This window comes from Rhodococcus sp. F64268 (assembly GCF_023015605.1).
Taxonomy (GTDB): Bacteria; Actinomycetota; Actinomycetes; order Mycobacteriales; family Mycobacteriaceae; genus Rhodococcus.
Window position 1 is genome coordinate 1 of sequence record NZ_JALKAI010000010.1, and the last position, 115,343, is coordinate 115,343.

111 protein-coding genes, 2 tRNA genes and 1 riboswitch (1 of these 114 running past the window's edge) are annotated in these 115,343 nt (G+C 66.6%); of the genes, 47 read left to right on the top strand and 66 right to left on the bottom strand.

Annotation, left to right across the window (positions count from 1 at the left end):
* Window positions 1-151: 151 nt before the first annotated feature.
* Window positions 152-538, top strand: a complete 387-nt coding sequence (locus tag MWU77_RS20145; RefSeq protein ID WP_247274606.1) for a hypothetical protein — start codon at window positions 152-154, stop codon at window positions 536-538.
* A 225-nt stretch (window positions 539-763) separates the two neighbouring features.
* On the opposite strand, the gene MWU77_RS20150 is transcribed toward MWU77_RS20145, so the two are convergent.
* The 7 genes from MWU77_RS20150 to MWU77_RS20180 all read right to left on the bottom strand — a co-directional run bounded on the left by MWU77_RS20150 (window position 764) and on the right by MWU77_RS20180 (window position 4,258).
* A complete protein-coding gene (locus MWU77_RS20150; RefSeq protein ID WP_247274607.1) occupies window positions 764-1,285 on the bottom strand; it encodes a hypothetical protein in 522 nt (173 codons plus the stop codon).
* Window positions 1,286-1,683: 398 nt separating this feature from the next.
* Entirely contained in the window at window positions 1,684-2,223 is a 540-nt protein-coding gene (locus tag MWU77_RS20155) for a VOC family protein (protein ID WP_247274675.1), read from the bottom strand.
* Window positions 2,224-2,347: 124 nt separating this feature from the next.
* Entirely contained in the window at window positions 2,348-2,617 is a 270-nt protein-coding gene (locus MWU77_RS20160) for a hypothetical protein (protein WP_169690491.1), read from the bottom strand.
* A 140-nt stretch (window positions 2,618-2,757) separates the two neighbouring features.
* Window positions 2,758-2,925 carry a hypothetical protein gene (locus tag MWU77_RS20165; RefSeq protein ID WP_247274608.1) on the bottom strand — a complete coding sequence of 56 codons (168 nt, stop codon included), beginning with the start codon at window positions 2,923-2,925 and terminating at the stop codon, window positions 2,758-2,760.
* A 10-nt stretch (window positions 2,926-2,935) separates the two neighbouring features.
* On the bottom strand, window positions 2,936-3,190 hold the full coding sequence (locus MWU77_RS20170) for a hypothetical protein (RefSeq protein ID WP_206040466.1): 255 nt from the start codon (window positions 3,188-3,190) through the stop codon (window positions 2,936-2,938).
* 116 nt (window positions 3,191-3,306) lie between these two features.
* Window positions 3,307-3,636 carry a hypothetical protein gene (locus MWU77_RS20175; RefSeq protein ID WP_169690492.1) on the bottom strand — a complete coding sequence of 110 codons (330 nt, stop codon included), beginning with the start codon at window positions 3,634-3,636 and terminating at the stop codon, window positions 3,307-3,309.
* Between the two features lie 13 nt (window positions 3,637-3,649).
* Window positions 3,650-4,258, bottom strand: a complete 609-nt coding sequence (locus tag MWU77_RS20180; protein WP_169690493.1) for a DUF3558 domain-containing protein — start codon at window positions 4,256-4,258, stop codon at window positions 3,650-3,652.
* Between the two features lie 204 nt (window positions 4,259-4,462).
* Between MWU77_RS20180 and MWU77_RS20185 the strand changes: the two genes are divergently transcribed.
* The 5 genes from MWU77_RS20185 to MWU77_RS20200 all read left to right on the top strand — a co-directional run bounded on the left by MWU77_RS20185 (window position 4,463) and on the right by MWU77_RS20200 (window position 7,711).
* A complete protein-coding gene (locus MWU77_RS20185; RefSeq protein ID WP_247274609.1) occupies window positions 4,463-4,768 on the top strand; it encodes a hypothetical protein in 306 nt (101 codons plus the stop codon).
* 475 nt (window positions 4,769-5,243) lie between these two features.
* The gene (locus MWU77_RS25025; RefSeq protein WP_308198841.1) at window positions 5,244-5,438 is read left to right on the top strand and encodes an SAV_915 family protein; all 195 of its coding nucleotides are present in this window, start codon (window positions 5,244-5,246) and stop codon (window positions 5,436-5,438) included.
* Window positions 5,435-5,716 carry a hypothetical protein gene (locus MWU77_RS20190; protein WP_169690495.1) on the top strand — a complete coding sequence of 94 codons (282 nt, stop codon included), beginning with the start codon at window positions 5,435-5,437 and terminating at the stop codon, window positions 5,714-5,716. Before MWU77_RS25025 ends, MWU77_RS20190 begins: the two co-directional genes overlap by 4 nt.
* A 2-nt stretch (window positions 5,717-5,718) precedes the next feature.
* On the top strand, window positions 5,719-6,897 hold the full coding sequence (locus MWU77_RS20195) for a hypothetical protein (protein ID WP_247274610.1): 1,179 nt from the start codon (window positions 5,719-5,721) through the stop codon (window positions 6,895-6,897).
* Window positions 6,884-7,711, top strand: a complete 828-nt coding sequence (locus MWU77_RS20200) for a hypothetical protein (protein ID WP_247274611.1) — start codon at window positions 6,884-6,886, stop codon at window positions 7,709-7,711. The genes MWU77_RS20195 and MWU77_RS20200 overlap by 14 nt, the downstream gene beginning before the upstream one ends.
* A gap of 382 nt (window positions 7,712-8,093) precedes the next feature.
* Here MWU77_RS20200 and MWU77_RS20205 read toward each other — a convergent pair whose 3' ends face one another.
* The 3 genes from MWU77_RS20205 to MWU77_RS20215 form a co-directional block, all read right to left on the bottom strand.
* A complete protein-coding gene (locus tag MWU77_RS20205; RefSeq protein ID WP_247274612.1) occupies window positions 8,094-8,282 on the bottom strand; it encodes a HepT-like ribonuclease domain-containing protein in 189 nt (62 codons plus the stop codon).
* Window positions 8,279-8,608 carry a nucleotidyltransferase family protein gene (locus tag MWU77_RS20210; RefSeq protein WP_247274613.1) on the bottom strand — a complete coding sequence of 110 codons (330 nt, stop codon included), beginning with the start codon at window positions 8,606-8,608 and terminating at the stop codon, window positions 8,279-8,281. The genes MWU77_RS20205 and MWU77_RS20210 overlap by 4 nt, the downstream gene beginning before the upstream one ends.
* A gap of 1,454 nt (window positions 8,609-10,062) precedes the next feature.
* Window positions 10,063-10,569 (bottom strand): hypothetical protein, encoded by a 507-nt coding sequence (locus tag MWU77_RS20215; RefSeq protein ID WP_247274614.1) that lies wholly within the window; start codon window positions 10,567-10,569, stop codon window positions 10,063-10,065.
* Between the two features lie 79 nt (window positions 10,570-10,648).
* Between MWU77_RS20215 and MWU77_RS20220 the strand changes: the two genes are divergently transcribed.
* Window positions 10,649-11,152: a hypothetical protein gene (locus tag MWU77_RS20220; RefSeq protein ID WP_247274615.1), complete on the top strand. Its 504-nt coding sequence runs from the start codon at window positions 10,649-10,651 to the stop codon at window positions 11,150-11,152.
* A 73-nt stretch (window positions 11,153-11,225) separates the two neighbouring features.
* On the opposite strand, the gene MWU77_RS20225 is transcribed toward MWU77_RS20220, so the two are convergent.
* The 4 genes from MWU77_RS20225 to purF form a co-directional block, all read right to left on the bottom strand.
* On the bottom strand, window positions 11,226-12,464 hold the full coding sequence (locus MWU77_RS20225) for a VWA-like domain-containing protein (RefSeq protein ID WP_247274616.1): 1,239 nt from the start codon (window positions 12,462-12,464) through the stop codon (window positions 11,226-11,228).
* Window positions 12,461-13,702, bottom strand: coding sequence for a MoxR family ATPase (locus tag MWU77_RS20230; RefSeq protein WP_247274676.1), 1,242 nt, complete (start codon window positions 13,700-13,702; stop codon window positions 12,461-12,463). Before MWU77_RS20230 ends, MWU77_RS20225 begins: the two co-directional genes overlap by 4 nt.
* Before the next feature lie 58 nt (window positions 13,703-13,760).
* Window positions 13,761-15,131: a hypothetical protein gene (locus tag MWU77_RS20235; RefSeq protein ID WP_247274617.1), complete on the bottom strand. Its 1,371-nt coding sequence runs from the start codon at window positions 15,129-15,131 to the stop codon at window positions 13,761-13,763.
* Window positions 15,132-15,264: 133 nt separating this feature from the next.
* Window positions 15,265-16,719, bottom strand: coding sequence for an amidophosphoribosyltransferase (purF, locus tag MWU77_RS20240; protein WP_169690503.1), 1,455 nt, complete (start codon window positions 16,717-16,719; stop codon window positions 15,265-15,267).
* A gap of 178 nt (window positions 16,720-16,897) precedes the next feature.
* On the opposite strand from purF, the gene MWU77_RS20245 reads away from it, so the two are divergent.
* Window positions 16,898-20,113 (top strand): SNF2-related protein, encoded by a 3,216-nt coding sequence (locus MWU77_RS20245; RefSeq protein ID WP_247274618.1) that lies wholly within the window; start codon window positions 16,898-16,900, stop codon window positions 20,111-20,113.
* Here MWU77_RS20245 and MWU77_RS20250 read toward each other — a convergent pair.
* The 3 genes from MWU77_RS20250 to mshC form a co-directional block, all read right to left on the bottom strand.
* Entirely contained in the window at window positions 20,018-23,464 is a 3,447-nt protein-coding gene (locus MWU77_RS20250) for a hypothetical protein (protein WP_247274619.1), read from the bottom strand. The genes MWU77_RS20245 and MWU77_RS20250 overlap by 96 nt on opposite strands.
* Complete coding sequence (locus MWU77_RS25030; protein ID WP_169690505.1) at window positions 23,461-24,807, bottom strand: SWIM zinc finger family protein; 1,347 nt, start codon at window positions 24,805-24,807, stop codon at window positions 23,461-23,463. Before MWU77_RS25030 ends, MWU77_RS20250 begins: the two co-directional genes overlap by 4 nt.
* Before the next feature lie 92 nt (window positions 24,808-24,899).
* Window positions 24,900-26,141: a cysteine--1-D-myo-inosityl 2-amino-2-deoxy-alpha-D-glucopyranoside ligase gene (mshC, locus tag MWU77_RS20260; protein WP_169690506.1), complete on the bottom strand. Its 1,242-nt coding sequence runs from the start codon at window positions 26,139-26,141 to the stop codon at window positions 24,900-24,902.
* A gap of 142 nt (window positions 26,142-26,283) precedes the next feature.
* Here mshC and MWU77_RS20265 point away from each other — a divergent pair, with 142 nt between their 5' ends.
* A complete protein-coding gene (locus MWU77_RS20265; protein WP_247274620.1) occupies window positions 26,284-27,237 on the top strand; it encodes a DUF808 domain-containing protein in 954 nt (317 codons plus the stop codon).
* Between the two features lie 6 nt (window positions 27,238-27,243).
* Here MWU77_RS20265 and MWU77_RS20270 read toward each other — a convergent pair whose 3' ends face one another.
* From MWU77_RS20270 to MWU77_RS20285, 4 genes are read right to left on the bottom strand one after another with little or no spacing between them, the layout of a single operon-like run.
* Window positions 27,244-28,041, bottom strand: a complete 798-nt coding sequence (locus MWU77_RS20270; protein ID WP_169690507.1) for an SCO1664 family protein — start codon at window positions 28,039-28,041, stop codon at window positions 27,244-27,246.
* A gap of 4 nt (window positions 28,042-28,045) precedes the next feature.
* Window positions 28,046-28,633 carry a DUF3090 domain-containing protein gene (locus tag MWU77_RS20275; RefSeq protein WP_169690508.1) on the bottom strand — a complete coding sequence of 196 codons (588 nt, stop codon included), beginning with the start codon at window positions 28,631-28,633 and terminating at the stop codon, window positions 28,046-28,048.
* Window positions 28,634-28,675: 42 nt separating this feature from the next.
* Window positions 28,676-29,410, bottom strand: coding sequence for a histidine phosphatase family protein (locus tag MWU77_RS20280; RefSeq protein WP_169690509.1), 735 nt, complete (start codon window positions 29,408-29,410; stop codon window positions 28,676-28,678).
* 46 nt (window positions 29,411-29,456) lie between these two features.
* On the bottom strand, window positions 29,457-30,302 hold the full coding sequence (locus MWU77_RS20285; protein ID WP_169690510.1) for an undecaprenyl-diphosphate phosphatase: 846 nt from the start codon (window positions 30,300-30,302) through the stop codon (window positions 29,457-29,459).
* Between the two features lie 205 nt (window positions 30,303-30,507).
* Between MWU77_RS20285 and MWU77_RS20290 the strand changes: the two genes are divergently transcribed.
* From MWU77_RS20290 to MWU77_RS20325, 8 genes are all read left to right on the top strand, one after another.
* Window positions 30,508-31,446: an aldo/keto reductase gene (locus MWU77_RS20290; RefSeq protein ID WP_169690511.1), complete on the top strand. Its 939-nt coding sequence runs from the start codon at window positions 30,508-30,510 to the stop codon at window positions 31,444-31,446.
* Window positions 31,447-31,534: 88 nt separating this feature from the next.
* A complete protein-coding gene (locus MWU77_RS20295) occupies window positions 31,535-32,200 on the top strand; it encodes a heme oxygenase (biliverdin-producing) (RefSeq protein WP_169690512.1) in 666 nt (221 codons plus the stop codon).
* A gap of 5 nt (window positions 32,201-32,205) precedes the next feature.
* The gene (locus MWU77_RS20300) at window positions 32,206-33,225 is read left to right on the top strand and encodes a hemin ABC transporter substrate-binding protein (protein WP_169690513.1); all 1,020 of its coding nucleotides are present in this window, start codon (window positions 32,206-32,208) and stop codon (window positions 33,223-33,225) included.
* Window positions 33,226-33,280: 55 nt separating this feature from the next.
* Window positions 33,281-34,342, top strand: a complete 1,062-nt coding sequence (locus MWU77_RS20305) for an iron ABC transporter permease (protein ID WP_240960051.1) — start codon at window positions 33,281-33,283, stop codon at window positions 34,340-34,342.
* Window positions 34,343-34,347: 5 nt separating this feature from the next.
* Window positions 34,348-35,217 carry a heme ABC transporter ATP-binding protein gene (locus MWU77_RS20310; protein WP_374229941.1) on the top strand — a complete coding sequence of 290 codons (870 nt, stop codon included), beginning with the start codon at window positions 34,348-34,350 and terminating at the stop codon, window positions 35,215-35,217.
* Window positions 35,218-35,349: 132 nt separating this feature from the next.
* On the top strand, window positions 35,350-36,357 hold the full coding sequence (locus tag MWU77_RS20315) for a hypothetical protein (RefSeq protein WP_169690515.1): 1,008 nt from the start codon (window positions 35,350-35,352) through the stop codon (window positions 36,355-36,357).
* A 2-nt stretch (window positions 36,358-36,359) separates the two neighbouring features.
* On the top strand, window positions 36,360-36,614 hold the full coding sequence (locus tag MWU77_RS20320; protein WP_169690516.1) for a DUF5703 family protein: 255 nt from the start codon (window positions 36,360-36,362) through the stop codon (window positions 36,612-36,614).
* A 40-nt stretch (window positions 36,615-36,654) separates the two neighbouring features.
* Window positions 36,655-37,719, top strand: coding sequence for a quinone-dependent dihydroorotate dehydrogenase (locus MWU77_RS20325; protein WP_247274621.1), 1,065 nt, complete (start codon window positions 36,655-36,657; stop codon window positions 37,717-37,719).
* Window positions 37,720-37,814: 95 nt separating this feature from the next.
* Here MWU77_RS20325 and MWU77_RS20330 read toward each other — a convergent pair whose 3' ends face one another.
* Both MWU77_RS20330 and MWU77_RS20335 read right to left on the bottom strand, forming a co-directional pair.
* Window positions 37,815-38,357, bottom strand: a complete 543-nt coding sequence (locus MWU77_RS20330; protein WP_247274622.1) for a YbhB/YbcL family Raf kinase inhibitor-like protein — start codon at window positions 38,355-38,357, stop codon at window positions 37,815-37,817.
* Window positions 38,358-38,398: 41 nt separating this feature from the next.
* Entirely contained in the window at window positions 38,399-39,751 is a 1,353-nt protein-coding gene (locus MWU77_RS20335; protein ID WP_169690519.1) for a M20/M25/M40 family metallo-hydrolase, read from the bottom strand.
* 118 nt (window positions 39,752-39,869) lie between these two features.
* Here MWU77_RS20335 and MWU77_RS20340 point away from each other — a divergent pair.
* Window positions 39,870-39,955, top strand: a tRNA-Leu gene (locus MWU77_RS20340).
* 211 nt (window positions 39,956-40,166) lie between these two features.
* Window positions 40,167-40,252 (top strand) — tRNA-Leu (locus MWU77_RS20345).
* Window positions 40,253-40,334: 82 nt separating this feature from the next.
* On the opposite strand, the gene MWU77_RS20350 is transcribed toward MWU77_RS20345, so the two are convergent.
* Window positions 40,335-40,580, bottom strand: a complete 246-nt coding sequence (locus MWU77_RS20350) for a PLDc N-terminal domain-containing protein (RefSeq protein WP_247274623.1) — start codon at window positions 40,578-40,580, stop codon at window positions 40,335-40,337.
* 95 nt (window positions 40,581-40,675) lie between these two features.
* Between MWU77_RS20350 and MWU77_RS20355 the strand changes: the two genes are divergently transcribed.
* The 6 genes from MWU77_RS20355 to MWU77_RS20380 all read left to right on the top strand — a co-directional run bounded on the left by MWU77_RS20355 (window position 40,676) and on the right by MWU77_RS20380 (window position 46,213).
* Window positions 40,676-42,151, top strand: coding sequence for an SDR family NAD(P)-dependent oxidoreductase (locus tag MWU77_RS20355; RefSeq protein ID WP_169690520.1), 1,476 nt, complete (start codon window positions 40,676-40,678; stop codon window positions 42,149-42,151).
* A gap of 138 nt (window positions 42,152-42,289) precedes the next feature.
* Window positions 42,290-42,658, top strand: a complete 369-nt coding sequence (locus MWU77_RS20360; RefSeq protein ID WP_247274624.1) for a universal stress protein — start codon at window positions 42,290-42,292, stop codon at window positions 42,656-42,658.
* Window positions 42,659-42,676: 18 nt separating this feature from the next.
* On the top strand, window positions 42,677-43,069 hold the full coding sequence (locus MWU77_RS20365) for a DUF2784 domain-containing protein (RefSeq protein ID WP_247274625.1): 393 nt from the start codon (window positions 42,677-42,679) through the stop codon (window positions 43,067-43,069).
* A gap of 9 nt (window positions 43,070-43,078) precedes the next feature.
* Window positions 43,079-44,323 (top strand): trans-acting enoyl reductase family protein, encoded by a 1,245-nt coding sequence (locus tag MWU77_RS20370; protein ID WP_247274626.1) that lies wholly within the window; start codon window positions 43,079-43,081, stop codon window positions 44,321-44,323.
* Window positions 44,324-44,593: 270 nt separating this feature from the next.
* The gene (locus tag MWU77_RS20375; protein ID WP_247274627.1) at window positions 44,594-45,541 is read left to right on the top strand and encodes a sulfite exporter TauE/SafE family protein; all 948 of its coding nucleotides are present in this window, start codon (window positions 44,594-44,596) and stop codon (window positions 45,539-45,541) included.
* A gap of 72 nt (window positions 45,542-45,613) precedes the next feature.
* On the top strand, window positions 45,614-46,213 hold the full coding sequence (locus tag MWU77_RS20380; protein ID WP_206040468.1) for a hypothetical protein: 600 nt from the start codon (window positions 45,614-45,616) through the stop codon (window positions 46,211-46,213).
* A 103-nt stretch (window positions 46,214-46,316) separates the two neighbouring features.
* Here MWU77_RS20380 and MWU77_RS20385 read toward each other — a convergent pair whose 3' ends face one another.
* From MWU77_RS20385 to mutA, 4 genes are read right to left on the bottom strand one after another with little or no spacing between them, the layout of a single operon-like run.
* On the bottom strand, window positions 46,317-47,015 hold the full coding sequence (locus MWU77_RS20385; RefSeq protein WP_247274628.1) for a lysoplasmalogenase: 699 nt from the start codon (window positions 47,013-47,015) through the stop codon (window positions 46,317-46,319).
* Window positions 47,012-48,097: a methylmalonyl Co-A mutase-associated GTPase MeaB gene (gene meaB, locus MWU77_RS20390; protein ID WP_169690525.1), complete on the bottom strand. Its 1,086-nt coding sequence runs from the start codon at window positions 48,095-48,097 to the stop codon at window positions 47,012-47,014. The genes MWU77_RS20385 and meaB overlap by 4 nt, the downstream gene beginning before the upstream one ends.
* Window positions 48,098-48,104: 7 nt before the next feature.
* Entirely contained in the window at window positions 48,105-50,351 is a 2,247-nt protein-coding gene (gene scpA / locus MWU77_RS20395; protein WP_247274629.1) for a methylmalonyl-CoA mutase, read from the bottom strand.
* Entirely contained in the window at window positions 50,352-52,220 is a 1,869-nt protein-coding gene (mutA, locus tag MWU77_RS20400) for a methylmalonyl-CoA mutase small subunit (protein ID WP_247274630.1), read from the bottom strand.
* A gap of 250 nt (window positions 52,221-52,470) precedes the next feature.
* Between mutA and MWU77_RS20405 the strand changes: the two genes are divergently transcribed.
* From MWU77_RS20405 to MWU77_RS20420, 4 genes are all read left to right on the top strand, one after another.
* Window positions 52,471-53,172 carry a TVP38/TMEM64 family protein gene (locus MWU77_RS20405; RefSeq protein ID WP_247274631.1) on the top strand — a complete coding sequence of 234 codons (702 nt, stop codon included), beginning with the start codon at window positions 52,471-52,473 and terminating at the stop codon, window positions 53,170-53,172.
* Window positions 53,173-53,203: 31 nt separating this feature from the next.
* Window positions 53,204-53,785, top strand: coding sequence for a SatD family protein (locus MWU77_RS20410; RefSeq protein WP_247274632.1), 582 nt, complete (start codon window positions 53,204-53,206; stop codon window positions 53,783-53,785).
* On the top strand, window positions 53,782-54,297 hold the full coding sequence (locus MWU77_RS20415; protein ID WP_169690530.1) for a hypothetical protein: 516 nt from the start codon (window positions 53,782-53,784) through the stop codon (window positions 54,295-54,297). Before MWU77_RS20410 ends, MWU77_RS20415 begins: the two co-directional genes overlap by 4 nt.
* A 55-nt stretch (window positions 54,298-54,352) precedes the next feature.
* A riboswitch (glycine riboswitch) is annotated at window positions 54,353-54,440 on the top strand.
* Between the two features lie 141 nt (window positions 54,441-54,581).
* Entirely contained in the window at window positions 54,582-55,598 is a 1,017-nt protein-coding gene (locus MWU77_RS20420; RefSeq protein WP_247274633.1) for a DMT family transporter, read from the top strand.
* Between the two features lie 56 nt (window positions 55,599-55,654).
* On the opposite strand, the gene MWU77_RS20425 is transcribed toward MWU77_RS20420, so the two are convergent.
* The 3 genes from MWU77_RS20425 to MWU77_RS20435 all read right to left on the bottom strand — a co-directional run bounded on the left by MWU77_RS20425 (window position 55,655) and on the right by MWU77_RS20435 (window position 58,420).
* Complete coding sequence (locus MWU77_RS20425; RefSeq protein WP_247274634.1) at window positions 55,655-56,929, bottom strand: SPFH domain-containing protein; 1,275 nt, start codon at window positions 56,927-56,929, stop codon at window positions 55,655-55,657.
* 3 nt (window positions 56,930-56,932) lie between these two features.
* Window positions 56,933-57,373 carry an NfeD family protein gene (locus MWU77_RS20430; protein ID WP_247274635.1) on the bottom strand — a complete coding sequence of 147 codons (441 nt, stop codon included), beginning with the start codon at window positions 57,371-57,373 and terminating at the stop codon, window positions 56,933-56,935.
* Window positions 57,374-57,601: 228 nt separating this feature from the next.
* Window positions 57,602-58,420, bottom strand: coding sequence for a DUF3097 domain-containing protein (locus MWU77_RS20435; protein WP_281499514.1), 819 nt, complete (start codon window positions 58,418-58,420; stop codon window positions 57,602-57,604).
* Window positions 58,421-58,519: 99 nt separating this feature from the next.
* On the opposite strand from MWU77_RS20435, the gene MWU77_RS20440 reads away from it, so the two are divergent.
* Window positions 58,520-59,344 carry a hypothetical protein gene (locus tag MWU77_RS20440; RefSeq protein ID WP_247274637.1) on the top strand — a complete coding sequence of 275 codons (825 nt, stop codon included), beginning with the start codon at window positions 58,520-58,522 and terminating at the stop codon, window positions 59,342-59,344.
* Window positions 59,345-59,481: 137 nt separating this feature from the next.
* Here the strand turns inward: MWU77_RS20440 and MWU77_RS20445 are convergent, their stop codons facing one another.
* The 8 genes from MWU77_RS20445 to MWU77_RS20480 all read right to left on the bottom strand — a co-directional run bounded on the left by MWU77_RS20445 (window position 59,482) and on the right by MWU77_RS20480 (window position 68,239).
* Window positions 59,482-60,555, bottom strand: coding sequence for a ferrochelatase (locus MWU77_RS20445; protein WP_169690534.1), 1,074 nt, complete (start codon window positions 60,553-60,555; stop codon window positions 59,482-59,484).
* 28 nt (window positions 60,556-60,583) lie between these two features.
* Window positions 60,584-61,390, bottom strand: a complete 807-nt coding sequence (gene inhA, locus MWU77_RS20450; RefSeq protein ID WP_247274638.1) for an NADH-dependent enoyl-ACP reductase InhA — start codon at window positions 61,388-61,390, stop codon at window positions 60,584-60,586.
* A 51-nt stretch (window positions 61,391-61,441) separates the two neighbouring features.
* Window positions 61,442-62,188: a 3-oxoacyl-ACP reductase FabG1 gene (fabG1, locus tag MWU77_RS20455; RefSeq protein ID WP_169690536.1), complete on the bottom strand. Its 747-nt coding sequence runs from the start codon at window positions 62,186-62,188 to the stop codon at window positions 61,442-61,444.
* Between the two features lie 64 nt (window positions 62,189-62,252).
* On the bottom strand, window positions 62,253-63,233 hold the full coding sequence (locus MWU77_RS20460; RefSeq protein WP_169690537.1) for a VWA domain-containing protein: 981 nt from the start codon (window positions 63,231-63,233) through the stop codon (window positions 62,253-62,255).
* Complete coding sequence (locus tag MWU77_RS20465; RefSeq protein WP_169690538.1) at window positions 63,230-64,180, bottom strand: DUF58 domain-containing protein; 951 nt, start codon at window positions 64,178-64,180, stop codon at window positions 63,230-63,232. The genes MWU77_RS20460 and MWU77_RS20465 overlap by 4 nt, the downstream gene beginning before the upstream one ends.
* On the bottom strand, window positions 64,177-65,451 hold the full coding sequence (locus MWU77_RS20470; RefSeq protein WP_247274639.1) for a MoxR family ATPase: 1,275 nt from the start codon (window positions 65,449-65,451) through the stop codon (window positions 64,177-64,179). The genes MWU77_RS20465 and MWU77_RS20470 overlap by 4 nt, the downstream gene beginning before the upstream one ends.
* Before the next feature lie 112 nt (window positions 65,452-65,563).
* The gene (locus tag MWU77_RS20475; RefSeq protein WP_247274640.1) at window positions 65,564-67,201 is read right to left on the bottom strand and encodes an NlpC/P60 family protein; all 1,638 of its coding nucleotides are present in this window, start codon (window positions 67,199-67,201) and stop codon (window positions 65,564-65,566) included.
* A 462-nt stretch (window positions 67,202-67,663) separates the two neighbouring features.
* Entirely contained in the window at window positions 67,664-68,239 is a 576-nt protein-coding gene (locus MWU77_RS20480; protein WP_240960034.1) for a DUF6676 family protein, read from the bottom strand.
* A gap of 333 nt (window positions 68,240-68,572) precedes the next feature.
* Between MWU77_RS20480 and acnA the strand changes: the two genes are divergently transcribed.
* Both acnA and MWU77_RS20490 read left to right on the top strand, forming a co-directional pair.
* Window positions 68,573-71,377 carry an aconitate hydratase AcnA gene (acnA, locus tag MWU77_RS20485; protein ID WP_169690541.1) on the top strand — a complete coding sequence of 935 codons (2,805 nt, stop codon included), beginning with the start codon at window positions 68,573-68,575 and terminating at the stop codon, window positions 71,375-71,377.
* 131 nt (window positions 71,378-71,508) lie between these two features.
* Entirely contained in the window at window positions 71,509-72,075 is a 567-nt protein-coding gene (locus tag MWU77_RS20490; RefSeq protein ID WP_169690542.1) for a TetR/AcrR family transcriptional regulator, read from the top strand.
* Between the two features lie 32 nt (window positions 72,076-72,107).
* On the opposite strand, the gene MWU77_RS20495 is transcribed toward MWU77_RS20490, so the two are convergent.
* Window positions 72,108-72,362: a helix-turn-helix domain-containing protein gene (locus tag MWU77_RS20495; protein ID WP_169690543.1), complete on the bottom strand. Its 255-nt coding sequence runs from the start codon at window positions 72,360-72,362 to the stop codon at window positions 72,108-72,110.
* Window positions 72,363-72,486: 124 nt separating this feature from the next.
* Window positions 72,487-74,118, bottom strand: a complete 1,632-nt coding sequence (locus tag MWU77_RS20500; RefSeq protein ID WP_247274641.1) for an ABC-F family ATP-binding cassette domain-containing protein — start codon at window positions 74,116-74,118, stop codon at window positions 72,487-72,489.
* Between the two features lie 177 nt (window positions 74,119-74,295).
* On the opposite strand from MWU77_RS20500, the gene MWU77_RS20505 reads away from it, so the two are divergent.
* Window positions 74,296-75,402, top strand: coding sequence for a lycopene cyclase family protein (locus MWU77_RS20505; protein ID WP_169690545.1), 1,107 nt, complete (start codon window positions 74,296-74,298; stop codon window positions 75,400-75,402).
* 40 nt (window positions 75,403-75,442) lie between these two features.
* Window positions 75,443-76,405, top strand: a complete 963-nt coding sequence (locus MWU77_RS20510; RefSeq protein ID WP_247274642.1) for a Ku protein — start codon at window positions 75,443-75,445, stop codon at window positions 76,403-76,405.
* A gap of 29 nt (window positions 76,406-76,434) precedes the next feature.
* On the opposite strand, the gene MWU77_RS20515 is transcribed toward MWU77_RS20510, so the two are convergent.
* The 8 genes from MWU77_RS20515 to MWU77_RS20550 all read right to left on the bottom strand — a co-directional run bounded on the left by MWU77_RS20515 (window position 76,435) and on the right by MWU77_RS20550 (window position 83,477).
* Complete coding sequence (locus tag MWU77_RS20515; RefSeq protein ID WP_374229935.1) at window positions 76,435-76,953, bottom strand: MarR family winged helix-turn-helix transcriptional regulator; 519 nt, start codon at window positions 76,951-76,953, stop codon at window positions 76,435-76,437.
* A complete protein-coding gene (locus MWU77_RS20520) occupies window positions 76,950-77,357 on the bottom strand; it encodes a metal-sulfur cluster assembly factor (RefSeq protein ID WP_247274643.1) in 408 nt (135 codons plus the stop codon). Before MWU77_RS20520 ends, MWU77_RS20515 begins: the two co-directional genes overlap by 4 nt.
* On the bottom strand, window positions 77,354-77,833 hold the full coding sequence (gene sufU, locus MWU77_RS20525; RefSeq protein WP_169690548.1) for a Fe-S cluster assembly sulfur transfer protein SufU: 480 nt from the start codon (window positions 77,831-77,833) through the stop codon (window positions 77,354-77,356). Before sufU ends, MWU77_RS20520 begins: the two co-directional genes overlap by 4 nt.
* A complete protein-coding gene (locus MWU77_RS20530; protein ID WP_169690549.1) occupies window positions 77,833-79,089 on the bottom strand; it encodes a cysteine desulfurase in 1,257 nt (418 codons plus the stop codon). Before MWU77_RS20530 ends, sufU begins: the two co-directional genes overlap by 1 nt.
* A gap of 4 nt (window positions 79,090-79,093) precedes the next feature.
* The gene (gene sufC / locus MWU77_RS20535; protein ID WP_169690550.1) at window positions 79,094-79,894 is read right to left on the bottom strand and encodes a Fe-S cluster assembly ATPase SufC; all 801 of its coding nucleotides are present in this window, start codon (window positions 79,892-79,894) and stop codon (window positions 79,094-79,096) included.
* 51 nt (window positions 79,895-79,945) lie between these two features.
* Complete coding sequence (gene sufD, locus MWU77_RS20540) at window positions 79,946-81,184, bottom strand: Fe-S cluster assembly protein SufD (RefSeq protein ID WP_169690551.1); 1,239 nt, start codon at window positions 81,182-81,184, stop codon at window positions 79,946-79,948.
* Window positions 81,185-82,633: a Fe-S cluster assembly protein SufB gene (sufB, locus tag MWU77_RS20545; protein ID WP_169690552.1), complete on the bottom strand. Its 1,449-nt coding sequence runs from the start codon at window positions 82,631-82,633 to the stop codon at window positions 81,185-81,187. It lies immediately after the preceding gene.
* Window positions 82,634-82,733: 100 nt separating this feature from the next.
* Window positions 82,734-83,477, bottom strand: coding sequence for a helix-turn-helix transcriptional regulator (locus MWU77_RS20550; RefSeq protein ID WP_374229936.1), 744 nt, complete (start codon window positions 83,475-83,477; stop codon window positions 82,734-82,736).
* Window positions 83,478-83,605: 128 nt separating this feature from the next.
* Between MWU77_RS20550 and mptB the strand changes: the two genes are divergently transcribed.
* The 4 genes from mptB to MWU77_RS20570 are packed head-to-tail and all read left to right on the top strand — an operon-like array spanning window position 83,606 to window position 88,103.
* A complete protein-coding gene (gene mptB / locus MWU77_RS20555) occupies window positions 83,606-85,345 on the top strand; it encodes a polyprenol phosphomannose-dependent alpha 1,6 mannosyltransferase MptB (RefSeq protein WP_169690554.1) in 1,740 nt (579 codons plus the stop codon).
* On the top strand, window positions 85,342-86,283 hold the full coding sequence (locus MWU77_RS20560) for an ABC transporter ATP-binding protein (protein WP_169690555.1): 942 nt from the start codon (window positions 85,342-85,344) through the stop codon (window positions 86,281-86,283). The genes mptB and MWU77_RS20560 overlap by 4 nt, the downstream gene beginning before the upstream one ends.
* Window positions 86,280-87,080: an ABC transporter permease gene (locus MWU77_RS20565; protein WP_169690556.1), complete on the top strand. Its 801-nt coding sequence runs from the start codon at window positions 86,280-86,282 to the stop codon at window positions 87,078-87,080. The genes MWU77_RS20560 and MWU77_RS20565 overlap by 4 nt, the downstream gene beginning before the upstream one ends.
* Before the next feature lie 57 nt (window positions 87,081-87,137).
* Entirely contained in the window at window positions 87,138-88,103 is a 966-nt protein-coding gene (locus tag MWU77_RS20570) for a COX15/CtaA family protein (RefSeq protein WP_169690627.1), read from the top strand.
* 73 nt (window positions 88,104-88,176) lie between these two features.
* On the opposite strand, the gene MWU77_RS20575 is transcribed toward MWU77_RS20570, so the two are convergent.
* Complete coding sequence (locus MWU77_RS20575; RefSeq protein WP_169690557.1) at window positions 88,177-88,518, bottom strand: hypothetical protein; 342 nt, start codon at window positions 88,516-88,518, stop codon at window positions 88,177-88,179.
* Between the two features lie 22 nt (window positions 88,519-88,540).
* On the opposite strand from MWU77_RS20575, the gene MWU77_RS20580 reads away from it, so the two are divergent.
* Entirely contained in the window at window positions 88,541-89,506 is a 966-nt protein-coding gene (locus MWU77_RS20580; RefSeq protein WP_247274645.1) for a quinone oxidoreductase, read from the top strand.
* A gap of 66 nt (window positions 89,507-89,572) precedes the next feature.
* Here MWU77_RS20580 and MWU77_RS20585 read toward each other — a convergent pair whose 3' ends face one another.
* A complete protein-coding gene (locus MWU77_RS20585; RefSeq protein WP_247274646.1) occupies window positions 89,573-90,550 on the bottom strand; it encodes a heme o synthase in 978 nt (325 codons plus the stop codon).
* A 211-nt stretch (window positions 90,551-90,761) separates the two neighbouring features.
* Here MWU77_RS20585 and tkt point away from each other — a divergent pair, with 211 nt between their 5' ends.
* The 5 genes from tkt to pgl are packed head-to-tail and all read left to right on the top strand — an operon-like array spanning window position 90,762 to window position 97,212.
* On the top strand, window positions 90,762-92,864 hold the full coding sequence (tkt, locus tag MWU77_RS20590; protein ID WP_247274647.1) for a transketolase: 2,103 nt from the start codon (window positions 90,762-90,764) through the stop codon (window positions 92,862-92,864).
* Between the two features lie 5 nt (window positions 92,865-92,869).
* A complete protein-coding gene (tal, locus tag MWU77_RS20595) occupies window positions 92,870-94,015 on the top strand; it encodes a transaldolase (protein ID WP_169690561.1) in 1,146 nt (381 codons plus the stop codon).
* Between the two features lie 2 nt (window positions 94,016-94,017).
* Entirely contained in the window at window positions 94,018-95,559 is a 1,542-nt protein-coding gene (gene zwf / locus MWU77_RS20600) for a glucose-6-phosphate dehydrogenase (protein ID WP_169690562.1), read from the top strand.
* Window positions 95,544-96,464 (top strand): glucose-6-phosphate dehydrogenase assembly protein OpcA, encoded by a 921-nt coding sequence (gene opcA / locus MWU77_RS20605; protein WP_169690563.1) that lies wholly within the window; start codon window positions 95,544-95,546, stop codon window positions 96,462-96,464. Before zwf ends, opcA begins: the two co-directional genes overlap by 16 nt.
* Window positions 96,457-97,212 carry a 6-phosphogluconolactonase gene (gene pgl / locus MWU77_RS20610; RefSeq protein WP_169690564.1) on the top strand — a complete coding sequence of 252 codons (756 nt, stop codon included), beginning with the start codon at window positions 96,457-96,459 and terminating at the stop codon, window positions 97,210-97,212. Before opcA ends, pgl begins: the two co-directional genes overlap by 8 nt.
* 13 nt (window positions 97,213-97,225) lie before the next feature.
* On the opposite strand, the gene MWU77_RS20615 is transcribed toward pgl, so the two are convergent.
* Window positions 97,226-98,176 carry a GlxA family transcriptional regulator gene (locus MWU77_RS20615; RefSeq protein WP_169690565.1) on the bottom strand — a complete coding sequence of 317 codons (951 nt, stop codon included), beginning with the start codon at window positions 98,174-98,176 and terminating at the stop codon, window positions 97,226-97,228.
* Between the two features lie 101 nt (window positions 98,177-98,277).
* Here MWU77_RS20615 and MWU77_RS20620 point away from each other — a divergent pair, with 101 nt between their 5' ends.
* Both MWU77_RS20620 and MWU77_RS20625 read left to right on the top strand, forming a co-directional pair.
* Window positions 98,278-98,469 (top strand): hypothetical protein, encoded by a 192-nt coding sequence (locus tag MWU77_RS20620; RefSeq protein WP_169690566.1) that lies wholly within the window; start codon window positions 98,278-98,280, stop codon window positions 98,467-98,469.
* A gap of 291 nt (window positions 98,470-98,760) precedes the next feature.
* A complete protein-coding gene (locus MWU77_RS20625) occupies window positions 98,761-99,249 on the top strand; it encodes an SRPBCC domain-containing protein (RefSeq protein WP_169690567.1) in 489 nt (162 codons plus the stop codon).
* A 10-nt stretch (window positions 99,250-99,259) separates the two neighbouring features.
* Here MWU77_RS20625 and MWU77_RS20630 read toward each other — a convergent pair whose 3' ends face one another.
* The 4 genes from MWU77_RS20630 to secG form a co-directional block, all read right to left on the bottom strand.
* Complete coding sequence (locus MWU77_RS20630) at window positions 99,260-100,519, bottom strand: RNA polymerase sigma factor (protein ID WP_247274648.1); 1,260 nt, start codon at window positions 100,517-100,519, stop codon at window positions 99,260-99,262.
* Between the two features lie 3 nt (window positions 100,520-100,522).
* On the bottom strand, window positions 100,523-100,867 hold the full coding sequence (locus MWU77_RS20635; protein WP_169690569.1) for a YciI family protein: 345 nt from the start codon (window positions 100,865-100,867) through the stop codon (window positions 100,523-100,525).
* A 104-nt stretch (window positions 100,868-100,971) separates the two neighbouring features.
* Window positions 100,972-103,728 (bottom strand): phosphoenolpyruvate carboxylase, encoded by a 2,757-nt coding sequence (gene ppc / locus MWU77_RS20640; protein WP_169690570.1) that lies wholly within the window; start codon window positions 103,726-103,728, stop codon window positions 100,972-100,974.
* 46 nt (window positions 103,729-103,774) lie between these two features.
* Window positions 103,775-104,008 (bottom strand): preprotein translocase subunit SecG, encoded by a 234-nt coding sequence (gene secG, locus MWU77_RS20645; protein WP_054720914.1) that lies wholly within the window; start codon window positions 104,006-104,008, stop codon window positions 103,775-103,777.
* 210 nt (window positions 104,009-104,218) lie between these two features.
* Between secG and MWU77_RS20650 the strand changes: the two genes are divergently transcribed.
* Entirely contained in the window at window positions 104,219-105,130 is a 912-nt protein-coding gene (locus MWU77_RS20650; RefSeq protein WP_247274649.1) for a tyrosine-protein phosphatase, read from the top strand.
* Between the two features lie 79 nt (window positions 105,131-105,209).
* On the opposite strand, the gene tpiA is transcribed toward MWU77_RS20650, so the two are convergent.
* From tpiA to MWU77_RS20700, 10 genes are all read right to left on the bottom strand, one after another.
* Window positions 105,210-105,995, bottom strand: coding sequence for a triose-phosphate isomerase (tpiA, locus tag MWU77_RS20655; RefSeq protein WP_247274650.1), 786 nt, complete (start codon window positions 105,993-105,995; stop codon window positions 105,210-105,212).
* 1 nt (window position 105,996) lies between these two features.
* Window positions 105,997-107,208: a phosphoglycerate kinase gene (gene pgk / locus MWU77_RS20660; RefSeq protein ID WP_169690573.1), complete on the bottom strand. Its 1,212-nt coding sequence runs from the start codon at window positions 107,206-107,208 to the stop codon at window positions 105,997-105,999.
* A gap of 28 nt (window positions 107,209-107,236) precedes the next feature.
* On the bottom strand, window positions 107,237-108,253 hold the full coding sequence (gap, locus tag MWU77_RS20665; protein WP_169690574.1) for a type I glyceraldehyde-3-phosphate dehydrogenase: 1,017 nt from the start codon (window positions 108,251-108,253) through the stop codon (window positions 107,237-107,239).
* 140 nt (window positions 108,254-108,393) lie between these two features.
* A complete protein-coding gene (whiA, locus tag MWU77_RS20670) occupies window positions 108,394-109,371 on the bottom strand; it encodes a DNA-binding protein WhiA (RefSeq protein WP_206040498.1) in 978 nt (325 codons plus the stop codon).
* A complete protein-coding gene (yvcK, locus tag MWU77_RS20675; RefSeq protein ID WP_247274651.1) occupies window positions 109,368-110,393 on the bottom strand; it encodes a uridine diphosphate-N-acetylglucosamine-binding protein YvcK in 1,026 nt (341 codons plus the stop codon). The genes whiA and yvcK overlap by 4 nt, the downstream gene beginning before the upstream one ends.
* Window positions 110,390-111,313, bottom strand: a complete 924-nt coding sequence (gene rapZ, locus MWU77_RS20680) for an RNase adapter RapZ (protein ID WP_169690576.1) — start codon at window positions 111,311-111,313, stop codon at window positions 110,390-110,392. Before rapZ ends, yvcK begins: the two co-directional genes overlap by 4 nt.
* Window positions 111,310-113,478: an excinuclease ABC subunit UvrC gene (gene uvrC / locus MWU77_RS20685; protein WP_247274652.1), complete on the bottom strand. Its 2,169-nt coding sequence runs from the start codon at window positions 113,476-113,478 to the stop codon at window positions 111,310-111,312. The genes rapZ and uvrC overlap by 4 nt, the downstream gene beginning before the upstream one ends.
* 10 nt (window positions 113,479-113,488) lie before the next feature.
* Window positions 113,489-113,962, bottom strand: a complete 474-nt coding sequence (locus MWU77_RS20690; protein WP_247274653.1) for a PH domain-containing protein — start codon at window positions 113,960-113,962, stop codon at window positions 113,489-113,491.
* Window positions 113,959-114,441, bottom strand: coding sequence for a 6,7-dimethyl-8-ribityllumazine synthase (gene ribH / locus MWU77_RS20695; protein ID WP_247274654.1), 483 nt, complete (start codon window positions 114,439-114,441; stop codon window positions 113,959-113,961). Before ribH ends, MWU77_RS20690 begins: the two co-directional genes overlap by 4 nt.
* Window positions 114,441-115,343, bottom strand: the 3' portion of a protein-coding gene (locus MWU77_RS20700) for a bifunctional 3,4-dihydroxy-2-butanone-4-phosphate synthase/GTP cyclohydrolase II (protein ID WP_169690580.1). Its footprint extends 348 nt past the window's final position; the window shows 903 of its 1,251 coding nt (coding positions 349-1,251); the start codon falls outside the window, past its right edge — the gene reads right to left on this strand; the stop codon is at window positions 114,441-114,443. The genes ribH and MWU77_RS20700 overlap by 1 nt, the downstream gene beginning before the upstream one ends.

Consider the following 115,343-nt stretch of genomic DNA (forward strand, 5'->3'; position numbering starts at 1 on the left):
GGACCGAAGATCCTCGACCTGCCTTCCGAAGCCTGGATCAACAATCCCGCCACCAGCGACGGCCTCGAAGCCATGACGGATCAAGCCGCCGCGTAACACCTGCTGGACTCAATCACCTTGACAAGTTCCGAAAGCCAAAGCATACAACGCGATGACCTGGCTCGGAGCGCGGGGCATCCCAGGTTCCGACCTGTTCTTCGACACAATCTCCGCCGGAGGGGAACCCTTGAAAGAAGCGCTGATCGGGACGACGCCGGATCCGGCGAGCTACACCACCGGCGATCGACCGAATTTCCGACGGCTCAGTTACCTTGGACTAGCAGCGATTCCAGATATTCCACCCGAGACCAAAGCAAAATATTCAACCATGTTCGACGACGACGGAAAGCTTCGCGCATACGACGAGCTCTTCTCGTCAGACACAGGCGAGGCAGCATTGAAAAGTACCGAATACATCCTAGCCAAGCTACTCAGCGAGTTCGGTGACCATCACGTACTCCAGTTCGCATACGATGCCGTGAGTCCAGCGCGCAACTGAACTGGGCGCATCGCAGTGTGCCATAGTTGTTGACATCCAGGGATCTGAACTGCAGTTTCATGCGCTCACACCAACTCGACCGCATGATCAGGATTCACGGCCAAGCGTCGGCAAGCCCGAGCAATGTTCGACCACCCGACCCGATGATGAAGACCACATACGCCTTCCTCGAGGAGGCCATCACCCGAGGTCCTCAACCCTCCAGTCGCCGGCGCCGATCGGACGTCAGCGCCGGATGATCTGAATTGCCCGCCCGCCGAGCATAAGGAAATCACAGACCACGAGTCCCCTGAGAATCTTGTAACCGCGCTGATCCTCGCGGCCGTGATCGCGCTCGACCGGATCGGACCACACCACCGGCACCTGCTCCCACGGCTGGCCTCGGACCAGGTCGAGCAGACCCAACTGGTTCGCCTTCACGACCATGACGTACTCGGCGCGGCACAGTTCGGGCAGCCCCCGGGCGGTCGCCTCTGCATGCGCATCGCATCGATGGCTACCACCGCACCGGCGATGTCGAGTCCGCGCAACAGTGTCCGGACTGCGGGGATCTCGTTGCTCTTGTCGGCGGCGCGGACCTGTCCGAGCGCGAATATGTCCGTGGGTGACTGCCGAGATCAGATGCGGGGTGACCCCACGAGCGGGCGGGCACAGCGAATAGTTCTGCCGTCCACCTCCACGGCCACCGGACCGGTGTCGGTCACGCGGATCGGGCACCGCGTCGAGCGCGGTGAATAGATCCGGCATCGGTGTCGTCGGTGACGACCTTGCTCTGCCGGGTCAGCTGGTCACGGCAGGGGTCGATCGGGACACTGTCCCGGCGGGCATGGGTAACTTCTCGCGGATGATCTGGATGCGTAAGACACACCCATGATCGATCCTAGTCTTCATGCCCGCCCGACCGGCCCAGCAGCACCCAAGTACAGATTCGAGAACTTCGACCCCGGTCGTCGGCGCCGCGACCGCTGAGAGCACTCGGGCACTCGCATTGTTGTGGGCGCTGGCCGAGATCGGCGCCGCGACCGTCCTGCCCAGACACGGCGATCCTTGGCACACGGGGTCGAGACCGCTGTAGAAGCAGCATTGCGTATTGGTCCGGCCTGATCACCGCCCTCGTCGCTCTACACCGCCGCGCGGCGCGGCGATCACGGCGTGGCCGACGACCTCGCCGCGAGTCGCTTCCAGACCTCGATGTCGGTGCGAGGGCCTCCCGGCGTGTCGGCTCCGTAGCGAGCAATCTCGCCGGGGATATCCAAGGGTGCGACCATTGCAACACCTGGATACAACGCTTCTTCGATTCGCTCGTCGGGCACCAGCCAGCAGATCTCGAATTCGATCCCGTCCGGATCGCGGCCGTACAGGGCCTTGGTGGCGGCGTGGTCGGCCGCACCCGTCAATGTTCCCGCGTCGACCAGACGCTGACGCATGTCGTCGAGGTCGGTAAGTGTTTCCACCTCCCACGCAACGTGATACAGCCCGACCCTGCCGGGCACCACCGGACCGCCGCCATGCGCCTGGAACAGTCCCAGATCATGATCGTTCGCCGATCCCGCGTGTCGGAGAAACGCACCACCGGGGAACTCCCCCGCCAATCGCTCGAACCCGAGCACGTGCTCGTAGAAGTGCAGACTGCGTTGCAGGTCCGCCACATACAGGACGACATGATTGATGCCGCGCATCCCCATCGACAATCCCTCCTGGAAGGCCACACCGGGTCCGGTGCGTGAGCTGTGAACCTGTCATTCTCCATCGAGCGTTCACCGCCGCGATCGCGCGTTCCCGAAGAGCGGAACCCGCACAATGCGCTCTCTACTCGCCCCTCCGGCGAATAGTGCGCGGAACCTCCAGTGCCGCGCGTGCACCCTTGTCATCACCGAGTCGCTCGGACAAGGTCCGCTCTGCGAGGCCCAGCGGCAACGCGGCGGAAAACTTCAGTCCCGATACCGCACTGGCCGCGACTGTCGGCGCGCGCCACGCAATCTGTGCGAGAGCGGCGGCCACATCGCGTGCGGTGACATCGGGCAGCAGGCGCAACGATTTCTCATCGATGCGTTGCCGAGGGTCGATCAGAGAGGGCAACGATGCCTGCGTCCGGCGAGTTCGGTGAGGAACGGGCAGTCCGTCATCCGCTCGCGCAGGTGTTCAGCGTCAGCGAGGAGGGCGCCGGAAACGTGAAGCGCGGGTAGGAGCGCTTCCGGGTGGCGGCGGATCTGGTCGACTTAGCCGCGGAAGATTGCTTCTTCCATCGATTCGGTGCCGAGGAAGTGATAGGTGAGGCTGAGGATCTTCTTGCCGGCGATGTCGGCGTCGTAGCGGTCGGTGAGGCTACGGAAATGTTCGGTGCGCAGCGCCGGATGGTTGCCGAGCAGGGCGTAGAGCACCACCATTAAGTGCTATTTACCCGAGCCGAACGAGGTAGGCGCCGCGCGACGTGTTCTTCCGGATCGCATCGGAGATGAGGGAGATGGCCGACGCGAAGTCGTCCTTCAGCGAGTCGGTGAGCACGTGGGCGCCGACGGTCGCGCGGATGTGTGCGTCGTTGTCAGTGCTGTCGGTCAAGCGCAGCACGTACTCGTCGACGCCGATACGTTCGGGGATGTCGATGACATCCCCGTGATGTGACGATCGTGTTGACGGCCACCGAATGTTCATTCGGCCAAAGAGCGGTGACATTATCTGCGTCAACCCACACACGCGACGGGTCCGGTACCGGCATAGCGACCGGCCCGCAGGTCACACTGCTCCCGCGGCGATAGGAGGTAGAGAGGTCAGGTGTCGACGTCGATGTTTCGAAGTTGGCGCGCCCAATCGAACTGTGCATCGAGAAAGGCTTCGCCACCGGACTCAAACGCATCACGTAGCTGAGTGAAGGCCGTGATGAACTGCTCGACCCTCTCGTAGGCTGATTCCGGTGTACCCGCGGCCTTTCTCGCGTAACCGGCGGCGAGTTGTTTCGCGGAGTCGAACTCGCCGAAGCCCTCAGTGTGAGTGAGTCGTTCCGCAACTCTTCTCGCTTCTTTCAGTGATTGGATAGTCGTGTCGCAGATCGCGACGATCTCCTCGATGACGTGCGGTTCGAGTCGAACGAACTCGCCCATACGGGGTTCCCTTTCATCGGATCGGGTCGAGTGCGGCGGAATGCGGTAATCGGTCGATGAACGGCTCGAACAACGCGACGGTGTCGTGAAGACCCGTGCACCACTCATCGGTGGGAAGCACACGAGCATCCGGGGCGTAATGGGTGCGGCTGAAGATCACGATGCCGAAATCGGTACGGACCGCAATAGAGCAGTTGTTGTGCATGTTCGGGTCGAGTTGAAGCAACGCGTCGCGCCCGTTGACCCTGGTGCGGGTGGAGATGTCGCCATCCTTGTCCCATTCCTCCTCCAGCGTGACGTTGCCGGCGAGGATGCTGAGTCGATAGTCCTCCAAGAGGTCTGGGATACTCAGGGTGCCCCGGAAACCGCACCCGAGGAAACTGTAGGACCCCATCGGATTCTCCGACGGCCGCTTGTACTTCGGGTCGTACTGGGCATCGACGAGGACATCGTCAGGAAGGTCAAGGCACGGATCGAACGTGATCGCGGGCCTACCGGAATCGTCGACGACGCGAGGTGTGCGTGTGGTCGACGGGACTGTATCGGCGGTGTTCGGTGAGGCTTCGGGCGGTGCGTCGGTCCCGCATGCCGTTGTTGCGGCGAGGAGAGCGATGCTCCCCACGGCACACTTCCACCTGTTCACGCGCCCCCCGATCCGCTGAATACCCGGGTGACGCTAGCAGAACGTGTTCAGCCTACGCGGACCGCCGAACGCGTATTCGTCACTCAATCGCGGAAGGGCAACGCGGGCTTGTGGAGTTCGTCGACAGTGTGGAACTGCCGCCTGAACAGTCGACCCCAGGGATGTCTCTGACATGATGCGGCGATGACGATGGACCAACTCTTCGTGGAAGAGCCGGAGCGCTGGGGACTGCGCGGCGACCCGTACGTGTGGGCGGCACTCCGGGAGCACCTGGCTGGCCTTCCCCTTCCCGACGGCGAAGTGGCGTTGGAGGAATCACTTCTCACAGCCTTCACTGCGGTCGTCAGTGTGGACTTACGAACCGAGTCGGTGGACCAGGTGTATCGGGAAGAGTTCGCGCACGGCGGCATGTCCAGCGGTCATGTTTGTCTTCCGGTCTGGCGGGATGACCTGATCCCATTGCTGGTGAGTCGAGGTCGACGGGCCTGAGCGGCGGGCGGGGCGGGGACACGGTGTCCACAGCGAGACCACCGACGTCGATGTTGCTACAGATCTCACCATCAGCGGCACCCACCGCTTACGCAACTGCGTCGGCGCCACGCCTCACATGCGCTCACCGATACCGAAAACGATCTGGCCGAGACCCCTTGTCGCCTGGCTCCGAGACGATCCCACCCGGATCGTGCGCACCTCCGGTTCGACGCACCCGCAGGAACTGCACCGAATCTTGGTCCAGGACGTCTTCGAACGGGCTGCTTCAACCTGGCTCAGCCCCCGGCGTGTTGGGGACGCATCAGTGAGTTAGGCTCCACGCTGTATCTGATAGGGGGCCGAGGGGAATCTCGGAAATCGGATCCGGCTGGGGGAGGCTATGGGAGAAAACGCGCGGGAGTTTCCGCCGATCGTCTACTTACCTTGCGAAGAATCGGTGAGCACACCGGCAGACGCGGTTGTAGAAGTGCATATGACACAAGATGGCCGGACTGCGCTCCTCGCATACTCGGCTCTCGATCGCCTCAGGAAGTGCTGCGGCAGCCGGAAGCCTTGGGTTGCCGTACCTTCTACGACTCTGGAGGCGCTCCACACCGCATCTCCGTTCGATCTCGTTCTTCTCGACATTGTGATGCCCGACGCATTGCGGATGGAGGAAGTTCTGTGACGCTGCATGTAGATCACGCTGCTCTCCAGTCGATTACGTCGATCTGCAGCGCGGCGGGCAACAACGTCGACGAGGCAGGAGCGAGTGTCCCAGTAGCGGTCGATGCAGGCGACGCTACGGCTGCGGTTCTCGGAATCCTCTCGCTACTCACGGAGAATGCTGCCGACTTCGTGATGGCTTTGGCGGCGACGAGTGAGGCTGTGGCGCAGTCCAACACGGCGTATCGAACTGGCGACGACGAACTGGCGTTCGAGTTGATCAGCGTCAGGACCGAGTGACGATGCCACTTGACACCCGCATCGCTGGGGATCCTGAAGCAATACGCACCGCAGGCCGATGGCTCGAAGATAGCCTCGGTCGTGGGGTCGACGAAGCGATCGACAGAATGTACGCCGCGCGGGGAGTCTCGAGTAGTGGGTGGGAAGGGACGGCAGGCGAGGAGTTCCGTCGTTTCATCACGTCCGACGCGCGAAGCGCGGAACAATTCCTCGAAGCGATTGTCGGGCACGCACGTCGAATCGACGACCTTGCCGCACAGTCGCAGAGCGTCCAGACAGACCTTGCCTTCGTCCGGCAGGCAGCGCGGGAAGCGGGACTAAATGTTGACGAGTGGCTGATTCATGAGCCGGGGCCCTCTCCTCCGGAGCCCGGTGCCCTCTCACCGGGAGCATCGGAAACCACTGTCCTGGAACATTACAACGACATCTCGGCCCGAGAACGGCACAGATCGCTCATCGAGGCTTATGAAGCTGCCCGGACAGCGGTCGGAGCGGCGAAGGCAGCATGGAGGCTTGCGGTCGAATCCACTCGCAATGTGTGGCTGGAGGTCACCGGAAAGTGGTTCTTCTTCCTGGGGAACTCCGTGAACGGAGTTTCGGGTGCTCTCGCGGTCATGCAGGCCGATACGTTGCGGAAGCAGGCATCATTCCTCGCGGGCGAAGCGCAACGGTACCTCGACCTCGCAAGATCCGGTCCACCCGGCACCCCGGCATCGGTCATCTATCGGGATCTGGACCTCGGGAAGGCATTCGCACACAGCGCTGACGATGCGCTCGCTGCAGCTACACGAGCGGACGGTCTTGCTCGACTGAGCGGAGTGAAGTTGGGCGGTGCACTGGCCGTCGCGGGAGTTGCATACGACATCATCGCGACCGACAAGCCAGTTGATCAGGCTATTGTCTCGGGTGCAGCAGGGTTCGGCACTTCGCTGGCAGCAGGGGCCGCAACCGGTGCGATCGTCGGATCCGTTGTACCGGTATTCGGCACAGCAATTGGTGCGGTTGCCGGCGCAGGCGTCGGTCTGGCTTCTGGGTTGTTCGTTTCCGGAGCAGTCGACGCTGCGTATACGAATGGGCTCGGCGATGTGAGCGATGCTATCTCGGCTGGCTTCGATGCGGTCTCGGACACGGGTGCCGCCGTGTCCGATGTCGTGGAAGGCGTGTGGGATGAACTTCTCTGATCACGCGTCTCGACCCTCCGAGTGGTCGGCGCGGCGAATGACGGGCCGCCTCGCCGCCTCGTTGATTTTAATGACGCTTCTCGCGCTTCCCGCAGTATTGATCGCGGCGGGAGGTGTCATCGAGGGCAATTCCGACATGACGAAGTACGGAACCTTGATCAGCTGCGCACTCCTGACCCTGATCGTCAGCGGTGTCATCGCTCATACCTCCAGGCATCGGCCGAGTGCGATTCGGACACGCGTGTGGAATGGCGCACCAGCGACAGTCATCGAACATTCGACGGCTGTGTTCTGCCTTGTCGGTGTCCTCATGGCGACCGGAGCGGCGTTGTTTCTCACCGCCGCCGGAGATGTGTTTCTGCGCGGTGGCGGGGGCGCGACGGTGCTGGTTGGAGTGGTGTTCACGGGTATCGGTCTGCTCGGCGCATCCTTCATCCCGTTCATCGCCATCGGAAGGCTACGCCGCGGGCGTCTTGTTCTGACGCCCGAACTTGTCCATCAGCGTGGCTGGAGTCTCGAATCGACTCTCGACTGGGATTCCATCGTGGCTGCTCGGCCCGCGGTCTTGACCAACTGGGTGGTGATGCTGCTCGGGCATCCGGCCGCTCGATGGGAACGAACGACCACGGTCCCTCGCGGGTTCGGTTGGGATGCGCTGCCTGCCATGCCGGTGATCGAGGTGTACTGCCACAAGCATGCGGTCGATCCCGTGCTGCTGTATCGCTTGCTGCAGTTCTACGTCGAACATCCTGAATATCGTGGCGAACTGGGCACTGACGTGGCGTTGGAACGAGCGCGATCGAATCGGTATTAGCCTGCGGCTATTGTCCTGAGTCGTTGATTGTCCAGCCGCGCCCGTCGGGCGTCCACTGCGCCTTCGCTGGAGCTACGCAGCACCGATGTCGGCACCCCAATTCAACTTGACGTCCACTCCCCCACGCGTAACCGGACCGAAGTGATCGACGGTCGAGAAGACTGCCAGAACGCATTGCGACACTGACAATTGGGACGGACACCGTCCGGCATGATCCCACAACAACATGCGAAGCGCCAGTTCCCCCGGAACCCAGGTTTACGTCGGCCCCTCCTGCAAGAGCTATCGGCTCAACGTTCGGATACATTGGGGCCCGAAATGATGGTTGGCGCCTGACATTTCAGTACACCAACCATCATTTGCGACGCCTACCCCACTGGAACTACTCAGGGACCGCGTGTATGCGCAGCGCACCAGCGAGCGGCGGCAGGTAGGTCTCGACAACGTCGCGGACGACGTCGACATCGACTCCAAAATACTGGTGGACGAGGATGTTTCGGAAGCCGCGGATCTGCGGCCAGGCGATCTCGGGGTGTGCGTCGGCGATGCGCTGATCTGCATCGCGGCTCACAGTGCGACCGCGCCCTCGAGCACAGACGCTGCAATCGGTCGCTTGAGCAACTGCACCGGGAACACGTCGATGTCGTCCCGGCCGAAAAGTGCGCGGGTCTCGTCCATAAGCCCGGACGCCCGCATAAGCAGGTTCCCGTCTGCGGGATCCATCTCGACAAGGATGTCGATGTCGCTGCCGGCGTGCGCTGCACCACGGGCGACAGAGCCGAACAGCTTCGGACTCGTCGCGGGGTACTTGACCAGTAGCTTCTTGAACTCGTCGCGGCGCGCGTCGATTAGCTCGAGCAAGGCGAGCGTCTCGGGCGTGACGGCGGGCTTCGTCATGCCCCCAGGATACCGGGGACCTGCCGCGATTGTGATGGCCAACCGACTCTTCCGACTTGCTGGAGGTCTGGCGTGACCGATCGGGATCGGGTCGGTGCTTGGTCGAGGGCTCACGCCCAGGATGTGCTCAGTGTCCAGAGGCTGCGAACAACTTCGGGTTCACAACCGGACTCGCCACTCGACGGTCTTTGCACTACTCGACCATCCGAACATTCGTTCGAGTTGACGACCCTCACCGCACGTGGCAATATCGCACCACCGGCCTGAAAACAGGTCGACCCCGGCTGGTGTTACCAGCACCGAACCGGGGTCTGGGCACACGACAGAAGAGGTCCTGTCATGCACCGTAGGGTGGAGTCTATCCACACGCCCCCAGGGGGCGCTTCTCATGGTTCGGTCTTCGATACCGACCTTCTTCTTCACACCCCGCCGGGGTCTTCGCTGACGTCCTGACTTCACGAGCCTCTCGACTTTCCTGTCGAGGGGCTCGAGGTGTTTGTGCTGCGACGTGTGCGCGGGCCGGTCCGGTAGCCGCGGCACGTCGGGCATTCGTCGCTCGCCTCCCAGAGTCCGACGTCAGCGCTTCGACGCTGCGCGCAGGGGTGACATTCCCGTGCGTGAAACCGACTGGGCGCCAGTACCTTCGTATCCACAGCTGGCGGTGGAGCACCCGCTCGTGAGGGTCGACACGAACGACCGGGTCCAACGTAAGCCACACGTCACCTCCGACGTGGGGCCAGAAGCGTTGGCCGAGATGGTCTATCGGGGTATGGCGACCGGGCAGCGTTGGGGAAGGGGCCGAAGGCAAGCTCAGCGACCCGCAGGGTCTCCGTACGGTTGAGCACTGTCGCCCGCAGGGCGTCCATTTTCGATCTTCATCCCGACCACGTCGAGAACCTCAGCTGAAGTGGAAACCTCTGCCGGCTGGACCTTTGTCGACTGACAGGAGCGAATCTCTCACCACAGCAGCTCACCTCGGGGTCAGCTTCTCGAGCGATGCCAGCAGCTCACCGAGCGCATCCGACCCTTCCATGTGCATCCCATGCACCGATCGTATGACGAGCCCCGGTCCGTGCGGCGCATCCTGGGATTGGTCGTGCGCCCACCGGCGCGGACTGCTTGAGCTCCCTGCCGCCGCGGTCCAGGACGAAATGGTTGCGGGCACACAGGGCGCGGTGCGATTCGAACTCCAGGGCATCGTAGGCGGACGGCCCCGAATCGTCATCGAACACGTCACCCGGACAGATAAGCACCCGCGGCCGCCGCCCGATGACCGCCGTCCCGACCAGGACGACTCAGCGCGCGGCGCGAATCCTCATCGATTACTCCCTGCAACATCACAGGGTGTGCGCTGGTCGCCCAGCTCATGATCGATGACGCGGGCCCACGCGTTACGAGCAGCCGTGAGCTCGTCCGGGGCGGCGGGTGGTGAGGTGCAGCCGCGCGTGGCGGCGTCACGCAGCGAGCCGTGCCGCGGCCTGACGCGCAAGCATCACGACCGCGTCGATGTCACCTTCGACAAGAGCCTTGCGTGGGGTGCGGTCGTCAAGTTCCGGTTGCTCGGTCGAGAACCACGACGCCACCGTCCACGGGTCGACGGTGGCACTGGCCCATGCGGTGAGGGTCTCCTCGAGTCCAGGCAGGGGACGGTGGGGTGAGGTCTCGGTCAGTCCGGCCGACCAGTAGCCGACTGTTCCGTCCTCGGCGTGCAGCCGAAGAACCCTCCCAGCGTGCACGGCCTGACTCAGCGCCTGCTTCGACCATTCGGTGATGTCGAGGATCTGCCTGTGGGTGAGGACGAGCCCGATGTGGTTCTCCCACGCCCGCCGTGCCTTGAGACTGGAAAGCACCCGGTCGACACCAGCCCGGACGTACGCAGCGTCGGCGTCGTCAAGCAGCTCTGCTGCCATGCCACTCGCTTCGAGCAGGTCGTCGACGACCCTTTTCAGTGGGGTACTCATGTCCCCATCATCTTCGGTCAAGCAGTCAAGTCAACTAACCATTCGTACTACAGAATCAAATTTGTACTACAATAGGCGCGTGGATATCGACGACGCCGACCTCAGTCGCAGCCACCACGACAAACACAAACTGCCTGACGAACATGTGAGAGAAGCCCTCAGCGATCCCGAACGCATCGTTGACGACCCCGGTGCCAGCCACTCGGTGACACACAAGAACCCTTCCCCCGAGACACAGGCGCTGATCGATCGCGTCGCTGCAGAAGCCGAAGCTCAAGGCGACGACTTCGAGATCAACAAGCGAGCGACGACCACCCGCGGCAACCCGCGGGCGAAGGTGCTTCAGGTACGCCTGAATCCCGAGGAGTACGACGCCATCGTGTCGTTGGCCGATGCCGCTGGACTCCCCACGTCGACGTTTGTCCGTGCACGTCTACTCGATCTCCTTTCCGACCGTCCCGAGCGGCAGGCCGCCCTCATGGAATCGGTTGCGGCGGCCCTGGCTGCCGTCCCCGCGGAGACTTTGGACGCACTTGCCGCCGTCCGTCACATGATCGGTGACACCAGTCGCACAGCGGTGTGAGATTTCCCGTGACGACGTACGGATGCGGATCCGGATATCCGGCGGACTCGTCACCGGTAGCGGCGGGTGCCGCTCAGGTTCGCGATGCGCCGATCTCCACCACATGCGCCCATTCCGGTGGCCGGGCGGGAACGTAGTCGGGGTTCGATTCGTTTCGGGGAACGATGCGAGGGAACAGGCCGACCACCGTTCTGCACCCTGGACGACCACTGGGCCAAGGGGTTTGCCCATCGGTGAGCGCAACCACCACGTCGGGACGGAGCCGACTGCGCAGCGCCCTCTCGAACCCGGCGCGCAGATCCGTGCCACCACCGCCGACCAGTGGAATGTCCTCGGCCTGGCACAGCGGGTGGACCACCCGGGCTGCCGCGTCGCAGGACAGCACCGTGACCAGGTCGCGGCGCCCACCCACGGCGCGCGCGATGGCAGCCACCTCGAGGAGTGCACTGCCCAGGTCGGCGTCGCTGACCGAGCCCGACGTGTCCACGATGACGCTGACCCGAGGTGGGGTGCGCCGCAGGCTCGGTAGTACCGCGCCGGGCACAGCCGCAGATCTCCGCGCCGGCCGACGATAGGTGTAATTGTCGCCGGTCCCTGACGAGAACGTGGCCGAGCGGATCGCCGCGCCCAGCAGCGCCCGCCACGGCTGCGGCGGGTGTACGGCCTCCTCCGCCCACCGCCGCCACCCGCGGGGTGCACTGCCCGGCTGTCCGATGATGCTGTGCGCCACCCGGAAGCGGACCGCGTCTCGCTGCTCGTCGCTGAGCGCGTTTGCACCCTCGGGGCCCAGTTCCCACTCGCGGCGCAGCCCGTCGGCGCCGCTGCCGCAGTCGAGCCAGGCCAGCCTGTCGGTGCACGGACCGAGGCCGCACTGCTGCAGATAGTCTTCCATGAGCTGCCCGGCGGGCAACTGTAGAGTCGACGGCAGAACGGCATCGTCGGGTAATGACAATCCGTCACCGAACGCATCGTCGTTGATCTCCGCGTCGGCGGCGATGTTCATCCGTAGCCGATCGGCGCGGGAGGTCAGTCCGTGCGCGTGGGCGTAGCGGTCGCTGCGGCCGTGGTGGTCACGCAGCAGATGCGAGACTTCGTGGACCAGGATCGACGCCAATTCCTCTACCGGCCGCTGAGCGACGAAGGCGGGTGAGACGTAGCAGCGCCAATGCCGGTCGACACCCATGGTCGGGACTCGGGGTGAGTCGACGATGTGCAGCGCATAGAGGGCTGTCGCGAGGTAGGGCCGGGCACGAGCGGCGTACAACCGCGCGCCATAGATCTTGTCCGCATCGAACGTGGGTGCCGTCGTCATCGCGTTGCCTGCTCGGCGGCACGCTCACCGGCGTGGTCGGCTGCCTGGGATACCGATACGACTCCGGCGAGCTGGTCGATAGCTGCCGGCAACTCCCAGTCGTCGTGCCGCAGGGTGGCCAGTGTGGTTGCCGGGACGACCACGAGGTCGGGTGGCCCGGTCTCCACCGCGGCGACCAGGATTGCCCATGCCGCATCCCAGCGGGACTTCTCCGGCTGTCGGCGGACAGCAGCAACCACCGCGTCGAGCACGGCCTGGCGTAGATCGCCGCGATCGGGTAGCTCGGCAGAGGTCGGATCGGCGAGCAGCGTCTCCGGGTCCGGGAGGTCCATGCGCTCGATGGCGGCGAGCAGCTCGAATCCGGGTCCGTCGCCGACACTCCCCCGAACCAGCAGGGACAACACGTGCTTTGACGATGAGCTGGCAGTAGCGAACGCGATCAACCGCACGGTCATGTCCCAGCTCCGCGGTGAGGGCCACGCGCTGCCACGACGGGTCTGACTGCTGGGCATCTGGTGTACGAGGGCGGGGCGGACCGCGAGAAGCTCGCAGACCGCGCGGCGGGCGAACGTCACGGCGTCGGAGAATTTCTCCGGGTCGAGGCGGGGCAGCGTCGCACGTGGCCACGTCCCGCCGAGACCCCGGACGACCACATCGTGGTCGTAGGTCCAGTTCAGGTGCACGAATCGGTTGGCCAACGGCGGGCTCAGCTCCCAGCCGTCCGCTGCCGACGATGGCGGGTTGGCGGCTGCCACGATGCGCACTCCGGGTGGCAATTGCAGTGCCCCGATTCGTCTTTCGAGGACGAGACGGAGCAGGGCCGCCTGCACGGCGGGCGGTGCCGTCGACAGTTCGTCCAGGAAGAGCAGCCCTCGGCCGGCCCCCACGAGCCGCACAGCCCAGTCCGGCGGGGCCATCGGGACACCTTGTGTGGCGGGGTCGTCCCCGAGCACGGGCAGACCCGAGAAGTCGGACGGTTCGTGCACGCTCGCGATGACGGTGGTCAACGGGAGATCCAAGGCCTCGGCGAGCTGGGTCAGGGCGGCGGTCTTGCCGATTCCCGGTTCACCCCACAGCAGTACCGGGAGATCCGCGGCCACCGCCAGGGTGAGGGCCTCGAGTTGCTCGTCGGGACGGGGTTCGGAGGTCACCGTACCGAGCATCGTCAACAGTGCTGCAGCACTGTCGAGTTCATCGTTGCGCGGGCGGTCGGAAAGGAGCATGGAAGACATGTGCATCACCTGAGGTATCGAGCCGAGCAGCAGCTCAGCGGGTTTCGGGGAGTGCGGAGATGGGTCAGCGCGAGCGGGGCCGGCGCGACCGGGCGGTGCGCCGAGGTTGCCTTACCGGGGGCGGTTCCACCGGTGCGGCACGGAACCCCTCGTACGTACTGCGGCGGTCCGCGGCGGCGCGAAGTTCATCCAGCAGAGGACCGTCGCGGAGGACCGCATCGGGACCGAGCAGTCCTTCGACGAGCGCCAAGGCGCCGACGGCGTCGCCGTGGTCCAGACGTTCGCGAACGCCCGGCAGACAGTCCGGATGGCGAAGCGCCTGGTCGATGACCTGCAGACACGGCAGCGGGGTTCCACCGAGCGCAACGAGCAGTTCCTCGCGCCGAATCTCGACGGGATCATGGTCGAGTGCGGTCAGTGCACCGTCGACCAGCCCGATCCGGTGCTGCTCACCACGGCAGTCGACGAGGTGAATTCGGTTGTCCTGGTTGGTCGTCCGGGACGATTCCGGCAGCGGCCAACTCGGATCCAGAGCGACGGCGACCAGGGGATGTAGCCGGTCGACGGTGATCGCTCCCGCCTGGATCAACTCCAGGTCGGGCAGTACCCAGGTCGCGGCGTCGGGCAGCACCGGTAGCGCGGCGAGCCGGCCCCGCGGGTAGTCGTCCACGAGACGCACCACGGAGGGATCAGTGCCGTCGACCGACTCCACCACCAGGTCGTGCCGGCCCCCGCATCGCACCCGCACGGGGCCGTCGCGTTGCCCGTCCGCGCGGAGCAGGATGTCGGATTCGGCCGCCCAGCGGTCGGCGGCACAGCCCTCCGGGATCACCGCGGCCAGGTCAGGGTCGACAGCAGTGGGACCCGGAAGTTGTCCTGTCCCACTGCGTATTTGCAGTTCACCGGATCTGCGCGTATCCCACAGGTGCCGGTGGAGGTCGAGCCGGAACCGCCGGTTGGGTCGCGGATGGGGATGGTTCGTGGAATCCGGGCCGCTCCACGTTGTCAGCACGATCCTCTGCCCGGCATCCGCCCAGGCGGGAGCGGTACGTACCACCAGGTGTACCGAATCGGTTCCACCGCACCGTTTTCGGCGCTCTCGCGGACCGAATCGGGCCAGTGTGATGGTCAGTCCGGGGCGCAGCAGTCCGTCGGGAGCCACGCGTGGTAGGTGCCAGCGCAGCAAATCGGGGGCCAGGTGACGCAGGTCGTCCAAGACCTGCGACGCGACGTCGAGGCCGTGCGTGTAGCGCAAGGTGCGCAAGTCGATGTCGACGTCGAATCCCGCTGCAGCACAGGCGCCGCGCCAGTCGCCTGCGAGACGCAGGCCGGTGGCGGCCTTGATCATGGACGGCGGCACGGCGAACTCGCGCACGCGCAGCCAGAAGGACAGTCGGGGGTCGAACCCGTTCACGGTAGGAGGGTGCATCAGCACTCACCGTGTGTGAACTGGGCCCCCAATCTTGGATCAGAGAAGGTAGTCATCGGCGCAATCGTACAGTGCCGCGGCGATTGCGGCTAGTGCACACGCCGTAGAGAGCCTCCGTGGAACCGCCGGCCCGAAGTGGTCAAGAGGTCTGGTGCTCCTCGAGGTAAGCGAGGTACTCGGGTGTCACGGTGCCGGTCACGTACTCGCCGGTGAACGGAGACAGATCGAGCTGTGTGAGCTCGGTATCGGCGGTGATCGCGTCGAAGAGGTCGTCGACATCCTGATAGATCAGTGCGTCCGCGCCGATCACCGAGCAGACCTCCTCGACAGACCGCGACGACGCGACGAGTTCGGCGCGGGTCGGCATGTTGATGCCGTACACGTTGGGGTAGCGCACAGCCGGCGCCGCGGACGCGAGGTACACCTTGCTGGCGCCTGCCGCGCGCGCCATCTCGATGATCTCCTTCGACGTCGTGCCACGAACGATCGAGTCGTCGACGAGCAGCACTTTCTTGCCCTCGAACTCCTGCGAGAGCGCGTTGAGCTTCTGGCGCACCGACCGCTTTCGTAGTTCTTGGCCGGGCATGATGAAGGTGCGGCCCACATAGCGGTTCTTGTAGAAGCCCTCGCGATAGGGCAACCCGAGGGTCTGCGCCAACTGCATGGCCGAGGGGCGGGCCGAGTCCGGGATCGGCATGACGACATCGATCTCGGCGAGATCCATCTCGCGCTCTACCTTGCGGCCGAGTTTCTCGCCCATACGCAGACGGGTGTCGTACACCGAGACGCCGTTCATGATCGAGTCGGGCCGCGCGAGGTACACGTACTCGAAAGCGCAGGGCGCGGTGACCGGATTCTCGGCGCACTGGCGCGAGTACATCCGTCCCGAGTCGCTGATGAAGATGGCCTCGCCGGGCTCTACTTCACGGACCACCTCGTAGCCGCCCGAGGCGAGCACGAGCGACTCCGAGGAGACGACCCACTCGTCTCGGCCACCCGCATCCATTCGCCGCCCCAGCACGAGGGGACGAATACCGAAGGGATCACGAAACGCGAGCATTCCGTGGTCCGCGACCAGGGCTATCGCAGCGTAGGACCCCTCGACGCGGCGGTGCAGGGCAGCGACGGCGTCGAAGATGTCGTCCGGCGTCAGGTTCTGGCCGTCGATCGAGCGTTGCAGCTCATTCGCCAGCACGTTGAGCAGCAGCTCGGTGTCGCTCGAGGAGTTGAGGTGCCGACGGTCGACGCGGAAGAGTTCGTCCGAGAGGTGGCGAGTATTCGTGAGGTTGCCGTTGTGGACCAGCAGGAGGCCGTACGGCGCGTTCACGTAGAACGGCTGCACCTCGTCCTCGCTGCCGGAACCGGAGGTCGCGTAGCGAACATGACCGATGCCCATGTTTCCGAGCAGCGTGCGCATATCCCGCGTGCGATACGCCTCACGCACTTGCCCCCGTTCCTTCACGGTGTGGAAGGTGCTGCCCTCCGCCGTGGCGATACCGGTCGAGTCCTGACCTCGGTGTTGCAGCAGCAACAAGGAGTCGTATATCTGCTGATTGACGAGACTGCTCGAGACATGACCGACGATGCCACACACAGTGGATGGTGCTCCCTTGGCTGAGTGATCTGGAACGACGCACCATTCTGTCACCTCGCCAGGTAGTTCGCCTCGACCTGGTCATGCCGCCGCTACGCCTGCCCCCACGGACTGGCATTCGTGTCTCCGTTGCCCGGCGTGTGCCTCATCGTGTCGTCGGTGCATAGACTGCTGGCCTATGTCCGCGCACCCCGAGTACGAGCGACTCATCCACTCGATGATGTCGGCGGTGGGCACGCCTACCTTTTCGCGTGGCAAGCGCTATGCGGAGTCCGGTGCGGTCCTGGACTGCGCCTTCGACGAAGACGAATTGATCGGCATCGGGACCATCGCCGGCACCGAGATGTACCGCGCTCTCATCCAGCTGCGCCCCGGCCCGCGCGGCCTCGAGTTCGAGTACGGCGAATGCTCGTGCCCCGTCGGGTACGACTGCAAGCACACGGTCGCGCTGCTGCTCACCCTCACGACACCGGCAAACGACCCGGAACCCGTGGCACCCGACTGGGACGGCATGTTCGAGGCATACTTCGGCGGTGAGGAGGCCGACAGGGGTGTGCCTCTGGGCCTACAGTTGGCGTTGTCGCAGCCGTCGCAACTCCCCACGCCGAAACTCACCGCACGTGTGGTGCGTCCCGGCCGCACCGGATGGGTATCGGGGAACATCTCCTGGTCGAACCTGAGCTACACGTACGACGTGAACCCGCAGCACAAACAGCTGCTACTCGAACTCGCCGCGTTGGCGCAGGCGGCGACACGAAGCTACTACGTCACCTCGCAGAACACCCTCGACCTGTCGGCCGTGTCGCCGCGACTGTGGTCCTTGCTCGACGACGCGGCGGCTCACGGCATCGAGTTGCGTTACGCGAAGAAGAAGCACGGTGCGGTGCCGCCGCCGGGTGTCGCGGAGGTGTGCGTCGACGTCGCCGACACCGGCGACGGCCTGACCGTCACGCCCACCCTGCGCGTCGGCGACCAGGCTGCGTCTGTGCTCGGGTTCATCGGCGCCCCGGCACACGGCGTGATCCTTCGGCCGCCAGGTGATCCCACCGACACCGCGCCCGCGGATCTCCCGTTCCGCATCGCTCGACTGCACGGCACCACACCGGACGGGATGCAGCAGCTGCTGCTCGGCGGTACCGCGCTCGCGGTGCCCGCCGAGCAGGTGCCGCGCTTCGCCACCGCCTACTATCCGCGCCTGCAGCGAACCACCACGGTCGGCTCGGCCGACGGATCGTTCACCGCGCCGACCGTGAGCGGTCCTTCCCTGCTACTGCACGTCGCCTTCCGGCCGGCGCACCGCACCGATCTGCACTGGCAGTTCGTCTACACCGTCGGTGAGACCGAGCATCCGGTCGAGTTGTACGAACGACTCTCCGATTCCGTCCGCGACCGTGACGCCGAAGATGTGCTGTTATCCGAGATCCGCGACGTCGTCGTACCGTACGGCCTGGACAACAGCGTCGATCGGCGACTGTTCGCACGTGTCACCCTCGCAGGTCTCGACACTGCACGTCTGGCGTCCGAACTGCTGCCGTTGCTGGCCGACCGCGAGGATGTGGAGGTGCGAGTCGAGGGCACTCCCGCCGACTATCGCGATGTGGGCGACAGCGTGCGGATCGGCTTGTCCACCAAGGCGACCGGCGACTCGGACTGGTTCGACCTGAACATCACCATCAGGATCGATGGGGAGACTGTCCCGTTCCGCGAAGTGTTCACGGCCCTCAGCGAGGGCGCGTCGTACCTGATGCTTCCCGACGGGGCGTACCTGTCGCTGGACAAACCCGAACTGCAGCAGCTGCGCCGGCTCGTCGACGAGGCCCGCGCGCTGCACGAGGACGACGACCCGGATCGGCTGCGACTGAGCCGTTTCCAAGCAGGTATGTGGGAGGAGCTGGCGGCGCTCGGTGTCATCGACCGGCAGGCTGCAGCCTGGAAGAAGCAGGTGCAGGGACTTCTCGATGTGAAGGCAACAGCGACAACACGGGTCCCGAAAACCCTGCGAGCCACGCTGCGTCCATATCAGCTCGACGGATTCCGGTGGCTGACGTTCCTGTGGACGCACAGGCTCGGCGGGATCCTCGCCGACGACATGGGACTCGGCAAGACCCTGCAGTCGCTCGCGTTGATCTGCCACGCCCGCGCGAAACGTCCCACCGATGCCCCGGTGCTCATCGTTGCGCCGACGTCGGTGGTTCCCAACTGGGCCGCCGAGGCGAAGCGGTTCGCTCCGGACCTGAACCTCGTCGCGATCACCGACACCTCCGGCAAGCGCGGGGTGGGCCTGGGTGAGCTGCTCGACGGAATCGACGTCGTCATCACGTCCTACACCCTGCTGCGCATCGATATCGACGACTATCTCGAACACCCCTGGTCGATGCTCCTGCTCGACGAAGCCCAGTTCGTGAAGAACCATCGGGCGAAGGCATACCAGTGTGTGCGGCAGATCGACGCGCCGATGAAGGTCGCGATCACCGGCACCCCGATGGAGAACAACCTGATGGAGTTGTGGTCGCTGCTGTCGATCACCGCGCCCGGGCTGTTCCCCAACCCGACGAAGTTCCAGGATTACTACCGCAAGCCCATCGAGAGCGGCAGCAACCCCGAACTGCTCGCGCAGCTTCGGCAGCGTTTCAAACCGTTGATGTTGCGACGCACGAAGGAACAGGTCGCGACCGACCTGCCCGACAAGCAGGAACAGGTGCTCGAGGTGGATCTCGCACCGAAGCACCGCACTCTCTACGACCGGCAGCTGCAGCGGGAGCGCCAGAAGATCCTCGGGCTCATCGGCGACTTGGACCGCAACCGCTTCACAATCCTGCAGTCGTTGACGCTGCTGAGGCAATTGAGTCTCGATCCGGCACTCGTCGACGAGGCGCACAGCAAGATCGGCTCCGCGAAGATCGACGCGCTGCTCGAACAACTCGACGACGTGATCGCCGGTGGCCACCGCGCGTTGGTGTTCAGCCAGTTCACCGGTTTCCTCGGCCGCATCCGCGACCGCCTCGACGCGACCGGTATCGAATACCTGTATCTCGACGGCAAAACCAAGCAGCGCGGAAAGCTGCTCGACGACTTCAAGGCCGGGGCCGCGCCGGTGTTCCTGATCAGTCTCAAGGCAGGCGGATTCGGGTTGAATCTGGTGGAAGCCGACTACTGTTTCCTGCTCGACCCGTGGTGGAATCCTGCCGCGGAGGCGCAGGCGATCGACCGCACCCACCGGATCGGGCAGACCCGCAACGTGATGGTGTACCGGCTGATCGCCCGCGACACCATCGAAGCGAAGGTGCGGGCGCTGCAGCTACGCAAGTCCGAGTTGTTCTCGTCCGTCGTCGACGACGGAGAGATGTTCTCCTCGGCCTTGACCGCCGAGGACATCCGGGCGCTCCTGCACTGAGTGCGGCTCCGCCGGTGAGAGGGCTGCGACGAGTGCCTTCGCTTTCGTCGACGCAGCCGACCGGCCCAGCCGCGAGGCAAGAGTGTCGAGCCCGGGCCACTGCGCCTCTTCCGCCGGAATCAGCCCGCGGCGACCGGCTTCCCGTAGCAGCGGTGCGTGAAGCAGCGCGACGTCGAGGACCCGGTTGAGCCAGCGCGGAGCAGCTCCGTCCAGATCGGATGTGTACCGGATCGATTCGACAAGTATGGGCCACAGCACCGGCAGCAACGACGCATCGCGTTCGAGGAGTCGCACGAGACGAGCGGGGCTCACGTCCGGTTGGGTCAGTAGTGCACGCATGGCGACGGCAACCGAACCCGATCCGATCAGACCGTCGCGGAGGATGGATCGGATCGAGTACATGTCCGGCCTGCCGTGGCACGCGCCGACCAGGACGACCGCGGTCATCGACGTGGTGAGCGGCGCTGCACTGCCACCCGCGACCGGGCCGTCGGTGCCGTCGACCCAGTTGCGGTGCTCGCCGACGATCATGGTTTTCGACGCCTCGTCCCACCGCAACCACACCTGGTCCCGTCCGTGATCCGGCCGGTCGCCGCCCGGTCGGTCGCCGTCTGTGTATCGGACGGCGGCGCATTGCCCTTCGTGTTCGAGGTCGTAGAACCAGCCCTTCCTGATGCGGAACATCTCGCCGGGGCGGTCCGGAAATTCGAGGTCGACGCACAGGAATTTCGACGCTGCCGAGGCGTCCTCCCAGGTCGCGGTGATCACGGCGCCGTCGTCGACGGCCGGGGCGGCACTGAGTTCGGGGCGCCACCATTCGTCGAAGTCGAGGTCCTCCTCGTGCACCGGTTCCTCGACGGGCACGCGCGTGGGCTCCGGCAGTCTTGCCACGAGCGCGCGTGCGGCGGCGACGGCGCGCGACGATCCGCTGCGCGCCGCGAGGGCCCGCACCCCGGGTAGGTCGAGGACGTCGACGTCGGCGACGCCGGCATCGACACCGCCCTGCGTTTCGGGGAGCCAACGGTCGAGGGCTTCCACCAGGTCGGCGGCGCCCGGCGGCATCCGGGTCTCGTGGACGGCAGCGGCGATCAGGTCGTCGAACAGCGGCCACAGCACCGACAGCATGCCCTCGTCGGCGAGTTCACTGCCGGCGCGTGCGAGTGCCGCGAGACCGGACGGGGTCGTCTGCCAGTCCAGAAAGCGGGCATCGGCGACTCCCGGACGTAGCAGGCCACGTTGCCACGCTTCGACGACGGCGGTCGCGCCGTCCGCGGCGGCACCTCGATGGAATCCGCGTTGGGCGCCGATCATGTTGACCGCCAGACCCGGAGTCAACGGCGTCGTGCGGCGCGCGATCTGGCGCAGGAGTACCCCCGCGGACGCGTCGTCGCCGTGCCCGACCGACAGTCCTGCCGCATCGCCCCACGTGGGCAGTGTCGCCGGGTCGGCGGAACGGTACTCGTCGAAGGCCAGCCGTTTCGGAAAAACACTGAGAGAGTTCGGGATCCGAATGTCGCCCGCGACCCAACGATCCCATTCCCGGTGGTGCACCAGACGCGGCTCGACGACGGGGTCATCCAGATAGGAGGCGAGCACGCGGCCCGCGGTCACCGAGAGCAGCGTCCCGGCCGATGTCTGCACGGGCACCGCCAGCGACCGGGCGCGCGTCCGGTGCGCGGCGGTGGCCAGCGTGGTGTCGAGCCGGGTCAGCGCCGCGAACAGGTCGGCTTCGGTAGCGACCACATCGGCTGCCGCATAGGTGTCGAGCCGGGCGAGCAGGTCGTCGGGGTGGATACGAAGGTCGACCCACGTGGGTGTCGACAGCAGCACGGGCACGTATCCGAGTTGCGCGACGACAGCACCCTCGCGGGCATGCAGCACCTCCCACACCCGGTCGCGGTACCACGGGTCGTCCTCTGTGCCGCCGTTGATCCGGTCGGCCAGGTAGTTCGGTTCACCGTGCAACCACGTCCGGACCACGGCGAGCCCGGGAATCCAGTTCTTTCGCACCCCGCCGAGCGCGACGCGGGCGCCGTCGGGGTCGTCGTGGGCGAGACGGTTGGCGAGAGCCAAGAAGCGTTCGACCTCGACGTCGACCACACCGGTGTAGCGGCGTAGCAACAGAGCTGCAGCATCGGTGACGGTCTCCACCGTGGCCTCGCCCGGATCGAAACGCGGCACCTGCCACACCTCAGGGGTGGGTTGCCACAATCCCTGTACGGGCGAGGGCGTGGTGTCCGGTGCGGATGCCGTGATCGCCCACGCCGACCTCAGGACTGCTGCAGCACGCGCGAGGGCCTGATCCCCGTCGGCAGCATCGTCGGCGATCAGCTCGGCGACCGCCGCGACGGTGTCGTCGCCAGGCTGGTGACGCGCAGCCGCGGCGGTGAGGACGACGCGCCGGGCCTTTTTCGTCGGTGCGTTGAGAGCGACGGTGAGAACATCGACGAGCAGATCGTCGTCGACGGCGGCGGCGGCGATCAGGATCGGTGCGACGGCTTCGATGACGAAGCCGTCTCCGAACGACATCAGCGACACCATTGCGTCGGCACGCTCCACGAATTCCGTTTCGTCAACGGCGAGTTCGTCGGTGAGCAACCGGAGCCAGGCTTTCCTGTCGCCCGGTCGCTGCGCGGAATCCAATGTCGCGAAACATAGTTCGACCACCTCGGCGCGGTCGATCCAGCCGCGGTCTATCGCAGGCATCAAGGTCGCGGGGAACGGGCCGGTCGCGGGAAGTCCGGCGGCGACGGCGGCGCGGGCGTGGTCGGCGAACCGCTCGGCGATCACGGCGTCGTCGACCCAGCCGCGTTCGGCGGGGAACAGCTCGCCCTCGCCGGTGAGCGCGCCGAGCGCGTACACGGCCCAGTCCTTCAAATACTCGATGTGCTGCGGGATGGGCAGTCGGTGATGAGCAATGAGTCTCACCGCCGCACCGGCATGCACCGACGTGGCGTGTTCCCATGCGCGCCGCGACGACACGCATACCCTCTCGACGAACCGCTGAGCGAATTCCGGACCGCGGGTCGCGAGGATCTCGGCTGCAAGGTCATCGCCCAGCCGGTGTGTGGACGGCATGATATGCGCGGCGCGACGCGCGTCGACACCGAGCCGGATCGCGAACAGGGCGAGGGCCGCGTCGTCGACGTCGACGAAGCTGATCCAGCCGTAGGTACGCTCGGCGATCTGCCCGAACTCGCCCCACTCCCCCGTGCGCAGCCCAGCGAGCGCGACACGTCGCTGCTCGTCGGTGCCGAGCGGGAGTGTCGGAGCCTCTGTGAGATCGGCTTTGCTCCAACCGAGTTCGGTGAAAATGTCGATCGCTGCGGCGAGTTCGTCGCTGACTGTCACGCGATGTCCTTCCGGTGGAGTCGTACGGCCAGGATGTGTCGGCACGGGCCGCGCCGGTCGACGTGGCGCAGGTACCAGGTGCAGGTGCATCGGCCCGTCTCGGCGGCCTCGTGGCCGACGGTGACGCGATGTTCCGTGGTGCCGCCGCTGCCGCGACTGCGGACCGACCATGTGTCCGGACCTGTCGCGGTGATTGCACCGGCTTCGACAAGCCCGCGCGCGCCGACGAGCCGCGGATTGTCGGTGTCGACGCGATCAGGATCGTCGGGAAGCTCACGGTGAAAGTAGGTGCTCTCGTGAAGGTCCCAGCCGATCCGTCCCGAGGACGCCAACACCGCGAGCGCACCGTGCACGGCAGTGCGGTCCAGGGTCGTCTCGCGGGCGAGCCGGTCGATATCGACGGAGGGTTCGAACGCGAGCAGCGCGGAGATCGTCTCGGCGTCGTCGCGCACCGTCGGCGAGGTGAGTGCCTGCAGCAACGCACCTTCGCCGGAGTGGCCGCGCCAGGTCTGTTCGGTCAGTCCGAGTACGAGACGTGCCGACGGGAGTGCGAATTCGACTGCGAGTGGACCGGGTTCGGAGCCATCGGACCCGTACACGGTCATGCCCTGCACATGCGGCAGGAGACGTTTCGCCGCGGTGAGCCGGTGCAGTCCGTCGATGTGGACGGCGCCGCGGGTGGGCCGGGCGGCGAGTCGCACACCCGAGGTGGACGGTGTGAGCCATCCGCTGCGTTCCGCTCCAGTGGCCGGTGGGACCGTGGCCAGAAAACGGCGGGTGCCGGCTGCGTCGACGGTGAATGCGCAGTGCAGTTCGCGGTGCATCTCCGCGACGTTGCCGAGTGCACGCACCCAGCGGTCGGGCATCGCCACTGGGCGTTCGGTGTCCGTCCGGTGGGGATCGGACACCGTCATGCCATCGATCCCCACTGCGAGGTGCAGCAACGCATGCCGGTGCACCGATCCGAGTGCGCTGCGCATCGCCGGTCCGATGTCGACGTTCGTGGTCCCGTGCGCGAGGGCACCGCCGTCGAAGCCGTCGGCAAGCAGGTCGAGGCGCGCGTGGACTCCGTTGCACGCCGAGAAACATTCGGCACGCAGTCGATCTCCGTGCGCGGTGAGCACCGGATCGCGCAACGACGTGGGCGTGTGCCGGAAGTACCGGGTAGCGGTGATGTCGGCCAGCACGAGCAGACCGCGCGCCAGGACCTGCGGGTGGGTCGCGAATCCACGGAAGAACGTGGGCGCCGCCACGATGCCGCGGGGTGTGAGGGCGGGGCCGAGAGCGAGGGTGAGCGCATCGTCGTCGAGCGTCGAGGCTCCCGTGAACGTTCCTGTGGACACGGCGGCAGTGTAGGGACGGGGTACGACAGTGCGGCTCCGCCGCCGTGCGCACTTCTGGTAGTTCGCGCTACCAGAAGTGCGCACGGGTGGGGTCAGCGCAGTGGCACACCCAGCAGCGCGTCGACGGCGGCGGCGAACAGTCCCGGTGCGGAGGTGTCGTCGCCGCCGCGATCGACCGCGAATTGCGCCCACGCGTCGAGGGCGGCGAGGGCCTTGGGGGTGTCCAGGTCGTCGGCGAGGTGCTGACGCAACCGCGCGACCGTGTCTTCGGCGGACGCCGCGGACGACAACGCCGCTGCCCGGCGCCACAGATCGAGGCGGGACTGCGCGGACGCGAGCACGTCGGCTGTCCACGGCCGGTCGAGCCGGTAATGGCCGGAGAGCAGTCCGAGCCGGATCGCGGCCGGGTCGACGCCTTCGCCGCGCAGCTTCGAGACGAACACGAGGTTGCCGCGCGACTTGGACATCTTCTCGCCGTCGAGGCCGATCATGCCGGTGTGCACGTAGTGCCGCGCGAAGCGGCGGTCGCCGGTGACGGCTTCGGCGTGCGCGGCGGAGAATTCGTGGTGCGGGAAGATCAGGTCGCTGCCGCCGCCTTGGACGTCGAAGCCGGAGCCGATGCGGTTGAGGGCGATCGCGGCGCATTCGATGTGCCAGCCGGGGCGTCCGTCGCCGAACGGGGACGGCCACGACGGTTCGCCGGGACGCCGGGCCCGCCACAGCAGGGCGTCGAGCGGGTTGCGTTTGCCGGGGCGGTCGGGGTCGCCGCCGCGCTCGCCGAAGAACTGCATCATCGTGGCGTGGTCGTAGCCGGATTCGTATCCGAACTGTTCGGTCGCGTCGACACGGAAGTACACGTCGGGGTACTCGGCGTCGTCGACGGTGTAGGCGGCTCCGGATGCCACGAGCTTCTCGACGAGTTCAACGACCTCGCCCACCGACTCCACGGCACCGATGTAGTCGCGTGGCGGCAGGACCCGCAGGGCTTCCATGTCTTCACGGAACAGAGCGGTTTCGCGCATGCCGAGCACAACCCAGTCCTCGCCGTCGCGGTCGGCGCGTTCGAACAACGGGTCGTCGACGTCCGTGACGTTCTGCACGTAGTGGACGTCGTGCCCATTGTCGCGCCAGATGCGGTTGACCAGGTCGAAGGTCAGGTAGGTGGCGGCGTGCCCGAGATGAGTGGCGTCGTACGGGGTGATGCCACACACGTACATGGTGGCCGTCGCGCCGGGGGTGACGGGGCGCACCGCTCGGTCGGCGGTGTCGAACAACCTCAGTGGGGGGCCTTCACCGGGCACGGACGGAATCGCGACATCGGACCAAGACAGCATGAACCCGAGCCTAATGGAGTGGGCGGATCACGCGGCCTTGCCCCTGCTCCGCGGTCGTGCGTCACCGTGGATTCGGTACGGTTCGGTGTCGGCCACGACCACGTGTTCGGCTCTACCGATCTCGAGATTGTGGGAGGTTCCCGTGGCTGGTGGTCTCGTCGCTCTGCTGGACGACGTAGCGGTACTGGCAAAGGCGGCTGCGGCGTCCATCGACGATATCGGTGCAGCGGCCGGTAAGGCGAGCATCAAGGCTGCGGGAGTGGTGGTCGACGACACCGCCGTCACCCCCCGCTATGTGCACGGCTTCTCCCCCGACCGCGAACTGCCGATCATCCGCAAGATCGCAATCGGGTCGATCCGCAACAAGCTGCTGATAATCCTGCCGGTGGCGATGTTGCTGAGTCAGTTCCTTCCGCAGGCACTGCCGTATCTGCTGATCGCCGGTGGTCTGTTCCTGTGCTTCGAGGGCGCTGAGAAGGTCTACGAGGCACTCTTCGGCGGTCACCACGCGAAGGAGGAGGTCCCCGCGGCAGTCCGCGGACCCGAGTTCGAGAAGTCGATGGTGAGCGGCGCGATCCGCACCGACCTGATCCTGTCGGCGGAGATCATGGTGATCTCGCTGTCGTCGGTCGAGAACGAACCGTTCGTGACCCGGCTGCTGGTGCTGATCGTCGTCGCGATCATGATCACCATCCTCGTTTACGGTGTGGTCGCGTTGATAGTGAAGATGGACGACGTGGGCCTGTCGCTCGCTCAACGCACATCGACGTTCAGTCAGCGGGTGGGGCGCGCTCTGGTGGCCGCAATGCCGAAGGTGATGTCGGTGCTCACGGTGGTCGGTATCGCCGCGATGCTGTGGGTCGGTGGGCACATTCTGCTCGTCAACGTCGGTGAGGCCGGGTTCCATTGGCCTGCCGATCGCCTCCATGATCTCGAGCATTGGTTCGGTGAGCTCGTGCACGGTGGGCTCGGCGGTGTCCTGTCGTGGACCGCGGGCACCGTGACGTCCGCGATTGTCGGGCTGATCGTGGGCGCGATCGTCGTGCTGATCGTGCATCTCATTCCGAAGCGGAAGAAGAGCTCCGAGGTCCACTGACCTCGATCAGAAGGCAGGCCAGGGAATGCGTCGCTCCCCGACGGGGCGGGGCATCACGGGCCGCTCGAGCAGTGCGGTGATGCGGTGGTGCAGCGCTGCGGCTTCGTCGTCGGTGATGTGCTCGCACAACATGTCGGCGAAGTCTTCGTCGAACCGGCGGGCCAGCTTGTCGAGGTCGGTGAGCAGCGCCTGCTCGAGGGTGGAGTTCGCCCATCCCCACAGCACGGTCCGGAGTTTGTTCTGAGAATGCAGGCAGATGCCGTGGTCGATGCCGTAGACGGTGCCGTCGACCCCTTCGAGGATGTGTCCACCTTTGCGGTCGGCGTTGTTGAGGACGACGTCGAGCACGGCCATCCGCTGCAGGCGGGGGTCGTCGGCGTGGACGAGCGCCACGTCGCTGCCGTCCATGTCGCGGGCGTGCAGCACGGGCAGCCACCCGTCGGGGACGGCATCGATCGGGCAGATGTCGACGAGGTCGAGCCGCTCTGCGGAGTCGTCGCGGGTGTCGATCCAGCGTTGCACCATGCCGGTCCCGAACGGGCCGTCGCGCAGCACCGTCATGGGGATGACGTCCCAGCCGAGTGCTTCGGAGACGAGGTAGGAGGCGACCTCACGACCGGCGAGGGTGCCGTCCGGGAAATCCCAGAGCGGGCGTTCCCCGCGGACGGGCTTGTAGACGCACCGCACGGTCTGCGAGTCGAGTGTGGCGTCGCAGACGAGCGTGGCGTTGCTGGCGTGCACGATCTGGCCGACGACGGTCAGGTCGCCGTCGGTCAGCACGCCGCGCACGTCGGGAACCGTCACTGCGTCAGCTCTCCTCGTCGAACCACGAGGTCGGATCGAAACCCGGGCTGCGGAGATACCCGTTGGTGCGGACGCAGATGTGGCCCTCGCCGCCGATGGGCTCGCCGCACAGCGGGCATGGGGCGCGTCCAGCGGAGATCACCATCTCGGAACGCGTCGCGAAGCCGCGCGCCTGGATCGGGGTCAGGAACACCCGGACCGCGTCGGGGCCTTCCTCGGTGTCGTCGAGTACGACGGATTCGTCGAGTTCGGTCTCGGTGACGGCGAGCAGTTCGACGACGACGGCTCCGGAGTCTGCGTCCCAGCCCAATCCCATGGTGCCGACCCGGAATTCCGCGTCGATGGGAGTTTCCAGGGGGCTGGTGTCGACGTCGGCGTCGTCGGGCAGCGTGGTGCCGAACCGTCGGTGGACCTCTTCGAGCAGCAGTCCCATCCGGTCGGCGAGGATCTGGACCTGCTGCTTCTCCAGTATCACGCTCACCACCCGGGAGTCGTGTACGGCCTGCAGGTAGAACACCCGGTCGCCGGGTTCACCGACGGTGCCGGCAACGAACCGATCCGGGGTCCGGAAGACGTGTATTGCGCGGGCCATTGCACCTCCTCGAGTTCGTCCACTGTGCCATGTCGGTCACTGTCATTCTCCGCTCCGGGTGCCGTGTCCCTCCCGGGCGTCGTCGGCCTGGGCTTCTTCGCTGCCGCTGCCGGGCACTTCACCTCCGGGAACGGACTTCGGGGCGTCGGCAACCGCAAGACCGGAGAGGTCGCTGCCGGTGTCGTTGACGCGCAACACGAAGGGCCGGGTATCGGTGTAGCGCACGACGCTGATCGATGCGGGCTCGGCGACGATGCGCTGGAAACCGTCGAGATGGGTGGCCAGCGCATCGGCCAGAATTGCCTTGATGACGTCGCCGTGGCTGCATGCGACCCACACAACGTCCTTGCCATGCTGGTGGGCGAGGCGGCGGTCGTGCTCTCGGATCGCTTCGACCGCGCGGGCCTGTACCTGCGCGAGTCCTTCGCCACCGGGAAATATCGCGGCGGACGCGTGCTGTTGCACGACCTTCCACAGCGGCTCGCGGACGAGGTCGCCGAGTTTACGGCCGGTCCACTGCCCGTAGTCGACTTCGGCGAGCCGGTCGTCGATCGTCGGCGTCAGTCCCCGGTCGCTGGCCAGCGGCTGCACGGTCTGTCGGCAGCGCAGCAACGGCGACCGGACGATCTCGGTGATCTCGAGGCCCGTCAATCGGGTGAGGAGGTTCTTGGCCTGCACGTGGCCGACCTCGTCGAGTTCCACCCCGGGGGTGCGACCGGCCAGCATGTGGGAGGTGTTGGCCGTCGACCGTCCGTGGCGCAGCAGGATGACCGTCATGTGATCCAGCCTAGATGTCTCGTGACAACCGAGCGTCCGACGTCCGCTACGTCGCGGCGATCACGCCGGTGCCGAGCAGACCGAACAGCAGCAGGCCGATGATGATGCGGTATCCGACGAACCAGTACATCGAGTGGTTCACCACGAACCTGAGCAGCCAGGCGATCGCCGCGTAGCCGACACCGAACGCGATGAGCGTCGCGACGGCGAGCTGAGCACCGGAGGCCTCGAGCCCCTCGCCGACGGGCTCGAACGCGTCGGGGAGGCTGAACAACCCCGACGCGAGGACGGCCGGGATGGCCAACAGGAACGAGTATCGCGCTGCCGCCTCGCGGGTCAGCCCGAGGAACAGGCCGGCGGAGATCGTGCCACCGGAACGGGACACGCCGGGAATCAGAGCGAGTGCCTGCGCCGAACCCATGATCAGACCGTCCTTGAGGGTGAGCTGCTCGACGGTGCGACGTTGGCGTCCGTAGTACTCGGCGGCGGCGATGACGAACGAGAAGACGATGAGCATGGTCGCGACGAGCCACAGGTTGCGCGCGACCGTGCGGATCTCGTCCTTGAACACCAGACCGAGGATGCCGATGGGAATGGTGCCGAGAATCACATACCAGCCCATCTTGTAATCGTGGTTGTCGCGGTGCTCCTTGTGGAATACACCGCGGAACCATGCGCACAGGATGCGCCAGATGTCGCCGGCGAAGTACAAGAGGACGGCGGCTTCGGTGCCGAGCTGTGTCACGGCGGTGAAGGACGCGCCTGCGTCTGCTCCGAAGAACAATTCGGAGACGATCCGCATGTGACCGGACGAAGAAATCGGCAGGAATTCGGTCAGGCCCTGCACGAGTCCGAGAATGATGGTCTGCAGCCAGGTCATCGATTCGGTCATGCCGCGACTCCGGCGCCGCCGCGGAATGAGGAAGGACGAAGGGTCGAGGTGCCCGCATTCGAAGAGCGCAGATTCCGGTTCACCCGCGAAACAGTACGCGGCGCGGCGGACCATCACTCGTCGTGCATCCGACATTAAGGTGCCAGTCAGGGAACGGCGGTGCATCGATCGGCACGTTCCCTCCGGTCGGGAGGATCACAGGCGGATGGAACACAGAACAGTGGGCTCGAGTGGGCTGCGCGTGTCGCGGCTCGGGCTCGGAACGTTGACGTGGGGGCGCGGTACCGACGGCGACGAAGCGGCGGCCCAGTTGTCGGCGTTCGTCGACGCGGGCGGCACTCTCGTCGATACGTCTCCCGCGTACGGCGACGGGGTCGCGCAGCGCATCCTCGCCGAACTGCTCGACGATGTGGTGCCCCGCGATGAACTGGTGCTCTCGGGCAGTTCCGGGATCGACACCACCAAGCTGGGCGCCGGCCGGGTCGACTGTTCCCGCGGTGGGCTGCTCACGCAGCTCGACCACACGCTCCGCGAGCTGGGCACCGATCATCTCGATATCTGGCAGGTCGCGACCTGGGACCCGCACACACCTATCGACGAGGTCGCTTCGGCTCTCGAGTTCGCGGTGTCCAGTGGCCGTGTCCGGTACGTCGGGGTGCGTGGCTTCCTCGGGTGGCAGCTCGCGACCGCGGCGGCGTGTACCGGACGGCCCGCCCCGCTGGTGAGTACACAGGTCGAGTACTCGCTGCTCGCTCGGGGCGTCGAGGAGGAACTGATTCCCGCAGCTGCGCATCATGGCGTCGGTGTGTTCGCGGCGGTCCCGCTCGCCGGTGGGGTGCTCACGGGCAAGTATCGCTCGGGGACGCCCGCCGACTCGCGGGGCGCCGACGACGTGCACACCGACGAGGTGCAGCGGTACCTGACGAAGTCCGCGGTCCGGGTGGTCGACGCGGTCGCTACCGCCGCGGACGGGCTCGGGACCTCTCCGTTGGCCGTGGCGCTGGCGTGGGTGCGTGATCGCCCGCACGTCGCCTCGGCCCTGGTCGGCGCGCGTGATCTGGCACAGTTGACGGGAGTGCTGGTCGCGGAGGAGCTGGCGTTGCCGCCGGCGATTTCGGCTGCACTCGACGACGTCAGTGCGTGAGCTGGAACCGGCCCTCGCCGGTCCACCTCGCAAAGGTTAGGCTGTCCTGCCAAGAGGTTGATGACGGGCAGCACAGGGAGGTGGGTCGATGACCACGACCGAGGTCGCAGGGTTTTCCGAGCGGATCCGGATCGCGACACAGCAGGCGCATTCGGACACCGAGAACTCGGTCTTCGTCACCGAACTGCTCGACGGGAAGCTCGACGCCTCGGCACATGCCGCGCTGATCGCCCAAACCTGGTTCGTGTACGACGCACTCGAACGGATCGCCCACACCTACACCGACGACCCGATCGTCGGGCCGTTCCTCACCGCCGAACTCCTTCGCACTCCGGCGCTCGAGGCGGACCTGGGATTTCTGCTCGGTGCGCAGTGGCGTGACGGACTCACGCCACTGCCCGCCACCGTCGCATACGTCCAACGGCTCGATCAGGTCGCTGCGTCCTCCCCGGAAGCGTTCCTGGCGCACCACTACCTGCGCTACATGGGCGACCTGTCCGGTGGGCAGATCATCCGCCGCATGCTCGAACGCGCCTACGGCTACGATCGCGACGGGCTGCGCTTCTACATCTTCGACGACATCCCGAAGCCGAAGCCGTTCAAGGACTCCTATCGCGCCAAGCTCGATACCGCTCCCCTCGACGAGGCCCAGCAGCAGAAAGTGATCGACGAGGCCAACCTCGCCTTCGGGCTCAACGGAGCGTTGTTCGCCGACCTGGCCGCCGATCTCGACCGATACCGCGCGCGGGTCTGAACGCTATGTTCCGTTCGACCGCGAAGGTCCTGTCGGCGCTGCTCGTGGCGATCGTCACGCTCGCGCTCGGCAGTTGCAGCACCGAATCCGGTGGAAGTGGGACATCTGTGGCCGGCGCCCGCACCGCGACGGTCGCCGACCCCGATCCCCGACCGATCACCACCGAGCCGTCTCCGACGCTCCCCACGACGGTCCGCAGCTTCGACGGTGTCGATGTCACCGTCACGGACGTGTCGCGGATCGTGGTCGCGGACCGCTCCGGGACCCTCGCCCAGACCGTGTTCTCCCTCGGTCTCGGCGCCAATGTCGTCGGCCGCTCCACCGCGATCTTTCCCGCCGGTGAGCATCTGCCGAACGTCACACCCGGCGGGCACGGCCTCAACACCGAAGCGATTCTGGCGTTGAACCCGACGGTGGTGCTCACCGACACCTCGATCGGTCCGCTGGCAGTGCAGCAGCAGTTGCGCGACACGGGTGTGCCGGTGGTGTTCGTCGATCCGGAACGCAGCCTCGACACCGTGGCGGACGGTATCGAGTCGGTCGCCGCAGCACTCGGCGTCCCCGAGGCGGGCGAGGCATTGGTGCACCGCACCAACGAGGAGATCGCCGCGGCGCAGTCCGCTGTTCCGGCGGAGCACCCCGAATTCACCGTTGCGTTCCTGTATCTGCGTGGCTCGGCGATCAAGATGCTCGGTGGTCCAGGTTCCGGTGCCGATGCATTGATCGAAGCACTCGGCGGACGCGACGCAGGAACCGTGGCCGGTCTCGAATCGCAGTTCATGCCGATCACGAGCGAGGCCATGATTGCGTCGGCACCCGACACGATCCTGATCATGACGCACAGCCTCGAATCCGTCGGTGGGCCGCAAGGCCTGGCCGAGCTTCCCGGGGTCGCGCAAACCCCGGCCGGGAAGAACGGCAGCATTGTCGACATGGATGACGCGGTGCTGCTCAGCTTCGGCCCCGAAACCGGTGAGGTGCTCGCAGCGCTCGTCGAGGCGTTCTATCCCACGGACGCGGCGTGATCGCGCTGCAGGCGGACGGGTACTTGCAGTGAGTGAGGTCGGCGAAACCACCGGACTGCCCGCCGAAGCGCTCCGCAAGGCCGGACCCACCCGCACCACCGCGGTGTTCGCCGGACTCGTCGTCGCGCTGGTAGCGCTCGCGATCGTGTCGGCGTGTCTCGGTCAGGTGCCCACCAGCCCGGCCGAGGTGGTGGGCAGCGTGCTGCACCGACTCGGTCTCGATCTCGGGCCGATGCCCGCACATCCGGCCGGTGACGTCACGCTGTGGGAGGTGCGGTTTCCGCGGGTGGTGCTGGCCATACTCGTCGGCGCCGCACTGGGCTGCTCCGGCGCGCTGCTACAGGGCATCTTCGCGAACCCCCTCGCTGAACCCGGCGTGATCGGGGTGTCGTCGGGTGCCGCCGTGGGGGCCTCCGCCGTGATCGTGCTCGGCGGCGCCTTCTCGTCGGGGTGGTCATTGGCGTGGGCCGCGTTGCTGTCCGGTCTGGTCACCACGTACCTGGTGTACGCGATGTCGAGATCGGGAGGACGAACCGAAGTCGTCACCGTGATCCTCACCGGTGTCGCCGTCAACGCCATGGCCGGCGGCCTGATTGCGTTCTTCACCTTCGTCGCGAATCCCGCGGCCCGCGATCAGATCGTGTTCTGGCAGTTGGGCAGTCTCGGGGGCGCCACGTGGGACATCGTGTCGGTGGTCGCTCCGCTCACCGCGGCCGGGGTCGCGGTGGCGATCGTGCTCGCGCCCAAACTCGATGTGCTCGCGCTCGGTGAGAGCGTGGCTCGCCATCTCGGGGTGGACGTCGAGCGGGTCCGGCAGGTGGCGATCGTCGCGGTCGCGGTGTTGGTCAGTGCGGCGGTGGCATTCACCGGCATCATCATGTTCGTCGGCCTCGTCGTACCTCATCTGATGCGCCTGGCACTCGGCCCCGCCCACCGGGTCCTCATGTTCGCCAGCGTCCTAGGCGGCGCGGTGGTGCTCTTGGCAGCCGATCTCGGTGCCCGCACTCTGGTACCCAATGCCGACCTTCCGCTCGGCATGCTCACCGCACTGATCGGCGGGCCGGTGTTCTTCCTGATGCTGCGCCGCACCCGGGCCAAGCAGGGTGGGTGGGCGTGAGCCGGATCGCGTTCTCCTCTCCTGGCGCCTCGATACTCGGCCGGTTGCGTGGCCGCCGCGATCTACCCGAGCGATCCGCGCCCGGTTCCGTGACGCTGCGCGGCAGCGGGGTCCGGGTGCAGCGTGGTGAGCGTGCGATCCTGCACGGCATCGACTTCGAGGTCCGCGTCGGCGAGGTGGTCGCGCTGGTCGGCCCCAATGGCGCGGGTAAGTCGACGCTGCTCGCCGCGCTGACCGGCGACCATCCGCTCAGCGGCGGGCACGTCGAGGTCGACGGACGGGATCTCGACGGGTGGACTCCCCTCGCGTTGGCGTGGCGACGCGCCGTGCTGCCTCAGCAACACACCGTCGGTTTTCCGTTCACGGCACGGCAGGTGGTGCAGATGGGCCGAGCCGCGTGGGCTCGTACGGACCGCCGGGATGCCGACGCCGAACTCGTCGATGCCGCGTTCGCGACCTGCGACGTGGCGCATCTCGCCGATCGCCCGTTTCCCGCCTTGTCCGGTGGTGAACGGGCCCGGGTCGCGTTGGCGCGGGTGCTCGCCCAGGACACCCAGACGCTACTGCTGGACGAGCCGACCGCGGCACTCGACATCGGGCATCAGGAAACGATCATGCAGGTGGTGCGGTCCCGCGCCGATCACGGCCACGCGGTAGTGGTGGTGCTGCACGACCTCGGCCTCGCCGCGGCGTACGCCGACCGCATCTGTGTGCTGGAGAAGGGCCTTCTCGTTGCTGACGGCAGCCCCGGCGCGGTGCTCACCGAGGAACTGCTCAGCCGCGTCTACGACTATCCGGTGCGGGTCAGCGCTCACCCGGAGACCGGGACTCCGCTCGTGTTGCCGCATCGGGACCGGTCTGCACCCACGCTGTGAGCGCCGCGTCACACCTGGGGTGACCGGCAGGAGGCGCCTGCACTCATGGGATGGCGATCGGGAACACTGGATGGCGGCGCTGCCGTCCAGGGCACTGCCACAGTCACAGCACGACAGCGAGGAGCGACGACGATGGGTGGACCGGTGATGCGCAGCGCCGCGGTGGTGATCGGGCTCGCGGTGACTCTCGTCGCCGGATGTTCCTCGTCCGACGAGGCAGCCGAATCGGTACCGACCCGTGAACCGGCCACCGCCGCAGCGGCACCGGAAGTGAGCAGCACCCCCGCCGGGACCGTCACTCCCCTCGCGGAGTCGGTCGAGGCGATGGTCATCGCCCCCGGCACCAGCGTCGTCGCCGCTCTTGTCGACGACGGTCGGAAGATACTGCTGATCGACGACGCGGGCGCAGCCCCCCGTGAGGTCACGCTGCCCGCGGCCGCGGCGACGGTCTCCCAGGGCCCCGAGAGCAGCGTGCTGGCTCCCGCCGCAGGCGCGGTCTCACAGATCGACGCCGGCACCGGAACGGTCACCGAAGTGCCGGTCGACGGGGAAGCGCGCTCGGCTGCCGTCCTTCCCGACGGTCGCTGGGCGGTCGGAACCGCGGATGGCACTGTGCTCGTCGTCGACCCCGAGACCGGTGAGGTGGACTCGACGATCGGCGGGCTCGTCTCCGTCGACGCACTCACGGTCGCCGGTGGCACGGTTGCCGCGCTGGACCGTCACCAGACGTCCATCACCGAACTCGACCTCGAGGATTCGGATCTGCGCGTCGCATTGCGCGCAGGCGAGGGCGCGACCGAGATGACCAGCGACCCGTTCGGCCGCGTCATGGTCACCGACACCGACGGCGACGAACTGTTGGTCTATACCCTCGATTCGCTGGTCCTGCGGCAGCGGTATCCGGCAGGACCGGCGCCGTACGCGCTGGCCTACGACGAGAAGCGCGACCTGGTGTGGGTCACCCTGACCGGTAGCAACGAGGTCGTGGGCTACGATCTGTCGACCGGTATCCCGAGGGAACGCCACCGCTTCTCGACGGTGCAGCAACCCAACTCGCTCGCCGTCGATCCGGCAGATGCAGCACTGGTGGTGGCATCGGCGACCGGCGACGGACTGCAGAGGATCCCGGTCGAAGGGTAGTGATGGCAAGCGAGAATGCGAGCCGGTTCACCCGCCTCCCTGTGGGGTGGGACACCAGCAACGACGAGTACGACTACGTGCCGCTGAAGCTTCCGAAGGAAGTCTCGCGGATCAGTGCGTCGCTGCGGCTCGCGATCTCGGCCGAATTCCACGGCTGGGAGCTGACCCGGCTGCGGTTGTATCCCGACGGCAGCCGCCGGGTGTTGCTGCGGCGACGCAAGACCGGCCATCACGTCCCCGAACCCACCGTCCGCTGATCGTCTCCGGGCCTCCGCGCCCCTGTGCAGGGAGTTGTTCGTGTACCGCTTGCTTCTTCGCGTGATGTTCCTGGTGCCGCCGGAACGAATCCACCATGTGGTGTTCTTCGTGCTGCGCCTGATCACCGGCTTCGGGCCGACCCGCGCGCTCGCGTCGAAGATCCTCTCCGTCGACGATCCGGTGTTGGACAACACCGTGTTCGGTGTGCGGTTCCCGAATCCCGTGGGTATGGCAGCAGGTTTCGACAAGGATGCCAAGGGCGTCGATGCGTGGGGCCCGCTCGGATTCGGCTTCGCAGAAATCGGGACGGTCACGGCGCAGGCACAACCCGGCAATCCGGCACCGCGCCTGTTCCGGCTGCCGGAGGACCGCGCGCTGGTCAACCGGATGGGGTTCAACAACCACGGTGCCGGTGAAGCCGCGAATCATCTGCGGCAGCGCCGCCGGACGGTGCCGATCGGCGCGAACATCGGCAAGACGAAGATCGTGCCCGCCGAGCAGGCCGCCGAGGACTACACCGCAAGCGCGCAACTGCTCGGCCCCCTCGCCGACTTCATAGTGGTCAACGTGTCGTCCCCGAACACCCCGGGTCTGCGGGATCTGCAGGCCGTCGAGTCCCTGCGGCCGCTGCTGCAGGCGGTTCTCGACACTGTGACAGTGCCCGTGCTCGTGAAGATCGCCCCGGACCTGTCCGACGAGGACATCGACGCGGTGGCCGATCTCGCCGTCGAGTTGAAGCTCGCCGGGATCGTCGCCACCAACACCACCATCCGCCGCGACGGATTGCATACGGACACCGCCCGAATCGAGGAGATCGGCGCCGGTGGCCTGTCGGGCGCTCCCGTGGCAGCACGATCGCTCGAGGTGCTGCGCCGGTTGTACCAGCGTGTGGGAGATCGTCTGACCCTGGTGTCGGTCGGAGGGATCGAGACACCGGAGCAGGCCTGGGAACGCATCCTGGCCGGCGCGTCGCTGGTGCAGGGCTACACCGGGTTCATCTACGGCGGCGCGTTCTGGACGCGCCGACTCAACAAGGGACTTGCTCGCAAGCTGCGGGCCTCCGGCTACGCCTCGATCGCGGATGCGGTCGGCGCTGGTCGCTGAGACCGCCGCTCCGCCCCACCGGCCGCCAGACCGGCCGAAGGTGACGTTCGGGCACGTGAAGTGCACGAATGTCACCTTCGGTCAGAGCGATCTTGCTACTTCACCTCGTAGGTACCGGTCAGCAGGCCGCGCGCGATGGCGTGCCCGAATACGTTGAAGCCGAGGAACGCCGGGCTGGCCTCCGGGCCGACTCCTTCGAGTGTGTCGACATCGAGGGCGTGCACGGCGACGATGTACCGATGGTGGCCGTGACCGGCCGGCGGGGCGGCTCCGATGAATCCGAATGCGCCGCCGTCGTGGCGCAACTGCACGGCCCCGGTCGGCAGAGCAGCAGAATCCGCACTACCTGCACCGGAGGGCAGCTCGGTGACGTCGGCCGGGATGTTTGCCACAGCCCAGTGCCAGAACCCGGACGCGGTAGGCGCGTCGGGGTCGAACACGGTCACGACGAAGCTCTTCGTCTCGGCGGGGAATCCCGACCACGACAGCTGTGGCGAGACGTCGCCGCCGCCGGGGATTCCGAACGCGCCGCTGGCCTGCGGAAGCTTCCACTGTCCGCCTTCGGCGAAGTCCTCGCTGGTCACCTGGAAGGTGGGCAGCTCGGGCAGGAACTTGTACGGGTCGTAGTCGAAGGCCATACCGGTCCTTTCGGGTTGTGTTCGGTGATCGGTTTCGGTGATCAGGAATGCATGAGGAAGTGTTCCATGACCCGCGTGCCGAAGCGCAGTGCGTCGACGGGTACACGCTCGTCGACACCGTGGAACAGGGCAGCGAAGTCGAGTTCCGGGGGCAGTTGCAGCGGCGCGAAGCCGAAGCACCGGATCCCCAGTTTGGCGAATGCCTTGGCGTCGGTGCCGCCCGACAGCATGTACGGCACCGTGCGTCCCAACGGGTCGTGTGCCTCGATAGCGGCGTTCATCGCATCGACGAGGTCGCCGTCGAACGTGGTCTCGTAGGAGTCGAGACTGGTGATCCATTCTCGGGTGACGTCGGGACCGATCAGTTCGTCGACGGTGCGCTCGAACTCGGCGCGGCGACCGGGCAGGATGCGGCAGTCGACGACGGCTTCGGCGGTCTGCGGGATGACGTTCGCCTTGTACCCGGCATCGAGCATCGTGGGATTGGCGGTGTCGCGCAACGTGGCACCGACGATCCGGGCGATCGACCCGAGTTTGGCCAGAGTGCCTTCGAGGTCGGGCGAGGTGGGATCGAAGTCCAGGCCGGTTTCCTCCGCCGCCGCAGCGAGGAATTCGGCGACCGAATCGGGGACCACGAGCGGGAACGTGTGGGTGCCCAGCCGCGCGACGGCCTGCGCGAGAATCGTGACGGCGTTCTCCTCGTGCAGGAACGATCCGTGTCCGGCGCGTCCCTTCGCGGTCAGACGCATCCATCCGAGGCCCTTCTCGGCGGTCTCGACCATATAGAGACGGCGTTGCGTCCCGTCGGGACGGGGAACGGTCAGCGAGAAACCGCCGACCTCACCGACGGCTTCGGTGATTCCCTCGAAGAGGTCGGGTCGATGCTGGACCAGCCACTGGGATCCGTAGGTGCCACCGGCTTCCTCGTCTGCGAGGAACGCGAAGACGAGGTCGCGCGGTGGGACGATGCCCTCGGCTTTGAAGCGTCGGGCGACGGCGATCATCATGCCGACCATGTCTTTCATGTCGACCGCTCCCCGCCCCCAGACGTAGCCGTCTTCGACGGCTCCGGAGAACGGGTGCACACTCCAGTCGGCCGGTTCGGCGGGAACCACGTCGAGGTGGCCGTGCAGCATCAACGCCCCGCGGTCGCGGTCGGCGCCGGGGAGCCTGGCGAACAGGTTGCCGCGACCGGGTGCACCGGATTCGACGTAGGTGGTCTCGTATCCGACCTCCTGCAGCTGGGACGCGACCCATTCGGCGCATTCCTTCTCGCCGCGGGTGGTGGCGAGGTCGCCGGTGTTGGACGTATCGAAGCGGATGAGCCGGGAGACGAGGTCGACGACCTCGGCTTCGGCACGGGACGGTGGATGCGCGCTCGACGTGGTGACCATGCCTGCATGTCTACCATCGAAGACGCTGTCGATCACTGCAGGTAGGGGTAGCGATTTGGGAGCTGGAGCGTGGTGCGTTAATCTTTCACAGCACCCGCTGGAGCGGGTGCAGGCATCAGTCCGAGTGGCGGAATGGCAGACGCGCTAGCTTGAGGTGCTAGTGTCCTATTAACGGACGTGGGGGTTCAAGTCCCCCCTCGGACACTCTGAGTCGAGACAGACGACGAAGGCCCCGAACCGATCAGGTTCGGGGCCTTCGTCGTTGCTGGGATGGGTGGCCGCCTCACCGACGGGCGGGATCGATACGACCCTAGATGGGCCTGGGCAGGCGAATTGGGGAACGGCACACTCATGCGCTACTGTTTTCGACAGCGCCCGCGAGAGCGGGAGTGCATCGCATGCCTGCATGGCATGGGTCCGAGTGGCGGAATGGCAGACGCGCTAGCTTGAGGTGCTAGTGTCCTATTAACGGACGTGGGGGTTCAAGTCCCCCCTCGGACACTCCGAACATGATGGCCCCGAACCTGATTCAGGTTCGGGGCCATCGTCGTCGGAGGCCCGTTGTCGTCGGAGGCGAGGTTTCTCAGGAACGGCGTCCTGCACGGAAGTAACCGATCGGCCCGACGAAGTTCACTGCGATGATCAGGGCCCACTTCAGTTTGCTGCCCTCGACCTTCTCGGCGGGCCGCGTCGCGAGATCCACCCAGGCGCTCACGGCGAGTGCGAGCTGGATACTCGCGAGCGCGAGCACGACGGCTCGCCGCCTCGGCGACATGTCGCTGAACCTCGCCTTGGTACCCGCGTTCCGCGCTGGTGCGGTCGAACTCATGATCCCTCCGAGGTGATCCTCCGGACACGAGCAGCGGACCTTCCGCGCCCACCCGATACCATTATCGGGCTTCACCACACACCGGAAAAGGGCACATGGACCCCCACAACGACATTGCAACGACACTCACCGACGCACTCGGACCCGAGCGGATCGATCCCGCCGACCTCGACACCTGCCTCCGTGTTCTCGATATGGCGGGCGGCTTCGCGGCCGATCACCCGGATGCGGTCACGGTACAGCGCGCCGTCGGGCACATGTTCAAGAAGTTCAAGCGGCTCCGCCGCAACGAGCGACGCGACCGTAAGGCCGCGGCCGATCGCGAGGTGCTCGAATCCACCGCGACGGGGTCCCCTACCCGCATCGACGACGAGACCGCCGGTGTTCCGCTGACATCGTCGGTACGGGGCGCGAGCGCGGGAACGCTGCTGCGGCCGCGCGGCTGCTATGTCTGCAAGAACAAGTACACACAGGTGGACGCGTTCTACCACCAGCTGTGCCCGGAATGTGCAGCCGCGAATCACGCCAAGCGTGACGCCCGCACCGATCTGACCGGCAGGCGCGCGCTGCTCACCGGTGGTCGCGCCAAGATCGGGATGTACATCGCGCTGCGACTGCTGCGCGACGGCGCGCACACGACGATCACCACCCGCTTCCCGAACGACGCGATCCGCCGGTTCAGCGCAATGGAGGACAGCGCCGACTGGCTCCACCGCCTGCGGGTGGTCGGAATCGATCTGCGCGACCCGGCGCAGGTCGTCGCACTCGCCGACGAGGTCGCAGCGCAGGGCCCGCTGGACATTCTCATCAACAATGCGGCACAGACGGTGCGTCGCTCCCCCGGCGCTTATTCGGCCCTCGCCGAGGCCGAGTCCGCGGCACTTCCCGCGGGGCCTCGTCCTGAGGTCCTCACGTTCGGTAAACCGTCGGACGCTCATCCCGCCGCGCTCGCCGGGAGCCTGTCGGGCAGTGCGTTGTCGCCGGAGGCGGTGTCGTCGCTGGCGATGGTCGCCGGGTCGGCGACACCCGAGCGGATCGCCGCGGGCGTCGCGATCGACGCGGGCGGTCTACTTCCCGATCTTGTGCACACCAACAGTTGGGTGCAGACCGTGGGCGAGGTCGAGCCACTCGAGCTGCTCGAAGTGCAATTGTGCAACTCAGTGGCACCGTTCATCCTCGTCGATCGACTGCGTCCCTCGATGGCGTCGTCACCGGCACGCCGCAAGTACGTCGTCAATGTTTCGGCGATGGAAGGACAGTTCGCAGGCCGCAGATACAAGGGCGCGGGACACCCCCACACCAACATGGCGAAAGCCGCCCTCAACATGCTCACCCGGACGAGCGCCGAGGAAATGCTGAGCGACGGCATCCTCATGACCGCCGTCGACACGGGGTGGATCACCGACGAACGACCCCACCATACGAAGATCAGGTTGGCGGAGGAAGGCTTCCACGCACCGCTCGATCTGGTCGACGGGGCAGCGCGGGTGTACGACCCGGTCGTCCAGGGTGAGGCCGGCGTCGATCTGTACGGGTGTTTCCTCAAGGACTACGCGCCTGCGCCGTGGTGAGGCCGGTCCGGTGAGATCCGGCCGACACGGCACCGCCGGCGGAGATCACTTCCACACAGAACGGATTCCGAATTCGCCGGTATCGGCCGCGATACTGGTACACAGTGGTCCATCTGTCCCACCGCGCATAGGAGCATCATGTCTGTCGCCGTCGTCCATGCCGATACCCCCGAGGGACGCGCCGCCCTGCGCGCCGGTGCCCGGGAAGCCTCCGACCGCGGGCAGACGCTACTGGTGCTGGCTCCCCTCGACGACTCCACCGACAGTGACGCGGTGCTCGCCGATGTCCGGGAGGTCCTCGGCGAGGGCAACTGGGAACTGCTCACCGAGGTGCACAACGGTGATTCGGTCGGAACAGTCGTCGACTTACTCGCACGCAGCGGCGCCGAGAGGGCTGTGGTCGGTAGCCGCGGCCGGACCGCGACCGGCAAGTTCCTCCTCGAGCGAGGGCTACAGCGCATCATCATCGAAGCGGCGGTTCCGGTACTCGTCGTGAAAGACGAGTGATCGCCTTACGCTGGTTGCATGGCATACCGGTTCCTCGCCGACGCCACTGCGTTCGTCCATCTGCTGTTCGTGCTCTACGTCGCGTTTGGCGGGTTCCTCACGTGGCGGTGGCCGCGCACGATCGTCACCCATGTGCTCGCGGTGTTGTGGGGCGCCGGGTCGGTGATCATCGGGTTCGACTGTCCGTTGACGTCGGCAGAGAACTGGGCCAGGGGCAAGGCCGGTGAGTCTGGATTGCCCGCAGGTGGATTCATCGAGCACTACCTGACCGGCGTGATCTATCCGGAATCGGCGTTGGGGTTGGTCCGTGCCGGTGTCGCGGTGTGCATCGTGGTGTCCTGGACGGTGCTGTGGCTACGCCACGGTCGTGCGCGGGCGGGAAAGGCCGCACCGGGACTTACCCGACAGTAGGGTGGCGGCATGACTGTCTCACGCCATCTCGACGTCGTCGTCTACGGCGCCACCGGCTTCGTTGGCCGGCTCACCGCCGAGTACCTCGCCCGCCACCTGCCGTCGGGTTTGACAGTCGGCCTCGCCGGTCGGTCCCGCGACAAACTCGGTGCCGTGCGCTCGATGCTTCCGTCGGCTGCCGCCGACTGGCCCTTGATCATCGCGGATGCGGAAGACCCCGACTCCCTCGCCTCGATGGCGGCCGAGACCCGCGTGGTGATCACGACGGTCGGCCCGTACGCCCGGTACGGCATGCCGCTGGTCCAGGCGTGCGCCGAAGCGGGCACCGATTATGTGGACCTCACCGGGGAGGTGCTGTTCCAGCGTGAGAGCATCGACCGGTTCGACGACGTCGCGCGTCGCACGGGCGCCCGTATCGTGCACGCGTGCGGATTCGATTCGGTTCCGTCCGATCTTGGTGTCCATGCTCTGCGTCGTGCCGCAGACGCGGACGGCGCCGGCGCACTGACCGACACCACGTTCGTCCTGACCTCGATGCGAGGCGGCGTCAGCGGCGGCACGATCGACTCGGTGCGCAACCAGATCGACGTGGTGCGCGGGGATCGCACCGCACGAAAGATCGCGGCGAGTCCCTACTCGTTGTCGCCCGACCGGACTCTGGAACCCGATCACGGCAGGCAGAGCGATGTCGCGCTGGTCGACGGCAAATCGATCGCTCCGGAGCTGACCGGATGGAAAGCGCCGTTCGCGATGGCGTCGGTCAACACCCGGGTGGTGCGACGCAGCAGCGCGCTCACCGACGGAACGTACGGACCGCGGTTCCGGTATCGGGAGGTGATGAACGTCGGCTCGTCGATTGCGTCCCCGGTGATCGCCGGAGCCGTCGCAGCGGGGCTGGGTGCACTCGTGGCGGGCCTGTCGTTCCGCCCGACCCGATTCCTCCTCGACAAGGTGTTGCCCGCGCCCGGGGAGGGCCCGTCGGAACGAACCCGCGAACGCGGGTACTTCACCGTCGATCTGTTCACCACCACCGAAACCGGCGCCCGCTACACGGCGCGGATAGCTGCCGACGGCGATCCCGGCTACAAGGCGACCGCGGTGATGCTGGGTGAATCCGCGTTGTCGTTGGCAGTGGGAGGTTCGGCGCTGCATGCCGGCGGTGGTGTGCTCACCCCGGCGGTGGCGTTCGGCGATGTGCTGACCGAGCGGCTACGAGCGGCGGGCTTCGAGATCTCGACACGCCGCCTACCCTGAATCTTCGTACCGGCGTGGCTTCGGGGTAGCGGGGAGGTTATGCTCGATCGGTCGCCTGTCCGGCGACCGAAGTAGCCGATGAAGGATGGGCACCATGTACGCGATGAGCATCGAGACGGCTCCGGCCGCTCGGCTTGCGCTCATGGCGTTCTGGCCTACCCGTCGTGGCGCGTGCTTCGACTGCGAGTGTTGTTCCTGGATGTCCTTCTGAGCGGTGTCGCACCGCTCGTCGTGTTCGTCTAGGTTCCTTCCAGTCGCACGGAGCGATGCATGCTCAATCTCCTCGTTTTCACGTTGGTCGGTGTCGGCGCCCAGTTGGTCGACGGCGCCCTCGGCATGGCGTTCGGTGTCACCGCCACCACGTTGCTGATCTTCAGCGGTGTCGGTGCGGCGCACGCGAGTGCCGCAGTTCACCTGGCCGAGGTCGGTACCACCCTGGTGTCCGGTGTTGCACATTGGCGCTTCCGCAACATCGACTGGAAAGTCGTGCTGCGACTCGGCGTACCCGGTGCGATCGGTGCGTTCCTCGGTGCCACTGTCCTTTCGGGACTGTCCACGGAAGCGGCCGTGCCGGTCACCGCGACGATCCTGCTGATCATCGGCGTTTACGTGGCGTTGCGTTTCTCGGTGCGCCCGCCGGCCGTAGCCGATGCCCGTACCTCGCCGCACAGCGCGAAGTTCCTCTCGCCCCTCGGATTCTTCGGCGGTTTCATCGACGCGAGCGGAGGCGGTGGTTGGGGTCCGATCACCACCAGCACACTGCTTTCCCGTGGAAAGACCGCACCGCGCACCGTGATCGGCTCGGTCAGCGCCTCGGAGTTCCTTGTCGCGGTCGCTGCAAGTGTCGGCTTCCTGATCGGTCTGGGGCGCGAATCGCTCGACAACCTGCTCATCGTCGCGGGGTTGGCGATCGGCGGTGCGCTGGCGGCGCCGGTTGCGGCATGGCTGGTTTCCCGTGTTCCGGCGACCCTGTTGGGCACCGCGGTCGGCGGCGTCATCGTCGTGACCAATCTGTACAAGCTGTTCGACACATTCGAGGTGTCCAGCACCGTCGCCACGCTGCTCTACATCCTGCTCATCGCCGGGTGGATCACCCTACTGGTGGTGTCGTGGAAGCGTTCGAAGCTCACCGCCGCCGAGTCGTCGGGCGGTCTCGAGAAGCTCGAGGCCCCGACGCCGGCAGCGTTGCGGGAAGACCCGCAGGGCCAAAAAATCTAGCACGCACACTGACCGGACAAATCACCCACACCAAGATCAGCTCGGCGCAGCGCACCCGATAGCATTCGCCGCGTGAATCGACTCCGCCTCGCCGCCCTTCCCGCCGCCCTCGCTTGCGCGCTCGCCCTCGGCGCCTGCTCGTCCGACGACACGTCTACCTCCGAGAGCGGCAACGCCTCTGAGACGACCGATACCTCCTTCTCTGCGGAAGACGTCGGCATCGAGACGCTCGACGCCGACCTCCTCACGAAATTTTCCAGCTGCGACGACGTGTCCCCCGCCGTGGATCAGTACATCACCGGACTGGACGCCGACCCGGACAACGGTTCGAGCGACTACGGCGTGTACTGCACCTGGACGACGCCCGAGGCCGCCACGAGCTTCGACGACATCCGCACGGTCGAGGTCATGATCGAGACCGGGAACGGCGCCGTGTCGGACCCCTCGGTGCTCGGTACCGCAGGACTCGAAGTGCTCTCCGACAGCACCGTCGAATCGAATGGCGGCGTCGCCTACACAATGAATATGGGAACCGGCGTAGCCGGAATCACGGTTACCACCGTCGAATTCCCGGACGTGCGGGTCTCGATCACGGGCGGGCAGTGGGCCGACTTCCCCAGCTTGGACGGGCCTGCGGCCGTCGCCGCCGCCACGGAACTCCTCGGCCTCTGAACACGACCGGGTACCTGAACAAAACCGGGCCGCTGAAAAACCGGTCTCGAACGAGCGCGGGCGCGATCACCGATGAGGTGACCGCGCCCGTTCTCGTGTCCGCTCAGTCGAACTGACCGACCGCACTCCTATCCGGGTTCTCATCCCGGGTTCTGGACATCACGCCGCACGTGATGAGCACCTGCGCCGCGATATAGGTGAGCATCACCCAGAAACCCGACAACGGCAGGGGGAAGTCGTCGACGAACGCGCGCAACGCGATCAGCGAATCGGACACTACGAAAGCCACAGCGCCGATCGCGACCGTACGTCCCACGCCGGTAGCGAGGACCGCCATCGTGGCCAGCAGCAGCGCGTAGAGCACGACCGGTGCCACCAGTACGCCCGCGCCCGGGGCGCACACGGCAACCAACGCGACGACGGCGACTGCGAAGACCGCGAGCACCCAGCGCCTGGTGTGCAGCACACTCGCCGACCGGTACGGTGCGAACGCCGCTATGTACGTCACCTGCGCACACAGAAAGAATCCGACGAGCACGAGAAATGCGGTGTCACCGTCGAACAGGTCGGGTGCGGTGTCACCGAGCCAGGAGAAAGTCAACGCCAGCAATGTCAGTTCGACGAGCCGGGACCGGGGCGCGGCGGTGCCCAGTACGAGTACTGCCGCCAGCACGGGCATGAGCAGCCATTGGGTGGCGTCGACGAACATCGCGTCGGGGTCGATGAGCTGAGCGATCAGGTGCGCCGCGGCGAGCACACCGAAGACGGCGGCCGCGCTCCGCGCAGCGATGCCCTGGGTCACCGAGTGGGACCCTCGTTCTCGATGCCCTCGTTCTCGATGCCCCCGTCGTCGACACCGTCGAAAGCATCGAGGATCCGCTGCGCACCGATGGCCGCGGTGATCGAGCCGTCACGCACTCCGGCCTCGATCCCACCGCGAATCGCCTTGACGCGGGGATTGCTCTCGAGCCGCCGGAGCAACTGGTCGTGCACCATCGTCCACGTCCAGTCGACCTGTTGACGGCTGCGATTCTCCTCGAACCGACCCGCTTCGGTGAGTACCTTCCGGTGTTCGAGGACGGTATCCCAGAAGGTGTCCAGACCAACACCTTCGAGACCACTCATGGTGATCACGGGCGGTTTCCACACGGCGTCATGCGGATGTACCATCCGCATCGCCCCGGACAGTTCACGTGCGGCGACTCGCGCGTCGCGCTCGTGGTTGCCATCCGCCTTGTTCACCGCGACGAGGTCGGCGAGCTCGAGCACGCCCTTCTTGATGCCCTGCAGCTGGTCGCCGGTGCGCGCCAGAGTCAGGAAGCAGAAGCAGTCCACCATGTTCGCGACGGTGACCTCCGACTGTCCGACACCGACCGTTTCGACGAGGATCACGTCGAACCCGGCTGCCTCGAGCAGCACCATCGTTTCGCGCGTCGCCTTCGCAACACCGCCGAGAGTGCCTGCGGTCGGGGACGGACGGATGAAGGCGTCCGGTTCCCCGGACAACCGCGCCATCCGAGTCTTGTCGCCCAGGATCGAGCCGCCGGTCCGGGTCGACGACGGGTCGACGGCGAGCACCGCGACCCGATGTCCCTGACCGAGCAGGTACATACCGAGCGAGTCGATGAACGTCGACTTCCCGACCCCGGGAACGCCGGTGATACCGACCCGGATCGCCCCGCCCGCCTGCGGGAGCAGGCGCAGCAGCAACTGCTGCGCCTGCTCCCGATGGTCGTCGCGAGTCGATTCGATCAGGGTGATCGCCTTCGCGAGTCCGGCCCGCTCATTTGCCAGCACGGACGTCGCGAGGGCGTCGAGGTCGACCGGACGCTTGCGCGTCGCAGTGGTCCCGGTCGCAGTGGTCCCGATCGAGGTATCACTCATCGTCGCGTCAGCTCCCGAGCGAATGTCCGAGCTGGGCAGCGAGCTTGGCGAGCAGGCCTGCTGCGGCATCGGCGATGACGGTGCCGGGCGGGAAGATCGCTGCGGCCCCCGCCTCGTACAACTCGTCGAAGTCGCCGGGGGGGATGACACCGCCGACCACGATCATGATGTCCTCACGACCGACCTCTGCGAGCGCCTGCTTGAGCGCGGGCACCAAGGTGAGGTGTCCCGCAGCCAACGACGACACGCCGATGACGTGCACGTCGTTGTCGGCCGCCTGCCGGGCGACCTCCTCGGGGGTCTGGAACAGCGGTCCGACGTCGACGTCGAAGCCGAGGTCGGCGAAGGCCGTGGAGATCACCTTCTGTCCGCGGTCGTGGCCGTCCTGACCCATCTTCGCGACGAGGATACGAGGACGACGACCTTCGTCTTCTGCGAACTTCTCGACGAGTTCGATGGTGGTGGAAATGTTGCTCGCCTCCCCAGCTTCGTCGCGGTAGACGCCGCTGATCGTGCGGATCTCGGCCTGGTGCCGACCGTAGACCTTCTCGAGCGCGTCGGAGATCTCTCCGACGGTGGCCTTGGCGCGGGCCGCGTCGATCGCGAGTGCCAGCAGGTTGTTCTCCATGCCACCATCCGTGGACGCCGCGGCGCGGGTCAGCTCCTCGAGAGCTGCCCGGGTTGCGGCCTCGTCGCGGTCGCCACGGAGCCGCTCGAGCTTGGCGAGCTGCTCGGCGCGCACCTTCGAGTTCTCGACCTTGAGAACCTCGATGCTGTCGGGCTCGGCGGGCACATACTTGTTGACACCGATCAGCGGCTGTCGGCCGGAGTCGATACGTGCCTGGGTGCGGGCAGCGGCTTCCTCGATGCGCAGCTTCGGGATGCCTTCGGAGATGGCCTGCGCCATACCGCCTGCCTCCTCGACCTCTGCGATATGCGCGCGGGCCCGGTTGGCGAGTTCGTGCGTGAGCCACTCGACGTAGTGCGAGCCGCCCCACGGGTCGATGGGCCGGGTGGTGCCGGACTCCTGCTGCAACAACAGCTGGGTGTTGCGCGCGATGCGAGCCGAGAAGTCGGTCGGCAGCGCGATCGCCTCGTCGAGTGCGTTGGTGTGCAGCGACTGGGTGTGTCCCTGGGTCGCAGCCATCGCCTCGACGCAGGTCCGTCCCACGTTGTTGAACACATCCTGTGCCGTCAGCGACCAACCGGAGGTCTGCGAGTGGGTGCGCAGGGAGAGCGACTTCGCGTTCTTGGGATCGAACTTCTCTACGAGTTCGGCCCACAGAAGCCGCCCGGCGCGGAGCTTGGCGACCTCCATGAAGAAGTTCATGCCGATGGCCCAGAAGAACGACAAGCGGGGCGCGAACTTGTCGATCTCCATGCCTGCGTCGAGGCCGGCGCGGATGTACTCGACGCCGTCGGCGAGCGTGTAGGCCAGCTCCAGGTCGGCGGTGGCTCCGGCTTCCTGGATGTGGTAGCCGGAAATCGAGATGGAGTTGAACTTCGGCATCTTCGTGCTGGTGTACGCGAAGATGTCGGAGATGATCCGCATCGAGGGCTTCGGCGGGTAGATGTAGGTGTTGCGGACCATGAACTCTTTCAGAATGTCGTTCTGAATGGTTCCGGCCAGCTGCTCGGGCGTCACGCCCTGTTCTTCCGCAGCCACCACATACAACGCGAGGATCGGCAGCACTGCGCCGTTCATCGTCATCGACACCGACACCTTCGACAGGTCGATGCCGTCGAACAGTTGACGCATGTCGAGGATCGAGTCGATCGCGACACCGGCCATACCGACGTCGCCCTGGACACGCGGGTGGTCGGAGTCGTAGCCGCGGTGGGTCGCGAGGTCGAAGGCCACCGAGAGGCCCTTCTGGCCGGCCGCGAGGTTGCGACGGTAGAAGGCGTTGGATTCGGCTGCCGTCGAGAAACCCGCGTACTGGCGAATGGTCCACGGCTGGTTGACGTACATCGTCGGATACGGGCCGCGCACGAACGGCGCGATGCCCGGGTAGCTGCCGAGTGGGTAGCCCTCAGCGGCGATAGCGTCACGGTCGGCCTTGGTGTAGACCGGCTTGACGTCGATGCCCTCGGGGGTGTTCCACACCACGTCGTCGACGGTGTAGTTGTTCGCGGACGCTACGGAATCGACGAGCGCGGCGGTCTGCTCCGCGGTGGGAGCCGCGGGTTCCGGGGAATCCGGATCTGTCAGTGGGACATCGGCGAAGCTGCCGATCTCGGATTGGATGCTCACTTACGCTCCCAGGGTGTTCAGAAGATCGGTCAGTGCAGCGACCGCGTCGATGCGCGCGGTCAGGTAACCGTCCGGGCGGTTGTCGCCCTGCACGTCGCCCACGGCCTTCTCCGGGCCCGCAAGCAGCACAGTGGTGATCCCTGCGGCACGCAGCGCCGCGGTGGCGGTACCTGCGTGGTCGCGGTAGCGGGCGTCGGTGCCGCACAGTACGGCGACCTTGGCACCGGAGTCGCGGACCGCGGCGGCGAGGGTGTCGTCGCTCGGATCGACCGGCCCGGGATTGACCGCGTCGATGCCGCCGGCCGCGAGCAGGTTGCTGGCGAAGGTGGTGCGCACGTTGTGTTCGGCGACCGGGCCGAGGGGGGCGAGCAGCACTGTGGGCCGGGTGCCGTGCACGGCGAGGTAGACGTCGGAGCGGTCACGCAGCGCCTCGAACGGTGCGGCGTAGCGCGCCGCGAATGCACCCGAGTCGGCGACACCAGCGGGCAGGGGGGCCTCGGCGAGGTTCGGGAATTCGTTGATGCCGGTGACGGAGAACCTGCGGTGGGCGATGTCGGCCTCGCGACGACCGCGGGTCGCGGCGATGCGCTCGGCGACCAGTCCGGCGTCGAGCGCCGCGCGGTAGCCGCCGGCCGCCTCGATCTGCTGGAAGAATTCCCACGACTTGTCCGCGACCTGCGCTGTCAAGTCCTCGATGTACCAGGATCCTGCGCCCGGATCGAGGACACGGCCGAGGTTGGACTCCTCGAGCAGGAGCAGGTTGGTGTTGCGCGCGATGCGCGCGGAGAACGCTTCGGACACCCCGACAGCACCGGCGGGCAGCGCGGCGTCGAACGGCAGGACGGTGACGGCGTCGGCGCCACCGACTCCGGCGCCGAACGCAGCGAGGGTGGTGCGGAGCATGTTCACCCACGGGTCGCGCTGGGCCATCATGGCAGCGGAGGTCACCGCGTGCTGCGGGGCGTTTCCGGCTTCGATCGCTCCGGCAACCTGCGCGACGCGCGCCCAGAGTTGACGGGCTGCGCGGAACTTGGCGATGGTCTGGAACTGGTCGTCGGTGGCCGCGAACCGGAACTCGATCTGACCGAGAGCCTGCTGCACGGACAGCCCGGCTGCGATGAGAGCGCGGACGTATTCGATGCCTGCAGCGATCGCCGCACCGAGTTCTTCCGCGTCGGATGCGCCCGAGTTGTGGAAGGCGGTGCCGTCGACGGTGATGGCGCGGACGACCTCGATACGTTCTGCGGCCGCGGCGGCGAGCGTGATGACGTCGTCGACGGTGATGTCGTCGCGGCCGGAGAAGGCACTGGTCAGCGGCGCGCCGCCGAGCGCGATGCGCACGGCGGCGCGGTCGGCGACGTCGGTGCGTGCGTCGAGCAGCGTGTACAGGGAGTCCGCGGCAGCAGCGAGTTCGGGGCCTGCGTCGAGACTGATGGGCGCGAGGTCGAACAGCACCTTGTCGAGTGCTGTGGACAGTCCGTCGACGGGCAGTGCACCCTCGCCGACTCGCAGCCACAGTGCGCTGACGCCGTTCTCGAGGGCGTCGAGGATCTGCTCGTTGAGGTTCTTGGCGTCGGTTCCGTCGAAGCGGGCGCTGACGAGCCAGCCGGCGTTGACGTCGCGGGTGGACGAGCCGCCGCGGATGTACGGGAACTGCCCGGGCAGGGGTGATTCGGGGCGTTCGTCGCGGCCGCTGTAGAGCGGGGCAACCGTCACGTCGTCGTACGTGGTGGTCTCGAGCAGACGCTGCGGCTCCGGGCCGAGTTCTGCGGGATCGACGCGGCGCGACTTGGCGAGTACGCCCGCGACCGCTTGCTGCCACTGCGCGTATGCGCGCGCGGCGTCCTCGGCCTCTGCTGCTAATGACACGTGCGATTTCCTCCTACTGCGGGTGGCAGGCTGTCGGGCGGCCGGGGTAGGCCGACGGGGCGTGGCGCCTCGCAAAACATTAAGCCGATGTCGTTGTGATGCTAGCTGCACACTCCGGTGGTGAATCGTGGGGATCACCACAATTTCTCTAGCGATCGTTCATCACGTGGACGGGTCGGTGTGATCCTGCAGTCTGTATCTCTCCGTGCCAGGTGTGCGTGCACGACGGGAGGTAAGGTGGCGCCCTGTGATGAGGATCTTCAGGGACCGCAGGGTCATCGGCATCCTCGTCCTCCTCGCAACACTCGCCGCGGTGGCGCTTCTGCTCCCCCATCCGTCGATCGCACAGATCCGTCAGTGGTCGGAATCTGTCGACGGGCCACTGTTGGTCCTGATCTTCTTCGCTGTTCATTCGCTCGTGACGATCAGTCCGGTACCGCGCACGGTGTTCACTCTCAGTGCCGGGGTCCTGTTCGGACCCGCCGTGGGTATCGCGGTCACCACGGCAGCCACCACTGTGAGTGCGGTCCTTGCGTTCCTGCTGGTACGGGCGCTGGGCCGGGGTGTCGTGACGTCGTATCTGACCCATCCTGCAGCGAAGGCCGTCGATCTGCGTCTGGCCCGGCGCGGTTGGCTTGCCGTCGGGTCGCTGCGGTTGATCGCCGCAGCACCGTTCTTCGTCGTGAACTGCTGCTGCGCGGTGTCGTCCGTGCGCCTGACGCCGTACACCGTCGCTACGGTGATCGGGATCCTGCCTGGCACCGTTGCTGTGGTGCTGCTGGGCGACGTGCTCACCGGGCAGTCGAGCCCGGCATTGGTGGCAGTGACCGCGCTCTGCATTGTGCTCGGTGTCGGCGGCCTCGTACTCGAGGCACGTCTTCCTCAGCCTGCGGGGTCGGCGCTTGATGCCATCACGAACACCCAAGAGGATGAGACAAGCCTGAGGGCTTGATTTCTCGATTTCAAGTCTCCATCCTTGTTCTATGTACGTGCTGACGGTCGACCAACGCGGCAGTCGCCGCGACATCGATCGCGTCGCAGATCTGCTCGTCGAACTCCGCGACGCTCCACTGCTCCGCAAGTTCGAACGCACCGCCGGCGACGAAGTCCAGGCCGTGGCCGACGACTCCGGCACGGTGATCGATCTCGCATTGGATCTGCTCGAGCGGGACAACTGGAGTGTCGGCATCGGGATCGGCCCCGTCGAAACACCGCTTCCCGCCCAGACCCGAGCCGGTCGCGGTCCCGCATTCGAGCACGCCCGCACCGCCGTCGAACGCGCCAAGAATGCGCCGGGCCGAATCGCTGCCGACGGCACCGATGCAGATTCGGCAGCCGACGTCGATGCAGCCCTGACTCTCCTCGCGACAATCGTGGTGCGCCGCACCGATCAGGGCGTCGAAGCCGTCTCGCTTGCGCGCGCCGGACTGTCCCAATCCGAGATCGCCACCGAACTCGGCATCAGTAAACAGGCCGTGTCCCAGCGCCTGCTCACTGCCGGGTGGCAGGCCGAACTCGCCGGCCGTCTGTTGCTGCGCCGACTCCTCGAAAGGGCCGACCGTTGACTGTCGCCTCCCTGGTGCTCCTCACTGTCGCAGCCGTCGCGCCGGCACTGTCGTTGATCCCGCGTCTTCCGGTGTGGGTCGGGGCGGCGGTCACCGCACTCTCGCTCGGCGCCGCGGCGCTCACCGCTGCCGCCACCGATCCCGCTCAGGGTTTCGCGCTCGGGGCGACGCTCACCCTCACCACCATCGTTGCCATCACCGGCGGCGGACCGGCCGTGCTCGTCGCATTCCGGATCGCCCGGCGGCAACCCGACGCGGGACCGACCCCGACACCGCCACCGGGACCTCTGCGCGGCGGCCGGGTGATCGGCGTGCTCGAACGCGGCGCAGTCGCCGCATCGATCCTGGCCGGCTGGCCGGAAGGCATCGCGATCATCATGGCGGTCAAGGGCCTGGCCCGGTATCCGGAACTGCGCGAACCGCAGGCATCCGAGCAGTTCATCATCGGTACGTCGACGAGTGTGTTGTGGGCGGCCGCGGCATGTGGGGTCGGCCACGCCTTGATCACTTGAGTTCTCACCGACACAGCCGGACTGGCATACTTGCAGGCGCAACTGAATATGCCATTGAACTGCGGCGGGAGAGTCCCGCATCTGCGGGCGCCGAAGGAGCAACCTCCCGGGAATCTCTCAGGCCCACAGACCGCCGCACGCGAGGCAACTCTGGAAAGCAGTCCTTCGGGGCTCACCGACGGTGTAGGCGGATCCGACAGGATCCGTGAAAGCTCTCAGGTCCGATGACAGAGCGGGGAACCACCGTCCCCGGTGCGTGAAGCACCCTGTCCGGAGGAAGTTCCGTGGCTCTGACCGTCGGCGCGCCCCTGCGCGTCCAGCCTGTTCCGTCCCTCGTCACACCGTCGTCCACTCCCCCGCCGTCGCGGCCGAGCCCGAATCGACGACTCGGCATCGCGGCGATCGTGATCTCCGCGACCGCGATGGGCGCCGCAGGATTGTTCGGTCGCATGGCCACCCCACCCGGCGCCGCGCTCGGCGAGGCCCTGACACTCGGCCGTATGCTCGTCGGCGCCCTGGGCATGATGCTGCTGATCGTCTTCTCGCGCCGACTCGGCGCAATCCGCCGCACGCGGCTGTCCCCGTCGATCGTGCTCGGCGGCGTGTTCCTCGGCCTCTCGCTGGCCACGTATCTGTCTTCCACACTGCTCACCGATCTGTCGCGGGCCGTTGTTCTGCACTATCTCGGTCCGCTCATCGCAACGGTGCTGGCCAGGGTCCTCCTCAAGGAATCGATCACGCGTCTGGACGCGCTGTCGCTGGTCACCGCGTTCGCCGGGATGCTGCTGGCCGCCGGACTGATCGGCGGTGCCCCGCCGGCAGGGTCCGACCACGAGACCCTGGGCACGGTGCTCGGTGTCGCGTCGGGCCTCTTCTACGGTCTGGCGCTGCTGTGCTACCGGTATCGCTCCGACATGCCCGCCGACGTTCGCAGTTTCTGGAACTTCACGTTCGGCGCCGTCGCCACCGCCGCGATGGTCGTGGTCACCCGCCCGGATATGACGGGGATGACCGCCACGAACTGGGCGTGGGCCGCCGGCTTCTTCGTCGTGTGCGGTCTGCTCGCGCTGGGTCTGCTGGTCATCGCGGGCAAGCATCTGCGGGCCGCGGAACTGTCGGGGTTGTCGTATCTCGAAGTCGTGGTCGCGTTGATTCTCGGGGCCCTGGCGTTCGGCGAATCGATCTCACTCCTCGCCACCCTCGGCGCCGGGATGATCATCGCGGCGATGACGCTCCCGCTCGCGACCGGTCGCCGGCGCCGCAGGAAGATTCCCGCAGCGCAAGTCGGATCGCAGGAATGACAACGTCGCGGCCCGCACATCGGATGTGCGGGCCGCGACGGGTACCAGCGGAAGCGCTACTGCTGTTGGGGCGGGTACTGCTGTTGGGGCGGGTACTGCTGGGGATCCGCTACCCGCTCCGACTCGCCGGTGGGCATCCACCCGTCTTGTGCAGGCTGTGACTGCGGCAATGCCTGCGGCGGCGTACCTGCGGTTTCGCCTGCCTGGTGCCGCGGAGCCGATCCGGGCACATCGGGATCGACCGGCTTGCGCGCTACCGCCTCTGCTTCGGCGACGGCTTTCGCCACGGCCGGGTCGCTCTTGGTGGTGAACCAGTCCTCGACCTCCGCCGAGTCGTCCTCGGGGCGCTGCAGATCCTCCTCGACCGGGCTCGGCTCGAACCGGAACACGCCGTCGCTGCCGGGCGCACCGAGGTTCTTCGCGAACCCCTTGAGGGCATCGCCGAAATCGCTGGGCAGCAGCCACACCTTGTTCGCGTCGCCCTGCGCCATCTCCGGCAGGGTCTGCAGGTACTGGTAGGCAAGCAGTTCGGGTGTCGGTTTGCCTGCCTTGATCGCCGCGAACACCTTCTCGATCGCCTTCGCCTGGCCCTGCGCCTCCAGATAGCTGGCCGCACGGTCGCCCTGGGCACGCAGGATCCGCGACTGCCGATCGGCTTCCGCCTCGAGGATCGCCCCTTGCTTGGCGCCTTCCGCCGACAGAATGCGGGACTGCTTGTCGCCCTCGGCGGTCTTGATCGCGGCTTCGCGGTGCCCCTCGGCGGTGAGGATCATCGCGCGCTTCTCGCGGTCCGCTTTCATCTGCTTCTCCATCGATTCCTGGATCGACGGCGGCGGATCGATGCTCTTGAGTTCGACGCGGGCGACCCGCAGCCCCCACCTGCCGGTGGCCTCGTCCAGCACCCCGCGGAGCTGCCCGTTGATCGAATCGCGAGACGTCAAGGTCTCTTCGAGGGTCATCCCGCCGACCACGTTGCGCAGGGTGGTCACGGTCAGCTGTTCGACAGCGGCGATGTAGTTGCTGATCTCGTAGACCGCGGCCTGCGGATTGGTGACCTGGAAGTACACAACCGTGTCGATGCTCAGCGTCAGGTTGTCCTGGGTGATCACCGGCTGCGGCGGGAAGGACACGACCCGCTCACGGAGATCCACCTTCGCCCGGATCCGGTCGACAAACGGTACGAGGAAGGTCAGCTGACCCGACGCCGTTCGGTAGTACCGGCCGAGTCGTTCGATCACCGCCGCCTCGGCCTGCGGCACCAGCGACACCGATTTCGCCACGACCAACACGACCAGTGCCACCACCACGGCGAGCACGATCAACGCTTCCATCCTCTACACACCCCTCCATACGACGGCAGTAGCGCCGTCGATCTGCATCACTGTCACGGTCGTGCCGGGTTCGTACACTTCGGTCGCGTCGAGCGCCCGCGCGGTCCAGATATCGCCGTCGATCTTCACGCGGCCCGACCTCTCGTCGACCTGCTCCAGAACCACAGCGGGTTTTCCCGGAAGCGCATCTATTCCGGTCGGCAAGGCGGGCGGCGTGGCATACCGGCGGCGGAGCGCAGGCCGTACCCCCAGCAACAGCAGTAGCGACGCTGCTCCGAACACGATCGCGTCGGCCCACACCGGGAAGTCGGTCGCCGCCGAGACACCGGCGGTTACGAGTGCGGCTCCCCCGAGCATGAGCAACGCGAAGTCCCCGGTCAGCGCTTCACCCGCAGCCAGAGCCACTCCTACGATCAGCCATATCAACGCCGCCACAGCCCCCATCGAACCACAAAACGGACATGCCAGCAGCGGCGCTGGTAGGAGCGGTTCGGATCCCGGCGGGCACGGTCCATCTCGGCGGTACTGCACCGGCGAGCCGGTCGAGCGGTGGATCGTCACCGGTACCCGCACGCAACCCGGAACGGTTGTGCGCGAATGAAATCGACGCTCAGGACAGCACCTCACGGGCATCCGTGCGAAGTGGTGCTGCCGTGGAGCGGGCCGGTCTTTTCAGCCCTCCCCGGGTTCGGTGACGAAATCGACGAGCCGTTCGACCGCACCGATGAGGTTCGACTCGAGGTCCCGGAACGAGTTCACCGCCGAATACACGCGCCGCCAGCCGTCCTGCGGTGTACCCCAACCGAGTTCGCGGCACACACCCGTCTTCCAGTCCTCACCACGTGGGATGGTGGGCCAGGCAGGGATTCCGAGGGCTTTCGGCTTCACGGCCTGCCACACGTCGATGTACGGGTGGCCGGTGACCATCACGTGCGGGCCGAGATTCGTGGTGAGTCGTTCTTCCTTGGAACCGGTGACGAGGTGATCGGCGAGGACCCCCACGCGCCGACCCGGACCCGGTTCGAACTCCGCGAGCCGAGCACCGAGATTGTCGAGTCCCTCGAGTTGTTCGACGACGACACCTTCGACGCGCAGGTCGTGGCCCCACACCCGCTCGACGAGCGCAGCGTCGTGCACGCCCTCCACCCAGATGCGACTTCCCCGAGCCACGCGCGCCCGCAATCCCTCCACGCGCGTCGATCCGGAGGCCGACACCGCGGGTCGGGCAGTAGGACGAGCCTTGGGCCGCACAAGCGTGACGGGCGCACCGTCGGCAAGGAACGCGGCCGGGCGCATTGCGAACAGACGCGTCCGTCCTTGCCCGTCCTCGAGTCTGACGAAGTCTCCGTCGTAGGTCTTCTCGAACCCTACGATCGCTCCGCACCATCCCGTCGCTGCGTCCTCGACGACCACACCGCGGTCGGCGGGCAGTTCCGGGACAGGCTTCTTCTTCGTGCGGGCGTGGCCGGCGAAGATGTCGCCGCCGTACATGTCGCGTGGGCTCACGCCGTTCCACGTTAGGACATCGCCGACGGGGGGTGCTGCCGCCACGCCGAGCGTCTCCGCCCGCCGTCGCCGTATGCTGCTTCGGTGAGTTCTCCGAGTCTGACCCTGACACTGTGGGGCGGGTCGTGGCTCTCCGGCCACACGTCCATCGACGACATGATCGACGCACTTCAGGTGTGGGCACCGCTGCAGTTGGTGGCAGCGCACGACGAACCCGCATCCGTGGCCTCGGGGGTGACCCTCGAACCTGTCGTCGGCGCCGCTACGTTGTCGGCTGTCATCCGCCGGGCCGCCCCGACGGATGGTTCGGGGATCCGATTGGTCCTTCCGGCGCCCGGTGATGTGCAGGGTCTGCCGACCGGAACCACCTTCGCGAGGGCGGCGCTCGCGGGTGGACAGGGTGTGCTGGTGGGCGTCCCAGGCGCCCCCGGACTCGGACTGGTGCCGGTCGTCGAGGGACCGGATGTGCTCCGCTGGAACGTTTTCGCTGTACCCGAGCTTCCAGAGCCGTCTGCCTGTCCGGGCCTCGGTGAGGCCGAGTTCACGCTGCGGGAAGCTGTCCGCGGTGCGGCGGAGACCCTCACCGGCATCCGAACCGTCGGCCTCGACGGCCGGCGCACCGACCCGCGTGCCGAGATCGCCGACGCCGTGGCCGAGCAGGCCCGCCACCGGTATCCGGACCACCTGCCGGCGCGGGCCGTCCGAATTCTCGATTCGGCCGATCAGGTCGCAGCGATCCTCACCGTGGCGTCCGGAGGCCGGGGCCTCCAGGCCGGTTCGGCGTCTGCAGTGTCCATGCGCGAGGAGGCGTTGCGTCCGTTGTGGACGACGGTGCGCACCGCGCGTCTGACAGCAGTGACCGCAACGTTGGAAAGCTGGCACAGGAGTGACCGGGCGACGGGCAGATGAGAAACGGACATCGCCGCGCCGGGCCGGTACACGGTGTCCGTGTGTGTCACCGCCGGCCTTCGCGAGTTGACGGAGATCTGACGCGGTGAACTCGGCTGGTCGGAGGCCAGTCGATAGTGCTGCGCCGAAGGACAGATTCAGTGGGCGGCCGGTCGGGACGGCCGGCGGGGCGGTGCACAACAGTCGACCGCGCACAAGCGCCCGTCGCAACCCACACCCAGCAATGGTTCGGAGCCACGGCGTCTCGGCGAAGCCGAGTCCATCTGTTCCTGCACCAGTTCCCGGACCAGTTCCGCAAATCGTGGATCCGTTCCCGCAGTGCCGGCCCGAACGAACGCCATCCCGAGTTCCTCGGCTCTTTCGCGGGCCTCGGTGTCGAGGTCCCACACCACCTCGAGGTGGTCGGAGACGAATCCGATGGGCGAGACGATCACGGCGGTCACTCCCGACCCGTGCAGGCTGTCGAGGTGGTCGACGATGTCGGGTTCGAGCCACGGTACCTGCGGCGGCCCGGAACGGGACTGCCACACCAGGTCGTATTCGGCGACTCCGACGGCCTCCGCGACGAGACGCGCGGCCTCGGACACCTGCCTGCTGTAGAGGTATCCGCCCTCTTCTGCGGGACCGCCTGCCGCGTCGGTGGCGGTGGGGATGGAGTGAGCGGTGTACACCAGCCGTGCGGTGTCGCGCACGTCGTCGGGCAGTTCGGTACGGGCGGCCCGCACCGAGTCGGCTACCGCTTCGATGAACAACGGGTGGTCGTGGAAATGACGCAACTTGGTCAGCCGTGGAGCGTTCTCCACTGCTTCCCGGGCCCGGGCGATGTCCTCGTGGTACTGACGGCAGCCCGAGTACCCTCCCCACGCGGACGTGGCGAACACCAGGGCGTTCTTCACACCGTCGTCACGCATCTGCGCCACGGTGTCCTCGATCATCGGGTGCCAGTTCCGGTTGCCGAAGTAGATCGGCAGGTCGATGCTGTGCGCGTCGAGTTCGGCGCGCACAGCATCGATGATCGCGCGGTTGAGCGCGTTGATCGGCGAGACACCACCGAAGTGGAGGTAGTGCTGGGCGACGTCGTCGAGGCGTTCCGGTGGGATGCCCCGTCCTCGGGTGACGTTCTCGAGGAACGGACGCACATCGTCGGGCCCCTCGGGACCACCGAACGACAGCACCATCAAGGCGTCGTACGGCTCGGAGGTGTTTCCCATCGACTCGGCCCTTCTGCTCGTCCGGTTGTCAGGCGCCGAAACCGACCTGGGAATGGAAGCCGCCGTCGACGTAGACGATGGATCCGGTGGTGCCGGGCAGCCAGTCGGACAGCACGGTGCACACGGTCTTCGCGACCGGAGTCGGATCGTCGACGTCCCAGCCGATCGGCGACGCGGCCGCCCAACCGTCGTTGAGCTTGTTCATCTCGGCTCCGGGCCCGGTGGCATCTCCGGCGATCGCCTTTGCAGCGAGGGTCTTGATCGGGCCGGCAGACACCAGATTCGAGCGGATGCCGCGCGAGCCGACTTCCTTCGCCACGTATCGGTTGACGGATTCGAGGGTGGCCTTGGAGACACCCATCCAGTTGTAGAACGGGACGGCGCGGGCGGGGTCGAAGTCCATTCCGACGATGGAGCCACCGTCGTTCATCACGGGCAGGACGGCCTTGGCGAGCGCGGCGTACGAGTACGCGGACACCTCCACGGCCACCGCGACGTCCGACCAGGGAGCGTCGAGGAACGGGCTTCCCAGGCACGAGCGCGGCGCGAAGCCGATCGAGTGCACGACACCGTCGAGACCTTCGGGAACGAGTTCACGGATCTTGTCGGCCAGGCCCTCGAGGTGCTCGGGGTTCTGCACGTCGAGTTCGACGGCGGGCGGCACCGGCTGCGGCAGCCGCTGCGCGATGCGGTCGATCAGCCGGAGCCGGTCGAATCCGGTGATGATCACTTTCGCGCCCTGTTCCTGCGCGACCTTCGCCGTGTGGAACGCGATCGAGGCATCGGTGATGATGCCGGTGACGAGAATGGTCTTGCCTTCGAGCAGTCCGCCCATGAGTGTGTCGATCCTCCAGTGAGTTTCGGTTGTGGTCCGGTTGGCGGGCTGCTAGTGGCCCATGCCCATACCGCCGTCGACGGGGATCACCGCGCCGGAGACGTAGGCGGAGTCGTCCGAGGCGAGGAAGCTGACCACCGCGGCGATGTCCTCGGGTTTGCCGAGTCGCTGCAGCGGGATGAACTTCTTCGCCATGTCGCGCATGTCGTCGGACAGATCGGCGGTCATATCGGTCTCGACGAAGCCGGGGGCGACGACGTTGGCGGTGATCGACCGCGAGCCGAGCTCACGGGTCACCGAGCGTGCCAGGCCGATGACGCCGGCCTTCGAGGATGCATAGTTGATCTGGCCTGCCTGACCGGCCATGCCGACAACGGAACCGAGGAAGATCATCCGTCCCCAGCGCGCCCGCAGCATCGCGCGGTTGGCTCGTTTGGCGCACCGGAACGCGCCGGTGAGGTTCGCATCGAGGACGTTCGTGAACTGGTCTTCGGTCATGCGCATCAGCAGGGTGTCGTCGGTGATTCCTGCATTGGCGACCAGTACCTCGACCGGCCCCTGGTGTTCTTCGACCTCGGTGTATGCGCGGTCGACGGAGTCGCTGTCCGTGACATCGCAGACGACGCCGAACAGGTCTTCGGGCACGCCGGATCCGCGGTGGGTGACGGCGACCTTGTGTCCGTCCGCCTGGAGGCGGCGGGCAACGGCAAGGCCGATGCCCCGGTTTCCTCCGGTGACGAGGACCGAACGGGGGGTGGTCACGTGCCGCGACGGCGTGGCGCTGGTTGCGTCAGTCATGCCGACAAACCTATCTGGTAGGGACTCGAGTTTCGAAAAGACACCGCTGGTGCCACAACGGGCGTCAAGGCAGCCGCTGACGGAGCACCATGGCGGCGATCAGCCCCCCGGCGACAGCGAAGACACCGAGCATCAGCCACGGACGGCTGGCGTCGCCGCGGGTGGTCTCGAATCCGATCTGCTCTTCGAGGGTGTCGTAGGCCCCCTCGAGTTCTTCGAGGCTCGATGCTGCAAAGAAGCTGCCGCCGGACAACTCGGCTATCTCCTCGAGCGACGGGTCGTCGACGGGGACCGGGATCTGTTCGTCTTCGATCGTCACGCTGCCGTACTGGGTCCCGAACGAAATGGTGGACACCGGGATGCCCTTCTCGGCTGCCTGGCGGGCCGCGGTGAAGCCGCCGCGGGGATCGTCCGGGCTTTCGGGCACCGTCTGCTTTCCATCGGACAACAGGACGATGCGGGCGGGCGGTGCCTGGTCGCCGCCGCCGAGGACCGCAGCGAGGGTCTCGATGGATTGCATCGAGGTGAAGATCGCTTCGCCGGTCGCAGTGCGTTCGCTCAGTTGAAGGTGGTCGATCGCGGTCTTCGTCGCCTCCCTGTTGGTGGTAGGTGAGACGAGGACCGACGCCGTACCGGAGAAGGCGACGAGCCCGAGGTTGATGCCCGGGGTGAGATCGTCGGCGAACGACTTGGCCGCTTCCTGTGCCGCCGCCAATCGGGATGGAGCGACGTCGGTGGCTTCCATCGACAGCGACACGTCGATCGCGAGGACCACCGTCGCGCGGTTGCGGGGAACACGCTGCTCCGAAGTGGGCCCGGCCAGCGCGACGGTCAGCAACGTCAGTCCGACGAGCAACAGTGCAACCGGGATGTGCCGCGCGCGTCCCGGCCTGTCGGGTGCGACCTTTTCGAGCAGTTCGAAATTGGTGAACCGGAGGGTGTGGGCGAGCCGGCGGCGTTGCACGAGGACGTATCCGACGGCGAGTGCCGCGACAACGACCAAGAACAGCAGCCACCACGGGGAGGCGAAACCGGAAAAGCTCATCGTCGCCCCTGTCCTGCGCCGATGCTGTGCCTGCGGGACGCGACGAAGCGGACCACATCGCCGATCCAGTCACGGTCCGTGCGCAGGCTCAATCGGGGTGCGCCACACCGGCGCAGCGCCTGTTCCACTGCGGCGCGGTGGTCGGATGCCGCCTGCGCGAAGTCGGCCCGCAGTTGCGCGGTGGTGGTGAATTCGCGAGTCCGGCCGGTCTCCGGATCGTGCAGTACCACGTCGCCGAGATCGGGGAGTTCGAGATCTCGCGGGTCGAGGACCTCCACGGCGAGTACGTCGTGCCGACCGGACAGGGCCCGAAGCGGTCGCTCCCAATCGATGGGTCCGAGGAAATCGCTGATGACCACGATGAGTCCGCGGCGGCGCTGGGGCCGTCGAAGTGAATCGATGACTCCGCGCAGATCGCCGCGGGTGCCGTCCGGAGGGTGCGGGGTGGTGGCGATCGTTCGCAGCATCGACTGTGCGTGCAGACGCCCACCGCGGGCAGGCATGCGTACGAAGTCGCGGCCGTTGGACACCACAGCACCGATGCGGTTTCCGCCGCCCCCGGTGAGATAGGCGATCGCAGCGACCGAAGCGATGGCGAGGTCGCGTTTCTCGCAGCTTCCGGTACCGAAATCGAGGCTGGCCGACAGGTCGAGCGCCAGCCAGGTCTCGAGTTCACGATCGGCGACGGTCTGGCGGACGTGCGGGTGGGTGGTGCGGGCGGTGACCGACCAGTCCATCTGCCGGACGTCGTCGCCGGGCTGATATTCGCGGGCGTCGCCGGGCTCGGATCCGGGGCCGGGAATCAGACCGAGGTGATCCCCGTGCAGAACGCCGTCGAGGCGGCGCCGGACCGTCAATTCCAGCGTGCGCAGCGCGGCGGTCAGCTCGGGTTCACGCAATTGACCGGCACGGAACGTCGGCGGCGACCCGGGGGCGCGTTCACTCACCGGGGCGCCGCACCCGCCTCGGGTGCGGTGGAGGGCGCGCCGGCACGTGCCGGCTGCGGAGCCGACGCGAGAGGCGCGACCTGCGGCAGCCCGACGGTCTGCAGAATCCGGCCGATGATGTGATCCGGCGAGACGTCGTCGGCGAGCGCATCGTAGGACAGCACCAACCGGTGGCGGAGCACGTCGGGGATGACATCGACGATGTCCTGAGGAATGACGTAGTCACGTCCGCGTACCAGTGCGAGGGCACGGGCAGCGGAGATGATGCCGAGCGTCGCGCGGGGTGATGCGCCGTAGGCGATCCAGCCCTGCACATCATCGAGGCCGACTTCGGCGGGCGCACGGGTCGCGAAGATCACTCGCACCACGTAGTCGACGAGCGCATGGTGCACGAACACGCGGCTTGCGACCTTCTGCAGGCGGATCAGTTCGTCGCTGCCGAGGATCTGCTTGGGCTCAGGCGCGGCGACACCCATGCGGTAGACGATTTCCCGCTCTTCCTCGACGGTCGGGTAGTCGACGAGAACCTTGAACAGGAACCGGTCGCGCTGCGCTTCCGGGAGGGGGTAGACGCCCTCGTTCTCGATCGGGTTCTGGGTTGCCATGACGAGGAAGGGGTCGGGCATCGGGAAGGTCTTCCCACCGATGGTCACGTGCCGCTCGGCCATCACCTCGAGCAGCGCGGACTGCACCTTCGCGGGGGCGCGGTTGATTTCGTCGGCCAGGACGAAATTCGCGACGACCGGGCCGAGTTCGGTGTCGAACTCTTCACGACCCTGCCGGTAGATCCGGGTGCCGACCAGGTCGGTCGGGACGAGGTCGGGGGTGAACTGCACGCGGGAGAACGAACCGCCGACGACCTTGGCGAAGGTTTCCACCGCAAGGGTCTTGGCCACCCCGGGTACGCCTTCGAGCAATACGTGGCCGCGCGCGAGGACGCCGACGAGCATTCGCTCGACGAGCAGATCCTGTCCGACGATGACCCGCTTGACCTCGTAGATGGCCCGTTCGAGGAGCCGGACTTCCTGTGCAGGGTCGACAGCTGTCGCCGCGCCCTGCCCGTCTCGGTTCCGTCCGTCGGGTTTCGGGCCGTCGTTGCGCAGCGGGGCCGGCTGCTGTGCCTTCGTCGTGTTCACTGCACTGTTCGCCGCAGGCGCGTTCCCCGCCGGGGCATTCGCCGCGTTGTTACGCTCGCCGCTCTTCTGGACGGTCGAATCGCTCTTGTCGTTCGACCCTGCAGTCCCCGACGTCCCACCCTCGCGTGAGGTCACCAACAATCCACCGCTTTCGCCTGTCGCTCCGCTGGAAACACCTGCCGGCACCACTATTGCAGGTACCGGTATTCCGTGTCGTCACCCCTGCGCGACGTGCGTCGCGTTGCCGTCACGACACCATGCGCACCACATACGGTGTCATGCCGTCCCAGCGTACCGGCGAGATCTTCACGTGCGCACCCGACTGCGGCGCCTCGAGCATGGTGTCGTCGCCGAGATACAGACCTACGTGCTGGCTTGCGTTCGGTCCGTAGAAAATCATGTCTCCGCGTTTCATCTCCGAGGCGGGGACCTGTGTACCAGCGGTGTATTGGTACCCGGTGTAGTGCGGGAGGGAGACGCCGATTCCTGCGAACGCATAGATCATCAGTCCGGAACAGTCGAAGCCGACTTTGTTGTAGTCGCCGTAGCTGTCGGCGACACCACCGTCCCGGATTCCTCGGGTGGGGCCGGTCTCGTCACCGCCACCCCACGCGTAGGGCACACCGATCTGCGAGAGCCCTCGGTCGATCACCGTTTCGACGGCAGCAGCCCCGGTCAGTGTCGGACGCTGGGTTGTGCGTGGGGACGAGCGAGGGCTGGACTGGCGAGGTGTCGACGGACCCGTTTCGTCGGCGGGGTCGGGGTTCGTCCACTCGCCGACGTCGTCGGACTCGTCGATGCCGGTGTCGGCGTCTGTTCCAGTGCCGGCGTCCGTGTCGTCGGACTCGGTTCCGGTGCCGTCGGATTCGGTCGGTTCGGTCTCGGCGACTTCCGTCTCGCTGGGCGCAGTCACTGTCGGCGCCGGGATGTCGAGCTGAGTGTGGGGCCGCTGTCCGTTCGAGAGTTCTGCGGCACGCGCTCGCGCGGCGGCGTCCGCAGCCACCCGCACCGCTGCTTCGGATGCGGCCTGAGCAGCGACCTGCGCGGCCGCCGATGCGGCAGCTTCCTCCGCGCGACGACGATCGTCCCACGCCACATACTCCGCGCGCTGCCCTTCGAGCCCTGTGACATTCGTCCGTGCCTGGTCGAGTGCGGTCTGGGCCTGTGCGCGTTCCTGCTCGATGCGTTGTTTCTCGCTCGTCTGCGCCTCGAGCGCCGCCCGAGCGGTCGAAATGGCGGCTTCCGCCTCGGATCGGCGTTGTTCGGCAGCGGTCGCGGCGGCGTCGGCGTCGAGCTTCGCCGCGCGGGCCCGGGAGTTGCTGTTGGCCTCGGTGGCGCGGGCACGCTCCAAGGCCTCCAGCACCGCGGTTCTGCCTGAGGACAACAGCCGCATCACCTGTGCTCGGTCCAGAAGATCGTCAGGTCCGTCCGTCGAGAGAAAAGATGCGAGCGATGCGCCGTTGACCCCCTGCGTGTAGCTGCTGCGTGCGAAGTCGTCGAAATCGTCCTGCGCGTGCCGGATCCGGGCTCCGGCATCCTGCAGTGCCAGTTCCGAGGTGGCGACCTCTTGCGCGGCCGCATCCGCGGCGTCGCGAGCCGATTGGAGATCCACGAGTGCACGGTTGACGTCTTCGCGCTTGATCGCCACCTGCGCGTCGAGTTCGGTCAATTGCTGGTCGGCGTCTGCAATCTGCACGATCAGTGACCCGATTCGGTCGACGCCCGAACTCACCGCGGCGCCTGCAGCGTCGAGTTCCGACTCGCTCGGATTCGGTGGCGGGGGTGGCACCGCGCCTGCAGTGGACCCGAGCCCGACGACCACTGTCGTGATCAGCCCCAGCCCCGCCAGTAGCCGCGGAATGCGCCGCGCTGTTGGAGAGGACACACCCCGATCCCGGCCGGGCGGCACATCTCTGTGGGTAGCCCCGCTGCCGGATGACCAGGACTGTGGCGGAATCCCCCCGTGGATGCCGAACCGTCGCACTGTGCTCTCCCTCGATCGTGCCGACCGATCGCACCGGCCGACCCCGACGCCCGGAGAAGAGCACACAGAGAAGAGCGCACAGCACCGATCGTCCGCCGTCGTGCGGCCGATCGCTGATGATCTCGTGCGGGTAACGGGTCAGCGTCCCGCTACTCGGGTTGTGACACTTCTTCCCCAAGAGCGCCACGTGAACCGTACGACACTGTGGGCACCTCCCGCACGACAGTCACAGATATTCGTCGGAAACGCCCTGGTCATTCATTACGGGACAGCGCCGCCCCCGCCCCGTCGGCGTCGCACTGGGCGGTCACTCCGGCAGGGGAATCGGCCGCGATCGGGTGAAGGCGCGGCATCCGGGAGATTTCAGCGCGAAGAACTGTCCCTTTCGGGAGAAACCTGTCCCGTTGCGGAACCCGCCTCCGGTTCGGCGTGCGCACGCCTGATCTTCGCGAGATACGTCAGGCCCCCGGCGGCCGCGACCAGGAGAATCAGCACGAGGGTCATCGCAGTCCACGGCGGGGAGGGTTCGAGTAGCGAGTCGACGAAGTTGGTTGTCGACTTCACCGCATCTCCCGTGTAGGTCCGGTCCTGCGCCGCTTCGAGCGTCACACGATCGAGCGCGTCGCTGAAGGTTCCCACCCAATTGGGGCTGAGCACGAGCACGGTGCCACCGTCCTCGGATCCGACGGCTGTGGCGAGGTCGCGCAGTTGCGAATCCATGTAGGGGTTGCTGTCGACCACGACGACACTGAGGTCGATGCCGTGGTCCTGGGCACGTTGTACCTGCTCGACAAGTTGAGAGGGATCGAGTTCCGAATCCGCGCTGTCGGGGACCGAGACCTGATCGTCGGCCAGGTCCGCGAGGATCGTCTCTAGAGCGACTCCCGGAGGGAGGTCCGTGGCCGCGGGCCCGGGTATACGAAGAAGTGGCGCAGACATCTCTCTCCGGTGGTCCTGGTCAGAAGCGGACGAACCGCACTCGCCGCAACAACCGGGTGCGGCGAGGACGCCGTCGGTGTCGCAGGTATGCCGCACTCGTACGGCACCCCCGCACATTACGCGATCGACCGGACCGGATCGGAAACCGCGCCTCGGGCCGAGAGCCCGCGTCGCGACCCTTTCGCACCCACCCCCGGTATGTAGGACAAGCGTACTGTTAGACTTGTGGCGAGATGCCGCGGCACCGGTCAACCCCGGGCATAGTCGTGAGCCTCGCTTGAGCCGTCGACACAGCCCCGTCGACGGCGAGCCGTGACGACGAGTGGAGCTGATGTGAGCACCAGTATTGATTCGTTCGGCGCCAAGGGGACGTTGCAGGTCGGAGAGAACTCGTACGAGATCTTCCGTCTGTCGTCGGTCCCCGGCACCGAGAAACTCCCCTATTCCCTCAAGGTCCTCGCCGAGAACCTGCTGCGCACCGAAGACGGCGCAAACATCACCGCCGACCATATCCGCGCGATCGCGGGCTGGGATCCGTCGGCCGATCCGAGCATCGAGATCCAGTTCACGCCCGCCCGCGTGATCATGCAGGACTTCACCGGCGTGCCCTGCATCGTCGACCTCGCGACGATGCGTGAGGCAGTCACCGCCCTCGGCGGCGACCCGAACAAGGTCAACCCGCTCTCCCCCGCCGATATGGTCATCGACCACTCGGTCATCCTTGATGTCTTCGGCCGCGCCGACGCTCTCGAGCGCAACGTCGACCTCGAGTACCAGCGCAACGGTGAGCGTTACCAGTTCCTGCGTTGGGGCCAGGGCGCGTTCGACGACTTCAAGGTCGTCCCCCCGGGCATGGGCATCGTCCACCAGGTCAACATCGAGTACCTGGCGCCCACCGTCATGACCCGTAACGGTCAGGCCTACCCCGACACCTGCGTCGGCACCGACTCGCACACCACCATGGTCAACGGCCTCGGCGTGCTCGGCTGGGGCGTCGGTGGCATCGAAGCCGAGGCCGCGATGCTCGGCCAGCCCGTCTCCATGTTGATCCCGCGCGTCGTCGGCTTCAAACTGACCGGCGAGATCAAGCCCGGTGTGACCGCCACCGACGTGGTGCTCACCGTCACCGACATGCTGCGCAAGCACGGTGTCGTCGGCAAGTTCGTCGAGTTCTACGGCAAGGGCGTCGCCGAGGTGCCCCTGGCGAACCGCGCGACGCTGGGCAACATGAGCCCCGAGTTCGGTTCCACCGCTGCGATCTTCCCGATCGACGGCGAGACCATCAACTACCTGCGCCTGACCGGCCGCAGCGACGAGCAGCTCGCGCTCGTCGAGGCGTACGCCAAGGAACAGGGCATGTGGCACGACGCCGACGCCGAGCCCAACTACTCCGAGTACCTCGAGCTGGATCTCGGCACCGTGGTGCCGTCGATCGCCGGCCCGAAGCGCCCGCAGGACCGAATCCTGCTGTCGGATTCGAAGAACGCGTTCCGCCGCGACATCCACACCTACGTGGAGGATCAGGCCCCGGCCGATCACAGCCAGCTGGACGAGGCCGTCGAGGAGTCCTTCCCCGCGTCCGATCCCGCCGCACTCACCTTCGCCGACGACCATGCAGGTGCTGTGGCGTCCGCCGCGAACGGCGCCGAGGGCCGCCCCTCCAAGCCGATTCGCGTGACCACCCCCGAGCAGGGCGAGTTCGTGCTCGACCACGGCGCTGTCGTAGTCGCGGGTATCACCTCGTGCACCAACACCTCGAACCCGTCGGTCATGCTGGGCGCTGCCCTCCTGGCCCGCAACGCGGTCGAGAAGGGTCTGTCCACCAAGCCGTGGGTCAAGACCAACATGGCGCCCGGCTCGCAGGTCGTGTCCGACTACTACGAGAAGGCCGGCCTCTGGCCGTACCTCGAGAAGCTCGGCTACTACCTCGGTGGGTACGGCTGCACCACGTGCATCGGCAACACCGGCCCCCTGCCGGAGAACATCTCTAAGGCGATCAACGACAACGACCTCTCGGTGACCGCGGTGCTCTCAGGCAACCGCAACTTCGAAGGTCGCATCTCGCCGGATGTCAAGATGAACTACCTGGCGTCCCCGCCGTTGGTCATCGCCTACGGTCTTGCAGGCACGATGGACTTCGACTTCGAGACCGACGCCCTCGGCCAGGACACCGACGGCAACGACGTGTTCCTCAAGGACATCTGGCCGTCCGCTCAGGAGATCGACGACACCATCAAGTCGGCGATCAACCAGGACATGTTCCGCAGCTCCTACGCCGATGTCTTCAAGGGCGACGAGCGCTGGCAGAACCTCGCCACTCCCGAAGGCGACACCTTCGCGTGGGACGAGAAGTCCACGTACGTCCGCAAGGCACCGTATTTCGACGGTATGACGATGGATCCGGCTCCGGTCACCGACATCAAGGGTGCCCGCGTACTCGCGTTGCTCGGCGACTCGGTCACCACCGACCACATCAGCCCGGCAGGCCCGATCAAGCCCGGCACCCCCGCCGCGCAGTACCTGGATGCCAACGGCGTCGAGCGCAAGGACTACAATTCGCTCGGCTCGCGTCGCGGCAACCACGAGGTGATGATCCGCGGCACGTTCGCGAACATCCGCCTGCAGAACCAGCTGCTCGACGGAGTGTCCGGCGGTTACACCCGGGACTTCACCCAGGACGGTGCGCCGCAGGCGTTCATCTACGATGCGTCGCAGAACTACCAGAAGGCGGGCATCCCGCTCGTCGTGCTCGGCGGCAAGGAATACGGATCCGGCTCGTCGCGTGACTGGGCAGCCAAGGGCACCAGCCTCCTCGGCGTCAAGGCCGTCATCACCGAGTCCTTCGAGCGCATCCACCGCTCGAACCTGATCGGCATGGGCGTCATCCCCCTGCAGTTCCCGGCCGGCGAGTCGTCGTCGTCGCTCGGACTCGACGGCACCGAGTCGTTCGACATCGAGGGCATCGAGGCGCTCAACGAGGGCACCACGCCGAGCACCGTGCATGTCACCGCCACCAAGGCCGACGGCAGCAAGGTCGAGTTCGACGCGGTCGTGCGTATCGACACCCCCGGTGAGGCGGACTACTACCGCAACGGCGGCATCCTGCAGTACGTGCTGCGGAACATGATCCGCAGCTGATCCGGCCCCGTGGCCACGCGGCCACTCCGGTACGGCAGCGGCGGGCCCGGGACGCAACTCGTCTCGGGCCCGCCGTGCCACCACCGACCACCTCGTTTCCGCCACGGCCCTGTTCCGGAAGGATGTAGGTAGTGCCCAAGGTCAGTGAGGATCACCTCGCCGCGCGGCGCAGCCAGATTCTCGACGGCGCACGACGCTGCTTCGCCGAATTCGGCTATGACGGAGCGACCGTCCGACGTCTCGAGATCGCCACCGGCCTCTCTCGCGGCGCGATCTTCCACCATTTCAAGGACAAGGACGGGCTGTTCCTCGCGCTTGCGCAGGAAGATGCCAAACGCATGGCGGATGTCGCCAGCAATGAGGGTCTCGTCCAGGTCATGCGTGACATGCTCTCGACGCCCGCGCAGTTCAACTGGCTCGGAACCCGGCTCGAAATCACGCGCAGACTCCGCACCGATCCCGACTTCGCGAAGGCGTGGACCCAACATTCGGCCGAGCTGACCGAGGCCACGGTCGGCCGCCTCGAGCGTCAGCGTGACGCCGGGAAACTCCGCGACGATGTGCCGACCGAAGTGCTCGTCGCGTATCTCGATCTGGTCCTCGACGGGCTGATCTCGCGGCTCGCGTCAGGTCATGCCGAGGATGAACTCGGTCAGGTGCTCGACCTCGTCGAAGAGTCGGTCCGCCGCCGCGACTGACCGTCGTCACCGCAGGTCGGTGACGGACGGTCTCAATTACCGCTGTTGCTCGCGGATGCGGCACGCCGACGATTCGGGCCACCGCGACCGCGCAACCGCACCCGCGATTCCACCAGCACGTTGTGCACGAAGCCGTATGATCGCCCGGTCTCCTGCGCCAGTGTCCGAATACTCGCGCCGGCCTCGTAGCGTCGCTTGAGCTCGGCCTGTAACCGGTCTCTGGACTCCCCGGTCACTCTGGCTCCCTTCGCGTACGAAGGCTGCCCAGTATCAGGATTTCGCGCCATCGAATCCTCCCGTCGCCTCGCCGAAGGTCCCAGCACCAGGCTAGTTCACGTAGGCAGCGCCCGGAGCGGATCGCGCAACGCCGACCGGATCGATGGTCGGGAACACCTGCCCCGACCCCGGTCGTCACGCCAGCTGAATCAGTTCCAGGTAATCCTGCGACCAGTGGTCCTCGGTGCCGTCCGGCAGCATGATCACGCGTTCGGGATTGAGCGCCTCGGCAGCTCCGGGGTCGTGCGTGACCAGCACCACGGCGCCCTCGTAACTCCGCAACGCGTCGAGCACCTGCTCGCGCGAGATCGGATCGAGGTTGTTGGTCGGCTCGTCGAGCAGCAGCACATTCGCTGCAGACGACACCAGACCGGCGAGTGCCAGACGGGTCTTCTCACCACCGGACAGTGTGCCTGCCGGCTGATCGAGCTGCGGACCGGTGAACATGAACGCGCCGAGGAGACCGCGCAGGTCCTGTTCACCGGCGTCGGGTGCCGCGTGTCGGATGTTCTCCCACACCGTCGCCGCGTCGTCGATCGTGTCGTGCTCCTGCGCGAAGTAACCCACCTTGAGCCCGTGACCTGGCTCGAGTTCTCCGAGATCGGGCGTCTCGACGCCCGCCAACAGACGCAGCAGCGTGGTCTTGCCGGCGCCGTTGAGTCCGAGGATCACGACGCGGCTGCCACGGTCGATGGCCAGATCGACGCCGGTGAAGATCTCGAGGGATCCGTAGACCTTCGTCAATTCCTTGGCCATGAGCGGTGTCTTGCCGCAGGCTGCGGGCGTAGGGAACCGGATCTTGGCGACCCGGTCTGCCACGCGCACGTCGTCGAGATCGTTCAGCAGTTTCTCGGCGCGCTTGGCCATGTTCTGAGCTGCGGTGGCCTTCGTCGCCTTGGCACCGAGCTTCGCTGCCTGTTTCTGCAGCGCCGACGCCTTCTTCTCCGCGTTGGCGCGTTCGCGGCGGCGGCGCGCCTCGTCGGTTGCGCGGGCGTCGAGGTACTTCTTCCACCCCATGTTGTAGATGTCGGCTTCGCCGCGCACAGCGTCGAGGAACCACACCTTGTTGACCACGTCGGCGAGGAGATCCACGTCGTGGCTGATGACCACGAGGCCGCCCTCGTGGTTCTGCAGAAAGCCGCGCAGCCAGGTGATCGAGTCTGCGTCGAGGTGGTTGGTGGGCTCGTCGAGTAGCAGGGTGGTGTCCGACTTGCCGCCGGAGCCGTCGGACGCGGCAAACAGGATCCGAGCCAGTTCGACGCGGCGGCGCTGACCACCGGACAGAGTGTGCAACGCCTGACCGAGAACTCGGTCGGGTAGACCGAGGCTGTGACAGATCCGGGAGGCCTCGGACTCGGCGACGTACCCGCCGAGTGTCGAGAACCGCTCCTCGAGCGAACCGTATTTGCGCACGGCACGGTCGCGGACCTTGTCGTCCGCAGCTTCGGCCATCAGCGCCTGCTGCTTCTCCATGCTGCGGAGAAGCTCGTCGAGTCCGCGCGCGGAGAGCACTCTGTCCTTGGCGAGGACGTCGAGATTTCCTTCTTTCGGATCCTGGGGAAGATAGCCGAGATCACCCGAGCGGATCACGGTGCCCGCGTACGGTTCGCCCTCCCCCGCGAGGATGCGCAGCGTGGTGGTTTTCCCAGCGCCGTTGCGTCCTACCAGCCCGATCCGGTCACCCGCCTGGATACGCAGCGCTGATCCTGGTGAGGAGAGCAGCGTCCGCGCGCCGGCGCGGACTTCCAGGTCGGTGGCGGTGATCACGCGTAGAGCTCCTCGATGGCTGAGACTGTGTGTAGAACACGATGCCGGACATACGGCACACGAACCAGTCATTTTACTGCGCCACGCACCGTTTCACGAGGTGAGATGCACTACGTCGGCGCGGATGCGGAATAGTGTGGCGATCATGATCAGGGTGAGAACCGTACGGCCTCGACAGTGACGGCGGATGTGCTGGTCGCAGGCCTGGGGCCGTCCGGGCGTGCGTTGGCCGCACGTTGCGCGGAGGCCGGTCTGTCGGTGCGGGCCGTCGATCCGTCACCACACCGGCCGTGGACCGCGACCTACGGCGCCTGGGCGGACGAGTTGCCGTCGTGGCTACCCGATGATGTTCTCGCGACGCGGATCGAGTCCCCGGGAGTGTGGACCACGCACCCTCGCGTCCTCGACCGACCGTATGTCGTGCTCGACACCGCTGCGCTGCAGCAGTCGCTGTCGCTCGAGTCGGTGGCGGTGACGCAGGCCAGCGTCCGCTCGGTCGGTCCCGGTGAGGTGGTCCTCGACGATGGGAAGCGACTGCGCGCCGCACATGTCTTCGATGCACGCGGGCTACCGGCACCGCCTGCGTGCGCTCAGCAGACAGCCTTCGGCGTGGTGACCGACGCGCGTGTTGCGGCGCCGGCTCTCGAGGGCCACTCGGCGTGGTTCATGGACTGGCGGCAGGACAACGGCACCAGCGATGCGGACACTCCGTCGTTTCTGTACGCAGTGCCGTTGGGCGACGAACAGGTTCTGCTCGAGGAGACCTGTCTGGTGGGAAGACCCGCGCTCCCCCTCGCCGAGTTACAGCGCAGACTCACGACACGACTGGCCGCACGAGACGTCGAGGTTGCTGCCACCGCCGCAGTGGAGCGGGTTCGGTTCTCGGTCGAAGGCGGAGCGCGACGGCACGCCGGCACGCTCGGTTTCGGTGCCTGTGGCGGACTGATGCACCCGGCGACGGGTTACGCGGTGGCCGCCGCGCTCACTGCCGCGGATCCAGTGGCGTCGGCGATCCGGTCGGGCGCGGATCCTTACCGGTCCCTGTGGCCGAGATCAGCGCGTACTGTCGCTGCTCTGCGGACGCTCGGGTTGCGGGTGCTGCTCGGTCTGCACCCGGCTGAGGTCCCCGAGTTCTTCGCCGCGTTCTTCGACCTGCCGCCCGATCGGCAACGCGCCTATCTCTCGGGGCGAACCGACGTTCTGGGAACCCTCGACGGCATGCGCCGACTGTTCGCAGCGGTCCCGTGGGGTGTTCGGGGATCGATCATGCGTGCAATCCTCTGAAGCGCAGCGCCACGAGGTCGAGGTCGATCATGATGGAGCCATGCGTTCGATCTGGAAGGGTGCAATCGCGTTCGGGCTCGTGAACGTGCCCGTGAAGGTGTACTCGGCCACCGAAAGTCACGACATCCGGTTTCATCAGGTCCATGCGGCCGACGGCGGCCGGATCAGGTACCAGCGTGTGTGCAGCGAATGCGGTGAGATCGTCCCCTTCCAGGACATCGACAAGGCCTACGAATCCGATGACGGTGTGCGCGTCGTGCTCACCGATGACGACTTCGAGAAGTTGCCTGCCGCCGAGAAGCACGAAATTCCGGTCCTGCAGTTCGTCCCCATCGAGCAGATCGATCCGATCCTGTTCGAGAAGACGTATTATCTCGAACCCGATTCGGCGTCCCCCAAGGCCTATGCGCTGCTCGCGGCGACACTCGAACGCAGCGATCGCACCGCACTCGTGCATTTCACGCTGCGGCAACGCACCCGACTCGCGGCGCTGCGCACCACCGACGGGGTACTTGTCCTGCAGGCGCTGTTGTGGCCGGACGAGGTACGTGCCGCCGAGTTCGGTGCGCTCGACGATGTCGCGGCGCCGACCGACAAGGAACTCGCGATGGCCGAGACACTCGTCGAGTCGATGTCCGAGGACTTCGATCCCGCCGAGTTCACCGACGAATACCAGCTGGAATTGCGTGCGCTGCTCGACGACGCGATCGAGCGCGGAGGCGAGAAGGTCTTCCAGGTCGCCGAAGCGTCGACCGAGGGTGAGGATGCCGAGGTCCTCGACCTGGTGGCCGCGCTGCAACGCAGCGTCAAGGCTGCGGGTGGGAAGCAGGACTCCGACGATCAGGACAGCGGTACGAATAAGGCTGCGACGAAGAAGGCTGCGACGAAGTCGACCGGACGGAACGCATCGGCGAAGAAGACTGCCGCGAAGAAGACTGCCCCCAAGAAAGCAGCACCGAAGAAAGCAGCACCGAAGAAGAGCGCTGCGCGCAAGCGCGCCTAGAACGGGAAACGATCCGTGGTCGGTGCCGGTCAGCCTTCGTGAGCTTCGATCGAGTCGCCGAGGCGGCCGAGAAGCTCACCGAGTAGACGGATGTCCGTGCTGTCCCAGTCCGACAATCGGGTGCGCCACTGCTCGGTCTGAACCGACTCGAGCTCGCTGAGGCGTTCGCGGCACAGCGGGGTCAGTGCCAGGAGACGAGCACGCGCATCGTGCGGGTCGGGTGTCCGCTCGACCAGACCCAAGCGGACCGTGCTGTCGATCCTGCGAGTGAGAGTGGATTTCTCGATGCCCAGGTCCGCATGAAGATCGGCCATCGCCACAGCCTCGGCGCGGCGCAACATCATCAGCATCGGATAACAGACCGGATCGAGTTTGGGATGCACCGCCGCCGCACGCTCGCGAATCAGACCGCGGACGCGACGCCACAGGGTCACCAGGCCCTGCTCGAGCTCGACCACCGGATCGGTGCCGGGGCCCGAATCAGCGACGGCCGTCGGCACCGAGGCCGACGGCGCATCCGCCGATTCGGAGGTGTCGGTAGTCGTCACACCGTGAAACCGAGCGCGCGCAGCTGCTCACGCCCATCATCGGTGATCTTGTCGGGTCCCCACGGCGGCATCCAGACCCAGTTGATGCGCAATTCGTTGCACAGTCCACTACGCACCAGGGCACCGCGAGCCTGATCTTCGATCACATCGGTGAGCGGGCAGGCGGCGGATGTCAGTGTCATGTCGACAGTGACGGCCTCGTCGGATTCGGAAATTCCGTAGACGAGCCCGAGGTCGACGACGTTGATGCCGAGTTCGGGGTCGACCACGTCGCGCATCGCTTCTTCCAGCTCATCGAGGCGCACGGGGTCCAGCGGCGGTGCGGTGTCGGCCACCAGTGCCGCAGCGTCGTCGGTGATCTGTTCGGTGTCTCCGACACTGGTGTCGGGGGCGGGTTCGGTCATCGGTTCGGTCCTCCGCTCGATACGGTTTCGTCGTCGCTCGTACTGGCGGCGATCTGCACGACAGCATCCTTGAACGCCATCCACCCCAGCAGCGCGCACTTGACCCGCGCGGGGTATTTCGACACTCCGGCGAAGGCGATACCGTCGCCCAGCACGTCCTCGTCGCCGTCGATGGTGCCGCGGCTGCCGACCATCTCGGCGAAGCTCGCGACGGTGGCCATCGCATCCTCCACCGGCATGCCGATCACCTGGTCGGTGAGCACCGACGTCGAGGCCTGACTGATCGAACAGCCCTGCCCGTCGTAGGACACGTCGGCGACGACACCCTCCTCGACGTGCACGCGCAGGGTCACCTCGTCACCGCAGGTGGGATTGACGTGGTGCACTTCGGCGCCGTACGGCTCGCGCAACCCCCGGTGATGGGGGTGCTTGTAGTGGTCCAGGATCACTTCCTGGTACATCTGTTCCATTCGCATCAGCCACGCACCCCGAAGAAGTCCTGTGCACGGCGGATCGCGGCGCCGAGCGCCGCGACCTCGTCGAGCGTGTTGTACACCGCGAACGATGCGCGCGCGGTTGCTGCGACGCCGAATCGACGGTGCAGCGGCCACGCACAGTGGTGTCCCACACGAATTTCCACGCCCTCGTCGTCGAGGATCTGGCCCAGATCGTGCGCGTGGATACCGTCGACGACGAACGACACTGCGCCGCCGCGTTGTTCCGATGTGCTCGGGCCGATGATACGTACCCCGTCGATATCACCGAGTTCGGTGAGGGCAGCAGTGGTCAGTTCGTGTTCGTGCGCTGCGACCGCGTCCATACCGATGTCCTGTAGATACCGCACGGCGGCACCGAGACCGACGGCCTGCGACGACATCGGCGAGCCGGCTTCGAATCGTTGCGGCGGAGCAGCAAACGACGTCGCGTCCATGGTCACGGTTTCGATCATCGATCCGCCCGTGATGAACGGCGGCACCTCCGCGAGGAGAGCACGGCGTCCGTAGAGGACGCCGACGCCGGACGGTCCCAACATCTTGTGACCGGAGAATGCGGCGAAATCGACTCCGAGTGCCCGGAAATCGACCGCCATGTGCGGAACGGACTGGCATGCATCGAGCACCACCAGCGCGCCGACGGCTTTCGCGCGACGGACGATTTCTTCGACCGGGGCGATCGCCCCGGTGACATTGGACTGATGGGTGAACGCCACGACCTTGACCGCGTCGGTGAGCTCGAGCGAATCGAGGTCGATGCGGCCGTCATCGGTGATGCCGTACCAGCGGAGGGTTGCGCCCGTGCGCTGGGCCAACTCTTGCCACGGCACCAGGTTGGCGTGGTGCTCGAGTTCGGTGATGACGATCTCGTCGCCGGGGCCGAGCCGGTGCGCGAAGCGGGCATCGGCGAATGCGTAGGCGACGAGGTTGAGCGACTCGGTGGCGTTCTTGGTGAACACCACCTCGTCGGGATCGACCCCGACGAACGAAGCGATGACGGCGCGTGCACCTTCGTATGCGTCGGTCGCTTCCTCGGACAACGCGTGCGCACCGCGATGGACCGCGGCATTACACGTGGAGAGGAAGTCGCGTTCGGCATCGAGCACCTGCACGGGACGCTGCGAGGTCGCCCCCGAATCAAGGTAGACGAGCGGCTTGTCGTCGCGCACCGTGCGCGCGAGGATCGGGAAGTCCTCCCGTATCCGGGTGACGTCGAATGTCCGCACCGGCACCGTCATACGGTCACGCTCCCTGAGTGTCTGCCGTCGCAGCAGCGGCGGTGAAGCGCTCGTAGCCGTTCGCTTCGAGCTCATCGGCGAGCTCGGGGCCGCCGGACTCGACGATGCGGCCACCGACGAACACGTGCACGTGTTCGGGCTTGATGTAACGCAGGATGCGTGTGTAGTGGGTGATCAGCAGAACGCCGCCGTGCTCACGCTCGCGGTACTGGTTGACCCCCTCGGACACGACGCGCAGCGCATCGACGTCGAGGCCCGAATCGGTCTCGTCGAGAATCGCGATCTGCGGCTTGAGCAGCCCGAGCTGGAGGATCTCGTGGCGCTTCTTCTCGCCGCCGGAGAATCCTTCGTTGACGCTGCGCTCACCGAAGGCCGGGTCGATGTCCAGCTCGTTCATCGCCTCTTTGACTTCCTTGACCCAGTGGCGGAGCTTAGGAGCTTCACCGCGGGTGGCGGTGGCGGCAGTGCGCAGGAAGTTCGACATCGAGACGCCCGGCACCTCGACGGGGTACTGCATCGCGAGGAACAGCCCGGCACGTGCCCGCTCGTCCACACTCATCTCGAGGACATCCTCACCGTTGAGGGTGATCGAACCCGAGGTGACCTCGTACTTGGGGTGTCCGGCGATTGCGTACGACAGTGTGGACTTGCCGGAGCCGTTCGGGCCCATGATCGCGTGGGTCTCACCGGAGCGAACCGTGAGGTTCACACCTTTGAGGATGTCGATCGGCTCGGCATTCGCGTCGGTCTGCGCGACGCGGGCGTGCAGGTCTTTGATCTCGAGGACGTTCTGGGGGCTGGACATCGGTTTACTGATTCCTTCGAAAGTCAATGGGAGTAACAGCAGAGGGGCGTGTCAGACGCCGACCGCAGCGAGTTCGGCCTCGACCGCGGCTTCGAGTCGCTCACGAACCTCGGGGACGGTGATCTTCTCGAGGAGTTCGTGGAAGAAGCCGCGCACGACGAGCCGCCGGGCCTGATCCTCCGGAATGCCGCGGGCACGCAGGTAGAAAAGCTGCTCGTCGTCGAAACGGCCGGTGGCGGAGGCGTGGCCGGCCCCGACGATCTCACCGGTCTCGATCTCGAGGTTCGGTACCGAGTCCGCGCGCGCACCGTCGGTGAGCACGAGGTTGCGGTTGAGCTCGAAGGTATCGGTGCCCTCGGCCTCTGCGCGGATCAACACGTCGCCGATCCACACGGTGTGGGCGTCGGGTTTACCCGAATCGGGGTCGCCCTGGAGCGCACCCTTGTAGACCACATTCGACTTGCAGTGCGGCTGCGAGTGATCGACGAGAAGACGCTGTTCGAGGTGCTGTCCCGCGTCGGCGAAATACAGACCGAGAAGCTCGGCGTCGCCGCCGGGGCCGTCGTACTTGGCGGTGGCGGACAGACGCACCAGGTCGCCGCCGAGCCCGACGGTGAAGTGCCGTAGCACGGCGTCGCGCCCGAGTCGGGCGTGGTGTGCCGCGACGTGCACGGCGTCGTCCGCCCAGTCCTGGATCGCAACGACCCGCAGCTGTGCGCTGTCCCCGAGGACGAACTCGACGTTCTCCGCGTAGGTGCCGCTGCCCTTCTGGTCGAGCACAACGGTGACCTGCGCGAACGCGTCGAGCCGGATCTGGAGGTGCCCGAAGGCCACGTGTCCTTCGCCGGGGCCGGTCACCGTGATCGTGACGGGTTCGGCCACCTCGACCTCGCGACCGATAGTGACGACGGTCGCCGTCTCGAACGACGAGTACGCTTGCGCGGCGACCCGGTCGAACGGCACCCCACCCTGGCCGAGTCGACTGTCATCGCGACCCACCGTTTCGACCTGCACATTTTCGACGTCGCTGATCTCGATGGTCGCGGTGCTGTCGGCGACAGCGGTGCTGTCGTGCAGCCCGCGCAGTCGGCGCAGCGGGGTGAACCGCCACGCCTCGTCACGGCCGCCGGGGATCTCGAACGCGTTCACGTCGAACGACGTGAACACCTCTCCCTTATTGGTGGCAGGCACCGCCTGCGTGCCGACCGCCGATGCGTGGTTCTCGCCACGGACGGCGTCCTGGACGCCTTGTCCCCCGCCGGTCGTAATGTTCTTCGCTTCCGCAGTCATTTAGCCGACTGCCCCTTCCATCTGCAGTTCGATGAGCCGGTTGAGCTCGAGTGCATATTCCATCGGCAGTTCCTTGGCGATGGGCTCGACGAAGCCACGCACGATCATCGCCATCGCCTCGTCCTCGTTCAGTCCGCGGCTCATCAGGTAGAACAGCTGATCGTCGCTGACCTTGGAGACGGTGGCTTCATGCCCCATCGTCACGTCGTCCTCGCGAATGTCGACGTAAGGGTAGGTGTCGGAACGGCTGATCTGGTCGACGAGCAGCGCGTCGCACTTGACGGTCGACTTCGAGCCGTAGGCGCCCTTGTTGACCTGGACGAGGCCGCGGTACGACGCACGGCCACCGGCACGCGCGACAGACTTCGACACGATCGTCGAGGAGGTGTGCGGCGCCAGGTGGAGCATCTTCGCGCCGGTGTCCTGGTGCTGGCCCTCGCCGGCGAACGCGACCGAGAGCACCTCGCCGCGGGCGTGCTCGCCCATCATCCACACGGCGGGGTACTTCATCGTCACCTTGGAACCGATGTTGCCGTCGATCCACTCCATCGAGCCACCCGCCTCGACCTTGGTGCGCTTGGTCACCAGGTTGTAGACGTTGTTCGACCAGTTCTGGATCGTCGTGTAGCGGCAGTGGCCACCCTTCTTGACGATGATCTCGACGACCGCGGAGTGCAGCGAGTCGGACTTGTAGATCGGTGCCGTGCACCCCTCGACGTAGTGCACGGACGCATTCTCGTCGACGATGATCAGCGTGCGCTCGAACTGGCCCATGTTCTCGGTGTTGATCCGGAAGTAGGCCTGCAGCGGGATGTCGACGTGGACACCCGGCGGGACATAGATGAACGAGCCACCCGACCACACCGCGGTGTTGAGTGCGGAGAACTTGTTGTCGCCGGCCGGGATCACCGTGCCGAAGTACTCGCGGAACAGCTCGGGGTGCTCGCGCAGACCCGAGTCGGTGTCGAGGAAGATCACGCCCTGCGACTCGAGGTCCTCACGGATCTGGTGGTAGACCACCTCGGACTCGTACTGAGCGGCGACACCCGAGACGAGACGCTGCTTCTCCGCTTCCGGGATACCCAGCTTGTCGTAGGTGTTCTTGATGTCGTCGGGCAGGTCGTCCCAGCTCGCGGCCTGCTTCTCCGTGGAACGCACGAAGTACTTGATGTTGTCGAAGTCGATCCCGTCGAGTTTCGAACCCCACACCGGCATCGGCTTCTTGTCGAAGGTCCGCAGCGCCTTGAGACGGATGTCGAGCATCCACTCGGGCTCGCTCTTCTTCGAGGAGATGTCGCGCACGACGTCCTCGGACAGGCCGCGCTGCGCCACCGCGCCGGCAGCGTCGGAGTCCGACCAGCCGTATTCGTAGTGGCCGAGAGACTCGATGGTCTCTTCCTGCGTCAGCGGTGTACCGGCGCCGGATGTCTGGTCCGATGTGACGGTCATGCGGGCTCCTTCCGGAGTGGGGTGGTTGTCGGCGCGGGCTGTACCGACGGACGAACTTCGGGATGTCTGGTGTTTCTGATCTCTTGCGGTTTGCTGCGGGTCACGGACTCGGCGACTCCTTGGTGGGGAGCACCGGCACGTGGGTGGTGCAGAATGCGTCGCCGTTGGCGATTGTCGCGAGACGCTGCACGTGACTGCCGAGCAACTCCACGAATGCGTCCTGTTCCGCCTCGCAGAGTTCGGGGAACTCCTCGGCGACATGGGAGACCGGGCAATGGTGCTGGCAGATCTGCACGCCGGCCCCGACGCGGCGTGTCGATGCCGCGAATCCCGCAGCACTGAAGGCCGCGGCGATCTCGTCGGCCACCGTGTCGATCTCGTCGTCCGATTCGACCGGTTCGATACCGCCCACGATGGATTGGACCCGGCGGCGCGCGAAGTCTTCGATCGCGGCAGAGCCGCCGAGCTCACGCAGGTGGCGCATCGCCGCGCCGGCGAGATCGTCGTACGAATGCCCGAGACGGGCACGACCGAGGGAAGTGAGCTGGAATCGCCTGGCGGGGCGCCCTCTACCCCGCGCCTTCGCGCGCGGCGGCACCACCGACTGGGCTTCACCGGACTCGATGAGTGCATCGAGGTGGCGGCGCACACCTGCTGCGCTCAGACCGAGTCGCTCTCCGATGTCGGTTGCGGTGACCGGTCCGTTCTCGACCAGTAGTTTCACGACCGCAGCACGGGTCTGTCCTTCGTGGTGCTCGCGTCCGGCCGATGGACGCACAGAACCCGCGGCAGGTGCTCGACCTGCGCGTTCTGTCTGTTCCACGAACTCTGACGGGCTTTTCACAACACCAGTGTGACGGAATTCAAGGCCCGGGTCCACCAAGGGTGCCCTTCCTCACCGCGGGAATAGTGGGAACAGAGGGCGCGGCGGACGCTTCGGGGCACCTCCCCGGCGCCCGTTACGCTTCCTTGGTGCCGCCGACTTCACCCGAAACCGATTCCCCCTCGGATCCGCGCTCCGACGGAACCGGTATCGGCACCCGCGCGCTCACGCTCATCCGACGCGTCTTCGGCGTCGACGGCCGGGGCGCAGGCCACGACGTGGCCACGGTCCTGCACGGCGACGAAACCGACGGCCGCGGACTCGACACCACCGAGACCGTCCAACTGCACCGCATCCGGCTGTTCGGTGCGACCGGCGCCGTCCTGATGGCCATCGGCGCGCTCGGTGCCGGTGCCCAGCCCGTCCTGCAGAATCCCGTGCAGGGCGTCCGCGCACTCGGGCTCGCCGCGCGGATGCCCAGTGCCGCGCTGACCCTGACCATGACGGGGACCGTCCTCGTCGTCCTCGCGTGGCTCCTGCTCGGGCGTTTCGCGATCGGACGCCGCGACCCCGACGGGCAACCGCGTCGCCTGACCCGGTCGCAACTCGACCGCACGCTGCTGCTGTGGATCCTCCCGCTGGTCGTGGCACCCCCCATGTTCAGCAAGGACGTGTACTCCTACCTCGCGCAGAGTGAGATCGCCGCACGCGGCATGGACCCGTACGGCATCGGGCCTGCCGGGGCGCTCGGTGTCGATCACGTCCTGACCCGAACGGTGCCGAACATCTGGCGTGACACTTCCGCACCGTACGGACCCGCCTTCATCTGGCTCGGTGAGAAGATCGCTTTCCTCACCGGTGAGAACATCGTCGCGGGCATCTTCGTGCACCGGCTGTTCGCACTGCTCGGCGTCGCCCTGATCGTGTGGGCGCTGCCGCGTCTGGCGCGACGGTGCGGGGTGGCCCCGGTGAGCGCTCTGTGGCTCGGCGCCGCGAATCCGCTGTTGCTGTTCCATCTGGTGGCGGGCATCCACAACGAAGCATTGATGCTCGGGCTCATGCTCGCGGGTGTCGAACTGGCACTGCGCGGGGTCTACAGCGACACCGCCCGCACCTCACGGTGGCAGGCCGCTGCATGGCTCGTGACCGGCACGTCCGTGATCTCGTTGTCGTCGATGATCAAGGTGCCCACGCTGCTCGCGCTCGGCTTCGTCGGCATGGCCCTGGCGCGGAAGTGGGGCGGGTCGGTGCGAGCGGTACTCGCGGCAGCCGCGGTGCTCGGTGTCGTCGCGCTCACGGTGATCGCGTTGATCAGTTGGGGCAGCGGCCTCGGGTTGGGCTGGACACACACGTTGGGAACTGCCACCGAGGTCCGCAGCTGGATGTCGATCCCCACGCTGCTCGGTGTCGGCACCGGCCTGGCCGGAGTCCTGCTCGGTCTGGGCGACCACACGACGGCGGTGTTGTCCATCACACGACCGCTCGCCGCACTCGTCGCGGCGTTCGTCACTGTGCGGATGCTGCTGGCAGTGCTGACGGGGCGACTGCATCCTGTCGGCGCTCTGGGTGTCTCGCTCGGTGCGATCGTGCTGCTGTTCCCGGTGGTTCAACCCTGGTACCTGCTGTGGGCGGTAATTCCGTTGGCTGCGTGGGCGACCCGACCCGTCTTCCGCATCCCGACGATCGTGTTCTCCTCGGTGGTCAGCGTGATCCTGATGCCCAACGGTGGCGAGTACCAACCGTTCATCATCGTGCAGGCTGCCATCGCCACGATCGTGGTCGCAGGTCTCCTGATCGTCGCGACCCGAACCCTGCTGCCGTGGCGCGGTGAAGATCACGCACCGGCGCGCCCCACCGAGACCGCCGACGCCTACGCTGGAAACCCGTGACCTCGAAATCTGCCGCAGGTGCGGCTCCCGCTGTGCGCCTGGACGGCGTCGTCAAGAAATTCGGGGGTGTGACCGCGGTCGACGGACTCGACCTGACCGTCGAACCCGCTCAGGTCCTCGCTCTACTCGGCCCCAACGGCGCCGGTAAGACCACCACGGTGGAAATGTGCGAGGGATTTGTCACCCCCGAAGAGGGCACTGTCCGTGTTCTCGGACTCGACCCGATCACCCAGTCCGACCTCCTACGGCCACGGATCGGGGTCATGCTGCAGGGCGGCGGCGCCTATCCGGGTTCCAAGGCCGGGGAGATGCTCGATCTGGTGGCCGCCTACTCCGCCGATCCACTCGACCCGGATTGGCTCCTGCAGCGCCTCGGCCTCGAGGATTCCCGCCGCACCCCGTACCGACGGCTCTCCGGTGGGCAGCAGCAGCGCCTCGCGTTGGCCTGCGCGCTCGTCGGCCGCCCGGAACTGGTGTTCCTCGACGAACCCACGGCCGGATTGGACGCTCAGGCCAGGCTGCTGGTGTGGGAACTGATCGACGCGCTACGCCACGATGGCGTCAGCGTGTTGCTCACCACTCACTTGATGAACGAAGCGGAAGAACTCGCCGACGAGATCGTCATCATCGATCACGGCAAGGTCGTCGCTTCGGGAACTCCCGAAGAGGTCACCCGGATCGGGGCGGAAGGCCAACTGTGGCTGTCGGCGCCACCCGATCTCGACGTCACCCCGTTGCGGACCGCACTGGCGGAGCACCGGGTGCGCGAAGCACTGCCCGGACGTTATCTCGTCGAAGGCGATATCGATCCGTCCGTGGTCGCCGCGGCAGCCACGTGGTGCGCCGAGCAAGGCGCGCTGGCCACGGAGATCCGCGTCGACCAGCGCAGCCTCGAGGACGTGTTCCTCGAACTCACAGGACGGGAACTGAGAGGTTGAGTGTGACATCCCGCGACCGCCCGGCCAACAATCGCTTCGCCCCCGGCACCTTCACACCGGGTCCACGACCGAATGCGCCCGCCAAGATGCTCGTGGCACAGTCCCGGATGGAACTGACCCTGCTGCTGCGCAACGGCGAGCAACTCCTGCTGACGATGTTCATCCCGATCACGTTGCTGATCGGACTCACCCTCCTGCCGATCGGAGATCTCGGCGACGCCCGCGTCGACCGGGTCCTGCCCGCGGTGATGATGGTGGCGGTGATGTCCACCGCGTTCACCGGCCAGGCAATCGCCGTCGGATTCGACCGCAGGTACGGTGCACTGAAAAGGATCGGTGCGACCGCGCTCCCGAAATGGGGCATCATCGCAGGTAAGAGCACTGCGGTCGGCATCGTAGTGGTGATGCAATCAATTCTTCTCGGCGCCATCGGACTCGCGCTGGGCTGGCGCCCGAGTCCGACAGGGTTGGTTATCGGAGCGGTGGTCATCGCGCTGGGAACGGTGATGTTCGCGACGCTCGGACTGCTCCTCGGCGGCACGCTGCGCGCGGAGATCGTGCTGGCGCTCGCGAACATCGTGTGGTTCGTGCTGCTCGGCATCGGCAGCGTCGTACTACTCGACGACGTGATCCCCGAAGCCCTCGTGCACGTCGTGCGTCTGGTTCCGTCGGGTGCATTGACCCTCTCGCTCGACTCCGCGATCGCAGGGGCCGTGGACTGGCTGTCGATCGTCGTGATGGCCGTGTGGGCCCTGATCGGCGGCGTGGCCGCGAGCCGATGGTTCCGCTTCACCTGACCTTGCCCGAACCACCCAACTACAAGCCGTAGTGGACGGAGTCGTACCATCGTGTCCGTGTTGTATCGCGGCTATCTGAGCCTTGTCGACCGTCTCCCTCTACCGTCCCTGCGGACCCAGCGGGCAATCGCCTTCCTGTCGATCGTGGTGCAGGGCGGTATCGCGGTGACCGGTTCGGTGGTGCGCGTGACCGCATCGGGTCTCGGATGCCCCACATGGCCGCAATGTTTCCCCGGGTCCCTGGTTCCGGTCGGCGTATCCAGCAGCGTGAACACGCTCCACCAGATCGTCGAGTTCGGAAACCGCCTGCTCACCTTCGTCGTGGTGCTCGTCGCGGCCGCGATTGTGCTTGCGGTGACACGCGCGCGCCGTCGCCGCGAGGTCATCGCCTGGGCATGGCTGATGCCCGCAGGCACCGTGCTGCAGGCCATCATCGGTGGCATCACCGTCCTGACGGGCCTGCTGTGGTGGACCGTCGCGATCCACCTGCTGGTGTCGATGGGGATGGTCTGGCTCGCCACCGTGCTCTTCGCGAAGGTCGGCGAACCCGACGACGGTGTGGTGGTGCAGGTTCTCCCGCAGCCACTGCGGTGGTTGACCGCGCTGTCCGGTATTGCGCTCGCCGGGGTCCTGATCGCCGGGACGATGGTCACCGGCGCTGGCCCGCACGCCGGAGACAAGAGCATCGACCGGCCCGTGCCGCGACTGGATATCGACATCACCACACTCGTGCACCTGCACGCCGAACTGCTCGTCGCGTATCTGGCGTTGCTCGTCGGCCTCACCTTCGCCGTGTATGCGGTGGAGACCACGAACGCTGTCAAACTTCGCCTCAAGGTCGTGCTGGCCCTGGTCGTCGCGCAATCCTGCATCGGCCTCGTGCAGTTCTGGACAGATGTCCCGGCGGTGCTCGTGGTGTTCCACGTCGCAGGTGCCGGACTGTGCACCGCCGCTACCGCCGCGGTCTGGGCCGCAGGTCGGATCCGCACCCAGTCGCCGCACCGCGAGCCGGTCACGGTCTGAACCTCCCTGCAGATACCGTTTCGGCCGCCCGAGCTGAGCTCGGGCGGCCGAAATGGCGTTCTGAGGGTTCCGTTCAGCGTTCGTTACGTGCCTTCGGAAAACGCGTCTGATTCGCGACCCATCCTGCCATCTTCTTCCAGTGCCCCCGGGCCGGATCTGCGATGCTCGTGACCTCACGCTCCCATCCGGAGACGGTGACGTTGGGCAGTGCCGCGACGACCGCGTGGGCGGTCGGCAGGTCGGCGACCATACGATCACCGAGCACACCGTCCTCGGCGACGACGGTGATCCGCACGCCCGCGTACCCGACGGGCTGAATGACCGCCTTGGCGGTTTCGCCGTGCTCAGCGACGAAGCTGCGGAGAGACGAGACGATATCGGCCGGTGCCTGCGTGGTCTGGGTTTCGACGCTCATGTCTGCAGAATACTGTGGCCGTATGCGCGCAATCCAAGTGGCACAGCACGGCGGTCCGGAAGTACTCGTCCCGGCCGAACTCCCCGACCCCGAACCCGGCCCCGGCGATCTACTCGTCCGGACCGAGGCGATCGGCGTCAATTTCATCGACACCTATTTTCGGACCGGGATGTACGGCACGGATCTACCGCACATCCCGGGTTCGGAAGGTACCGGCACGGTGGTGGCCGTCGGCGCCGATGTCGACGACGTCAGCGTCGGACAGCGTGTGGCGTGGTGCGCGGCACCGGGTTCGTACGCCGAACTGGTCCGCGTCCCGGCTGCCGTGGCTGTGTCCGTCCCGGACACGGTTCCCGCCGAGCAGGCCGCCTCGGTGCTGCTGCAGGGAATGACCGCGCACTACCTGATCGAATCGACCTATCCGGCGCAGCCCGGCGACACCGTCCTCGTGCATGCGGGAGCCGGCGGCGTCGGACTGCTCCTGACACAGCTCGCGGTCGCCAAGGGCGTCCGCGTGATCACCACGGTCTCGACCGACGAGAAAGAGACACTGTCGCGGCAGGCGGGTGCCGCCGAAGTCCTGCGGTACGGCGAGGACCTCGCCGAGCAGGTCCGGGCACGCACCGGAGGCGACGGAGTCGCCGCCGTATACGACGGGGTCGGTGCCGCGACCTTCGAGGCGTCGCTGGCGTCGCTGCGCATCCGCGGCACGCTGGCACTGTTCGGAGCCGCCAGCGGCGCAGTGCCCCCGTTCGATCTCCAGCGACTCAACCCGGCCGGATCATTGTTCGTCACCCGTCCGACGCTGGCACACCATACGCTGACCCGCGAGGAACTGCTGTGGCGTTCCGGCGACGTGTTTGCGGCGATCGCAGCGGGGACGCTCGCCATCCGGGTCGGCGCGACGTATCCCCTCGCCGACGCCGCCCGGGCCCACACCGACCTCGAGTCACGGCGCACCACCGGTTCGATCGTGCTGATCCCCTGACACGACGACACACGCGATCACCCTGGTTTCCCGAAGTGGAAACCAGGGTGATCGCGGAAATACGGGTCAGAAGTACGACGCGATGGTGGGCAGGTCCAGGACCGAGTCCACCGCGAGACCGAGGCACACGACAGCCAGGTAGTTGTTGGACTGCAGGAACAGTTTGAGCGGCTTGACCGATGCGCCACCCCGAACGCTGTTGTACAGCTGGTGCGCGACATACAGGAACCACGCCCCCGCCAGCACCGTCACCACTGCGTAGATGAGGCCGGCCGCGGGCACGATGACCAGTGTCGCGAGGACCGTCGCCCACGTGTAGAACAGGATCTGCTTGGTCACGTGCTGCTCGGTGGCGATCACCGGAAGCATCGGCACCCCGGCGGCCTCGTAATCCTCTTTGTAGCGCATCGCGAGCGCCCAGGTGTGCGGTGGAGTCCAGAAGAAGATCACCAGGAACAGTACGATCGGTTCCCAGCTCAGGGACCCGGTGACCGCGGCCCAGCCGACCATGACCGGCATGCATCCAGCGGCCCCGCCCCACACGACGTTCTGCCACGTGCGGCGCTTGAGCACCATCGTGTAGACGAGCACGTAGAACGCGATGGTCGCCACGACCAACAGGCCGGCGAGAAGGTTCGCGCGCCACCACAACCACAGGAACGACGCGAGCCCCAGCACGACACCGAACACGAAGGCATTGCGGGTCGGAACGGCCTGGCGCGCAAGAGGCCGCAGCGCCGTGCGCTTCATCACCTTGTCGATGTCGGCATCCACCACGCAGTTGAGCGCGTTCGCGCTCGCGGCACCCATCCACCCGCCGAAGAGGGTGCTCAGGATCAGGACGATGTCGACGCTGCCACGGTCTGCGAACAGCATCGCGGGGATCGTCGCGACAAGCAGCAACTCGATCACACGCGGCTTGGTCAACGCGATATAGGCGAGCACCGTTCCCGAGAAACGACCCCACGCGGTATCCGGTCGTGGCGTGGCGGGAACCTCCGGGGCGCCCAAGCCGTGACCTCCTGGTCGCCGCCCTGCTCGCACACTGTCTCCTTGCACCACGCGAATACGCACCTTCGCTCGCCCGCTCACGGTCGCCCGGTCGTTCGGACGCGCCACTACTACGGACGATGGTAGACCGCAGCCATCTGCGCACCGAATCGACCCGCTCACCACCGGGCATTAGTCTGGAGGAGCGCGTGGGGCTTTGACACCCGCCGGCACCCCGTACACCCATGTCAGGAGACTTCTGCTCGTGTCGATCACAGACGAGATCCGCACCCTCACCCAGGCGGCCCATCCCGCCGACTGGACCGACCTGGACACCAAGGCCGTCGACACCGCGCGGATTCTCGCCGCAGACGCCGTCCAGAAGGTCGGAAATGGGCACCCGGGCACCGCAATGAGCCTCGCTCCGCTGGCCTACACGCTCTACCAGCGGGTTCTGCGACACGACCCGACCGATCCGAAGTGGGTCGGTCGTGATCGCTTCGTGCTCTCGTGCGGACATTCGAGCCTGACGCTGTACGTGCAGCTGTACCTGTCCGGTTACGGACTCGAACTCGCCGACCTCGAGTCACTGCGCACGTGGGGTTCACTCACGCCCGGCCACCCCGAGCACGGCCACACCGCGGGTGTCGAGATGACCACTGGGCCGCTGGGGCAGGGCCTGGCCTCCGCCGTAGGCATGGCGATGGCCGCCCGCCGCGAGCGTGGTCTGTTCGACCCCGAGGCCGCGCCGGGCGCGAGCCCGTTCGACCACTACATCTACGTCGTCGCCTCCGACGGCGACATCGAAGAGGGCGTCACCTCCGAGGCATCCTCGCTCGCCGGCGTGCAGGAACTCGGCAACCTGATCGTCTTCTACGACGACAACAAGATCTCCATCGAGCACGACACCGCGATCGCCCTCGGCGAGGACGTCTCCCAGCGCTACGAGGCATACGGCTGGCACGTACAGACCGTCGAGGGCGGCGAGAACGTCTCCGCGCTGCTCGAGGCCGTCGAGAACGCCAAGGCCGTCACCGACCGGCCGTCGTTCATCTCGGTGCGCACCATCATCGGTTACCCCGCCCCGACGAAGATGAACAGCGGCGACGCGCACGGCGCCGCGCTCGGCGCCGACGAGGTCGCCGCGGTCAAGACCGCCCTCGGATTCGACCCCGAGAAGAACTTCGATGTCGCCGCCGAGGTGATCGAACACACCCGCCGTGTAGTCGATCGCGGCACCAAGGCCCGCGAGGCCTGGCAGGCCGACTTCGATGCGTGGGCCGAGCGTGAACCGCAGCGCAAGGAACTGTTCGACCGCCTGCACGAGGGCAGCTTCCCGCACGGGTGGGTCGACGCACTCCCCACCTACGAGCCGACCGAGAAGGGACCGGCCACGCGAGCCGCCTCCGGTAAGGCACTCGCAGCCCTCGGGCCGATCCTGCCCGAGCTGTGGGGTGGGTCCGCCGATCTCGCGGGCAGCAACAACACCACGATCGCCGGGTCCGAGTCCTTCGGTCCCACATCCATCTCGACGAAGGACTGGACTGCGCAGCCGTACGGCCGCACCCTGCACTTCGGCATCCGTGAGCACGCGATGGGGGCGATCCTCAACGGCATCGCGCTGCACGGTCCCACCCGTCCGTACGGCGGTACGTTCCTCGTGTTCTCCGACTACATGCGCCCCGCAGTGCGTCTCGCTGCGCTGATGCAGACCCCGGCGATCTACGTGTGGACACACGATTCGATCGGTCTCGGTGAGGACGGCCCGACTCACCAGCCGATCGAGCACCTCACCGCGCTGCGCGCCATCCCGAATCTGGCAGTGATCCGGCCCGCGGATGCCAACGAGACCTCGTTTGCGTGGAAGTCGGCGCTGGAGAACCGCACCGGCCCCACCGCGCTCGCCCTGACCCGTCAGAACGTTCCCGTGCTCGAGGGGACACGCGAGAAGGCGGCAGAGGGCGTCGCCCGCGGGGCCTACGTGCTCGCCGAGGCGTCGAACGGCACCCCCGAGGTCGTGCTGCTCGCGACCGGCTCCGAGGTCGAGCTCGCGGTCGCAGCCCGCGACACGCTCGAAGCCGACGGCGTCCCGACGCGTGTCGTGTCGGTGCCGGTGCTCGAGTGGTTCCTCGAGCAGGATCAGGCGTACCGCGATGAAGTACTCCCCCCGTCGGTCAAGGCCCGTGTTTCGGTGGAAGCCGGCCTGGCGATGTCCTGGTATCGACTGCTGGGGGATGCGGGTGAAGCCGTCTCACTCGAGCACTACGGCGCCTCGGCCGACTACAAGACTCTGTACCGCGAGTTCGGCATCACCGCCGAGGCCGTCGTCGACGCTGCCCGCCGCTCGCTCACCCGTGTGAAGGGATGACCCCGATGACCCAGCAGGTTTCCACTCAGAACGAGAAGTTGGCGCAGCTGTCCGCCGAAGGCGTGTCGGTCTGGCTCGACGACCTGTCGCGTGAGCGCATCGAATCCGGCAACCTCGCCGAACTCGTCGCCACCCGCAGTGTCGTAGGCGTCACCACGAATCCGTCGATCTTCCAGGCGGCGTTGTCGAAGGGCCACGCGTACGACTCGCAGATTCGCGACCTCGCCGCGGCCGGCGCCGATGTCGACGCCACGATCCTCGCCGCCACCACCGACGACGTGCGGGCGGCATGCGACGTGCTCGCCCCGGTCTTCGACGCCTCCGGAGGGCTCGACGGACGCGTGTCCATCGAGGTCGATCCCCGCCTGGCGCACAAGACCGAGGAGACAGTCGAGCAGGCACTCGAGCTGTGGAAGATCGTCGACCGCCCCAACCTGTTCATCAAGATCCCGGCAACGGTCGCGGGACTGCCCGCCATCGCCCGGGTGATCGGTGAAGGCATCAGCGTGAACGTGACACTGATCTTCTCGGTCGACCGGTACGAACGAGTGATCGACGCGTATCTCGACGGTCTCACCGCCGCCAAGGCCGCCGGCCACGACCTGTCGCAGATCCGGTCGGTGGCATCGTTCTTCGTCTCCCGCGTCGATACCGAGATCGATCCGCGGCTCGACGAGATCGGCACCGACGCCGCACTCGCGCTGCGAGGCAAGGCGGGGGTCGCCAACGCCCGCCTCGCCTACGCTGCGTACCGGGCGGCGTTCGAAACCGGCGCGCGGTTCCCGTCACTCGAAGCCGCTGGTGCCCACCCGCAGCGGGCCCTGTGGGCCTCGACGGGCGTGAAGAACCCCGACTACCCCGACACCCTGTATGTCACCGATCTGGTGGCGCCGAACACGGTCAACACCATGCCGGAGAAGACCCTCGAGGCCGTGGCCGACCACGGGGAGATCACCGGCGACACCGTCACCGGCAACATCGCGGCCGCCCAGCAGGTCTTCGATGCGCTCACCAAGATCGGTGTCGACCTGCCGGATGTCTTCCGGAAACTCGAGGACGAAGGCGTCGAGAAGTTCGAGGTCTCGTGGAACGAGTTGCTGGCGGCCACCTCCGAGCAGTTGGCTGCCCACGCTCCGGGCACGGAGGGCTGAGCGTGCGCGAATCCGGCGCGGCGGCGTGGGTCAACCCGCTGCGGGATGGCAGAGACCGTCGTCTTCCTCGTATCGCGGGGCCCTGCGCCCTCGTGATCTTCGGGGTCACCGGCGACCTCGCCCGACGGAAACTGATGCCCGCGGTCTACGACCTGGCCAATCGGGGTCTGTTGCCGCCCGGATTCGCATTGGTCGGTTTCGCCCGGCGGGACTGGGCCGACGAGGACTTCGGTGAGATCGTGCACGCCGCGGTCCGTGACCATTCGCGGACCCCGTTCCGCGAAGAGGTGTGGCAACGGCTCTCCGAAGGAATCCGCTTCGTGCAGGGCTCCTTCGACGACGACAGCGCCTTCGCGGAATTGACTGCCACACTCGAGAAACTCGACCGTGAACGCGGTACCGGCGGGAACCATGCGTTCTATCTGTCGGTCCCGCCGGCCGCGTTCCCCGTGGTGTGCGGGCAGTTGTCCCGTTCCGGGCTCGCCGAACCCGAGAACGGCGCGTGGAGCCGCGTGGTGATCGAGAAGCCGTTCGGACACGACCAGGAAAGCGCCCGCGAGCTCAATTCCGTCGTCGGTGAGGTGTTCTCCGAGGATTCGGTATTCCGAATCGACCATTATCTGGGCAAGGAAACGGTCCAGAACATCTTGGCGCTCCGTTTCGCGAACCAGCTGTTCGATCCGATCTGGAACGCGCACTATGTCGACCACGTGCAGATCACCATGGCCGAGGACATCGGCCTCGGTGGTCGCGCGGGGTATTACGACGGTATCGGCGCGGCCCGCGACGTCATCCAGAACCATCTGCTTCAGCTGCTCGCTTTCACCGCCATGGAGGAACCGGTCAGCTTCGCGCCGTCCGAGCTGCGCGCCGAGCGAATAAAGGTGCTGTCGGCGACCCGTCTCGCCGAGCCGCTCGACGAGACCACCGCCCGCGGCCAGTACACCGCGGGCTGGCAGGGCGGCGAACCCGTGGTGGGGCTGCTCGAAGAGGACGGGTTCGCGTCCGACTCGACGACGGAGACCTACGCCGCGATCACTCTCGAAGTCGATACTCGCCGGTGGGCGGGAGTGCCGTTCTACCTCCGCACGGGTAAACGGCTCGGTCGCCGTGTCACCGAGATTGCGGTGGTGTTCAAGCGCGCACCGCATCTGCCGTTCGACACCACGATGACCGAGGAACTCGGCCAGAACGCCCTCGTCATCCGGGTGCAGCCCGATGAAGGCGTCACGATGCGTTTCGGCTCGAAGGTCCCCGGCTCCGAGATGGAGGTCCGGGATGTGAACATGGACTTCAGCTACGGCCAGGCGTTCACGGTGTCGTCCCCCGAGGCGTACGAGCGGTTGCTGCTCGACGTACTGCTCGGTGAGCCGTCATTGTTCCCGGTGAACCAGGAGGTCGAATTGTCCTGGCAGATCCTCGATCCGGTGCTCGAGCACTGGGCGAAGTCGGGTCGCCCCGAAGGCTACGAGTCGGGTACGTGGGGCCCCGCTGCCGCCGACGAGATGCTGCGCCGCTCCGGCCGCGAATGGAGGCGACCGTGAGAGTTCAGTTGCGCGACACGTCCGCGGTGGATGTCAGCAAGAAGATCGTGGAACTGCGGCGCACGGGCGGTGTCGTCACGCAGGGTCGCGTCCTGACGTTGATCGTGTGTGCGGGCGACGCGCGACGCCTCGAAGCGTCGATCTCGGCGGCGACCGACGCATCCCGAGAACATCCGTGCCGCGTCATCGTGATCGGCCGGGGACGCATGGACGGCCCCCCGCGACTCGATGCGGAGATCCGGGTCGCCGGGGAGGCCGGGGCATCCGAGGTGCTGATCCTCGCGTTGCACGGCGAACTCGGCGATCATCAGGAATCGGTGGTCGTCCCGTTCCTGCTTCCGGACACACCGGTGGTCGCCTGGTGGCCGAATCAGGCCCCCGCCGTTCCGGCCCTGGATCCGGTCGGGAAACTCGCGGTGCGGCGCATCACCGATGCCACCAATGCGATCGATCCGCGGGCCGACATCGTGGGGCGCCTCACGGGCTACCGACCCGGCGACACCGACCTCGCATGGGCCCGGATCACGTATTGGCGTGCGCTGCTCGTTTCCGCGTTGGATCAGCCGCCCTACGAGAAGGTGCTCTCGGCGAGAGTGTCGGGCCTGCACGGGGAGGTCGCGATCGACCTGCTGGCCGGGTGGCTCGCGAGCCGGCTCGATTGTCCGGTGCAGCGCGCGGTGGGTGAACTGCGTGTCGAACTACACACCGAAACCCAGACGATCGTGCTCGATCGCCCGCAGGACGGGCGGGTGGCGACATTGCAGCGCACCGACAAGCCCGACGCACTGATCACCCTGGCCCGCCGCGACTCTGCCGAATGTCTCGCAGAGGAACTGCGACGTCTCGATCCCGACGAAATCTACGAGGCCGCGCTGGCCGAACTGTCGAAGGTGGAATATGTCTGAGTTCGGACCCGTGGAGGTCGCGAAGTTCGCCGATGCCGATGCGGTCGCAAAGGCTGCTGCATCGCAGTTCGTCGAGGCGATCGTCGCCGCGCAACGCGAGCGCGTGCAGGCATCTGTTGTCCTGACCGGCGGCGGTACCGGCATCGCGGTTCTCGAGCACGTGCGCCGCGATCAAGGCGGTATCGATTGGTCGGCGGTGAACGTGTTCTTCGGCGACGAGCGCTTCCTGCCGCCCGGCCACCCCGACCGCAACGAGGTGCAGGCCCGCGCCGCGTTGCTCGATCTGGTTCCGATCGACGCGTCCCGCGTCCACACGATGCCGGCGCTCGGCGAGAACGGCTGCACCACACCCCAGGAGTCCGCTGCTCGCTACGCGGAGGTACTCGCCCAGCACTCCCCCGACAACACCGTCCCCACCTTCGATGTGCATTTGCTCGGCATGGGCGGGGAGGGACACATCAATTCGTTGTTCCCCCACACCGATGCGGTGCGTGAGGAGACACGGTTCGTCGTCGGTCTCGACGATTCCCCGAAACCTCCGCCGGCGCGGGTGACATTGACGTTGCCCGCGATTCAGCGGGCCCGACAGGTGTGGTTGCTCGTCACCGGTGAGGCCAAGGCCGACGCGGTTGCCGCAGCCGTCGGTGGCGCCGATCCGCACGAGATTCCGGCGGCGGGCGCACGGGGCCGCGACCGGACGGTGTGGTTCGTCGATCCCGCGGCGGGAGCGGATCTTCCGACGTCCTGATCGGCGTGCAACGCTATGCGCCGCGGAAGCTCGTACGGTAGTCCCGAGGGCTGGTCCCGCAAACCCGCCTGAAGTGGTATCGGAAGGTTTCCGCGGCGTCGAATCCGGTGGCCCGTCCGATCGCCTCGATCGGACGGTCGGTGCGTTCCAGCAGCGACATTGCCGCTCGAATACGTTGGCGGACAATCCAATCCAGGGGCGAAAACCCCGTGTACGCCCGAAATCGCCGGTGCAATGTGCGCGGCGACAGGTTCGCTTCGTGCGCGAGGTCCCGAATCGTCCATCGGCGGCCGACGTCGTCGCCGACCGCTGCGAGCATGCGCGTGAAGGTCGGGTCGTCGCGCACCGAAATCCGGTCGACGTCGACGAACTGCGACTGATCTGCGTGACGATGCGGTGTCACCACGAGTCGTCTGGCGATGTCGTTGGCCCGCTCGGGCCCGTGATCGTCCCGGATGAGCGCGATGCTGAGATCGAGGCCTGCCGATGCGCCCGCGCTGGTGAGGAAATTACCGTCGCGCACGACGATGGCCGCGATGTCCAGCTCGACGGCCGGGAATTCGGACCTCATGAGGTGTTCGTGCCGCCAGTGGGTGGTGGCCCGGCGACCGTCGAGCAGTCCCGCCTCGGCGAGGGCGAACGCACCGGTGCAGACCGACACCATCCGGGCGCCACGCGCAGCAGCGGTGCGAAGCAGGTCGCCCCACTCGGCACAACGGTCGCGGTCGACATCACTGACACCGGTCACGATGACGGTGTCGGCGTCGGCGATCGCCTCGATCGGGAACTGAGGGACGAGCGCCGCACCGCTGAGCGTGGTCACGCCGGTCTTCGGCCCGCAGGTATGCAGTTCGTAATCGAGTTCGGGTAGCTCGGACCACCGGAATCCCAGAGCCTCGATCACCGCCCCGTATTCGAGCAAGGTCATACCGTCGTACACCGGAAGCGCCACCACGTGCGACATGACCAGATCTTACCGATACATGGCATCACTGCCACTGTTTCCGCGACAGCGACGGTGGTGTGCTCGAACTGCCCGAGTAGTGAATCCGAGGAGGTTCGTCCGTGAGGACCCACACGTTGATCTCGACGCTGCATCACTTCTTCGCCGGACTGGATGCTGCGACCCTGATCCACCACGGTATTCCCATTCCATCGACACACCTGGCCCGCACAGCACCGGACGCCGATCCGCAGCTCACTCCTCCTGGTCGTTCCGATCCTGGTCGTCCTGACTCGCCCGCTGCTGCGGCGTAGCGCCTCCCACATGAACGCAACGCATCTGCGTCAGGGAACGCGGGCCGCGGGCCACACGCAGGGCCCTCAGTGGTGACCTGGTCGGTACGCATCGCGTCGTGCGTGGATCCATGCGGCGGGCTCCTCACGTGGTTGCCGCGGCGTGTGGCCGCGTGATTTCCCTCTCGTCAAGTTCGACGCGGCGAAGACCCGAACGGTTCCCTCCCCCGCCGAATACGTCACCGCAACGTGGGCGCACTGCGCGACAATGAGTGGAGCACGACGCCCAGAACGTGGGAGAGGAGGGCCACTATGAGCACCCCGACGACCATCCCCGGAGCTGTTCGCCCCGAGCAGGATTGCCCGGACGGCTCGAACCTGGTCACGCTGGGGTATCAGCGCGTGGTCGTGTGTTCACTCGGCGAGATGTGGACCGCCATGACCGATCCCGAGTCCCTTTCCCGCTGGTACGGCTCCTACACCGGTGACCCCACAACAGGATGGATTCGACTGACCATGTCGGATCAGCACGACACGAGCACCACCGATGTCCGGGTGGTGACATGTACTCCTCCGACGGGGTTCGTCGTCGACATCGACGGATGGTTGCTCGAAGTGGGGCTGCACTCGATCGGCCGGGTCACCACCGTCGAATTCTCCCATCGACACGTGCCCCGCTCGCAGGTCGGAGAGATCGGTCCCGGCTGGCAGTACTACCTCGACCGGCTCGAGGCTGCGGTACTCGGGACCCGGCTACCACGGTGGGACGAATATCCCGATCTCGCCGACGAGTATCGGTAGTCTTCATAGCTCACTGCAGCGTGATCTCGGTGAGCTTCATCGACAGGTACCGGCGTTCAGGCGCGGTACCCGCGAGGTCCAGCGCGCGCCGATACAGGTCGGCGGCTTCATCGTGACGTCCGAGGCGGTGCAGCAACTCGGCTCGGGCTGCGACGTACGGGTGGTGGTTCCGAAGGGCCGGTTCGTCGGCCAGGTCCTCGAGCAGAGTCAGTCCCGCAGCGGGACCGTCGCGCATCGCAACAGCCACCGCGCGGTTCACCGCGACGATCGGTGATGGCGTCAGGGCGCCCAGCACGTCGTAGAGCGCCACGATCTGCGGCCAGTCGGTGTCGTCGGCGCGCTCCGATTCGTCGTGCACCGCCGCGATCGCCGCCTGCACGGCATAGGGGCCGGGACGTCCGCCGGTCAATGCCTCACCGACCAGACACCGACCTTCGTCGATCATCGGGAGGTCCCAGCGAGCGCGGTCCTGATCGGCGAGCAACACCAGCGCGCCCGACGAATCGGTGCGCGCTTCGCGGCGGGCGTGCACGAGCAGGACCAGGGCAAGAAGCCCGGTCACTTCACGATCCGACGGCATCAGTTTGCGCAGGATCCGGGCCAGACGGATCGCTTCTTCCGCCAGGTCGAGGCGCTGCAGTGACTCCCCGGTGCTCGCCGCATACCCCTCGGTGAAGATCGAATACACAGCGCCGAGCACCACCGGCAACCGCTCCGGCAGCTCATCGGGTCGCGGCACCCGGAACGGGATGCGTGCACCACGAATCTTGTTCTTGGCACGTACGATCCGCTGAGCCATGGTGGTGCGCGGGACGAGGAACGCCCGCGCAACCTCGCCGGTATCGAGTCCGGCGAGGCAGCGCAGGATCAGCGCGATGCGGTCGTCCGGCGACAACGCCGGATGCGCGCATGCGAAGAAGAGTTCGAGCCGATCGTCGGGCAGGTCGTCGCCCTCAGGAACCGAGCGGGGCGCGGATCTCTCGGATTCCACTGCGAGGACCGCCAGCCGCTCTGCGTAGGCGCGGTCACGGCGGAGACGATCGAGAGCTCTCCTGCGTGCAGTGGTGAGCAACCACGCTCCGGGGCGATCCGGGACGCCGTCCATCGGCCAGTGAATCAAGGCGGCCTCGACGGCTTCGGACGCCACTTCCTCGGCGAGGTCGAGGTCACCGAACCGGTGGACGAGCGCCGCAAGCAGCCGGCCGTGCTCCTCCCGGAACACCGCCTCGATCCGCAGCGCGGAATCTGCGGAGGTGTCCGGGTCGGTCACGACCTACGCCCCGAATTCCGCGATGGGTCGCACCACGACACGGCCGCCGTCGCGGGACCCGGGGCAACGTGCCGCCCAGTCGAGCGCAACGTCGAGGTCGGGTACGTCGATGACGTCGTACCCTCCGAGAACCTCACGACTCTCCGCGAACGGGCCATCGGTGACGCTGCGACGGCCTTCGGCGTCCACCTGAACGGAGGTGGCGGTGACGAGGTCTTCGAGGGCATGCCCGGAAACAAGGATCCCGGCCTCCTTCAACTCCTTGTCGTATTGCTGCCAATCCTCGAAGTCGCAGGTGGGCTCGATGTCGGATGCGGTGTCCGCGTAGATCATCAGCATGTACTTCACGACAGATCTCCTATGTGGGATGTGCGGCCGGGTTGCCGTACATGATGACGACGAACGGACCCGCTCCGAATCGACATACCGCGCGAAAAAATCTTTCGGGGATCTCAACCGCTGTTGCGCAAGGCGGTGGCGAGGCCGTTCATGGTCAGCTGTATTCCGCGCTTGACCTCGTCGCTGTCTTCGCCGCCACGATATCGCCGTAGCAGCTCGACCTGCAGGTGGTTCAGCGGTTCGAGATAGGGGAACCGGTTGTGCAGCGACCGTTCCAGGGCGGGATTGTCGGCGACCAGCGAGTCGTATCCGGTGATCTGCAAGTACGCCTGCACAGTGCTCTCGTGTTCGGCGACGATCCGGTCGAACACCCGCGCGCGTAGCCCTTCGTCCTCCACGAGTTCCGAGTAGCGGGCCGCCAACCCCAGATCCGATTTGGCCATGACCTGGGCCATGTTCGACAGTACGGAACGGAAGAACGGCCACCGTCGGTAAAGGTCCTGCAGGGTCGCGAGCCGGTCGGGATCGTCACCGATCCATTCCGTGATGGCACTGCCCGTGCCGTACCAGCCGGGAAGCATCACACGCGACTGCGTCCAGGCCAGCACCCACGGGATAGCACGCAGGTCGGCTATCGCCCGGGTCGGTTTACGAGATGCCGGACGGCTCCCGATGTTCAGATCGCCGATCTCCGCGACGGGCGTCGAAGTGGTGAAGTACTCGACGAAACCAGGCGTGTCGTGCACCAGATCCCGGTAGGCCCGGTAAGCGAGATCTGCCAGTTCGTCGAAGACCCGGTACGCCGCCGGTGCGTCGGCTCCGAGACCTTCGACATCGAGGAGCGTCGACTCGAGCGTGGCGGCGACGAGCGCCTCCAGATTTCTCCGGGCCAGAGCGGGATCACGATACTTCGCGGAGATCACCTCGCCCTGCTCGGTCAAGCGCAGTGACCCGTTCACCGCGCCAGGTGGTTGCGCGAGGATGGCGTCGTAGCTCGGGCCGCCGCCGCGGCCCACAGTGCCGCCCCTACCGTGGAACAGCCGCAGCCGGATTCCGGTGGCGCGCGCAGCATCCACCAGGTCCAGTTCCGCGCGATACAGCGCCCAATTCGCGGCGAGATAGCCGCCGTCCTTGTTCGAGTCCGAATAGCCGAGCATCACTTCCTGCACGCCGTCGTGCGCATCGACGAGGCTGCGGAACTCCGGGATGGCGAGCGCCGCGGTCAGGGTCGCCGCTCCCCCACGTAGATCGTCGATGGTCTCGAACAGAGGTATCACCTGGACGGTGCACCGTGGATAGCCTGCGTCGAGATCGAGCAGCCCGACTTCCTTGAGCAACACCTCCACTTCGAGCAGGTCCGAGACCGACGTGCACATGCTGATGATGTAGTGCTCGATCGCGGTGGGACCGATGCGGCGCACCGCAGCCGCAGCGGCACGAAGGATCGCGAGTTCTTTGGCGGTCTCTTCGGTCAGGTGCGCCTCGGGCGTGCTCAATGGCCGGCGGACGCGCAGTTCTGCGGCGAGCAGTGCGACCCGGGCATTCTCGTCGAGCTCCTGGTAGCGGTCGGTCACCCCTGCCCAGGCGAACAACTCGGCCACGACGCGTTCGTGGACCTCCGAGTTCTGGCGCAGGTCGAGCGAGGCGAGGTGGAAGCCGTACACCTCGACAGCCCCGCGGAGCCGGGCCAGGCGGTCATCGGCGATCACCGCGCTGCCCGCGCCGCGTAACGAGACGTCGAGGATTCCGAGATCGGCGAGCAACTGGGCCGGCCTCCCGTAACCCACCGGGTCACCCTCGACGGTGTCGGCGAGTTCGAGTCCCGGATGCAGGCGCGTCACGGTCGTGGAGAGCCGGCGACGGATGCCGCGGACCGCTCGGCGGTACGGCTCGTCGCAATGGGCAGGGTCGTTGTCGCCGGAACCCTCCGCGAGCGCCGTCAGCTGTTCGGTGACCGGAGTGATCCGAGCCGACATCGACAGTTCGCGCTCGAGCGCCGCGAGTTCGCCGAGGTGGTGGCGCAACGCCGTCGCGCTGGCCCTGTCGCATGCTGTCGCCACGACGTCGGCGTCGACGTTGGGGTTGCCGTCGCGGTCACCCCCGATCCACGACCCGGGGCGCACCAGGGGCTGGGTGAGGATCGCTGCACTGGGCCAGCGGCGGCGCAGTTCGCGGCGGATCTCGGTGTTGAGCTCGGGGACGACATCGAACAGCGCGAGTTCGTAGTACCGCAGACCGTTCTCGATCTCGTCGCTGATCCGTGGCCGCGACAACCGGATCAACGCCGTCTGCCACAGCGTCAGGATCTGGCGGTGCAGATCTTCGTCGAGTGGCTCACGCGCGTGCGCGTCGGCGGCCATGTCGCGGCGGCGCATGAGTTCGGTGACGGCAGTCTGCACGTCGAAGATGGTGCGGCGACGGGTTTCGGTCGGATGCGCGGTGATGACGGGAGCAACAAGCGCGGCGGCGAGGGCATCGGCGACGGTGTCCGGATCCAGGTGCGCCGCGTCGAGCCGGGCATAGGTCGCGGCGAGGGAGCTGTCCGGCGCTGGGTCGCCCGCATGGACGTGGACGGCGCGGCGACGTTCGCGGTGGAGATCCTCGGCAAGGTTCGCCAGCAGAGCAAAGTGACTGAAAGCGCGCACTACCGGAATGGCATCGGCGGTGGGGACCGCAGCGAGACGCGCGGCCAGCTCGGAGCGTTCCAGTTCGGAACGCCGGATCTGGAAGCTGGCGACACGTGCTGCTTCGACAAGACCGAAGATCTCGTCGCCCGCATGTTCTCGGACGACGGCGCCGAGGATGCCGCCGAGCAGTCGGATATCGTCGCGGAGTGGTTCGGTGGCCGAAGCCGGTGCGGTGTCGGTCATGCGCTCAGTATCCGCGGCCGGTTGCCGCTCCGCGAGCGCTACAGCGTCAGCTGAACTTGATCTGCAGCCCGATACCGAGGATCGAGATGACCCAGATGATGCCGACGAACAGGGTCACCCGGTCCAGGTTCTTCTCCGCGACGGTCGAACCGGACAGGCTCGATTGGACTCCGCCGCCGAACAGGCTCGACAGGCCGCCGCCCTTGGCACGGTGCAGCAGCACCAACAGGATCAGCAGGAGGCTGGTGGCGATCAGCAGGATGTCCAGGAACAGTGCCATGTCGGTGTTCAGTGCCCTTCGGCTGGTGGGTGACGTCGGCCGTCAGCTTACCCGGTGAGCGGATTCGCGCGGATCGTGGCACCCACGGCCACCAGAGTTGCTGTCCGCGGGCAACACCCTCCAAGAATCCAATTCTCTCTTCGAGAGTACACATTCTCGAAATTTGGATTTATGTTCGCTCGGAGTCATCTACCGAGCGAAAGGATCTGCGTGTCCAATTTTCAGAGCACCAGCCCCAACCACCGCGTCACACGTTCCGCTGCCGCGTTCGCACTGGCCTGCGTCCTCGCGCTACCCGGCACCGCCGCACTCGCGGCCCCGCTCGACGTTCCCAGCGGATCGACCGGACACAGCCACGACGACACATCAACCCCGACGCTCCGCCTCGCCTCAGTTGACAACTTCCGGGATGTGGCCGGGCCCGGCGGCGGCTACCCGGCCGCATTCGGGCTTCACGTCGAACCGGGCGTGTTCTACCGGTCGAACGCCCTGACCACCAGCGATGCAGATGCAGCAGCCCTCGACACTCTGGGAATCTCCGCGGTGTACGACCTGCGCACCGATCCCGAGATCGCAGACAAGCCCGACAGGGTTCCTACCGGTGCCGCATATGTGCGGCATCCTTTGCTGTCGGGAGATCTGAGTGCGACCGCGGACCTGAAGACGCCTGACGATGCACGCGAGTTCATGAGAGGCATCAATCGCTCCTTTGTGACGGACCCGGAGATTCGCGCCGAACTCGGCACGATGTTCACCGAGTTCGCCACCACCGACGGTCCCCAGCTCTTCCACTGCACGGAAGGGAAGGATCGGGCGGGCTGGACCGCTGCGATGCTCCTGTCCCTCGTCGGAGTCGACCGCGAAACGGTGTACGCCGACTACTTGCTCTCCAACGACTACTCGGCCGAACGTATCGAGGCGACACTCGCAGCGGCCACGGAGGCCCGTGGACCCGAGAAGGCCGCCGTGTACGCCCCGATGCTGGGGGTGGAGCGAGGATTCCTCGAGGCCGGATTCGACCAGCTCGAAGCGGATTACGGCACAGTGCACAATTACCTGCTCACCGGCCTGGGCCTGAGCCCTCAGACGATCGCGGCCCTGTCCGCGAAACTGGTCGCCTGACCCGACCGGCCACGAAAATGCCTGTGGGCGTGGGATCGTCACCGACCCCACGCCCACAGGCGTCACTACTGCGCCACTGTCAGAGCAGCGGGCCACCCGCTGCGATCGCAGAAAGCTGCGCGAACTCGTCGGCCTTGAGCGACGCACCGCCCACGAGACCTCCGTCGACGTCGGTCTGCGCGACGAGCTCACCGACGTTCTTGGCGTTGACGGAACCCCCGTAGAGGACACGGACAGACGCCGCGACCTCGGGCGAAGCCAACTCGGCGAGGGTCGCACGCACCGCGGCACACACCTCCTGAGCGTCGGCGGCCGAGGCCACCTTGCCCGTGCCGATGGCCCAGACCGGCTCGTACGCGACGACGATCTTGGCGATGTCGTCTGCGGACAGCCCGGCGAGCGAGCCCTTCAGCTGCTCGACGTTGTAGGCGACGTGGTTGCCCGCCTCGCGAACGTCGAGACCTTCACCGATGCATACGATCGGGGTCAGGCCGTGCGCGAGCGCAGCCTTCGTCTTGTCTCGGACGAGCTCGTCGGTCTCGCCGTGCAGGGTGCGCCGCTCGGAGTGGCCGACGACCACGTAGGTGCACCCGAGTTTGGCGAGCATTGCACCGGAGATCTCGCCGGTGTAGGCACCGGAACTCTGCGCCGACACGTCTTGCGCACCGTAGGTGAGCCCGATCTTGTCGCCTTCGATCAGGGTCTGCACCGAGCGGATGTCGGTGAAGGGCGGGATGACCGCGACATCGACCTTCTCCAGGTACTTGTCGGGGAGGGTGAACGCGATCTTCTGCACCAGTGCGATGGCCTCGAGGTGGTTGAGGTTCATCTTCCAGTTGCCCGCGATGAGCGGTTTACGTGCCATCTCATGCCTCCAGAACAGCGATGCCGGGCAGTTCCTTGCCCTCGAGGTATTCGAGGGAAGCGCCGCCACCGGTCGAGATGTGCGAGAACCCGTCGTCGGGCAGACCCAGCTGACGCACCGCCGCTGCGGAGTCGCCGCCGCCGACGACGCTGAACGCACCCTTGCCTGTGGCTTCGACGATTGCCTCGGCTACGCCCCTGGTGCCTGCCGCGAACTTGTCGAATTCGAACACGCCCATCGGGCCGTTCCAGAATACGGTCCGGGCCGCCGTCAGCAGCGACGCGAAACGCTGCACCGACTCCGGTCCGATGTCCAGACCCATCCACCCGTCCGGAATCTCGGCGACGGGAACGGTCTTCGCTTCGGCATCGGCGGAGAAACTGTCGGCCACCACCACGTCCTGCGGGATGTGGAGGACGTCGGCGAACCTGTCGAGCAGGCTCTTGCACGTGTCGATCATCGACTCCTCGAGCAAGGAGTTCCCGACGGAGATGCCCTGTGCAGCAAGGAATGTGAAGCACATTCCACCGCCGATGACGAGGGTGTCCACCTTCGGTGCGAGCGCTTCGATCACCGCAAGTTTGTCGGAGACCTTCGAACCGCCGAGAACCACCGCGTACGGACGTTCGGTATCGGTGGTGAGCTTGGCCAGCACCTCCACCTCCGCAGCGACGAGACCGCCCGCGTAGTGCGGAAGCAGCTTTGCCACGTCGTACACCGAGGCCTGCGCGCGGTGCACCACACCGAAGCCATCGGAGACGAACGCGCCGTCGTCCCCGACGAGTTCGACGAGCTCGCGGGCGAGCGCCTGACGCTGAGCCTCGTCCTTGCTGGTCTCACGCGGGTCGAACCGAATGTTCTCCAGCAGGAGGATGTCGCCGTCGGTCAGGCCCTCGGAACGGGCCAGGGCGTCCTGCCCGACGACGTCGCCGGCGAGCTGGACGTTGCGGCCGAGCACCTCACCGAGTTTCGCCGCGACGGGAGCAAGCGAGAACTTCGGATCCGGCTCGCCTTTGGGGCGACCGAGGTGCGCGGTGACCACAACCTTGGCGCCCGCTTCCGCGAGTGCTGCGATCGTCGGCGCAGACGCGAGGATACGTCCGGGATCTGTGATCGTCGCGCCGTCCAGGGGGACGTTGAGGTCGGAGCGCACGAGCACACCGCGCCCCTCCACCCCGGCGTCGAGCAGATCCTTCAGGGTCTGAACTGCCACTGTTCGGGTGTCCTGTTCGTGTGGGGTGTCAGAGCGACTTGGCGACGAGACCGATGAGATCGGCCAGGCGGTTCGAGTAGCCCCACTCGTTGTCGTACCAGGAAACGATCTTGACCTGATCGTCGATGACCTTGGTCAACGGCGCGTCGAAGATCGACGAATGCGGGTCGGTGACGATGTCCGACGACACGATCGGGTCGGTGTTGTACTTCAGGATGCCCTTCAGCGGTCCCTCGGCAGCAGCCTTCATCGCGGCGTTGATCTCGTCGACGGACGCCTTGGTGCGCAGGTTGGCGGTGAGGTCGGTGACCGAGCCGGTGGGGATCGGCACACGCAGTGCGTAGCCGTCGAGCTTGCCGAGCAGCTGCGGGAGGACCAGGCCGATGGCCTTGGCGGCACCCGTACCGGTCGGAACGACGTTCAGAGCGGCAGCGCGGGCGCGACGCAGATCCGAGTGCGGGGCATCCTGCAGGTTCTGGTCCTGCGTGTATGCGTGGACCGTCGTCATGAGGCCCTTCTCGATGCCGAAGCTGTCATCGAGGACCTTGGCGATCGGGCCGAGGCAGTTGGTGGTGCACGAGGCGTTCGAGATGATGTTCTGGCTGCCGTCGTACTTGTCGTCGTTGACGCCCATCACGACGGTGAGGTCCTCGCCCTTGGCGGGCGCGGAGATGATGACCTTCTTGGCGCCGGCGTCGAGATGGCCCTTGGCCTTGGCTGCGTCGGTGAAGATGCCGGTGGACTCGACGACGACGTCGACACCGAGATCGCCCCACGGCAGTGCGGCGGGGCCTTCCTTGATGGACAGAGCCTTGATCTTCTGGTCGCCGACGACGATGAAGTCGTCCTCGACACGCACGTCCTTGTCGAGGCGACCCAGGATCGAGTCGTACTTCAGGAGCGTCGCCAGGGTGTCGTTGTCGGTGAGGTCGTTGACCGCGACGATCTCGATGTCCGTGGTGCCGAGCGCCTTCTGCGCCTCGACAGCACGGAAGAAGTTACGTCCGATACGACCGAAGCCGTTCACGCCTACGCGGACAGTCACAGTGAAGCTCCTTTGCCCAGAATTTAAGTTTGCCCAGAATCCAAGATGAGTCTGCTGGTGTGACCACTACTCTAATGTGCGTGGTTCACCACTCGGGATCCGCCCTTGCGTGGCACGAATCACCACATCAGAGTGAAGCCCTAGGCTTCCTCGAGCAACTCCGCGGTCACCGCGGACTCGGTGTCGGGGACCCCGATTTCCTTCGCACGGCGATCGGCCATGGACAGCAGCCGTCTGATCCGACCGGCGACAGCGTCCTTGGTCATCGGCGGGTCCGCGAGTTGACCGAGTTCCTCGAGCGATGCCTGTCGGTGCTGCACCCGCAGCGTGCCCGCTGCCGCGAGATGATCCGGTACGTCGGCGCCGAGGATGGCCAGTGCCCGCTCGACCCGGGCAGCCGCCGCGACCGCGGCTCGCGCCGACCGCCGCAGATTCGCATCGTCGAAGTTCGCGAGCCGGTTGGCGGTCGCACGCACTTCACGCCGCATTCGACGCTCTTCCCAGATCAGCCGGGTGTCCTGCGCGCCCATGTGGGTCAGCAGCGCACCGATTGCCTCACCGTCGCGCAGTACGACGCGATCGGCACCGCGGACCTCACGTGCCTTCGCGGTGATCCCGAGACGACGGGCAGCACCCACCAGGGCGAGCGCTGCCTCCGGTCCGGGGCAGCTGACCTCGAGAGCCGAGGAGCGGCCCGGTTCCGTCAGTGAGCCGTGCGCAAGGAACGCACCGCGCCACGCTGCGGCGGCATCGGACACGCTGCCGCCGACCACCTGCGCGGGCAACCCCCGCACCGGCCGACCGCGGTTGTCGAGCAGCCCGGTCTGCCGTGCGAGTGCCTCACCGTCCTTGCCGACCCGCACCACGTAACGCGAACTCTTGCGCAACCCGCCGGCACCGAGTACGAGTACCTCCGCCTGATAGCCGTACAGCTCGAAGATCTCCTTGCGCAACCGCCGCGCGATCGACCCGAGATCGGCCTCCGCCTCCACGACCACACGTCCCGCGACGATGTGCAGACCGCCCGCGAACCGCAGCAATGAGGACACCTCGGCCTTGCGATTGCTGGTGCGGGTGACGACGAGCCTGCTCAGCTCGTCCTTGACCTCCGCTGTCATTGCCACGAGACGATCTCCCTTCCGCCACCGCCCACGGAACTGCTGTGTCCGTGCGGCGTGGTCAGATACTGTCCGAGCGCCCTCGCCAACTTGGCAGGGTCGTGCCGATGGGTGCCGGGTTCTGCGACGTCGACGAAGTCGACCTCGGCGCCGAAACCGGTCGCGGCGCGCCGAAGGTGCTCACGTTCGCGTCCGACGGGTACCGATGCTTCGTCGACGACGACCTTGTCGACGCGGAAGTCCGGCGCGTGCTGTGCCAGAACGTGCAGGTGACGTTCGGCGGAGAACCCGGCGGTTTCGCCTGGTTCGGCAGCCAGGTTGAGCACCAGCACCTTACGGGCGTTCGTGTGGATCAGGGCATCGTTGAGGTCCGGGACCAGCACGTGCGGGATGACGCTCGAGAACCACGAGCCCGGCCCGAGCACCACCATGTCGGCATCGCACACCGCATCGAGCGCCTCGGGACCGGCGGGTGGGTTGGCCGGGATCAGCCGCACACGCCGCACCTTGCCGGGTGTGGTTGCGACCGCGACCTGCCCGCGGATACATCGGCTCGCCCGCGGGTCTGCTTCGAGGCCGGAGACGTCTGCCTCGATGTCGAGCGCAATCGGTGACATCGGCAGGACCCGGCCACGCACCTGCAGGAGGCGACCCACGGCATCGAGGGCGGCGACAGTGTCGCCCAATACCTCGGTCAGGCCCGCGAGGATCAGGTTGCCCACCGAATGCCCGGCAAGGGCGCCGGTGCCACCGAAACGGTGCTGCACGGTCTGCGTCCAGATATCCACCTCGGCATCGGCGGCAGACATCGCGGCGAGCGCCATCCTCAGGTCGCCGGGGGGGATCACGCCGAGCTCGGCGCGCAGCCGGCCCGACGACCCGCCGTCATCGGCGACGGTGACGACAGCCGTGACCCGGTCCGTGAGCCGGCGCACGGCGCGCAGCGTCGCGAACAAGCCGTGTCCCCCGCCGAGTGCCGTGATCGCCGGACCGGTCGGAGAATCTCCCAGATAGGTACTCACTCGCGCCCCAAATCACGATGCACCACGTGCACGTCGAGTCCGGGTTCGCCGCTCAATCGACCCGCGAGGGCTTCGGTCATGGCAACGCTGCGGTGCTTGCCGCCGGTACAACCCACCGCGATGGTCATGTACCGCTTGCCCTCGCGCCGATACCCGGCGGTCGTCAGTTCGAGCATCCGCTGGTAACTGTCGAGGAACTCCGGTGCGCTCTCGTGGGACAGGACGTAGTCGCGCACCGGAGCATCGCGGCCCGTCTGTGGACGCAGGTCGGGAACCCAGTGGGGGTTCGGGAGGAAGCGCACATCGCATACGAGGTCGGAGTCCATCGGCAGACCGTACTTGAAACCGAATGATTCGACGGTCACCTGAATGGTGTCGGAAGTCGCGTCTCCGAAGGCCGTTTCGATCTTGCGACGCAGTTCCGGCCCCGTCAGCGCGGACGTGTCGACGACGAGGTCGGCCGCTGCCTTCACCGGTGCGAGTTGTCCGCGTTCGGCCGCGATCCCGTCGGTGAGGGTGCGGTCGGCGGTGTCGGACTGCAAGGGATGACTGCGACGGACCTGCTCGAACCGTCGGACGAGCACGGCATCCGTCGCCTCGAGGAACAACACACGGGTCTGGACCGGCCGCGCAGCCAGTTCGTTGACGACCTGACCGAGATCGCCGGTGAACAGACGGCTGCGCACATCCATGACGATGGCCAACCGTTCGAGCGGTGGCTCGGCGCGAACCGCGAGATCGATCATGGAGATGACCAACTGCGGCGGAAGATTGTCGGCGACGAACCATCCGAGGTCTTCGAGCGCGGTGGCTGCGGTGCTCATCCCGGCCCCGGACAGTCCGGTGATGATGATCACCTCGGCGCGGGGTGCGGCACCGTCGCGACTCGATCCGATGGTGTCACTACCGACATCCGTCATTGCTGCGACTCCGCTCGTATTTCCGACACGCCGACTGTGTCATCATTGCCCACCGGCGTGTCTCCTGCATCCGGACCGGGTTCCGGAGTCGAGTCGGGTAGGGACGTCGAGACGCCGCTCACCATCTCGGCACGGAGGGCGTCGTGCACGGTCTGCGCGGTTGCGCGACCGATCCCCGGGACCGCCGTGATCTCCTCGACGGTGGCCAGGCGCAGTTTCGCGACCGACCCGAAATGCATCACGAGCGCTTTTCGCCGCGTGTCGCCGAGGCCCCGGATCCCGTCGAGCGCGGACGCCGTCATGCGCTGCGAGCGTTTGCTGCGGTGGTAGGTGATCGCAAACCGGTGTGCCTCGTCGCGCACTCGTTGCAGCAGGTACAGCGCCTCGCTCGCGCGCGGCAGAATGACCGGGTCGTCCTCTCCGGGCACCCACACTTCCTCGAGGCGTTTGGCGAGACCGATCACGGCAACGTCGGTGATACCGAGATCATCGAGGACTTCCGCGGCCGCCGCCACCTGTGGCGCACCGCCGTCCACCACATACAGGTTCGGTGGGTACGCAAAGCGGCGCGGTCTGCCGGTGGCCGGGTCGAGCGCGGCCTCCGGTGCTGCGTCACCACCGTCACCACCGTCACCACCGCCCTCGCCGGTCGCGGCGTGCGCGACGTCGCGGTTGTGACGGAGGAATCGGCGGCGCGTGACCTCGGCGATCGAACCGACATCGTCGGATCTGCCCTCACCGGCAGCTTCCTTGATCGCGTAGCGCCGATAGTCGGATTTGCGCGGAAGCCCGTCTTCGAAGACCACCAGTGATGCAACGACATCCGTGCCCTGTACATGGCTGATGTCGACGCATTCGATGCGCAGCGGCGCCGAATCGAGGTCGAGGGCCTCTTGAATACCCTGTAATGCCGCCGACCGAGCGGTGAAATCGCCGGCCCGCCGCAGTTTGTGCTGCGTCAACGCTTCCTTCGCGTTGCGCAACACCGTCTCGGCGAGCGCCTTCTTGTCGCCGCGCTGTGGTACGCGCAGCCGCACCGGCCCGCCCCGGAGACCCGACAACCAGCGACTCATCTCGTCCGGGTCCGGTGGCAGCACCGGAACCAGGACTTCACGTGGCACCGCGCTCGCAGCGCGGTCGCTGTCGGCGGCGGTGGTGACCGCAACCTCCTCGCCGTAGAACTGGGTGAGGAACTGTTCGACGAGCAGCGACAATTCTTCGTCGCGTTCGGCATCGTCGGATCCGGACGGCCGCGCGTCACGGTCCGCCGGGCGGTCGACGACGTCGCCGGACTTCTCCACAACCCAGCCACGTTGACCGCGGACGCGGCCACCGCGCACGTGGAACACCTGGACGGCGACCTCGAGATCGTCGCCAGCGAACGCGACGAGATCGGCGTCCGTTCCGTCACCGAGCACCACGGCCTGCTTCTCGAGCGCCTTCCGCAGCGCGCCGAGGTCGTCGCGCAGACGTGCGGCGAGCTCGAAGTCGAGTTCCTCCGAGGCATCGTGCATTCGTTTCTCGACCTCGCGGACGAGCCGGTCGGTGCGACCGGCGAGAAAGTCACAGAAGTCGTCGACGATCCGGCGGTGTTCGTCGGCATCGACCCGACCGACACAGGGAGCCGAGCACTTGTCGATGTAACCGAGCAGGCACGGCCGCCCGATCTGCGAGTGTCGTTTGAAGACGCCTGTCGAGCAGGTACGGGCGGGGAACACCCGCAACAACAGGTCGAGGGTCTCCCGGATCGCCCACGCATGCGAGTAGGGGCCGAAGTAACGCACACCTTTTCGTCGGGGACCGCGGTAGACGAACAGTCGCGGGAACTCCTCCCCCACGCTCACGGCCAGCATCGGATACGTCTTGTCGTCGCGATACCGCACGTTGAAGCGCGGATCGAATTCCTTGATCCAGTTGTACTCGAGTTGCAGCGCCTCGACTTCGGTGCGCACCACCGTCCACTCGACGCTGCCTGCGGTGGTGACCATCTGCCGGGTGCGCGGGTGCAATGAGGAGACGTCGGCGAAGTACGAATTCAAACGCGAGCGCAAGCTCTTGGCCTTGCCGACGTAGACGACCCGGCCGTGCGGGTCGCGGAATCTGTACACCCCCGGCTCCGTGGGGATGGTGCCGGGGGCGGGGCGGTATGTCGAGGGGTCGGGCACGACGTCCAGGCTAGCCGTCGGCGCCGACACCCCGGCCGTACCGTGCTTCTATCGCACGAAAGCGCTCCAAGGCGTCGACAGCGTGTGCACCGTCGCGGGCCTGCACCGCGACCACGGCCAGATACTCGTCGTCGGGAAGTTCGAGATGAGCCCAGGGCGCGTCGTGCGGAAACGAGATTCCACGCACCTGACTCCAGCCGAAATGCTTCTCCTGGAACATGTTCCGAATCGAGATACCGCTCGCGCCTACACGCAGCCGGGGGCGGGTGAACAGCAGTACCCCGGCCGCGACCACAAGTCCGATCAGGACCATCGCGATCTGGTCGGCGACCCGCAGGTGCACACCGGTGTCGCCGCCCGACCGCAGGACCACGGCCGCACCGATGTGTGCGACCACCAGGAACCCGGCGATGATCTGCGCCGCCCGGGTCATCTTGCGTGCGCGAACGTCGAGTTCCCACTCGGTGTCGGTCGCTGCTGTCACCGCGCTGCTCCTCGGAGCCGTCGCAGAGTCACGGCGGTGTCGAGTGCGGCTGCACATGCCTGGCCGCCTTTGTCCTCGATCGAATCCGGCAGCCCGGCACGGTCGAGTGCCTGCTGCTCGGTGTCGGTGGTGAGCACACCATTGCCGACCGGTGTGCCCTCGTCGAGGGCGACGCGGGTCAATCCGTAGGTCACGGCGTCGCACACGTACTCGAAGTGCGGGGTGCCGCCGCGGATCACGACACCCAACGCGACCACGGCATCGTGGGTGCGGGCAAGTTGCTGCGCGACCACGGGCAGTTCGATCGCACCTGCGACACGTTCGACGGTGATCTCGGTGATCCCGGCGTCCACGGCGACTCGGTGAGCCCCGGCGATGAGCGCATCGGAGATCGTAGTGTGCCAGCGGCCCGCGACGATCGCCACACGCAGACCGGCGGCATCCGCGAGTTGCAGGTCGGGCAGCCCTTCACCGCTCATCAGGCGTCACCGGCTTCGTAGTCGTCGAGTCCGATCAGGTCGTGACCCATCCGGTCGCGCTTGGTACGCAGGTAGGTGAGATTCTCCGAGTTGGCACGCAGCGGCATCGGGACACGCTCGGTGATCTGCAGTCCGTATCCGTCCAGCCCGACCCGCTTGGCCGGGTTGTTGGTCAGCAACCGCATCGATGCGATACCGAGATCTACGAGGATCTGCGCGCCGATGCCGTAGTCGCGTGCGTCGGCGGGCAACCCGAGTTCCAGGTTCGCGTCGACGGTGTCGGACCCCGCATCCTGCAGCTGATAGGCCTGCAGTTTGTGCATCAGCCCGATGCCACGGCCCTCGTGCCCACGCATGTAGAGCACGACACCGCGCCCCTCCGCGGCCACCATCTCGAGTGCCGCGTCGAGTTGAGGACCGCAATCGCAGCGCAGCGATCCGAACACGTCACCGGTCAGGCATTCGGAGTGCACGCGTACCAGCACGTCTGCGCCGTCACCGTCGGGTCCGGCGAGGTCACCGCGGACGAGTGCGACATGTTCGACCTCGTCGTAGATGCTCTGGTACCCGACCGCGGTGAAGTCACCGTGCCGGGTGGGGATACGGGCCTCGGCGACCCGCACCACGTGCTTCTCGTGCTTGCGGCGCCACGCGATGAGATCCGCGATGGAGATCAGGGCGAGGTCGTGTTCGTCGGCGAACACCCGAAGCTCGTCGGTGCGGGCCATGTGGCCCTCGTCCTTCTGCGACACGATCTCGCAGATCACGCCTGCCGGGCGCAGATCTGCCATTCGGGCGAGGTCGACGGCCGCCTCGGTGTGGCCGGGGCGTCGCAGGACGCCCCCCTCCTTCGCGCGCAGCGGCACGACGTGGCCCGGACGCGTGAAGTCCAGCACGGTCGA

Bases quoted from the DNA above. Each gene is read 5' to 3' on its own strand.
- MWU77_RS20185 (WP_247274609.1), top strand. From the start codon at position 4,463: ATGACGATGGACCAACTCTTCGTGGAAGAGCCGGAGCGCTGGGGACTG.
- meaB (WP_169690525.1), bottom strand. From the start codon at position 48,097: ATGAGTGATACCTCGATCGGGACCACTGCGACCGGGACCACTGCGACG.
- tpiA (WP_247274650.1), bottom strand. From the start codon at position 105,995: ATGGCACGTAAACCGCTCATCGCGGGCAACTGGAAGATGAACCTCAAC.
- MWU77_RS20365 (WP_247274625.1), top strand. From the start codon at position 42,677: ATGGCATACCGGTTCCTCGCCGACGCCACTGCGTTCGTCCATCTGCTG.
- tal (WP_169690561.1), top strand. From the start codon at position 92,870: ATGACCCAGCAGGTTTCCACTCAGAACGAGAAGTTGGCGCAGCTGTCC.
- MWU77_RS20295 (WP_169690512.1), top strand. From the start codon at position 31,535: ATGACCACGACCGAGGTCGCAGGGTTTTCCGAGCGGATCCGGATCGCG.
- pgl (WP_169690564.1), top strand. From the start codon at position 96,457: ATGTCTGAGTTCGGACCCGTGGAGGTCGCGAAGTTCGCCGATGCCGAT.
- MWU77_RS20355 (WP_169690520.1), top strand. From the start codon at position 40,676: ATGGACCCCCACAACGACATTGCAACGACACTCACCGACGCACTCGGA.
- MWU77_RS20195 (WP_247274610.1), top strand. From the start codon at position 5,719: ATGCCACTTGACACCCGCATCGCTGGGGATCCTGAAGCAATACGCACC.
- MWU77_RS20575 (WP_169690557.1), bottom strand. From the start codon at position 88,518: ATGAGCGTCGAAACCCAGACCACGCAGGCACCGGCCGATATCGTCTCG.
- MWU77_RS20430 (WP_247274635.1), bottom strand. From the start codon at position 57,373: ATGGGGGCTGTGGCGGCGTTGATATGGCTGATCGTAGGAGTGGCTCTG.
- MWU77_RS20350 (WP_247274623.1), bottom strand. From the start codon at position 40,580: ATGAGTTCGACCGCACCAGCGCGGAACGCGGGTACCAAGGCGAGGTTC.
- MWU77_RS20300 (WP_169690513.1), top strand. From the start codon at position 32,206: ATGTTCCGTTCGACCGCGAAGGTCCTGTCGGCGCTGCTCGTGGCGATC.
- MWU77_RS20290 (WP_169690511.1), top strand. From the start codon at position 30,508: ATGGAACACAGAACAGTGGGCTCGAGTGGGCTGCGCGTGTCGCGGCTC.
- ribH (WP_247274654.1), bottom strand. From the start codon at position 114,441: ATGAGCGGTGAAGGGCTGCCCGACCTGCAACTCGCGGATGCCGCCGGT.
- sufU (WP_169690548.1), bottom strand. From the start codon at position 77,833: ATGCGAATGGAACAGATGTACCAGGAAGTGATCCTGGACCACTACAAG.
- MWU77_RS20460 (WP_169690537.1), bottom strand. From the start codon at position 63,233: ATGAGCTTTTCCGGTTTCGCCTCCCCGTGGTGGCTGCTGTTCTTGGTC.
- MWU77_RS20615 (WP_169690565.1), bottom strand. From the start codon at position 98,176: ATGTCGCACGTGGTGGCGCTTCCGGTGTACGACGGTATGACCTTGCTC.
- MWU77_RS20580 (WP_247274645.1), top strand. From the start codon at position 88,541: ATGCGCGCAATCCAAGTGGCACAGCACGGCGGTCCGGAAGTACTCGTC.
- MWU77_RS20445 (WP_169690534.1), bottom strand. From the start codon at position 60,555: ATGGGAAACACCTCCGAGCCGTACGACGCCTTGATGGTGCTGTCGTTC.
- rapZ (WP_169690576.1), bottom strand. From the start codon at position 111,313: ATGACGGATGTCGGTAGTGACACCATCGGATCGAGTCGCGACGGTGCC.
- MWU77_RS20200 (WP_247274611.1), top strand. From the start codon at position 6,884: ATGAACTTCTCTGATCACGCGTCTCGACCCTCCGAGTGGTCGGCGCGG.
- MWU77_RS20480 (WP_240960034.1), bottom strand. From the start codon at position 68,239: ATGTCTGCGCCACTTCTTCGTATACCCGGGCCCGCGGCCACGGACCTC.
- MWU77_RS20625 (WP_169690567.1), top strand. From the start codon at position 98,761: ATGAGCACCCCGACGACCATCCCCGGAGCTGTTCGCCCCGAGCAGGAT.
- MWU77_RS20330 (WP_247274622.1), bottom strand. From the start codon at position 38,357: ATGGCCTTCGACTACGACCCGTACAAGTTCCTGCCCGAGCTGCCCACC.
- opcA (WP_169690563.1), top strand. From the start codon at position 95,544: ATGGAGGCGACCGTGAGAGTTCAGTTGCGCGACACGTCCGCGGTGGAT.
- ppc (WP_169690570.1), bottom strand. From the start codon at position 103,728: ATGACCGACACCGCACCGGCTTCGGCCACCGAACCACTCCGCGACGAT.
- MWU77_RS20230 (WP_247274676.1), bottom strand. From the start codon at position 13,702: ATGCACATGTCTTCCATGCTCCTTTCCGACCGCCCGCGCAACGATGAA.
- MWU77_RS20530 (WP_169690549.1), bottom strand. From the start codon at position 79,089: ATGACGGTGCCGGTGCGGACATTCGACGTCACCCGGATACGGGAGGAC.
- secG (WP_054720914.1), bottom strand. From the start codon at position 104,008: ATGGCACTGTTCCTGGACATCCTGCTGATCGCCACCAGCCTCCTGCTG.
- MWU77_RS20425 (WP_247274634.1), bottom strand. From the start codon at position 56,929: ATGGAAGCGTTGATCGTGCTCGCCGTGGTGGTGGCACTGGTCGTGTTG.
- MWU77_RS20315 (WP_169690515.1), top strand. From the start codon at position 35,350: ATGGGTGGACCGGTGATGCGCAGCGCCGCGGTGGTGATCGGGCTCGCG.
- MWU77_RS20520 (WP_247274643.1), bottom strand. From the start codon at position 77,357: ATGACCGAACCCGCCCCCGACACCAGTGTCGGAGACACCGAACAGATC.
- MWU77_RS20170 (WP_206040466.1), bottom strand. From the start codon at position 3,190: ATGAACATTCGGTGGCCGTCAACACGATCGTCACATCACGGGGATGTC.
- MWU77_RS20510 (WP_247274642.1), top strand. From the start codon at position 75,443: ATGCGTTCGATCTGGAAGGGTGCAATCGCGTTCGGGCTCGTGAACGTG.
- MWU77_RS20335 (WP_169690519.1), bottom strand. From the start codon at position 39,751: ATGGTCACCACGTCGAGCGCGCATCCACCGTCCCGTGCCGAAGCCGAG.
- MWU77_RS20410 (WP_247274632.1), top strand. From the start codon at position 53,204: ATGTACGTGCTGACGGTCGACCAACGCGGCAGTCGCCGCGACATCGAT.
- mshC (WP_169690506.1), bottom strand. From the start codon at position 26,141: ATGCTGTCTTGGTCCGATGTCGCGATTCCGTCCGTGCCCGGTGAAGGC.
- MWU77_RS20215 (WP_247274614.1), bottom strand. From the start codon at position 10,569: ATGAGTACCCCACTGAAAAGGGTCGTCGACGACCTGCTCGAAGCGAGT.
- MWU77_RS20245 (WP_247274618.1), top strand. From the start codon at position 16,898: ATGTCCGCGCACCCCGAGTACGAGCGACTCATCCACTCGATGATGTCG.
- MWU77_RS20275 (WP_169690508.1), bottom strand. From the start codon at position 28,633: ATGGCCCGCGCAATACACGTCTTCCGGACCCCGGATCGGTTCGTTGCC.
- MWU77_RS20145 (WP_247274606.1), top strand. From the start codon at position 152: ATGACCTGGCTCGGAGCGCGGGGCATCCCAGGTTCCGACCTGTTCTTC.
- sufC (WP_169690550.1), bottom strand. From the start codon at position 79,894: ATGTCCAGCCCCCAGAACGTCCTCGAGATCAAAGACCTGCACGCCCGC.
- MWU77_RS20155 (WP_247274675.1), bottom strand. From the start codon at position 2,223: ATGGGGATGCGCGGCATCAATCATGTCGTCCTGTATGTGGCGGACCTG.
- fabG1 (WP_169690536.1), bottom strand. From the start codon at position 62,188: ATGACTGACGCAACCAGCGCCACGCCGTCGCGGCACGTGACCACCCCC.
- sufD (WP_169690551.1), bottom strand. From the start codon at position 81,184: ATGACTGCGGAAGCGAAGAACATTACGACCGGCGGGGGACAAGGCGTC.
- MWU77_RS20435 (WP_281499514.1), bottom strand. From the start codon at position 58,420: ATGTACGGCGGCGACATCTTCGCCGGCCACGCCCGCACGAAGAAGAAG.
- inhA (WP_247274638.1), bottom strand. From the start codon at position 61,390: ATGGGCGGACTGCTCGAAGGCAAGACCATTCTCGTCACCGGCATCATC.
- MWU77_RS20370 (WP_247274626.1), top strand. From the start codon at position 43,079: ATGACTGTCTCACGCCATCTCGACGTCGTCGTCTACGGCGCCACCGGC.
- MWU77_RS20320 (WP_169690516.1), top strand. From the start codon at position 36,360: ATGGCAAGCGAGAATGCGAGCCGGTTCACCCGCCTCCCTGTGGGGTGG.
- MWU77_RS20360 (WP_247274624.1), top strand. From the start codon at position 42,290: ATGTCTGTCGCCGTCGTCCATGCCGATACCCCCGAGGGACGCGCCGCC.
- MWU77_RS20495 (WP_169690543.1), bottom strand. From the start codon at position 72,362: ATGGCGCGAAATCCTGATACTGGGCAGCCTTCGTACGCGAAGGGAGCC.
- MWU77_RS20165 (WP_247274608.1), bottom strand. From the start codon at position 2,925: ATGGTGGTGCTCTACGCCCTGCTCGGCAACCATCCGGCGCTGCGCACC.
- sufB (WP_169690552.1), bottom strand. From the start codon at position 82,633: ATGACCGTCACATCGGACCAGACATCCGGCGCCGGTACACCGCTGACG.
- MWU77_RS20375 (WP_247274627.1), top strand. From the start codon at position 44,594: ATGCTCAATCTCCTCGTTTTCACGTTGGTCGGTGTCGGCGCCCAGTTG.
- MWU77_RS20405 (WP_247274631.1), top strand. From the start codon at position 52,471: ATGAGGATCTTCAGGGACCGCAGGGTCATCGGCATCCTCGTCCTCCTC.
- MWU77_RS20175 (WP_169690492.1), bottom strand. From the start codon at position 3,636: ATGGGCGAGTTCGTTCGACTCGAACCGCACGTCATCGAGGAGATCGTC.
- MWU77_RS20210 (WP_247274613.1), bottom strand. From the start codon at position 8,608: ATGACGAAGCCCGCCGTCACGCCCGAGACGCTCGCCTTGCTCGAGCTA.
- MWU77_RS20225 (WP_247274616.1), bottom strand. From the start codon at position 12,464: ATGACGACGGCACCCACGTTCGATGCGGACAAGATCTATGGCGCGCGG.
- MWU77_RS20285 (WP_169690510.1), bottom strand. From the start codon at position 30,302: ATGACCGAATCGATGACCTGGCTGCAGACCATCATTCTCGGACTCGTG.
- MWU77_RS20280 (WP_169690509.1), bottom strand. From the start codon at position 29,410: ATGACGGTCATCCTGCTGCGCCACGGACGGTCGACGGCCAACACCTCC.
- MWU77_RS25025 (WP_308198841.1), top strand. From the start codon at position 5,244: ATGACACAAGATGGCCGGACTGCGCTCCTCGCATACTCGGCTCTCGAT.
- MWU77_RS20150 (WP_247274607.1), bottom strand. From the start codon at position 1,285: ATGCCGGATCTATTCACCGCGCTCGACGCGGTGCCCGATCCGCGTGAC.
- whiA (WP_206040498.1), bottom strand. From the start codon at position 109,371: ATGACAGCGGAGGTCAAGGACGAGCTGAGCAGGCTCGTCGTCACCCGC.